At 57.6% G+C, this 94,657-nt stretch carries 94 protein-coding genes, 2 pseudogenes and 1 riboswitch (1 of these 97 cut by a window edge); of the genes and pseudogenes, 11 read left to right on the top strand and 85 right to left on the bottom strand.

Translation table 11 applies throughout. The features are described from left to right. Positions 1 to 20: 20 nt before the first annotated feature. From KDN35_RS06405 to KDN35_RS06325, 17 genes are all read right to left on the bottom strand, one after another. The gene (locus KDN35_RS06405; RefSeq protein WP_249178953.1) at positions 21 to 2,114 is read right to left on the bottom strand and encodes a methyl-accepting chemotaxis protein; all 2,094 of its coding nucleotides are present in this window, start codon (positions 2,112 to 2,114) and stop codon (positions 21 to 23) included. Positions 2,115 to 2,302: 188 nt separating this feature from the next. Then, the gene (locus KDN35_RS06400) at positions 2,303 to 3,262 is read right to left on the bottom strand and encodes an ABC transporter ATP-binding protein (protein ID WP_171565560.1); all 960 of its coding nucleotides are present in this window, start codon (positions 3,260 to 3,262) and stop codon (positions 2,303 to 2,305) included. Between the two features lie 15 nt (positions 3,263 to 3,277). Further along, the gene (locus tag KDN35_RS06395) at positions 3,278 to 4,273 is read right to left on the bottom strand and encodes an ABC transporter ATP-binding protein (RefSeq protein ID WP_171565561.1); all 996 of its coding nucleotides are present in this window, start codon (positions 4,271 to 4,273) and stop codon (positions 3,278 to 3,280) included. Positions 4,274 to 4,287: 14 nt separating this feature from the next. After that, complete coding sequence (locus tag KDN35_RS06390; RefSeq protein ID WP_171565562.1) at positions 4,288 to 5,202, bottom strand: ABC transporter permease; 915 nt, start codon at positions 5,200 to 5,202, stop codon at positions 4,288 to 4,290. Positions 5,203 to 5,208: 6 nt separating this feature from the next. After that, the gene (locus KDN35_RS06385; RefSeq protein WP_171565563.1) at positions 5,209 to 6,141 is read right to left on the bottom strand and encodes an ABC transporter permease; all 933 of its coding nucleotides are present in this window, start codon (positions 6,139 to 6,141) and stop codon (positions 5,209 to 5,211) included. Between the two features lie 267 nt (positions 6,142 to 6,408). Further along, complete coding sequence (locus tag KDN35_RS06380) at positions 6,409 to 8,049, bottom strand: peptide ABC transporter substrate-binding protein (RefSeq protein WP_171565564.1); 1,641 nt, start codon at positions 8,047 to 8,049, stop codon at positions 6,409 to 6,411. Between the two features lie 123 nt (positions 8,050 to 8,172). Beyond that, positions 8,173 to 8,643 (bottom strand): Lrp/AsnC family transcriptional regulator, encoded by a 471-nt coding sequence (locus KDN35_RS06375; RefSeq protein ID WP_212132394.1) that lies wholly within the window; start codon positions 8,641 to 8,643, stop codon positions 8,173 to 8,175. A 377-nt stretch (positions 8,644 to 9,020) separates the two neighbouring features. Further along, on the bottom strand, positions 9,021 to 10,325 hold the full coding sequence (locus tag KDN35_RS06370; protein WP_212132393.1) for a pyrimidine-nucleoside phosphorylase: 1,305 nt from the start codon (positions 10,323 to 10,325) through the stop codon (positions 9,021 to 9,023). 35 nt (positions 10,326 to 10,360) lie between these two features. After that, a complete protein-coding gene (locus tag KDN35_RS06365) occupies positions 10,361 to 11,170 on the bottom strand; it encodes a purine-nucleoside phosphorylase (RefSeq protein WP_212132392.1) in 810 nt (269 codons plus the stop codon). A gap of 33 nt (positions 11,171 to 11,203) precedes the next feature. Continuing rightward, a complete protein-coding gene (deoB, locus tag KDN35_RS06360; RefSeq protein WP_212132391.1) occupies positions 11,204 to 12,379 on the bottom strand; it encodes a phosphopentomutase in 1,176 nt (391 codons plus the stop codon). Between the two features lie 70 nt (positions 12,380 to 12,449). Beyond that, on the bottom strand, positions 12,450 to 13,337 hold the full coding sequence (gene xerD, locus KDN35_RS06355) for a site-specific tyrosine recombinase XerD (protein WP_171565569.1): 888 nt from the start codon (positions 13,335 to 13,337) through the stop codon (positions 12,450 to 12,452). An 88-nt stretch (positions 13,338 to 13,425) separates the two neighbouring features. After that, positions 13,426 to 13,665, bottom strand: a complete 240-nt coding sequence (locus KDN35_RS06350; protein WP_171565570.1) for a YqzK family protein — start codon at positions 13,663 to 13,665, stop codon at positions 13,426 to 13,428. A gap of 68 nt (positions 13,666 to 13,733) precedes the next feature. Continuing rightward, entirely contained in the window at positions 13,734 to 14,864 is a 1,131-nt protein-coding gene (gene ald, locus KDN35_RS06345; RefSeq protein ID WP_212132396.1) for an alanine dehydrogenase, read from the bottom strand. Between the two features lie 117 nt (positions 14,865 to 14,981). Next, positions 14,982 to 15,446, bottom strand: coding sequence for a ferric iron uptake transcriptional regulator (fur, locus tag KDN35_RS06340; protein ID WP_035289716.1), 465 nt, complete (start codon positions 15,444 to 15,446; stop codon positions 14,982 to 14,984). A gap of 94 nt (positions 15,447 to 15,540) precedes the next feature. After that, a complete protein-coding gene (spoIIM, locus tag KDN35_RS06335) occupies positions 15,541 to 16,167 on the bottom strand; it encodes a stage II sporulation protein M (RefSeq protein WP_171565571.1) in 627 nt (208 codons plus the stop codon). Positions 16,168 to 16,224: 57 nt separating this feature from the next. Then, positions 16,225 to 17,421, bottom strand: coding sequence for an endonuclease Q family protein (locus KDN35_RS06330; RefSeq protein ID WP_212132390.1), 1,197 nt, complete (start codon positions 17,419 to 17,421; stop codon positions 16,225 to 16,227). Then, complete coding sequence (locus tag KDN35_RS06325; RefSeq protein WP_212132389.1) at positions 17,408 to 17,971, bottom strand: NUDIX domain-containing protein; 564 nt, start codon at positions 17,969 to 17,971, stop codon at positions 17,408 to 17,410. The genes KDN35_RS06330 and KDN35_RS06325 overlap by 14 nt, the downstream gene beginning before the upstream one ends. Before the next feature lie 96 nt (positions 17,972 to 18,067). On the opposite strand from KDN35_RS06325, the pseudogene mciZ reads away from it, so the two are divergent. Then, positions 18,068 to 18,124: pseudogene (mciZ, locus tag KDN35_RS20185) on the top strand (Z-ring formation inhibitor MciZ); the annotation flags it as partial. A 4-nt stretch (positions 18,125 to 18,128) separates the two neighbouring features. Here mciZ and KDN35_RS06320 read toward each other — a convergent pair. The 12 genes from KDN35_RS06320 to KDN35_RS06265 form a co-directional block, all read right to left on the bottom strand. Further along, positions 18,129 to 19,316, bottom strand: a complete 1,188-nt coding sequence (locus KDN35_RS06320) for a DUF3866 family protein (protein ID WP_212132388.1) — start codon at positions 19,314 to 19,316, stop codon at positions 18,129 to 18,131. 198 nt (positions 19,317 to 19,514) lie between these two features. After that, positions 19,515 to 20,630, bottom strand: coding sequence for a M20/M25/M40 family metallo-hydrolase (locus KDN35_RS06315; RefSeq protein ID WP_171565575.1), 1,116 nt, complete (start codon positions 20,628 to 20,630; stop codon positions 19,515 to 19,517). A 294-nt stretch (positions 20,631 to 20,924) separates the two neighbouring features. After that, positions 20,925 to 22,481: an acyl-CoA carboxylase subunit beta gene (locus tag KDN35_RS06310; RefSeq protein ID WP_171565576.1), complete on the bottom strand. Its 1,557-nt coding sequence runs from the start codon at positions 22,479 to 22,481 to the stop codon at positions 20,925 to 20,927. Beyond that, a complete protein-coding gene (gene mce, locus KDN35_RS06305) occupies positions 22,474 to 23,325 on the bottom strand; it encodes a methylmalonyl-CoA epimerase (protein WP_171565577.1) in 852 nt (283 codons plus the stop codon). Before mce ends, KDN35_RS06310 begins: the two co-directional genes overlap by 8 nt. A 45-nt stretch (positions 23,326 to 23,370) precedes the next feature. Further along, complete coding sequence (locus KDN35_RS06300) at positions 23,371 to 25,023, bottom strand: acyl-CoA mutase large subunit family protein (RefSeq protein WP_212132387.1); 1,653 nt, start codon at positions 25,021 to 25,023, stop codon at positions 23,371 to 23,373. Positions 25,024 to 25,338: 315 nt separating this feature from the next. Next, complete coding sequence (locus tag KDN35_RS06295; RefSeq protein ID WP_171565579.1) at positions 25,339 to 27,459, bottom strand: copper amine oxidase N-terminal domain-containing protein; 2,121 nt, start codon at positions 27,457 to 27,459, stop codon at positions 25,339 to 25,341. Positions 27,460 to 27,691: 232 nt separating this feature from the next. Continuing rightward, positions 27,692 to 29,053: a dihydrolipoamide acetyltransferase family protein gene (locus KDN35_RS06290; RefSeq protein ID WP_212132386.1), complete on the bottom strand. Its 1,362-nt coding sequence runs from the start codon at positions 29,051 to 29,053 to the stop codon at positions 27,692 to 27,694. Positions 29,054 to 29,085: 32 nt separating this feature from the next. Continuing rightward, positions 29,086 to 30,069 carry an alpha-ketoacid dehydrogenase subunit beta gene (locus KDN35_RS06285; RefSeq protein ID WP_212132385.1) on the bottom strand — a complete coding sequence of 328 codons (984 nt, stop codon included), beginning with the start codon at positions 30,067 to 30,069 and terminating at the stop codon, positions 29,086 to 29,088. A gap of 12 nt (positions 30,070 to 30,081) precedes the next feature. Further along, on the bottom strand, positions 30,082 to 31,074 hold the full coding sequence (locus KDN35_RS06280) for a thiamine pyrophosphate-dependent dehydrogenase E1 component subunit alpha (RefSeq protein ID WP_171565582.1): 993 nt from the start codon (positions 31,072 to 31,074) through the stop codon (positions 30,082 to 30,084). 27 nt (positions 31,075 to 31,101) lie between these two features. Then, positions 31,102 to 32,523, bottom strand: coding sequence for a dihydrolipoyl dehydrogenase (gene lpdA / locus KDN35_RS06275; RefSeq protein WP_171565583.1), 1,422 nt, complete (start codon positions 32,521 to 32,523; stop codon positions 31,102 to 31,104). Between the two features lie 159 nt (positions 32,524 to 32,682). Further along, positions 32,683 to 33,774 (bottom strand): Glu/Leu/Phe/Val dehydrogenase dimerization domain-containing protein, encoded by a 1,092-nt coding sequence (locus KDN35_RS06270; RefSeq protein ID WP_212132384.1) that lies wholly within the window; start codon positions 33,772 to 33,774, stop codon positions 32,683 to 32,685. 226 nt (positions 33,775 to 34,000) lie between these two features. Further along, positions 34,001 to 36,067 carry a sigma 54-interacting transcriptional regulator gene (locus tag KDN35_RS06265; RefSeq protein ID WP_212132383.1) on the bottom strand — a complete coding sequence of 689 codons (2,067 nt, stop codon included), beginning with the start codon at positions 36,065 to 36,067 and terminating at the stop codon, positions 34,001 to 34,003. Positions 36,068 to 36,217: 150 nt separating this feature from the next. Here KDN35_RS06265 and KDN35_RS06260 point away from each other — a divergent pair, with 150 nt between their 5' ends. Continuing rightward, positions 36,218 to 36,481 (top strand): DUF2627 domain-containing protein, encoded by a 264-nt coding sequence (locus KDN35_RS06260; RefSeq protein ID WP_171565701.1) that lies wholly within the window; start codon positions 36,218 to 36,220, stop codon positions 36,479 to 36,481. A 23-nt stretch (positions 36,482 to 36,504) separates the two neighbouring features. Here KDN35_RS06260 and KDN35_RS06255 read toward each other — a convergent pair whose 3' ends face one another. The 7 genes from KDN35_RS06255 to KDN35_RS06225 all read right to left on the bottom strand — a co-directional run bounded on the left by KDN35_RS06255 (position 36,505) and on the right by KDN35_RS06225 (position 41,862). Further along, entirely contained in the window at positions 36,505 to 37,380 is an 876-nt protein-coding gene (locus KDN35_RS06255; RefSeq protein WP_230076860.1) for a UDP-N-acetylmuramyl pentapeptide phosphotransferase, read from the bottom strand. Continuing rightward, complete coding sequence (locus KDN35_RS06250) at positions 37,365 to 38,054, bottom strand: glycosyltransferase family 2 protein (protein ID WP_212132382.1); 690 nt, start codon at positions 38,052 to 38,054, stop codon at positions 37,365 to 37,367. The genes KDN35_RS06255 and KDN35_RS06250 overlap by 16 nt, the downstream gene beginning before the upstream one ends. Continuing rightward, entirely contained in the window at positions 38,041 to 38,598 is a 558-nt protein-coding gene (locus tag KDN35_RS06245) for a copper transporter (protein ID WP_171565587.1), read from the bottom strand. Before KDN35_RS06245 ends, KDN35_RS06250 begins: the two co-directional genes overlap by 14 nt. A gap of 12 nt (positions 38,599 to 38,610) precedes the next feature. Further along, positions 38,611 to 39,771: a putative cytokinetic ring protein SteA gene (gene steA / locus KDN35_RS06240; protein WP_171565588.1), complete on the bottom strand. Its 1,161-nt coding sequence runs from the start codon at positions 39,769 to 39,771 to the stop codon at positions 38,611 to 38,613. Positions 39,772 to 39,915: 144 nt separating this feature from the next. After that, positions 39,916 to 40,092: a DUF2759 family protein gene (locus tag KDN35_RS06235; RefSeq protein WP_171565589.1), complete on the bottom strand. Its 177-nt coding sequence runs from the start codon at positions 40,090 to 40,092 to the stop codon at positions 39,916 to 39,918. 156 nt (positions 40,093 to 40,248) lie between these two features. Continuing rightward, complete coding sequence (locus KDN35_RS06230; protein WP_171565590.1) at positions 40,249 to 41,025, bottom strand: class I SAM-dependent methyltransferase; 777 nt, start codon at positions 41,023 to 41,025, stop codon at positions 40,249 to 40,251. Between the two features lie 51 nt (positions 41,026 to 41,076). Continuing rightward, positions 41,077 to 41,862, bottom strand: a complete 786-nt coding sequence (locus KDN35_RS06225; RefSeq protein WP_212132381.1) for a class I SAM-dependent methyltransferase — start codon at positions 41,860 to 41,862, stop codon at positions 41,077 to 41,079. Positions 41,863 to 41,981: 119 nt separating this feature from the next. Here KDN35_RS06225 and KDN35_RS06220 point away from each other — a divergent pair, with 119 nt between their 5' ends. Continuing rightward, the gene (locus tag KDN35_RS06220; protein WP_212132380.1) at positions 41,982 to 42,848 is read left to right on the top strand and encodes a LysR family transcriptional regulator; all 867 of its coding nucleotides are present in this window, start codon (positions 41,982 to 41,984) and stop codon (positions 42,846 to 42,848) included. Here KDN35_RS06220 and KDN35_RS20180 read toward each other — a convergent pair. The 33 genes and pseudogenes from KDN35_RS20180 to KDN35_RS06060 form a co-directional block, all read right to left on the bottom strand. Then, on the bottom strand, positions 42,845 to 43,186 hold the full coding sequence (locus KDN35_RS20180) for a metallophosphoesterase (RefSeq protein ID WP_349290957.1): 342 nt from the start codon (positions 43,184 to 43,186) through the stop codon (positions 42,845 to 42,847). The genes KDN35_RS06220 and KDN35_RS20180 overlap by 4 nt on opposite strands. A 151-nt stretch (positions 43,187 to 43,337) precedes the next feature. Next, positions 43,338 to 43,643, bottom strand: a pseudogene (locus KDN35_RS20175) (metallophosphoesterase); the annotation flags it as partial. A gap of 46 nt (positions 43,644 to 43,689) precedes the next feature. Further along, a complete protein-coding gene (locus KDN35_RS06210) occupies positions 43,690 to 44,268 on the bottom strand; it encodes a beta-class carbonic anhydrase (protein ID WP_171565594.1) in 579 nt (192 codons plus the stop codon). A 174-nt stretch (positions 44,269 to 44,442) separates the two neighbouring features. Then, a complete protein-coding gene (locus KDN35_RS06205) occupies positions 44,443 to 45,921 on the bottom strand; it encodes an ATP-binding protein (RefSeq protein WP_212132379.1) in 1,479 nt (492 codons plus the stop codon). A 22-nt stretch (positions 45,922 to 45,943) separates the two neighbouring features. Further along, positions 45,944 to 46,348, bottom strand: coding sequence for an ATP-binding protein (locus KDN35_RS06200; protein ID WP_230076852.1), 405 nt, complete (start codon positions 46,346 to 46,348; stop codon positions 45,944 to 45,946). Positions 46,349 to 46,603: 255 nt separating this feature from the next. Further along, positions 46,604 to 47,392: a sporulation transcription factor Spo0A gene (gene spo0A / locus KDN35_RS06195; protein ID WP_171565596.1), complete on the bottom strand. Its 789-nt coding sequence runs from the start codon at positions 47,390 to 47,392 to the stop codon at positions 46,604 to 46,606. Positions 47,393 to 47,823: 431 nt separating this feature from the next. Further along, on the bottom strand, positions 47,824 to 49,155 hold the full coding sequence (gene spoIVB / locus KDN35_RS06190) for a SpoIVB peptidase (RefSeq protein WP_212132378.1): 1,332 nt from the start codon (positions 49,153 to 49,155) through the stop codon (positions 47,824 to 47,826). Between the two features lie 152 nt (positions 49,156 to 49,307). Further along, complete coding sequence (gene recN / locus KDN35_RS06185) at positions 49,308 to 51,038, bottom strand: DNA repair protein RecN (protein WP_212132377.1); 1,731 nt, start codon at positions 51,036 to 51,038, stop codon at positions 49,308 to 49,310. A gap of 15 nt (positions 51,039 to 51,053) precedes the next feature. Next, positions 51,054 to 51,503 (bottom strand): transcriptional regulator AhrC/ArgR, encoded by a 450-nt coding sequence (gene ahrC, locus KDN35_RS06180; RefSeq protein WP_171565599.1) that lies wholly within the window; start codon positions 51,501 to 51,503, stop codon positions 51,054 to 51,056. A gap of 5 nt (positions 51,504 to 51,508) precedes the next feature. Then, the gene (locus KDN35_RS06175) at positions 51,509 to 52,366 is read right to left on the bottom strand and encodes an NAD(+)/NADH kinase (protein ID WP_171565600.1); all 858 of its coding nucleotides are present in this window, start codon (positions 52,364 to 52,366) and stop codon (positions 51,509 to 51,511) included. Positions 52,367 to 52,475: 109 nt separating this feature from the next. Next, positions 52,476 to 53,288, bottom strand: coding sequence for a TlyA family RNA methyltransferase (locus tag KDN35_RS06170; RefSeq protein WP_212132376.1), 813 nt, complete (start codon positions 53,286 to 53,288; stop codon positions 52,476 to 52,478). Beyond that, positions 53,285 to 55,171, bottom strand: coding sequence for a 1-deoxy-D-xylulose-5-phosphate synthase (gene dxs, locus KDN35_RS06165; protein ID WP_171565602.1), 1,887 nt, complete (start codon positions 55,169 to 55,171; stop codon positions 53,285 to 53,287). Before dxs ends, KDN35_RS06170 begins: the two co-directional genes overlap by 4 nt. A gap of 270 nt (positions 55,172 to 55,441) precedes the next feature. After that, positions 55,442 to 56,338, bottom strand: coding sequence for a polyprenyl synthetase family protein (locus KDN35_RS06160; protein ID WP_171565603.1), 897 nt, complete (start codon positions 56,336 to 56,338; stop codon positions 55,442 to 55,444). Beyond that, positions 56,335 to 56,592: an exodeoxyribonuclease VII small subunit gene (xseB, locus tag KDN35_RS06155; RefSeq protein WP_171565604.1), complete on the bottom strand. Its 258-nt coding sequence runs from the start codon at positions 56,590 to 56,592 to the stop codon at positions 56,335 to 56,337. The genes KDN35_RS06160 and xseB overlap by 4 nt, the downstream gene beginning before the upstream one ends. Further along, a complete protein-coding gene (xseA, locus tag KDN35_RS06150; RefSeq protein WP_171565605.1) occupies positions 56,561 to 57,940 on the bottom strand; it encodes an exodeoxyribonuclease VII large subunit in 1,380 nt (459 codons plus the stop codon). Before xseA ends, xseB begins: the two co-directional genes overlap by 32 nt. 12 nt (positions 57,941 to 57,952) lie before the next feature. Beyond that, positions 57,953 to 58,807, bottom strand: a complete 855-nt coding sequence (gene folD / locus KDN35_RS06145) for a bifunctional methylenetetrahydrofolate dehydrogenase/methenyltetrahydrofolate cyclohydrolase FolD (protein WP_171565606.1) — start codon at positions 58,805 to 58,807, stop codon at positions 57,953 to 57,955. Positions 58,808 to 58,899: 92 nt separating this feature from the next. Then, on the bottom strand, positions 58,900 to 59,859 hold the full coding sequence (locus tag KDN35_RS06140; protein WP_212132375.1) for a tRNA (adenosine(37)-N6)-threonylcarbamoyltransferase complex transferase subunit TsaD: 960 nt from the start codon (positions 59,857 to 59,859) through the stop codon (positions 58,900 to 58,902). A gap of 19 nt (positions 59,860 to 59,878) precedes the next feature. Then, positions 59,879 to 60,283 (bottom strand): transcription antitermination factor NusB, encoded by a 405-nt coding sequence (gene nusB, locus KDN35_RS06135; RefSeq protein WP_212132374.1) that lies wholly within the window; start codon positions 60,281 to 60,283, stop codon positions 59,879 to 59,881. A gap of 48 nt (positions 60,284 to 60,331) precedes the next feature. Further along, the gene (locus tag KDN35_RS06130) at positions 60,332 to 60,544 is read right to left on the bottom strand and encodes a DUF2273 domain-containing protein (RefSeq protein WP_171565704.1); all 213 of its coding nucleotides are present in this window, start codon (positions 60,542 to 60,544) and stop codon (positions 60,332 to 60,334) included. A gap of 12 nt (positions 60,545 to 60,556) precedes the next feature. Beyond that, positions 60,557 to 61,114 carry an alkaline shock response membrane anchor protein AmaP gene (gene amaP / locus KDN35_RS06125; RefSeq protein WP_230076850.1) on the bottom strand — a complete coding sequence of 186 codons (558 nt, stop codon included), beginning with the start codon at positions 61,112 to 61,114 and terminating at the stop codon, positions 60,557 to 60,559. 97 nt (positions 61,115 to 61,211) lie between these two features. Continuing rightward, on the bottom strand, positions 61,212 to 61,622 hold the full coding sequence (locus KDN35_RS06120) for an Asp23/Gls24 family envelope stress response protein (protein ID WP_029099468.1): 411 nt from the start codon (positions 61,620 to 61,622) through the stop codon (positions 61,212 to 61,214). A 71-nt stretch (positions 61,623 to 61,693) separates the two neighbouring features. Then, on the bottom strand, positions 61,694 to 63,049 hold the full coding sequence (gene accC / locus KDN35_RS06115) for an acetyl-CoA carboxylase biotin carboxylase subunit (protein ID WP_212132372.1): 1,356 nt from the start codon (positions 63,047 to 63,049) through the stop codon (positions 61,694 to 61,696). A gap of 16 nt (positions 63,050 to 63,065) precedes the next feature. Then, the gene (gene accB / locus KDN35_RS06110) at positions 63,066 to 63,566 is read right to left on the bottom strand and encodes an acetyl-CoA carboxylase biotin carboxyl carrier protein (protein WP_171565611.1); all 501 of its coding nucleotides are present in this window, start codon (positions 63,564 to 63,566) and stop codon (positions 63,066 to 63,068) included. Positions 63,567 to 63,805: 239 nt separating this feature from the next. After that, complete coding sequence (locus tag KDN35_RS06105) at positions 63,806 to 64,471, bottom strand: SpoIIIAH-like family protein (protein ID WP_171565612.1); 666 nt, start codon at positions 64,469 to 64,471, stop codon at positions 63,806 to 63,808. 12 nt (positions 64,472 to 64,483) lie between these two features. Then, positions 64,484 to 65,137: a stage III sporulation protein AG gene (gene spoIIIAG, locus KDN35_RS06100; RefSeq protein ID WP_171565613.1), complete on the bottom strand. Its 654-nt coding sequence runs from the start codon at positions 65,135 to 65,137 to the stop codon at positions 64,484 to 64,486. A gap of 22 nt (positions 65,138 to 65,159) precedes the next feature. Further along, complete coding sequence (gene spoIIIAF / locus KDN35_RS06095; protein ID WP_171565705.1) at positions 65,160 to 65,807, bottom strand: stage III sporulation protein AF; 648 nt, start codon at positions 65,805 to 65,807, stop codon at positions 65,160 to 65,162. A gap of 9 nt (positions 65,808 to 65,816) precedes the next feature. After that, a complete protein-coding gene (gene spoIIIAE, locus KDN35_RS06090) occupies positions 65,817 to 67,007 on the bottom strand; it encodes a stage III sporulation protein AE (protein ID WP_171565614.1) in 1,191 nt (396 codons plus the stop codon). A gap of 18 nt (positions 67,008 to 67,025) precedes the next feature. Beyond that, entirely contained in the window at positions 67,026 to 67,415 is a 390-nt protein-coding gene (gene spoIIIAD / locus KDN35_RS06085) for a stage III sporulation protein AD (RefSeq protein ID WP_171565615.1), read from the bottom strand. A gap of 14 nt (positions 67,416 to 67,429) precedes the next feature. After that, a complete protein-coding gene (gene spoIIIAC / locus KDN35_RS06080) occupies positions 67,430 to 67,633 on the bottom strand; it encodes a stage III sporulation protein AC (RefSeq protein WP_171565616.1) in 204 nt (67 codons plus the stop codon). Positions 67,634 to 67,649: 16 nt separating this feature from the next. Beyond that, positions 67,650 to 68,168 (bottom strand): stage III sporulation protein SpoIIIAB, encoded by a 519-nt coding sequence (gene spoIIIAB, locus KDN35_RS06075; RefSeq protein ID WP_171565617.1) that lies wholly within the window; start codon positions 68,166 to 68,168, stop codon positions 67,650 to 67,652. Beyond that, positions 68,156 to 69,118: a stage III sporulation protein AA gene (gene spoIIIAA, locus KDN35_RS06070; RefSeq protein ID WP_212132371.1), complete on the bottom strand. Its 963-nt coding sequence runs from the start codon at positions 69,116 to 69,118 to the stop codon at positions 68,156 to 68,158. The genes spoIIIAB and spoIIIAA overlap by 13 nt, the downstream gene beginning before the upstream one ends. A 211-nt stretch (positions 69,119 to 69,329) precedes the next feature. After that, positions 69,330 to 69,824 (bottom strand): CD1247 N-terminal domain-containing protein, encoded by a 495-nt coding sequence (locus KDN35_RS06065; RefSeq protein ID WP_171565619.1) that lies wholly within the window; start codon positions 69,822 to 69,824, stop codon positions 69,330 to 69,332. Between the two features lie 87 nt (positions 69,825 to 69,911). Further along, positions 69,912 to 70,175: a YqhV family protein gene (locus KDN35_RS06060; protein ID WP_171565620.1), complete on the bottom strand. Its 264-nt coding sequence runs from the start codon at positions 70,173 to 70,175 to the stop codon at positions 69,912 to 69,914. A gap of 159 nt (positions 70,176 to 70,334) precedes the next feature. On the opposite strand from KDN35_RS06060, the gene comA reads away from it, so the two are divergent. From comA to KDN35_RS06045, 3 genes are read left to right on the top strand one after another with little or no spacing between them, the layout of a single operon-like run. After that, positions 70,335 to 71,150, top strand: coding sequence for a phosphosulfolactate synthase (gene comA, locus KDN35_RS06055; protein ID WP_212132370.1), 816 nt, complete (start codon positions 70,335 to 70,337; stop codon positions 71,148 to 71,150). Beyond that, complete coding sequence (locus KDN35_RS06050; RefSeq protein WP_212132369.1) at positions 71,147 to 71,863, top strand: 2-phosphosulfolactate phosphatase; 717 nt, start codon at positions 71,147 to 71,149, stop codon at positions 71,861 to 71,863. Before comA ends, KDN35_RS06050 begins: the two co-directional genes overlap by 4 nt. A gap of 36 nt (positions 71,864 to 71,899) precedes the next feature. Further along, complete coding sequence (locus KDN35_RS06045; protein ID WP_171565623.1) at positions 71,900 to 72,364, top strand: DUF441 domain-containing protein; 465 nt, start codon at positions 71,900 to 71,902, stop codon at positions 72,362 to 72,364. A gap of 84 nt (positions 72,365 to 72,448) precedes the next feature. Here the strand turns inward: KDN35_RS06045 and efp are convergent, their stop codons facing one another. The 4 genes from efp to KDN35_RS06025 form a co-directional block, all read right to left on the bottom strand. Then, entirely contained in the window at positions 72,449 to 73,006 is a 558-nt protein-coding gene (gene efp, locus KDN35_RS06040) for an elongation factor P (protein WP_029099452.1), read from the bottom strand. Between the two features lie 40 nt (positions 73,007 to 73,046). Continuing rightward, entirely contained in the window at positions 73,047 to 74,117 is a 1,071-nt protein-coding gene (locus tag KDN35_RS06035; protein WP_212132368.1) for a M24 family metallopeptidase, read from the bottom strand. Positions 74,118 to 74,154: 37 nt separating this feature from the next. Next, entirely contained in the window at positions 74,155 to 74,595 is a 441-nt protein-coding gene (gene aroQ, locus KDN35_RS06030) for a type II 3-dehydroquinate dehydratase (protein ID WP_171565625.1), read from the bottom strand. A 100-nt stretch (positions 74,596 to 74,695) separates the two neighbouring features. Beyond that, positions 74,696 to 75,184, bottom strand: a complete 489-nt coding sequence (locus tag KDN35_RS06025) for a YqhR family membrane protein (protein WP_171565626.1) — start codon at positions 75,182 to 75,184, stop codon at positions 74,696 to 74,698. Between the two features lie 136 nt (positions 75,185 to 75,320). On the opposite strand from KDN35_RS06025, the gene KDN35_RS06020 reads away from it, so the two are divergent. Then, on the top strand, positions 75,321 to 76,256 hold the full coding sequence (locus KDN35_RS06020) for a DUF1385 domain-containing protein (protein ID WP_212132367.1): 936 nt from the start codon (positions 75,321 to 75,323) through the stop codon (positions 76,254 to 76,256). 37 nt (positions 76,257 to 76,293) lie between these two features. Continuing rightward, complete coding sequence (locus KDN35_RS06015) at positions 76,294 to 76,632, top strand: hypothetical protein (RefSeq protein WP_171565628.1); 339 nt, start codon at positions 76,294 to 76,296, stop codon at positions 76,630 to 76,632. A 59-nt stretch (positions 76,633 to 76,691) separates the two neighbouring features. On the opposite strand, the gene KDN35_RS06010 is transcribed toward KDN35_RS06015, so the two are convergent. The 3 genes from KDN35_RS06010 to KDN35_RS06000 form a co-directional block, all read right to left on the bottom strand. Next, positions 76,692 to 77,639, bottom strand: a complete 948-nt coding sequence (locus tag KDN35_RS06010; RefSeq protein WP_171565629.1) for a patatin-like phospholipase family protein — start codon at positions 77,637 to 77,639, stop codon at positions 76,692 to 76,694. Between the two features lie 94 nt (positions 77,640 to 77,733). Then, positions 77,734 to 78,162 (bottom strand): transcriptional regulator MntR, encoded by a 429-nt coding sequence (gene mntR, locus KDN35_RS06005; RefSeq protein ID WP_171565630.1) that lies wholly within the window; start codon positions 78,160 to 78,162, stop codon positions 77,734 to 77,736. Positions 78,163 to 78,283: 121 nt separating this feature from the next. Next, complete coding sequence (locus KDN35_RS06000; protein ID WP_171565631.1) at positions 78,284 to 78,841, bottom strand: NADPH-dependent FMN reductase; 558 nt, start codon at positions 78,839 to 78,841, stop codon at positions 78,284 to 78,286. Between the two features lie 198 nt (positions 78,842 to 79,039). Between KDN35_RS06000 and KDN35_RS05995 the strand changes: the two genes are divergently transcribed. Beyond that, on the top strand, positions 79,040 to 80,071 hold the full coding sequence (locus tag KDN35_RS05995; protein WP_212132366.1) for a hypothetical protein: 1,032 nt from the start codon (positions 79,040 to 79,042) through the stop codon (positions 80,069 to 80,071). 18 nt (positions 80,072 to 80,089) lie between these two features. Here KDN35_RS05995 and KDN35_RS05990 read toward each other — a convergent pair whose 3' ends face one another. After that, positions 80,090 to 82,084 carry a PAS domain-containing sensor histidine kinase gene (locus KDN35_RS05990; RefSeq protein ID WP_171565633.1) on the bottom strand — a complete coding sequence of 665 codons (1,995 nt, stop codon included), beginning with the start codon at positions 82,082 to 82,084 and terminating at the stop codon, positions 80,090 to 80,092. A 381-nt stretch (positions 82,085 to 82,465) separates the two neighbouring features. Further along, the gene (locus tag KDN35_RS05985) at positions 82,466 to 83,737 is read right to left on the bottom strand and encodes a M28 family peptidase (protein ID WP_212132365.1); all 1,272 of its coding nucleotides are present in this window, start codon (positions 83,735 to 83,737) and stop codon (positions 82,466 to 82,468) included. A 338-nt stretch (positions 83,738 to 84,075) separates the two neighbouring features. Here KDN35_RS05985 and dat point away from each other — a divergent pair, with 338 nt between their 5' ends. Then, positions 84,076 to 84,927: a D-amino-acid transaminase gene (gene dat, locus KDN35_RS05980; RefSeq protein WP_171565635.1), complete on the top strand. Its 852-nt coding sequence runs from the start codon at positions 84,076 to 84,078 to the stop codon at positions 84,925 to 84,927. A gap of 79 nt (positions 84,928 to 85,006) precedes the next feature. Here dat and KDN35_RS05975 read toward each other — a convergent pair whose 3' ends face one another. The 7 genes from KDN35_RS05975 to gcvT all read right to left on the bottom strand — a co-directional run bounded on the left by KDN35_RS05975 (position 85,007) and on the right by gcvT (position 93,212). Further along, positions 85,007 to 86,206 carry an MFS transporter gene (locus tag KDN35_RS05975; protein WP_212132364.1) on the bottom strand — a complete coding sequence of 400 codons (1,200 nt, stop codon included), beginning with the start codon at positions 86,204 to 86,206 and terminating at the stop codon, positions 85,007 to 85,009. Beyond that, positions 86,193 to 86,705: a MarR family transcriptional regulator gene (locus tag KDN35_RS05970; protein ID WP_212132363.1), complete on the bottom strand. Its 513-nt coding sequence runs from the start codon at positions 86,703 to 86,705 to the stop codon at positions 86,193 to 86,195. The genes KDN35_RS05975 and KDN35_RS05970 overlap by 14 nt, the downstream gene beginning before the upstream one ends. Before the next feature lie 270 nt (positions 86,706 to 86,975). Then, complete coding sequence (locus KDN35_RS05965) at positions 86,976 to 87,806, bottom strand: lipoate--protein ligase family protein (RefSeq protein ID WP_212132362.1); 831 nt, start codon at positions 87,804 to 87,806, stop codon at positions 86,976 to 86,978. A gap of 290 nt (positions 87,807 to 88,096) precedes the next feature. Next, positions 88,097 to 88,999 carry a class I SAM-dependent methyltransferase gene (locus KDN35_RS05960; protein ID WP_212132361.1) on the bottom strand — a complete coding sequence of 301 codons (903 nt, stop codon included), beginning with the start codon at positions 88,997 to 88,999 and terminating at the stop codon, positions 88,097 to 88,099. Between the two features lie 253 nt (positions 89,000 to 89,252). Then, positions 89,253 to 90,725 carry an aminomethyl-transferring glycine dehydrogenase subunit GcvPB gene (gene gcvPB, locus KDN35_RS05955; protein WP_171565640.1) on the bottom strand — a complete coding sequence of 491 codons (1,473 nt, stop codon included), beginning with the start codon at positions 90,723 to 90,725 and terminating at the stop codon, positions 89,253 to 89,255. Then, entirely contained in the window at positions 90,718 to 92,070 is a 1,353-nt protein-coding gene (gene gcvPA / locus KDN35_RS05950; RefSeq protein ID WP_171565641.1) for an aminomethyl-transferring glycine dehydrogenase subunit GcvPA, read from the bottom strand. The genes gcvPB and gcvPA overlap by 8 nt, the downstream gene beginning before the upstream one ends. 38 nt (positions 92,071 to 92,108) lie before the next feature. Then, positions 92,109 to 93,212 (bottom strand): glycine cleavage system aminomethyltransferase GcvT, encoded by a 1,104-nt coding sequence (gene gcvT / locus KDN35_RS05945; RefSeq protein WP_212132360.1) that lies wholly within the window; start codon positions 93,210 to 93,212, stop codon positions 92,109 to 92,111. A gap of 333 nt (positions 93,213 to 93,545) precedes the next feature. After that, positions 93,546 to 93,638, bottom strand: a riboswitch (glycine riboswitch). A 219-nt stretch (positions 93,639 to 93,857) separates the two neighbouring features. Between gcvT and KDN35_RS05940 the strand changes: the two genes are divergently transcribed. Continuing rightward, positions 93,858 to 94,657: the 5' portion of a DEAD/DEAH box helicase gene (locus KDN35_RS05940; RefSeq protein ID WP_171565643.1), read on the top strand. The gene runs 904 nt beyond the window's last position; only the first 800 of its 1,704 coding nucleotides appear in the window; the start codon lies at positions 93,858 to 93,860; its stop codon lies off the right edge, out of view.

The raw sequence follows: 94,657 nt of genomic DNA, 5'->3' as shown, positions 1-94,657 counted from the left end.
CGGGCGAAAGGGGACCGCATTCAGATCACAAACTTGCGAACGTTGTCGGACAATTCATCCGCCAGTGATTTCAGTTGTTCCACATTTTGACTGATCCGCGCAATGGCGTTCAGCTGTTCGTCGACCGTTTCCACGACGCCGCCAAGCGACTGATTGATCTCATCTGACATGGCGGAGAGCCGGTGCATCGAGCTGGTAACCACCTGGTTGCCGGCGGCCATCTCTTCTGACGCGGCCGACATCGCTTCGCTCTGTTCCGCCGCCGATTGAATGTCGGCGACGATGTGCTGGAAGGCAACACCCACTGACTCTACGGACTGAAGTCCATTGTTGACCATCGCGACGATCTCGTCCATATGGTTGCTCATCCCCATCGCGTCGTTGTTGATTGAATGGGCAATGGAGGCGATGTGTTCAGAGAAGGCACTGCTCTCTTCCGCCAGCTTGCGGACTTCGCTGGCGACGACGGCAAAACCGCGTCCCGCTTCGCCGGCGCGGGCAGCCTCGATTGTCGCATTGAGCGCCAGCAGGTTGGTCTGCGCGGCGATGTTTCTGATCATCTCCACGATGCTGGTAATCTGGCGGGCCCGGTCTCGCAGGCCATGCATCTGACGGGCCGTCTGCTCCACTTCACCGGTCGCGTGCCGGACGGTGGAGATGACATTTTCCACCAGTTCCAATCCGTCCGAAGCCCGCTCGAAGGTGCGTGTCGTGGCCAGCGTCGTCGATTCCGCCGCTACTGCCACTTGTTCCACCCCTTGCGAAATCTCCGACACGGTACGGACGGCAGCCGCCACTTCACCCGTTTGCAGGGCGACCCGCTCGGAAATGGTGGAGACGTTGTCCGTGATCAGCTGAATCGCCCCTTTGTTTTGCTGGGCGAAGGCCGACAACTCGTCGGCGGCGTCGTTCAAGCGGGCGGCTTGTCCCTGCACGAGCGAGATCAGCGTGCGCAGTTCCGCCACCATTTCGTTCATTTTTCGGCCCACCATGGCCAGTTCGTCGCTGCCTTTGACCTCGATCTCCACGTCAAATCGGCCGGAACCGATGCGCTCCATGTCCTTGGCGATCGCGTACAGCGACCTGCGGATGCGCTTGGCGAACCACCAGATCAGCATGGACGACAGGGCAATGGCAGGCAGGCTGATGAGGGCGAAGTAAAGCCCCATACCGTTTACGTCTCCGTACACCTCGTCGATGCCCGTAGTCAGGACGACACTCCAGCCGATCGACGGGATAGGCGCCAGTGCCGCAAAGGAGTCCAGCCCGTCTGCTTCATACAACAAGCTGCTGCTTTGCTTCTGTCCTGCCAACTCGAGCATCTCCTCGTAGTCGCCGTTTTCGGCAAGGGAAAGCTTTCCGTTTTGCCCGGGGTCGCGGTGAGCAATGACCAGCCCGTCCGGCCGGACCACAAACGCATACCCGTTCTGCATGAACGGAATCGCCTCTACCTTGTCGATGATCGGCTCAATCGTAAAGCCGACTACCAGCACGCGAGAGGTATCCTTGTTTTTCTCGCCGACCGGTGTGGCGATGTAGAGATAGCTTCTGTCACCGCCCAGCACGATCTCTTCATCCGAGACGACTGGGGCCTCTGTCGACACGACCTGTTGAACGAACTTCTTCTGCCTGAAATCCGTCTCAACCCGCCCCGTGAGCGAGTACAGCGCTTTTCCGCTGGCCGTATCCACCAGGTAGATTTTCGCAATCTCCTTGTGGCTTTGCCGCAGCAGTTGGAACTGCTCCTTAATCAGCGGCTCCATCTCCGTCATCATCACGCGCTTCGACGCCGTCTCCCGTGCAGAGTCCATCATTTCCACGATCCAGTCCTCCATGCTGGCGGCATGCTGTTCCGCCAGCATTTTCGCCTGGGTGGACGTGATCCCGATCAGCGTCGACTTGGACAGGGACAGCGCTATAAATTGAAGAGAACCGATAATGACCAAAACAAGAACAATGCCAAACGCAATCATTTTGGTGGCAAGCGAACCCTGGAGCTGTCCCTTGAACGACTCCAGCACCCGGGGCGTATTCCGCAGCCAACTCGGCAATGTTTCCTTGCGCACTCCTCGCAGACGCATGTCCCGAAAATGCGGCAGTCGCAGTTTTTTCATGAGCCAACAGCCCCCTTTTTTCCAATCAGCAGCTCCATAATATGCCAGGCCGGCAGCAATGAAAAAAGCCTCTGCGAACAGATATCAGGTGAAGATACCCAGTCGTTTCGCAGAGGCCACATGTACCGTGTTGTCAAGAAAGGGAGGATTCCCAATCGGATTGATCGGGAATGCCTGTCCTTGCGTTTCTAGTTGTATAAATGGCAGGCCGCGAAATGGCCCGGTTCCACCTCTTTCCACACCGGCTCGGCAGCAGCGCATTCCGGCATCGCCTTCGGGCAGCGGGTGCGGAAATGGCAGCCGCTCGGCGGATTCATCGGGCTGGGCACGTCGCCCTGCAGGACGATGCGCTCCCGTTTCCGCTCCACTTCCGGGTCCGGAATCGGGATGGCCGAAAGCAGTGCCTGGGTGTAGGGATGGAGCGGTTTTTCATAGAGCTTCTCACTCTCGGCCAGCTCCACCATTTTGCCAAGGTACATGACGGCGACGCGATCGGAAATGTACTTCACCATCGACAGGTCGTGGGCGATGAACATGTAGGTCAGGCCCATCTTTTCCTGCAGCTGCTGCAGCAGGTTGACCACCTGCGCCTGTACCGACACGTCCAGCGCGGAGATCGGCTCGTCGCAAACAATAAACTTCGGCTCGACCGCCAATGCGCGGGCGATCCCGATCCGCTGGCGCTGACCGCCGGAGAATTCGTGTGGGAAGCGGTTCATGTGTTCCGGGTTCAGGCTGACCAGCGACAACAGCTCTTGAATTCGTTCCTTGCGCTTCTGGCCGGTCGCCAGGCCGTGAATGTCAAGCGCCTCGCCGATGATGTCGCCCACCGTCATCCGCGGGTTGAGCGACGCGTACGGGTCCTGGAAAATCATCTGCATCTTGCGGCGCATTGCTTTCATTTCCTGATGGTTCAGTTTCATCACATCTTGACCTTCAAACAGGACTTCGCCTGCAGTAGGCTCGTACAATCGAAGAATGGTACGGCCCGCCGTGGATTTGCCGCAGCCAGACTCCCCTACCACGCCAAGCGTTTCGCCGCGCTTGATCTCAAAGGTCAGATCGTTTACGGCTTTCAGGGTATTGTCACCGATCTTGAAAAATTTCTTCAGATTGCGTACTTCAATGAGTGTATCGCGTTTCTCCACTGGTTACCCCTCCTCTTACGATCCTGCGCGGTTCTGCGCCAGCGGGTGCTGCAGCCAGCAGGCGGCGCGTTGTGTCGAGCTGATATCTTTCAATTCAGGATCGTACTCCTGGCAGACGCGCATGGCTGATTCGCAGCGGGCAGTAAATCCGCAGCCGACAGGAGGACGAAGCAGGTCCGGCGGAGTGCCGAAAATCGGCGTAAGCGGCTCGTCGCGATTCAGGTCCAGGCGCGGAACGGAGCGCAGCAGCCCTTTGGTGTACGGATGCTGCGGATTGTAGAAGATGTCGTCGACCGTTCCCGTTTCGATCACCTTTCCAGCGTACATGACGATGACGCGGTCGCACATTTCCGCCACGACACCCAGGTCGTGCGTGATCAGGATGATCGACGTGCCTGTCTTTTTCTGCAGTTCTTTCATCAGGTCCAAAATCTGCGCCTGAATCGTCACGTCCAGCGCGGTGGTCGGCTCATCCGCAATCAACAGCTTGGGCGAGCAGGCGAGCGCAATGGCAATCATGGCACGCTGCCGCATCCCGCCGGAAAATTCGTGCGGATACTGGTCGACGCGTTTTTCCGGCTGCGGGATGCCGACCATGTTCAAGAGTTCGATGGCACGCGCACGGGCATCGGCACGCGTCATCTTTTGATGCTTGATCAACCCTTCCATGATCTGGTTGCCCACAGTCAGTGTCGGGTTCAGCGAGGTCATCGGGTCCTGGAAGATCATCCCGATATCCTTGCCGCGAATCGCTTCCATCTCTTTGTTTGACTTATTGACGATGTTCTCGCCGTTGAAGATGATTTCCCCTTTTTTGATTTCACCCGGCGGCATCGGAATCAGCTTCATCAGGGTTTGTGCCGTCACGGACTTGCCGCAGCCGGACTCCCCTACAATCGCGACTGCTTCTCCCTTGTTGACGTAAAAGTTCACGCCGCGTACCGCTTTTACTTCCCCCGCGTACGTGTGGAAGGAGACATGCAGGTCTTTTACTTCAAGAATGCGTTCCATTGTGATGATCCCTCCTATTTGCGCAAGCGTGGGTCTACGGCGTCGCGCAGACCGTCACCGAACAGGTTGAATGCCAGCATTGTTATGGAGATGAAGAGAGCCGGGAACATCAGCCGCCAGGGGTAGTATCTCATGGCCGACAAGCCTTCGGACGACATTGTGCCCCACGATGCGACCGGAGCAGAAACGCCCAATCCAATGAAGGAAAGGAACGACTCCGCAAAGATCGCGTTCGGTACGGTCAGACTCAACGTTACAATGATCGGCCCCAGCGCGTTGGGGATCAGGTGTTTGAAAATCAGACGGCTGTTATCCGCACCAAGGGAGCGAGCTGCCAGGACAAACTCTTGCGCCTTCAATTGGATAATTTGGCCGCGGACAATCCGCGCCATCCCGATCCAACCGGTAATGGTCAGAGCGATGATGATGGTGCCAACCCCCTGCTCCATCACCACCATGAGCAAAATCACCACGAGCAGGTATGGAATTGCGTACAAAATATCGGCAATACGCATCATGATTTCATCCACTTTGCCCCCGTAGAAACCGGCGATACCGCCCCAGATCATCCCGATAATCAAGTCGATGATGGCTGCAGCAAACCCTACTTCCAGCGAGATGCGTGCGCCGTACCAGACGCGGACGAACACGTCACGGCCCAAGTCATCCGTCCCAAACCAGTGCTCAGCCGACGGCGGCTGGTTCTTGCCTGTAAGTTCAGTCGTCCTGTAGTCATGGGAACTGAAAATCGGGATAAAAATGGCACAGGCGACCAGGATCAGGATAAAGATCAGGGAGGCCATGGCCACCTTGTTCATTTTCAGCCGGCGCCAGACGTCAGCCCAGAAAGAGAGGCTGGGACGCTTGATTTCCTCCGCCTGGCGAAAATCGACGGATATGGGCTCGAAATGCTCTTTCGTCAGTTGCATGAAACATTACTCCCTTCCTGTGTCACTCAGTTTGATCCTCGGGTCAATCAGAGTGTACGCGATGTCTACCAGCAAAACCGCCGTGACGAGGATAATCGAGTAGAACACTGTCGTTCCCATGATGACCGTGTAGTCGCGGTTCGTGATGGACATGACAAACTCGCGTCCCAGTCCGGGCACCCCGAAAATGCGCTCGATGACAAACGCACCCGTCAAAATGTTGGCAACAAGCGGACCCAGGTAAGTAATGACAGGCAGGAGAGCGTTGCGAATCGCGTGCTTGACGGTAATCGTAACCGTGTTGAGGCCTTTGGCTTTTGCCGTCTTGATGTAGTCCTGACTCATCACTTCCAGCATATTGGAGCGGGTGAGGCGTGCGATAAACGCCATCGGCATGGCAGCCAACGCAAGAGAAGGCAGAATCGTATACTCAAATCCTTCCCACTTCGCAATGGGAAACCAGCCCATTTTCATTGCAAAGAAGTATTGTAAAAATGACGCAAGAATAAAGCTGGGAACAGACAATCCGAGCACAGCGAGAACCATGGCAGTATAGTCCTGCCATTTGTTGTGCTTCAACGCCGCAATGACACCCAGCGTGATGCCTCCAAAGATGGCAATCAGCAGGGCTTGCGCACCCAGATGGGCAGATACGGGGAACCCGCGGTTAATGATTTCATTTACCGTGGAGGACTTTTCGGCAAATGACGGCCCCAAATCCCATTTGAGGATGCCTATCAGATAATCGAGATACTGCTCATGCAGCGGCAGATTCAGCTTGTATTTGGCCTCCAGCGCGGCGCGAATTTCGTCCGGAACGTTTTTTTCGGACGTAAACGGACCACCCGGAACCGCTTTCATGATGAAGAAGGTGGCCGTTATGATCAGGAATAGCGAGAGCAGCATAAAAAAGATACGCTTGCCAAGATAACGGATCAAAAAACTTACCCCCTTATGCATTGAATGATGGTGTTGTTGCTTTCACGACCCATCTTTGCACTGCGTTCCCACGGAAAGCAGTGCAAAAATCGGCTGTGCAAATAACCCTTGTGGCAGATCTCTTGCTCTTATTCTCTCTCTATCGGCGTACTGCCGTCTGTCTCTTGCAACCAGTCCGCAAAAGATAAGGTATATGGGGTTCCATATACCTTATCCCTGCAGAACCGGGGGCCGTTGGCGTGCGCTCAAACGGCGGGGAACTCACGATTACTCAATGTACGCCCATTTCCAGTCGACGCCGCCCAGACCGTCGATGACGACGCCATGGACATCGTCGTCCTTCACCCAGGAGAGGGTGTAGAAATAGATCGGCATGATGGGCATTTCGTCCATCAGGATCGCTTCCGCTTCGGCGAGGGTCTTCATGCGCTGTTCTCCCGATTCCTTCGCGGAGCGGTTCAGCAGCTCCTTGAACTTCGGATGTTCCCAACGGGTGTCGTTGTTGCCGCCATCCTTATCCTTGTACAGTTCCAGGAAGTTGATCGGGTCGTTGAAGTCACCCAGCCAACCCATGCGGCCGACCTGATAATTCCCCTCGTGGAGGTCTTCCAGGTACACCTTCCACTCTTTGTTTTCCAGTTTCACGTCTACGCCGAGATTCTTCTTCCACTGGTCCTGAATCGCCTGAGCGATCTTTTGATGGCCCTCATGCGTGTTGTAGGAGAGTGTGATCGTCGGCAGCTTGGAAATGCCCAGCTCCTTCATGCCCTCTTCCAGCAGTTTCTTGGCCGTTTCCACGTCGTTGTCCTTGAAGTAGCCGTCCTTGTTCAGTGCCATGGATGGCGGCACGGCGCCCATGGCCGGGAGCTGGCCGGTCTGCAGGATGTTGTCAATCAGGGACTGACGGTCGATCGCATAGGCAAATGCTTTCCGGATCTTCACGTTGTTGAACGGCGGTTTCTCAGTATTGAACTTGTACCAGTAGACACCAGCGATCGGCTGAGTCGTCATCTTTCCGGAGTCTTTCAGCGCCGGAATGGCATCCGTCGGCAGGGAGCTCATCGGTGCGCCGGCCCAGTCGAGATCGCCGTTTTCATACATGTTCAGCTCGGTCATCTCGTCCTCTACCATGGAGAACTCGATGCGTTCCAGCTTGACGTTTTCTGCGTCCCAGTATTTGTCGTTTTTCACGAGCACCATTTTGCTCTTGTGCTCCCACGATTCCATCTTGAATGGACCGTTGCCCACGTGGGTGCTCGCTTCGTTCGCCCACTTCGGATTCGATTCGACCAGTTTTTTATTGACCGGATAGTACGTTCTGAACGTGGTCAGTTCGAGGAAAAACGGCGTCGGGTTTTCCAGTGTCACCTGCAGCGTCTTTTCATCCAGCGCTTTTACGCCGACGTCTTCCGCTTTCGCTTGATTCCTGTTGAAGGCTTCGCCATTTTTAATGTAGTAGAGCTGATACGCGTAGTTGGATGCCGTTTTCGGATCGAGGGCACGCTTCCAGGCGTATTCAAAGTCATGGGCTGTTACCGGATCACCGTTGCTCCAGTAGCTTTCTCGCAGGTGGAACGTGTACGTCAGACCGTCGTCAGATACGTCAATTTTTTCCGCTACAGACGGTTCCGGTGTTTTGCCGTCCTTGCCAATCCGGGTCAGGCCGTCAAAGGTCGCCTGAATGATCGCACCGGACGTCGTGTCCTCGGCAATGCCCGGGTCAGCAGTCGGCGGCTCGGAATGCAGGTTCAGCCGCAGAACTTGCGGTTTTTTCTCTTTGTTTTCGGCTGGTTGTTGATCAGCAGGCTTGTTTTGATCGCCCGTAGATGCTTGCTGACCACCGCAACCGGCCAAGGCCGCACCGAGAACAGCTACAGAACTGACAAGTGCAAAAATGCTCTTTTTCAACGCAATAACCCCCAATTCTCTGATCTTTTTTCTCTTTCTTCCTTCTTTTGTCTTTTTTCCGAATATTCAAATACCAAAAAATGGACAAGTGCTCGCGATGACTTTGACTGGCATCAACTCCTTTCACTGGATCGGCACTTCGTCGTCACGAACGAACGAGAAGGAATCCTTGTACTGCTTCAGTTCCAGCGACACGTCGGCCGTGGCGATTCCCTCAATTTGCGAAAGCCGCTCGTTGACGAAGGTGATGAGTTCTTCGTTATTATGGAAACACGCTTGAATGATCAAGTCGTGCTTGCCGCTGAACGCACCCACGAACCGAACCTCGGGAAACTTGCTCAGCTCCTCGGCCACGCTGTTTTGCCATCCCAGCTTGGTGGTCAGACCGATAATGGCCTGAACGTGCAATCCCAGCTTTTCCGGATCGGGGTGAATCACGAACTGAAACACGCCATCTTGCAACAGGCGGGTGATACGCGAACGGATGGTGCCCTCGCTCAAGCCTAGTTGTTGAGCAATTTCGGTATAGGGCCGTCGTCCGTCTTCCTGGAGGATCTGCAGGATCTGTTTATCAACATGGTCCAGCTTTCTCATAAATACGATTTTTGTAGAACCTCCATCAGATTTTTACGAAATTCGAAAAAATCGTTAACATTTTGCCTGTCACCTTAAAAATATACGCAATTGTTATTGGTGTCAACGAATTTTGACAAGTAGAATTATAAAAAATTATAAACGGATTCTTAACAATAAATAATTTTTTATATTATATGGCAAGCCTCTTTTCTACCATTGAACCGCAATTCAGTTGATTAATCAATAATAATTTATCGGAGATTGCACATTTTTATCCGAATTGCCAGATAACAACGACCGCAGAGCGCTCTCCAGCGGTTCTCCCCTGCGCAACAGGGCGTGCGGCAGCACCGCACTCCCTGTGTTTGCTTCGGGGTGGCTCACACACGTCGCTATTATTCAACAATCTTGTAAATGAGCGGCTGCTCAGGCGGCTGCTCGCTGCTGTACGCAAACGCTTCAGCCACGTCCTTGAGGGCATCTTGCAGCAAGCGCTCGTCGTTGGCGTGCAGGGTGGCCAGCGGTTCGCCGGCGCGCACCCGATCCCCCCGCTTTTTGTGCAGCGCGATGCCAACCGCCAGGTCAATCGGCATCTCCTTGGTCAATCGGCCGGCCCCCAGCACGACAGAGGCATGCCCAACCGTCTCTGCGTCGATCCCGGCCAGGTAGCCGTCCTGCTGCGCCGTGACCTGTGCGGTCAATCCCGCTTGGGGAAGGCGGTCCGGTTCGTACACGTCACGTTTGTTGCCGCCCTGTGCCTCCACCATTTGCGCCAGTTTATCCACGGCTTTGCCGCTGGCGATGATCTCCTCCAGACGGCCTCGCCCTTCGTCCACAGACGACGCCAGCCCGCCCAGCACGAGCATGCGAGCGCCGATTGCCAGCGCCAATTCCGTCAAATCCTTGGGACCGTTTCCAGCGAGCGTTGCGATCGCCTCTTTTACTTCCAGCGCGTTGCCTACGGCAAAGCCAAGCGGCTGATTCATGTCGCTGATGACAGCCACCGTCTTGCGCCCCACCTGGCTGCCGATATCCACCATTGCGCGGGCGAGTGTCTCTGCTTCTTCCAGCGTCTTCATAAATGCGCCTTTGCCTACTTTTACATCAAGCAGGATGGCATCGGCCCCCGCCGCGATCTTTTTGGACATGATCGAGCTGGCGATCAGCGGCACTGCTTCCACCGTGGCAGTTACGTCACGCAGGGCGTACAGTTTTTTGTCTGCGGGCGTCAGGTTGCCGGACTGACCGATTACCGCCACACCGATGTCCCGCACCTGTTGGAAGAACTGCTCGCGGGTGCGTTCCACCTGAAACCCGGCGAACGACTCCAGTTTGTCGATCGTGCCGCCCGAGTGTCCCAGACCGCGTCCGGACATTTTGGCCACGGGAATGCCGGCCGCCGCCACCAGCGGCGCCACGACCAGCGTCGTCTTGTCGCCCACGCCGCCAGTGCTGTGTTTGTCCACTTTTACTCCCGGAATGGACGTTAAGTCCAACTGCTCCCCGGATCTTGCCATCGCCATGGTCAAATCGCCGGTTTCGCGCGGCGTCATGCCGCGGAACAGTACGGCCATGGCCCAGGCGGACATTTGGTAGTCGGGAATGCTTCCATTTGTATAGCCGTCGACGAGAAACTGAATCTCCTCCGTGCTCAGTTCCTTGCCGTCCCGTTTCTTCGCGATAATATCCACCATGCGCATGCTGTTTCACCCCACCCTCGTGTGCTGCCGCCAGCCTATAATTTCGCCACGATCCCGTTCACCAGTGACAGGAACTGGGCCTTCACGCGTTCGGTCGTCTCCATCACTTCATCGTGGGAAAGCGGCTGTTCCAAGATGCCGGCCGCCATGTTGCTGATGCAGGAGATGCCGAGCACGTTCATCCCCATGTGACGGGCCGCGATTACCTCCGGCACGGTCGACATGCCGACGGCGTCTCCTCCCAGAATCCGCAGCATGCGGATCTCGGCCGGCGTCTCGTAGCTCGGGCCGAGCAGACCGACGTAGACCCCTTCCTGCAAGGTGATGCCCAGCTCTGCCGCCACTTCTTTTGCCACAGCGCGAAGTGATTTGGAATAGGCTTCCGACATGTCGGGGAAACGGGGACCCAGCGTGTCGTCGTTGGGGCCGATCAGCGGGTTGCGGAACGTCATGTTGATGTGGTCGGCAATCAGCATCAGGTTGCCCGGCTTGTAGCTCTCATTGATCCCGCCGGCAGCGTTGGTGACGATGATCGTCTCCACGCCGAGCTGTTTCATGACGCGGATGGGGAACACCACGGCGTCCAGTTCGTGACCTTCATAATAATGGAAACGCCCCTGCATGGCCACGACCTGCTTGCCCTGCAGCTTGCCGATGACAAGCTGTCCCTTGTGTCCGACCACGGTGGAGACGGTAAAGCCGGGAATCTCGTAGTACGGGATGACGACCGGATTTTCGATCTCGTCTGCCAGTACCCCCAGACCGGAGCCGAGCACCAGGCCGATGGTCGGTTTTTCCGTCAGTTTCGGTTGAATGTAGGCAACTGCTTCTTGTATGCTGCTCATCGTGTTTTCCCCTCTCGATTTCATTTTTTCATCTTACAATCTGGCCAAAAAGCTTTCCCCGATCTCGGGCGCCTTGACGCCAAAGTTTTCGGCAATCGTCGCGCCGACGTCGGCAAACGTGCCGCGCACGCCCAAATCGCTTCCCTGCGCGATGCCCTTGTGGTAGACCAGAAGCGGCACGTATTCGCGGGTGTGGTCCGTGCCGTGGTGTACCGGGTCATTGCCGTGATCGGCGGTGATGATCAACAAGTCACCGCTGTCCAGCGCATTGAGAAGCTCCGGAATGCGGGCGTCAAACTCCATCAGCGCCCGGCCGTAGCCCTCGGGATCGCGGCGGTGGCCATACTTGGCGTCAAAATCGACCAGATTGACAAAGCTCAAGCCGGTAAAATCCTCGTTCATCGTCTTCAGCAACTGGTCAACGCCGTCCATGTTGTCCTGGGTCCGAATGGAGCGGGTAATGCCCTCGTCGGCGTAGATGTCGCTGATTTTGCCGATCGCAATCGACGTCAGCCCCGCATCCACAAGCCGGTTCATGACCGTCGGCGCAAACGGCTTGACGGAGTAATCATGCCGGTTGGGCGTACGCACAAACGCCCCCGGCTTGCCGACGAACGGACGGGCGATGACGCGGGTGACGGCAAATTCGTCCCGCAGTGTCAGCTCGCGGGCGATCTGGCAGATGCGGTACAGCTCTTCCAGCGGCACCACTTCTTCGTGCGCTGCCACCTGGAACACGCTGTCGGCCGAGGTGTAGACGATTACATCGCCGGTCCGCATGTGTTCCTCGCCCAGTTCCTCAATAATCGCGGTGCCGGACGCCACCTTGTTGCCCAGCACCTTGCGTCCGATCCGCTGCTCGAACTCGCGGATCAGCTCGGCCGGGAAGCCGTCGGGATAGGTGCGAAACGGCGTGGACACGTGCAGGCCCATGATCTCCCAGTGTCCGGTCGTCGTGTCCTTGCCGATAGAGATCTCTTTCATTTTCCCCCAGTGCGCCTTGGGAGCTTCAACAGCCGGTACGTTTCGCAGCGGGGCAATATTGCCCAGGCCGAGCGCCTGCAGATGAGGCAGGGAAAAGCCGTCGACTCGCTCGGCGATATGGCCCAGCGTATGAGCGCCTTCATCGTTGAAGCGGGCCGCATCCGGCAGCTCCCCGATTCCGACGCTGTCCATCACAATTAAGAAGACTCGAGAAAAACGTGGCATAAAAACCGCCTCCTGCAACAATCATCAAAGTGTTCAGTCGTCAGACGTCTGACGAGGAAAAAAAGAGAGACTACGCTCTCGGGTGGGTTTTCGCGTAAATGTCCTTGATGCGCGAACGGGTCACATGCGTGTAAATCTGCGTTGTGGAAATGTCCGCGTGACCCAGCATTTCCTGTACAGACCGGAGATCTGCTCCGTTTTCCAGCAGGTGCGTGGCGAACGAATGGCGCAGCGTGTGCGGCGTGATTTCGGTCCGAATGTTGGCCTTCTGCGCGTAGCGCTTGATGATTTTCCAAAATCCCTGCCGGGTGATCTGCTTGCCCAGATGGTTGAGAAACAGGGCTGTCTCGCCCGGCTGCTTCACCAGCTTCGGCCGTCCCGCCTGCAAATAGTGGCGCACCATTTGGATGGCGACGGAGCCGAGCGGGATGATCCGCTCCTTGGACCCCTTGCCCATGCACTTGACGAATCCCATCTCCAGGTTGACATCGCTTACATCCAGGTTGACCAGTTCGGAGACGCGGATACCGGTCGCGTACAGCAGTTCCAGCATCGCCTTGTCGCGCAGCCCTGCCGGAGAGTCGACCGGCGGGCTGTCGAGCAGCCGTTCCACTTCCTCGACCGAGAGCACCTTGGGCAGGCGCTTTTCAATTTTGGGGGTCTCCAGATGGATGGACGGGTCCTTGTCTATGTACTTGTCGCGGACGAGATATTGATAAAAGGCCCGGATTGACGCCAGATTGCGGGACAGGGTGGCAGTAGCCCGTCCCTTTTCCTGGAGGGTCATCAGATAGCCGATAATCTGGCTCCGCGTGGAGTCCTCGATCCGGGTCACCCCCTGCTCCTGCAGGTATGCCGTATAGGCAACCATATCCCGCTGGTACGATTCGAGCGTGTTGGGCGACAGCCCTTTTTCCACAGCCAGGAAATGGATGAATTGATCAATCAGCGTGTCCATGAAGCTGTTCCCCTTCAGGTAAGTGTCTTGATATGCTTTCCACGCGGGAACGGAAAAGTCCTCTTTTTTCCCGTGAAAAAGGTAACGGTTACTCTCCCGTCAGGTAGAACAACTGCAGCCGGGACAGGTATCCGTCCCAACTTCCGCCTCCCTGGGCATTGATCAGCTTCACCACTTTGACGGCATTGCCGTGCGGTTCGCGGTAGGGATCGCCTGGCAGGAACCTGTCTGACAAGAGGCTGATGATCCCGTAGGACAACAGCGCACAGGTAACGAACAGGAGGAAAAACCGGAGAATCTCCATCAGCCGCCGAAACGATACTCGCATCGATGCAATCCTCCCCGTTTCCGTGTTACCTCCAGTATATGCGCTGGTCTCCTGCTCCATTCGGTACGCTATACCTGCAGGTCATGCAGCGCGTCTTCCAGCGGGACATACGGCAGATTCAGCGAGGTGGCCACTGCTTCGTACACCACATGGCCGTTCAGCACGTTGACGCCGCGGGCAAGCGCGCGGTTTTGGGTGATGGCGGCGCGGACCCCTTTGTTCGCCAACTGCAGGCCGTAAGGTATTGTAACATTGCTCAGGGCGATTGTCGACGTGCGCGGCACCGCTCCCGGCATGTTGGCCACCGCGTAGTGGACGACGCCGTGCTTGACGTATGTCGGTTCGCTGTGTGTGGTAATACGGTCCACAGTCTCGATCGAGCCCCCCTGATCGATCGCCACGTCGACGATGACCGATCCGGGAGACATCGACTTGACCATATCCTCCGTCACCAGCTTGGGCGCCCGCGCCCCGGGGATCAGGACCGCCCCGATCAGGAGGTCGGCGTCCTTTACCGCCTGCGCGATGTTGTAGTGGTTGGACATCAGTGTCCGCAATCGTCCCTGGAACAGATCGTCCAGTTCGCGCAGCCGGTTGGCGTTGATGTCGAGAATCGTCACCTGCGCCCCCAGGCCGATCGCCATTTTGGCCGCATTGGTCCCGACGATGCCGCCGCCGACGATGACCACATGAGCCGGAGGGACACCGGGAACGCCTCCCAGGAGCACTCCCTTCCCCCCGTGCGGCTTTTCCAGAAACTGTGCGCCAATCTGCACCGACATGCGGCCGGCCACCTCGCTCATCGGCATCAATAACGGCAGCGAACCGTCGTCAGTCTGGATCGTCTCGTAGGCAATCGCGACCACTTTCTTGGCACGGAGCTGCTCGGTCAGTTCGCGTTCCGGCGCCAGATGCAGATAGGTAAACAGGATCAGGTTTTCGCGAAAGAATTTGTATTCGTTAGGCAGCGGTTCTTTTACCTTGCAGATCATCTCCGCCTGCTGCCATACCTCCTCTGCACTGTCGAGAATTTCCGCGCCGGCTGCCGAAAAATCCTCGTCGGAAAAACCGGAGCCGATCCCCGCCTGCGTCTCGACCAACACGCGATGGCCCGCCTGTATGTATGCGCTCACGCCGGCGGGGGTCAGCCCCACGCGGTTTTCGTTGTCTTTGATTTCCTTTGGCACCCCGATAATCATCACACATTCGCCTCCTGTGGCTCGCATTTGCGCTTTCCTTATCATGCCACCGGAGGTCCTGCTCCATAACCCGGGGCAGAAAAAAAAGAAAAACTTCTCCCGCACAGAGAAGTTTTTCTATTTGAAGTCCTCCACGTTCACCTTGTCGATGCAGCGATGGCAGATGCCGTAGAAGGTGAGCCGATGGTCGGTAATGTAAAAGTTGTAAACATTCTTGACCTTTTCTTCTGCGGAGACAAGCAGGTCTTCAAAGATTTCATCCACCGTGCCGCAGTTCAGGCAGATCAGATGGTGGTGGTGGTACTCGGCGTTGTCGTCGCGCAGATCGTAGCGAGCCACCCCGTCGCCGAAGTTCATCTTGTGAATGATCTTCAGCTCGCTCAACAGTTCCAGGGTTCGATACACCGTGGCGAGACCAATTTCCGGGGCTTTTTCCTTGACCAAAAGGTAGACGTCTTCCGCACTCAGGTGATCTTCCTCGTTTTCCAGTAAAACGCGAACAGTGGCTTCACGTTGTGGCGTCAGTTTATAGTTCTGGGAATGTAGTTGCTGCTTGATCTTCTCTAACTTTTCTTCCAACATAAATGCCCCTCCCCGCTCGCATGAAACCTGCTCCTATTATAGTAGAGGGGTGTTCCAGAAGTCAAATACATACGTTATTAAATGAGAATTATTCTTAATTAAGCACCATTTGCATCAGCCTGGGGGAGACGAACGTCTCGAACAGCGCCGCCACCATCAGGACGGCCAGCATGACAACGACCAACACGGTGTAGCCGACGAAGTGGGGCAGGATCACGTCCCGTCTGCTCAGGAGCCGCGTTTTGATCAGCCGCATGGAAAACGAGATGCCGCTCACCCCGACGATAAACAGGGCCGGCACCACCAGCAAATTTTGCGGCAATACGCCCGCCAACGCCAGCGTCACACCTTGCCACTGAAGCTGATTCACCAGAAAGCCGACTGTAAACCCGACGACCACTCCTTTGAGAAACAGCAGCAGCAGGATCATCGGCAGACCGATGATGGACAGCCCCAGCATCCACAAGATGCCCACCGTTTTTGCATAGTGGCCGAACGCCTGTTGGAAATGGGCCGTCGGCTCGGGAATGCCCTGGCTTCCGAGCGTGTTGAAAAAGTACTGCAGAAAGCCAAACAGCTCCTGTCGCTGGGAAAGCGGCAAGGAATTGACGATCACCGCTCCAAAAATAATGCCCATCGCAAACAGTACGATCGTAAACCAGTAAAGCGACTGATGCTCTCGCGCATATGCCTGGATTGTTTGTCCAACTCTTGCCCGCACGCCGTTTCCCCTCCCGCAACGCTGATTACTGTACAGCTTATGCGGAAGTCCGGGCGCCTATGCCTTGCCTGTCACGATCCTGCCGTACGTGCCGGCTCCTCCGGCCTTGACGTTCAGCCGCCCTTCCCTGGCCTGGACGATCAGATCCGCGATTCGCTCACCGACCACGCCGGCAAGTTCTTCCCTGCCCACCCGGTGAAGAATGTTCATCTCCGTCCCAAACGCACAGTACAGCTTGTCACGCAGCCTCGGGCCTACTCCGGGAATGAACTCCAGCGGCACCTGTTCCACGTACGGGGGACGAAACGGCGGATGGACGTCGGCCGGGCAATCAGCCAACTGTTCAATCCGGTCAAAGACGCCCCGGACCACCCGTTTGAAGCCGCACTGCGGACAGCGGCCATCAGCGTCTGCCGGAAGTGTCGATTGGCACGATTGGCAGGCAGTCTGATGGTACTTCCCCAACTGCGGATGAAGACCGTAGTTGACAGCTACGCCTCTCCCCGCTTCCCTGCGCAAAGCCCGCATCCACTCCCGAAACGAGCGTTCGGCCATGGCCATCGCCTGATACTCGCGGCCGATTTTCGCCAGCGAATGGGCGTCCGAATTGGTCAGGAATGTCTTGTCATGCAGCTCCGTCAATCGGTCGGCCATGTCCGTATTGGCGCTCAGCCCCAGCTCGACGGCCGGGATGGTAGAGGGCTCCGCCACCTCCGAAAGCGAGTCGGTGCAGCTGCCGTACAGGCCTTTGTGCGGCGTGAAAATATGGGCCGGAACCAGCACGCCGCCTCCTTCGGCCACCCTCTCCTGCAGTTCCCGCAGCGTGGCTCCGATCCGCTGGGAGCTGAGATTGACGTTTTTGCAGCGTCGGGACAGCCAGTCGGTAAAAAGGCGCATCTCCCCCACGTTCGGCAGGTAACAGAGGAAGTGGGCCTCTCCTCGTCCCGGTTCTTTGATCTCCACTTCGCATCCGAGAATCAGCAGGGTCTGCTTGTACTGAACGCCGCCATCCCTGTGCTCTTCGGCCGCTCCCGTTTCCAGCAGGCCAATCAGCTCTTCCTGCACCTCGGGAGCGTGAGCGTCGATGATCCCGATGACGTCCATGCCTTTTCGCTCGGACGCTTCTTCCAGAATCCGCGTCAGGGTCATCTGCCGGGATGCGGTGATTTTGACCGGTTTGCCGCTCTTCGTCCCGCCGATGTGGATGTGCATGTCACAGAAGTAGCGCGGCAGCCGTCTGTCAACCACGTTCATGCAGCACCCGATTCTCCCAGGCAAACAGGGCGGCGACGGTCTTGGCGTCGCAAATCTCTCCCGTGCGGTGCAGTTCCTTCGCCTCTTCCAGCGTCAGCTCCAGCACCTCGACAAACTCGTCTTCATCCGGACGACTTTCCCCTTTTGTCAGTCCCGTCGCCACGTAGACGTGCATAAGTTCGTCGGCAAACCCCGGTGACGTATAAAACGAGCTCAGGAGCTCATAACTGGCGGCCTGATACCCTGTCTCTTCTTCCAGTTCGCGCTTGGCACAGGTGAGCGGCTCTTCCCCCGGCTCCAGTTTGCCTGCCGGAATCTCCACGATGGTCCGCTCCAGCGGTTTGCGAAACTGGCGCACGGCGACCATCTTGCCGTCCGGCGTCAGCGGCAGAACGGCCACCGCTCCCTGGTGATTGACAATTTCCCGCTTTGCCGTTTTGCCGTTGGGCAGCAGCACCTCATCCACCTTTACCTTGATAATCCGTCCGTCGTAAATCGTCTGACTGCTGATGGTCTTTTCGTATAAACGGTCTTGATCGCTCACGCTCATCATCCTTTTACGAGATCTGGTTCTAAACGCGTCCGGCTGCCTCATATTGTGGAGCAAGACACTTGTCCACCCTTATTGTATCGGAGGCGTATTGGGATGAAAACCTATGTCAGCGAAAAGCATCTGCGCATGGTCGGCAAAGCGTGGGAAATCCGCGCTACACTCCGCTCCTGGTCAAAAAAAGAGCTAACGCTGCAAGAGTATCTGGCCCGGCGCAGCGGTGCGTCCCGCCGCTAGCACATTCGACCAAAAAGGGAGCGCTCTGCACCGCGAGATCTGCGGCCAGAACAGCCGCCTGAAACGGGGCCGGATCGTTCCGCCAGTGCCGGCCCATCGTGACAAACGACAGGCCAAATGTCTGCTCTAACCGCTCCAGCTGTTCATGATCCGGCGCCGGCCTGCTTACGGCCAGATGACTGCCGCTGCGGATCAGCTCAGCCGTTTGACTGCGGACAATGTCGTCGCGTCCGTCGCCAAATTCGGGCACTGCCAACAGCACCGGCCGCAGCGCAAAACGGCCGAGAACGGTCCGCGTGTGATGGCTGATGCCAAAGTGGCGTTTGCGGGGATCGGCAAAGCTGAGACGGGGGATGAAAAACGGGATGCCGCCCAGAAGGGAGACGGCGTGAATCACCTCCGCCAACTGCATGCCCGAGAAGCCCAGCGGCGTCCCTGTTCCGGTCACACCCGGGCCGAGAAAGCACAGGATCACGTCCGCCTGTTCCACATGCCGGGCCGCCAGGAGGCCGTTGTGGATCGTCACGGTTTCCCTGTCGCCGCCCCAGGCGTGTCCCGCGGTGACGGTCGCCGCCAGCACGCCTGCTGACTTTAGGCGCGCCACCTGCCGGCTCAGGGCGATCGGCAGGGAAGCGGCGTCCGGCATTACATACACCTGACGTTTTTCCGGTGCCGCCCATGCGACCGCCGCTGCGGCAGCCGGAAGCAGGCTGTGCAGTTCGCCGATCAGCACGGGCGTTCCCTCCAGTGATAGCGATTCATCACAAAACCGTTCATGGTACGGGCTGTCCTGCTCTTCCACTGTATCGACGGCCAGCTGCGAGGGCGCGTAGCGCATTTTCATCACGTGGCCCCACGCTCCCGGGGACAGATCGTCTTCGACGGTTCTCCTCGTTTTTCCGATGACGATGTGAAACCCGCCCGTTCCCAGCTGCAGCCGTACAGCGGTCGTATTCACCAGAACCTCGTCGCCCGCGGCGAGGTCTTCGTCGAAAAACGAGACGGCCGGTTCGACGAGGCCGCTGTCGTGCAGGCGCACGTCCAGGATTTGCACACCCGTCCGTTTTTCCCGTACCTCTGTCACCATCCCCGCAGCCACGCGAAGCATGTCACTTCCTCCCCTCTTCCGCCGTTTCAGGGTCTTCTCATGATCAGTCTATGTTTGGCATGGCTTGCCCAATCATTTGTGTGCTCCCGCGATCGGCTTCCTTTTGCCAAGCGGCTAAGGCCAGGCTTTTTCACTGCCCGCACGCGTACAAAAAGGCCGGGACCCCACTCAGGGTACCCGGCCCGCACACTGCATTGCTTACTCCAGCACTTCAGCGATAATCGCCAGCACCAGCTCTGCTGCCTTGTTCAGTTCCGCAATCGGCATGCGTTCGTTTTTCGTATGGATTTCTTCGTACCCGATGCCAAAGTTCACGCTCGGAATGCCGAACCCGTTGAAAATGTTACCGTCGCTGCCGCCGCCGCTGGCAATCAACTCCGGTTCGCGGCCCACGCGCTTCACGGCAGCGATTGCCTTTTGCACCACCGGCGTCTCTTCGTTGAATTTGTAGCCGTGATACATGAAGATCACGTCGTTTTCGCAGCGCGCCCCCATTTCTGCCGCCGCTTCTTCAAAGGCGGTGGTCATCTTTTTCACCTGCGCCTCCAGCTTGTCCATTACCAGGCTGCGCGCTTCGGACCAGACTTCCACGTAGTCCGTCACGATGTTGTATGCCTTGCCGCCTTCAAACCGGCCGACATTGGCGGTCGTGTCCGCGTCGATGCGGCCCAGCGGCATGCGGGAAATGGCCTTGCTGGCGACGGTGATGGCGCTGATGCCGTCCTCCGGATTGACGCCGGCATGAGCAGCCTTGCCGTAGATTTTTGTCACAATCCGATACTGCCCCGCTCCGGCAACCGTGATCTTGCCCACCGGTCCCTCAGAATCCAGGATAAAGCCCATCTCCGCCTTCAGCAAGCTGGAATCCATCGCACGGGAACCAACGAGGCCCGATTCTTCGCCCACCGTGAATACGATCTGGATCGTCGGATGCGGCAATTGTTTCTCTTTCAACGTGCGCAGCGCTTCAAAAATCGCCGCGATGCCGGCCTTGTCGTCAGCGCCGAGAATGGTCGTCCCGTCTGAGTAGACGTACCCGTCGCGCACCTGCGGCTTGACGCCGTTGCCCGGCACGACCGTGTCCATGTGGCTGCTGAACAGAATGACCGGCCCTGGGGCGGTGCCTTCCAGCGTTGCGATCAGGTTGTTGGCGCCATGGCCAGTTTTGGCAGCCGCGTCGTCTTCCTCCACCGTAAAGCCCAGGTCCGTCAATTTTTCCTTCAGCACCTTGGCAATGGCCGCCTCATGTTTGGTTTCGCTGTCGATTTGGACGAGCTCCAGAAACTCGTTTAGCAAACGTTCCTGGTTGATCACACCCGATTCCTCCCTGAAAGATGTCCTGCCGCGCAGGGATCAATAGCACCATAGCCGGCAGGGTCCAGATTTTTGCGGGAATCCCGGTCCGGCGCACCAGCGATGCGGACGTGTCCTGGCTTTTTACGCACATGCCGCACGCTTTTGCCGCCATGGCCCGGAACATTCACCTTCCTACCTTGCCTACATGTACCAGTATACCGCAAAAAATTTTTTTACACCATGTATTCCCGCAACCCCTGCCAACCTGCTGCCTGACAATCAAACGTCGGAAGGCTTCCATAAACAGCCGGATCACAACGGGATGTTGCCGTGCTTCTTGTCGGGCCGCTGCTCCCGTTTGTTTCTCAGCATTTCCAATGACAGCCTCAGGTACTTGCGCGTTTCACGCGGATCGATCACGTCGTCCACCATGCCGTGCTCTGCCGCGACGTACGGATTGGCGAATTTTTCGCGGTATTCGGCGATCTTCGCCTGCCGCGTGCCAGCCGGGTCGTCGCTTTGCTCGATATCCCGGGCGAAGATGACGTTCGCTGCCCCCTCCGGCCCCATCACGGCAATCTCCGCGTTCGGCCAGGCGTAGACCACGTCTGCCCCGATTGCCTTGGAGTTGAGCGCAACGTACGCCCCGCCGTACGCCTTGCGCGTGATTACGCTGATTTTCGGCACGGTTGCCTCTGAATAGGCGTACAAGATTTTTGCCCCGTGACGGATGATTCCGCCGTGCTCCTGATTGATGCCCGGGAAAAAGCCGGTGACGTCCACAAACGTGATCAGCGGCACGTTAAAGGCGTCACACGTGCGGATAAACCGGGCCAGTTTGTCCGAAGAATCGATATCCAGCCCGCCGGCCATCACTTTGGGTTGATTGGCGATCAGCCCCACGCTTTGACCGTTGATGCGGCCGAAACCGACCACGATGTTGCGGGCAAAATTGGGCTGCACTTCCATAAAGTCGCCGTGGTCCACCACTTTCTCCAGCACTTTTTTCACGTCGTACACTTTCGTTCCGGCCACGGGCACCAGCTCGATCAGCTCTTCCAGCCAATCGCCCGGGTCTCCGTCGTACGGTACGCACGGCGGTTCCTCCCGGTAGTTTTGCGGAAGGAAGGTGAGCAGACGGCGCACCTGCTGGAGCACGTCCTCTTCCGTCTCCGCCGTGAAATGAGCGTTGCCGCTGATGGCGGAATGAACCGATGCACCGCCCAGGTCTTCGCTGGAGATTTTTTCGCCGGTGACTGTCTCAATTACCTTGGGACCGGTGATAAACATCTGCGACGTCTTCTCCACCATAAAGACGTAATCGGTGATGGCCGGCGAATACACCGCCCCGCCCGCGCACGGACCGAGAATGACGGAGATTTGCGGGACAACCCCGGAGTAAATGGAATTGCGGTAAAAAATATGGCCGTACCCGTCCAGAGAGACGACCCCTTCCTGAATCCGCGCGCCGCCGGAGTCGTTCAGACCAATGATCGGAGCGCCGTTTTTCGCCGCCAAATCCATGATGTTCGCGATCTTTCTGGCGTGCATTTCCCCTAGAGCTCCGCCGAAAACGGTGAAGTCCTGGGCAAACACGTACACCAGGCGGCCGTTAATCTTGCCATAACCGGTGACCACGCCTTCGCCTGGGGCCTCCAGCTTGTCCATGCCGAAGTGGGTGGCCCGGTGCTTGACGAACGGCTGCAGTTCCACGAAACTGTCCGGATCGAGCAGGAGGTCCAGCCGTTCCCTGGCCGTCAGTTTGCCCCGGTTGTGCTGGGCGGCGATTTTTTCGTCGCCGCCGCCCATCTCTACCTTCCGCTTCCGTTCATACATGTCGTTGATTTTTTCGTACATCGCTTCACTCATGCGCCGTTTCCTCCTTGCTCGCAGATGCTTTCGGAGCCTGACACAATTCGTATAGGACGCCATGCGCCCCCTTGGGGTGCAGGAAAGCAATCTGCGCACCGTGGGCACCCGGTTTTGCCGTTTCATGGATGAGCGGAACGCCGTTTTCGCGCAAACGGAGCAAGCGCTCATTCACATCGTCCACGTCGAGGGCAATGTGATGAATGCCTTCACCCCGCTTTTCGATGAAACGGGCGATCGGGCTGTCCGGACCGAGCGGCTCCAGGAGCTCGATGCGGCTCTCGCCGATTCCCAAAAACGCCACCCGTACCTGTTCCGAAGCCACTTCTTCCGTCCCCAAAAGCGGCAGCCCCAACTGTTCGGTGTAGAACGGAAGGGCATCGTCCAGGCTTTTGACGGCGATGCCGATGTGGGCAATCTTGTTGGGAGCAGGCAGCAGGCTCATCCGCTTGCGCTTCACATGAGAGCGGATGAAATCGGCGGTCACCCGCGTCGGCGTCCCAGGAGTAAAGACCTCGGCAATCCCCTGCGATTTCAGATAGGGAATGTCCTCCTGCGGAATCACTCCGCCGCCGATGACGAGAATGTCGTCCGCCCCCTGCTCCCTAAGCAGGCGGACTACTTCCGGAAACAGTTCATTGTGGGCACCCGACAGACACGACAGGCCGATGACGTCCACGTCCTCCTGTATGGCGGCATTGACAATCTGTGCGGGCGTTTGCCTTAGCCCGGTATAGACTACTTCCATGCCCTCGTCCCGCAGCGCTTGCGCGACCACCAGAGCGCCGCGGTCATGGCCGTCCAGTCCCGGTTTGGCTACCAGTACGCGAATGGTTCGTTCCATGTTGATCCCCCTTGTTCACTTCTGAATCCTCGACAGCGGCTGTCCCTATACGGCGCGGTACTCGCCGAACACCTCGCGCAGCACGCCGCAGATTTCGCCGATGGTGGCGTAGCTGCGGACACACTCCAGGATCAGCGGCATGAGGTTTTCCGTCCCCTCCGCGCCCGCTTTCAACTGATTGAGCGTTTGCTCAACAGCGAGGTTGTCGCGACGCGTCCGAAGCGCATCCAGGCGCTCCTTTTGTTTGCGGCCCAAAGCCGGATCGACGCGAAGCAGTTCTGGCTGCGGCTCGTTTTCCAGTTGGAAGCAGTTCATGCCGACCACTTTTTCTTCGCCCGATTCGATCTTCCGCTGCGTTTCGTAGGCCTGTTTTTGAATTTCCCGCTGCATGTAGCCCGCTTCCACGGCAGCCACCGCTCCGCCCATCTGCTCGATTTTCTCCAAGTATTCCAGCGCTCTGGACTCAATCTGGTCCGTCAGATACTCGACGTAATACGAACCGGCCAGAGGATCGACAGTGTCGGTCACACCGCTTTCAAAAGCGATGATCTGCTGCGTTCTGAGCGCAATTCGCGCTGACTCCTCCGTCGGCAGGGCGAGCGCCTCGTCGCGCGAGTTGGTGTGCAGGCTTTGCGTGCCGCCCAACACTGCGGCCAAGGCCTGGATGGTTACGCGAACGATGTTGTTGTCCGGCTGCTGCGCAGTCAGCGTCGAACCGCCCGTCTGGGTGTGGACGCGGAACTGCCACGACTTCGGATTCTTGGCCCCGTAACGCTCCCGCATCAGACGCGCCCACATCCGGCGTGCTGCCCGGAATTTTGCGATCTCCTCAAAGAAGTGGTTGTGCCCGTTGAAGAAAAACGACAACTGCGGCGCAAATTGATCGATGTCCAGTCCGGCCTGCAGCGCCGCTTCCACATAGGCGATGCCGTCCGCAAGCGTAAAAGCGACTTCCTGCACGGCGGTGGACCCGGCCTCCCGAATGTGGTAGCCGCTGATGGAAATGGTATTCCACTTGGGCACGTGTTTGGCGCAGTAGCCAAAGATGTCCGTAATCAGCCGCATCGACGGTTTTGGCGGAAAGATGTACGTGCCGCGCGCGATGTACTCCTTGAGAATGTCGTTTTGAATCGTGCCCGACAATTTTTCCGACGGTACCCCCTGCTTTTCGGCCACGGCAATGTACATTGCCAGCAGCACGGATGCGGGTGCGTTGATCGTCATTGACGTGCTCACCTTGTCGAGCGGAATTCCCGCCAGCAGGGTCTCCATGTCCTCGAGCGAATCGATCGCCACCCCCACCTTGCCCACCTCGCCGGCGGCCATGGGATGGTCGGAGTCGTACCCGATCTGCGTTGGCAGGTCAAACGCTACACTGAGCCCGGTTTGTCCCTGTTCCAGCAGGTAGCGAAAGCGTTTGTTGGTCTCCTCCGCCGAACCGAATCCGGCGTATTGGCGCATCGTCCACAAGCGGCCGCGGTACATGTTGGGCTGAACGCCGCGAGTGTAGGGATATTGGCCTGGGAAACCAATCTTTTCCATGTAAGCGTCATCAATCTGATCCGGCACATACAGCGGATCTATTTCAATGTCCGACGAGGTGGCAAAGCGCTGTTTGCGCTCCGGCGTCTTTGCCAGACGCTCGGCCAGCTCTTGTTGCCACTTCCGGTACAGTTCGGTACAATCTTTTGTAGTCACCGGTCAACCCCCGTTTCAATGTGTAATCGGCAGGAGGAATCAAAGGCTCCCCCTTCCAATTCTAGCACAGCGAAGTATACAATAACGCGACAATTTCCACTTTTCGTGAAGCAATTTTTTGCAAGGCCCGGTTCAGGAGGTAGTAATGATGAGGAATCAGTCCCTGTTTGCCAAGGTATTGGTAATCGTATTGGTGATTGCACTGGTCGTCCCGATGTTTTTCTACTTTCAACCGTAGACGGGCGGACACGGTACCGTACCAAGTAAAACCCCCTTCCACAGTGGAAGGGGGTTTTTGTATGTGCTCGCCGGGGATTAGCGGTAAACGAACACGCTGGATGTTTTGGCATCCCATCCGACTTTGTAGCCGAGCGTATCACTCACGAAACGGATCGGGATCATCGGCATGTTGTTTTTCAGCACGACAGGCGTGGGCAGAGTTACCTCCTTGCTGCCAACACGGGCAGTATTGGCGCCAACGGTAAATTTGATCTGGGTCGTGCCGCTGACAATCGTTACGGTGTTGTTGTTCCAGATGGTAGTAAGCGCCAGCGCTTCTTTAAAGAACTGCGCCGGGACCATTGTCGTGCTGTTGTTGGCCAGGTATGGCGCTACCTGCAGCGGGTAGGTCTTGCCGTGCAGTGTGAACGATGCCGTATTCAGTTTAAACAGCGCGGCGTTCGACGGAACGGTAACCGCAGGCTGCTGCTGCGCCGGTGCCGGGGTCTGTGCCGGTGCCGGCACGCCTACACCAACGGAGCGAGCAAACAGCAGGCCTTTTTCCTCAGACGTAAACACGCTGATGCTGTACGTGTTTTTCGTCGCCGGGTTCACGATGTTGGCACCTGCGCCAATGACGACATTGGCCGCGCCGCCAGCCGGAATGTCTTGTGCCGGATAAACCAGCACGTTTTGGCCGCGAACAGCGACGAAATTGGCAGCCACGCCATTTACCGTGACGTTTGCCGGAGCGATGTAGGCAGGCACGCGGTAACCCGCCGGGAACACGATCTCGATGAAGTCGCGCTGCTTGTACAGCGGCATCGACACGCCCTTGATCGCGATGTTGATACCGGTCGCCGCGCCTACGGCCGTGTTGGTCAGCGAAATGGTAGACGTGCTGTTGTTTACCTGGGCAGGCGTGCCTGTTGCCGGCGTCGGGTTCGTGGTCGTCGAGCCAGTACCCGAGATGGTAAAGGGCTTGGACGTGATTGTCTTGCCGTTCACCGTCATCTTCAGCTGGTAGCTTCCCGCCGTTTTCGGGTTGGTCAGCCAGGCATCGTACGAGATGTCCACTTTAACTTTGCTGGTAGACGTGAAGTTGCTCGGCGTGGTCAGGTAGATTTTGTTGCCGGCAGGCGCTACTTTGCGCGGCGTTTTTCCGTTGATGGAAAAGTCGGACGGATTGAGAATGCCCGGGATCATGTCGGCGGACGGGAATTCGACGATGACGTCGCTGTCGGAATTCAGCTTCTTGCTGCCGAAGTCGGCTTCAAACGTATAGCTGGAACGCGCTCCCACACCGGAGTCGGACAGGGTAATACTGAAGTCCCCCGAACCGCTGGTCGAACTGGAGCTGGAACTTTTGATTTCAAATTCTTCCGATTTGTATGTAGTGCCATCCCATTTGACTTCGATCACGTAGTCGTCGTCTGCATCCGGATTCTCGATTCCCGCGGCTTCGTAGAACGTGATGGTCAATGATTTGCTGCCGGCGGCTTTGGACGGCACCTTGAGTTCCACTTTTTTGCCGGAAATTCTGACGTCGTCAGGTTCATACTCGTTGATGTCCACATCGTCCGTGCTGATTTTGTTCGGGAGCATGTCTTCATCCGGGAAGTAGACGGTGATCCAATCACCTTTGGTCAGTTTGTCCTTCAATTTGATCGGGCCCAGCTCGTATTTGGCCGTGTCGCCTTCAGTCGTACGGTTGATGGACACGTCAAATTCGCTGCTTTTCCCCGAGCTGCTTTTGCTGTCTTCGTAAATCTTGACCTTGTAGTCCTCCCAGGACGATTCCCTGTCCGTTTTTACAGAGACGGTGTAAGATCCGTCGTCATCCGGGTTGGTGATGCCGCTTTCGATGTCGATCGAGATATCATCTCCCTTATCCACGGCTTCGTCTACAGTGATCTCGATCGTTCTGCCGGAGACTCTGACCTTTTTGATATCCACATTGGCATCGATGTCGTCTTCATCAATTTTGGTACTGACATCAAAGTCCTTGGGAAATCTGATGTAGATGACATCGCCCTTTTTCAAATCTTTTTCCAGCGTAAAGTCGATCGTATACGTTGTTTCTTCGCCAGCCGTATCGTCCTCCGGCTCAACGGACAGGTCTTCGATTGCATATGCGGATGGCGGGTTCGCCACCAGCGGCGTGGATACAAGCGCAGTAGCCAACACGATTGGAAGTGTCTTTTTGCTCTTCTCCATGTTCGTCCTCCCATGCTTCTCGTAATCTAGTAAACTTTTCTAGTCGAACCGCTTTCAGTTTACCATATATACGAAACAGAGGGAATCTGTTCTGGCAAAATGGCAAACATAACCGGTTCATTAAGCTATGACGACGGATGTATGCAAAAAGTTACAAACCGGTAACAAAAATTTTTTACTGCCATGCAAAAAGGCCAGATTCCTACGTGAATCTGGCCTTTGGTCACGTTGGCTAGTACAGTTTGGTATCGGGGCCGATGGCCTCCAGTTTCTGCTTGACGCTTTGCAGGAAACGGCCGCAGATGAGGCCGTCGAGCACGCGGTGGTCCAGCGAGAGGCAGAGGTTTACCATCGAACGGATGGCGATCATGTCGTCGATTACCACCGGGCGTTTAACGATCGCTTCCACGCTGAGAATGGCCGCCTGAGGGGCGTTGATGATCGGCATGGACAATACGGAGCCGAACGAGCCGGTATTGTTCACAGTGAACGTGCCACCTGACATGTCATCCATCGTCAGTTTGCCGGCGCGCGTACGGGCCGCCAGATCCTCAATCGATTTGGCGATGCCGAGGATCGACTTTTGGTCCGCATCCTTGATCACGGGTACGAACAGCGCATCCTCCGTCGCTACGGCGATGGAGATGTTGATGTTTTTCCTGACGATGATCTTGTCGCCCGCCCAGGTGGAGTTGAGCATGGGGTATTCCTTGAGCGCTTCCACCACGGCCTTGATGAAAAACGGCAGGAAGGTGAGGTTTACCCCTTCTTTACGCTTGAACTCTTCTTTGACCTGATTTCGGAAGTTGACCAGGTTGGTCACGTCCACTTCCACCATCGTCCAGGCGTGAGGAGCTTCATGTTTGCTCTGCACCATCCGATTGGCAATCGTCCGGCGCACAGGCGTCACCGGGATGATCTGATCGCCAGGTGCCACCGGGATGTCAAAGGCGTTCGCACCTGTCGCTGCTGGTGCAGAGACAGCCGGAGCAGCGTGCTGAGCGGATGGGGCACTCACCGCCGCAACCTCAGCAGGCTGCTGGGCAGGTGCTGCCGCTGCCGGAGTCTCGGCCGCTGCCGGCGGCTGACCGCCCGCGTCGATAATCGCCTGCACGTCTTTTCGCGTCACACGTCCGCCCAGTCCGGTACCTTGTACGCGGGACAGGTCAATCCCGTGTTCCTGCGCCAAACGCAATACGGCCGGTGAATAGCGCTGCTTGCCGCCCTGCTGTTTGGCGGCTGCTGCCGGTCGGGACGGGTCATTCGGCGTCGCGCTGACAGGCTCGGCCGAAACTGTGGTATCAGCTGCCGCGCTCACATCCGCTGCCGCTGGAGTCTGCGGCTCAGCCGCGCCGCCCTCCTCTTCGATGTACAGAATCAGCGTCCCCACTGCCACCGTCTCACCCTCGGGCACGACGATCTCCGTAACCCGACCGGAGACGGTGGACGGCACTTCCGCATTTACCTTGTCCGTCGTCACTTCGGCCAACGGATCGTATTTCTTGACCACATCGCCCACCTTCACCAGCCATTTGGTGATGGTGCCTTCGGTCACGCTTTCGCCAAGCTGGGGCATAAGCACTTTTGTTGCCATGTCCACGGTCCTCCTATCGCCTTATTGAACCCCTAAAAATGCGCCAGTTCCCGCATCGCTTCCAGTACCTTGTCGGGGTTGAGCATGAAAAACTTCTCCATCGGCGGACTGTACGGCATGGCCGGTACGTCGGGGCCGCACAGACGCTTGATCGGCGCATCCAGGTCAAACAGACATTGTTCGGCAATCACGGCAGCCACTTCTGCGCCGACGCCGCCTTCCTTGTTGTCTTCGTGGACGATCAGCACCTTGCCCGTCTTGGCGGCCGCTTCCGCAATCGCCTCCTTGTCCAGCGGATACAGCGTGCGCAGATCGAGCACGTGAGCGCTGATCCCTTCTTCGGCCAGCTTTTCCGCCGCCTGCAGGCAGAAATGGAGCGTCAGGCCGTACGAAATCACCGTGATGTCCGTCCCTTCCCGCTTGACGTCCGCCTTGCCGATCGGCAGAACGTAATCGTCCTCGGGCACTTCCCCTTTGATCAGGCGGTAGCAGCGCTTGTGCTCGAAAAAGAGGACAGGGTCGTCGTCGCGAATCGCCGCTTTCAGAAGGCCTTTGGCATCATACGGCGTGGACGGCGCCACCACCTTCAGACCGGGCACGTTGGTAAACATCGCTTCTACGGATTGGGAGTGGTACAGCGCTCCGTGCACTCCGCCGCCAAACGGGGCGCGGATTGTAATCGGGCAGTGCCAGTCGCCGTTGGACCGATAGCGCATTTTCGCCGCTTCGCTGACGATCTGGTTGACAGCCGGCATGATGAAGTCGGCAAACTGGATCTCCGCGATCGGGCGCATGCCGTACGCCGCCGCCCCGATCCCCACGCCGACGATGGCCGATTCCGCCAGCGGCGTGTCGATGACGCGCTCTTCGCCAAACTCTTCGATCAGACCGACGGTGGCGCGAAACACGCCGCCGCGAACGCCGACGTCTTCGCCGAGAATGAACACGTTGGGATCACGCCTCATTTCCTCGCGCATCGCCATGGTAATCGCATCAATAAACGAAATGACTGCCATCTGGATACCCCCTTATTCCCCGTACACGTGCGTGAGTGTCGATTCTGGCGTCGGATACGGTGCGTTTTCCGCATACTCTGTCGCCTCGTCCACTTCCATCTGCACGCGGGTCAGCAAATCCTGCTCTTTTTCATCATCCATCAGGCCCACTTCTCGCAGGTATCGGCCAAACAGCAGGATCGGGTCTTTTTTCTTCGCTTCTTCCACTTCTTCACGCGTCCGGTAGGTGCGGTCGTCATCGTCGCTGGAGTGGGGGACAAGGCGGTACATGACCGCTTCGATCAGCGTCGGACCTTCGCCGGAGCGTGCGCGCTCCACCGCTTCCTTCATTACCCGGTACACTTCAATCGGATCGTTGCCATCCACGCTGACGCCGGGGAAGCCGTACCCGATCGCCCGGTCTGCCACGCTTTCGCAGGCCAGCTGTTTTTTCAACGGCACGGAGATGGCGTATTTGTTGTTCTCGCAGAAGAAGATGACGGGCAGCTTGTGAACGCCGGCAAAGTTGGCCCCTTCATGGAAGTCCCCCTGGTTGCTGGAGCCTTCGCCAAACGACGTGTAGACGACGAAGTCCTTCTTTTGCATTTTGCCGGCAAGCGCAATGCCCACTGCGTGCGGCACCTGCGTCGTCACCGGACTGGATCCGGTCAGGATGTTCCACTTCTTGCCGCCAAAGTGGCCGGGCATCTGCCGGCCGCCGCTGTTCGGGTCTTCCGCCTTGGCGAACGCCGACAGCATGCAGTCCCGGGCAGTCTGTCCGAAGACGAGCACCACGCCGAGGTCACGGTAATACGGGCAGAGGTAGTCCTTTCCCTTCTGCAGGGCAAAGGCTGCTCCCACCTGGGCCGCTTCCTGCCCCTGGCAGGAAATGACAAACGGCACCTTGCCCGCCCGGTTCAACAGCCATTGACGTTCGTCAATCTTGCGCGCCAGGAGCATGTAATAGTACATGTCCAATACCTGCGCGTCCGTCAAGCCCACTTGTTCATGACGCTTGGTTGTCATCGTCGGATACCCTCCTTGCTAATCGCACTAAATGTGAATCGCCTTGCCGTCCACTGCCAGCGCCGCTTCCATGAGCGCTTCGGACAGGGTCGGATGCGGGTGTATGGCATGGCCGATTTCCCACGGAGCAGCATCCAGGACGCGGGCCAGTCCCGCTTCGGAAATCATGTCCGTCACGTGGGGGCCGATCATGTGCACGCCCAAAAGATCGTTGGTCTTCGCATCGGCCACCACCTTGACAAAGCCGTCGTTTTCGCCGTGGACGAGTGCTTTCCCCAACGGTTTGAAACTGAATTTGCCGACCTTTACGTCGTACCCCTGCCGGCGCGCTTCCGCTTCCGTCAGGCCGACATTGGCCACCTCAGGCCGACTGTATGTGCACTTTGGCACTTTGCTGTAATCCAGCGGCTCCGGATTGAGACCAGCCATGTGCTCCACGGCCAGGATGCCTTCGTGCGAGGCCACATGAGCAAGCTGCAGCCCGCCGATGACGTCGCCGATGGCGTAGATATGCGGCTCTGCCGTCTGAAAGTGCTCGTTGACGACGATCACGCCGCGCTCCACTTTGATCTCCGTCGCCTCCAGACCGATGTTTTCCACGTTGGCCTGCCGCCCGACGGATACCAACAGCTTTTCGGCCGCAAACGTCTGCACGCCGCTGGCCGTCTCTGCCTGAATCGAGACGCGGCCGTCCGCTTTCTCCAATGTCTCCGGCAGTACCTTTGCCCCGGTGACGATGTTCACCTTGCGCTTTTTCAGCAGGCGGGTCATCTCCTTGCTGATCTCCTCGTCTTCCAGCGGCAGAATCCGGTCGGCGTACTCCACCACCGTCACCTCGACGCCGAAGTCGTTCAGCATGGAGGCCCACTCAATGCCGATCACGCCGCCGCCGACGATTGTGACAGACGACGGCAGTTCTTCCCATTGCAGCGCTTCGTCGCTGGTGACCACTGCTGTGCCGTCAATCGTCAAGCCCGGCAGCGTCCGGGGGCGGGAACCGGTGGCGATGAGCAAAAAGCGGGGGACGAGCATCTCTTGGTCCCCGTTTGGCTTTTCCACCCGCACAGCCCCTGCCTGCGGCGAAAAAATCGACGGGCCCATGACGCGGCCGATCCCTTCAAAGACCGCGATGTTCCCTTTTTTCATCAGGTACTGCACGCCCTTGTGCAGTTGGTCGACGATCCCCTGCTTGCGCGACTGCACTTTGCGGAAGTCGTAGCCTACACTGTCGGCCGAGATGCCGTACTTGTCGCTTTCCTTCAGCGTCGCGTACACCTCGGCACTGCGCAGCAGCGCCTTGGAGGGGATGCAGCCTCGGTGCAGGCAGGTGCCGCCCAGCTTTTCCTTTTCGACGATCGCCACTTTCATCCCCAGCTGGGAGGCGCGGATCGCCGCGACGTAACCGCCTGTCCCGCCTCCCAACACGACGAGATCAAATTCCTGTGACATGCGTTCCATCTCCTTTCGTCCGTGGGGGAGCAGCTTAGGACCACTCCACCGTCCGGTATCGCGTCCGGCGAATTTGAACATTCACTCGGCTGTATGTATCGGGGCGTCCGCAGCGCTGCCGCGGGCGCTCCCGGAAAAGCCGCCGGTCAAACGGCGGTATTAGCGGTGGTAAACAGTCTTGCCGTTTCGCAGGAATGTGTTGCGGGATTTGGCGACGCTGGCGATGCGCTCTTCCGCCATGCGGTCAGCTGCCTTGTAGGACGGTACACCGTCGCGTTCAGCAATCTCGAATACCTTCAGGATGTTGTCGTAGATCGTCTCCACCTTTTTCAGCGCCCGCTCACGGTTGTAGCCCTGCAGTTCGTCCGCCACGTTGATCACGCCGCCCGCGTTGATGACGTAGTCCGGCGCGTAGATGATGCCCATTTCATGAATCATATCGCCATGCCGTTCTTCTTTCAACTGGTTGTTGGCCGCGCCGGCGATCACTTTCGCCTTTAGCAGCGGAATCGTGTCGTCGTTGATGATCGCCCCGAGCGCGCACGGCGAAAAGATGTCGCACTCGACACTGAAAATCTCGTTGACGCCGACCGCTTTCGCGCCAAAGTCCTCGACGGCCCGGTTGACGTTCTCCTCGTTGATGTCGGTCACGATCAGATGGGCACCTTCTTCATGCAGATGGCGGCAGAGGTTGTACGCCACGTTGCCCACGCCCTGCACCGCCACCACACGGCCCGACAGGTCGTCGCTGCCAAACGCCAGCTTGGCGGCTGCCTTCATGCCGCGGTATACGCCGTAGGCGGTTACCGGCGAGGGGTTGCCGCTGGAGCCGAACGCCGGAGAGACGCCGGTGACAAAGTCCGTTTCCAGATGGATCATGTCCATGTCGGCCACGGTCGTTCCCACATCCTCGGCGGTGATGTAGCGGCCGTTCAAGCCCTGGATGTAGCGGCCAAAGGCCCGGAACAGTTCCTCGCTCTTGTCTTTGCGCGGATCGCCGATGATCACGGCTTTCCCGCCGCCGATATTGAGGCCGGCCGCCGCATTTTTGTAGGTCATCCCGCGGGCGAGCCTGAGCACGTCGATGATTGCTTCTTCCTCGGACTTGTACGGCCACATGCGCGTGCCGCCCAGGGCCGGCCCCAGTGTCGTATCGTGAATGCAGATGATCGCTTTCAAACCGGAACTCTCGTCTTGACAGAAGACAAGCTGCTCGTAGTCGTATTTATGCATGTATTCGAAGATGTTCATGAGGAAACCTCCCTAGTATGTTTCGTCTTTGCAATCCGGCAGTCAAGCGGAGAGAACTCTTCTGCCTGCTCCCGATTGGTTTATAATGCAACAGTCATGCCATCGAAAGAGAAAATGAAAGCGCTTCAATTTTGTGCAGGAGCCATTCGGGCTTGGCAATTTCCTGCGCAATATTTTGCACAAACGAGCAAAAGGTTGCATGCAAAAAAATGCACGCTCGTCTCGCTCAGCTCTGCTCCTCGGTAATCCCCAGCTTTTCCAGCTTGTAATACAGGCTGCGGATTGAAATCCCCAGGCGTTTGGCCGCCAGCGTGCGGTTGCCGCGAGCGGCTGTCAGCTCGTGGATGATGTGCTGCCGCTCCGCTTCTTCCACCGCCTCCTTCAGCGTTTTACCCGTGGTGGCGGCAGTCTCCTGTCGCTGTCCGCCGTGGTTTCCGCTTTTTCGCTCCAGCGGAGGCAGATGCTCCGGCAGGATGACCCGCTCGCTGATCCGCATGTGGATCATCGCCCGGGCCAGCACGTTTTCCAACTCCCGCACATTGCCCGGCCAGTGGTAGGAGAGCAGGATGCGCAGCGTCTCCGGGGCGATCTCCTCGACGTTGCGTCCGTATTCCTGATTGTACTTGCGCAGCAGGTGCATGGCGAGCGGTTGTATGTCCTCCAGACGCTGCCGCAGCGGCGGGATATAGATCGGAACCACGAGGAGCCGGTAGTACAAGTCTTCCCGAAAACGGCCCGCTTGGATCGCTGATTCCAGATTGACGTGAGTGGCCGCGATGACGCGGACGTCGACGTCGATCGCCTTGGTCCCGCCGACGCGCACCACTTCCCTTTCCTGCAGAACGCGGAGCAGTTTGACCTGCATGCTCATCGACAGTTCGCCAATTTCATCGAGAAAAATGGTGCCGCCGCTGGCTTCCTCGAACAAGCCCCGCTTGCCGCCGCGCCGCGCGCCTGTAAATGCTCCCTCCTCGTAACCGAACAGTTCGCTCTCCAGCAGATGCTCCGAGATCGCTGCGCAGTTGACGCGGATGAACTGCTTGTACTTCCGTTCGCTGGCGTTGTGGATGGCGTGGGCGAACAGCTCCTTGCCCGTCCCCGATTCGCCGCGCAAGAGCACGGTCGCCCGGGTCAAGGCTGCCTTTTGCGCCTGTTCGATTGCCGACATCATCGGCTCGCTGAAGCCGATGATGTCGGCAAAGGTGTACTTGGCTTCCAGGGTGCGGATGATCTGGTGTGCCCGTTCCAGCTCTTCCGTCAGCCGTTTGATTTCCGATACGTCGTGGATCACCCCGACACTGCCTTTCAGCTCACCGTCCACCATGACCGGGGCCACGTTGACGACGACGTCTTTTCGTTTCGGTCCCACTTTCATATGTACGCCGCGAACCGGCTTTTTGGTCTTCAGCACACGCATGTGCATGCTGTCCCCTTCGGAGATGTCCACCGTTGCCGGTTTGCCAATGATGTCTTCGGGCTGCAGACCGGTCAGCCGGGTATACGCGGGATTGATCAGCAGGCCATTTCCCTTGGCATCTACGACCGAGATGGCCTCGTCAGACGAATGAATAATCGCCTGCAGCATGCTTTTCAGCTCTTTCAGGTCGGTCACTTCTTCCGCCAGTGTCATGATTTCCGTAATGTCGCGGAAGATGGCGACGGCGCCCACCACCTCGCCTTGTTCGTTGCGAACAGGAACGCGGTTGGTGATGATGCGCGTCTTATTGGGCAGCACCTGCTCCTGGTTGAGCTCCGGCTGCCCCGTTTCCAATACGATATGTAAGCGCGTGTTGGGGATCTTTTCCGAGGCGACCGTCCCCAGCACATCTGCTGCCTCCAGTCCCATCAGCCGTTCCGCTGCCCTGTTGAACAGGGTGATGATCCCCTGCCGGTTGACGGCGATGATCGCATCATGGGTGGAGTTGAGCATGGTCTCCCGCTCCCGCTGGTTCTGCGTCAGCGCGGCGATCAGCGCTTCCTTCTCGCTGATCAGCTTCATGATGATGCTGGTAAACGTCCCTGGAATCAGCGCCGTCTTTTCCTGTTTGAGGCGCAGGATCTCTTCATAGGCCGCCTGGTTGCCGGTCGCCTCCAGAATCACGTCCACATCCCTGGACAGATACGGCCGAAAATCTGTGCCGACCTCGATGCCCAGTGATCGGGCCAGTTCCAGTCCCGGTGCGTCGCTGCGCTCATCCACCACGGCGATGATCGTCATCTCCTCCATGTTGCTCAACAACCGCAGAAGCGCCGTTCCGCCCCGGCCGGCCCCGACGATGAGCAGCTTGTGCATGCGCGATCCCTCTTTCCACCAATCAGAAATCAGACTGTTACCATTGTACCCCATGCGCGCCCGGTTGGACAGGCGCATGTTCCGTTGGACAAGGTGCGACCCATCCATTATGATGGGAAGGGAGCACGTTGGAAAGGGGTGAACACGCCCTTGATCGGCCAAAAACTAATCGCGCTTATGATCATGGTCATTCCCGCAGCGCTTGCCATGTACGGAATCAAACTGATCCGCGATGCGCTTTTTTACTCCGCAACACCCGATGCAGATTTCCTCTGGGGAAAGCTGCTGCTCGGACTCGTGCTGTTCGCAGGCCCCGTCAGCTTTATCGGCGGGTTTATATTGCACCACGACCGGAAGCGGAACCGCGTACAGCCCCGCTTCATGAAACGCGATCCGGAAGACGACGAAGACTAGAACCAGGCCGTGACGACCTGGTTCTATTTCGTTTCAGCCGGCCGGCCCCACTGATCCAGCCGGTTCAGCCAGCCGACAGATTGGATCACGCGGGAAAAGGAGACGAATTCCGCCAACAGGTGGAGGATTGCAAACACGAGCAGCATGGCAATTTGCACGGCAAACGACAGGTTGGTCGCAAGGCTGAATCCAGCCGCGAACCCCAGATAGTTGGCCCCCGTGTCTCCCAGCATCAGGCGGCCTGCGGCGTCATGCCGAAACACCAGCGCAGCAGCAGCCGCCACGGGAACCATCCACACCCAGCAGGGAGCTTTTCCTGAAGCAAACGCCCCGCCTGCCACAGCCACAGCTGCGAGCAGCGCAAACACCTTGAGCGCGCGCGCCGGCCGCAGGTCAAACATGTTGAGTACGTTTGGCGACAGCGCCAGCAGACCGGCTGCTGCAAGCGCCGACAGCGTCTCCCCGTAAAGGGCGAGGCTGACCAACAGGGCCGTACTCCCGCCTCCCCACGCTTTCCACATGCCGCTGGTCATGCGCCGTTCCTTCCAGAGCGCGCCGAAGTGGCCGCGGAAGCCTTTTACCGCTTTGTCGGGACTGCAGTCGTCCAGCCAGCCCCAAAACGCCATCGACGCCGAACCGGCCAGAAACAAGACGCCCACGCGCAGCATGGCTGACGCTTCGGCGGCAAACAGGCAGACGAGCAGCATCGCCGCCTGCGCAGCGGCTGCATAACAAAACACTGCCACGCCTCCCCCGGTGATCACGTCTTCGTCCCTGAAATTTTTGCGGATCATGCCCTTCCTGCTAAGCATCCGCAAACATGCGGCAAACAGCAGGCGATGCCCGACCGCGGGGACGACGACGCCGAGAAAAAGCAGCGCCATCAGTTTCGCGTCCACACGCTTCCCTCCCACCATTTGCGGCCAAGTGCCCGGCCGATCGCCCAAAATTCTTTTCCCCGGTGGCAGTAACCAGCCCAATCATTTCCGGTCTCCCGATGGGCAAATGCAACCGGCACCTCCAGCACCCGGTACCCGGCCCGAAGCGCATCAATGGTCAACCCGACTTCGATGCCAAAGCCCTTGTCCAGACGCCCCATGCGTTCCAACACCTGGCGGCGAATGGCCCGCTGCCCCGACAGCGGCGCCTGTGCCCGATACCCGGTCAGCAGCCGGATGCCGTGACGCGCCAATCCTTTTGCCAATCCCACGCCCGCTTTTCGCGCCGGCGCGGGCAGTACGGCCACTGCCATGTCGCAGACGTCGCTGAGGACAGGAGCGATCAGGCGGTTCGCTTCTCCCGCGCTTTCCCGCAAATCGCCGTCCAACAGCAGCACGATGTCGCCAGCGGCACGCCGCCAGCCCGTCTGCAGCGCTGCCCCTTTGCCCTGGTTGCGCGGCAATCGGATTACCAGATCGGCCCAACTGTCCGCCAGTGCTCCCGTGCCGTCCGTACTGCCGTCATCGACGACGATCAGTTCGTCACAGATGACGTGCTCGCGGACAGCCTGCAGCGTGGACACGATGGAGTCGGCCTCGTTATAGGCGGGAATTACTACGCTAACTGTTTTCACGCGCCTCCCTCATTTCCGTCAGCAGCTTTTGCACGTTCTCCAGCAATCCCCACTGTTTGCTCGGCGAATCGGGCACCTCTTCGGCGTACAGCCAGCGGCAGTCGTTTGGCAGCGTCGACAGCCAGTCCGGCTGGACAGGGCCAAAGACCAACAGCGGCCCGTCCGACGGTATGCTTCCCTCCCGGTAGGCCAGCACGTTTACCCCGACGGAGCGGAATATCTGCTTGAGCCGCAGCAATTGCTGCTGATCGGCATGCCAGACGTACACGCTGCTCCCCTTCAGTTCATTGGCATAGCGGCTGGCCAGCAGCTGTTCCATTTCTTCGTGGTTCCGCTCCATTTCCGCCAAGATACGGTTTAGCTGCTGCTTCAGCTCGCTGTTGCTGCGCAGCGCCTGGTCGTACTTGGCTTCCATGTTTTTCAACACTTCCTGTTCCTTCAGTGCAAACCACGATTGCCCGGCCGTGCCTCCCAGCAGGATGCCGATCCCCAATGCGAGAAACACTGCAGCCAGCGACAACAGGTGATGACGAAAGTGAATCAATTCCGCCGCCTCCTAAAACGCCCAACTGCGCCACTGCATCCACCACATTTGCACGGCGTGGCGGGCGACCGGGTTGATTGCCAGAGCGGCCGCGACCGGAACGAGGGTGGCGGCGATCATCAGCGCCCACCAGTTCCACGACCAGCGCGGCTGGTAGAGCTGGCTGACGCCCTTGGCATCGATCAGCTTGGGCCCGATTTTGGTGCGTACCAGCAGGGTGCTGGCCATGCCTTTGCGTCCTTTCTCCAAAAAGTCAATCATATTGGAATGCGAGCCAATCGTGACGATCAGCTGCGCCTGTTCCTCATAGGCGAGCAGCATTGCGACATCTTCGCTGGTCCCCGGCGCGGGCAGGAGGTGATAGTGAAGCCCCAGCGCCTCGACCCTCTCCCGTCCGGGCGCGCTGCCATCGGGAAAAGCGTGGACCACTACCTCCGCCCCGCAGCACAGGGCGCGGTCGGAGATGCTGTCCATGTCCCCGACGATCAGATCGGGCGTATAGCCGCATTCCATCAACGCGTCCGCCCCGCCGTCCACAGCAATCAGCACCGGCCGGCACTCGCGGATGTAGGAGGAAAGCATCCGCAAATCCTCCCGATAATGCCGGCCGCGCACGACCACCACCACATGCCGGTTTGCCATCCGCGTGACCAAGGGCAACTTGCGCAGCGGATGGAGAAACAGTTCCTTTTCCCGTTCGGCGAACTGCAGGGTGTTGTCGATAAACGCGGCCAGCACGTCGTCCAGGCGGTCATCCGCTTCCTTTCGCCTCGCCGCGATCTCATCAGCGGTGACGGCCCGCACTGAGGCAACCGGACGCCACTGTCCGTCAGTGTGCACCAGCAGCGCATCGCCCGACACCGCCGCCCGTTTTCCGTCCAATTCCTCCACCAGACTGCTGTGTCCACCGACGACTTCGTACATGGGAATCCCTGCTTCCAGCAGTCTGCTCGCCCCTTCGGCGGGGTAGGTGCCGGTCATGAATGGGGAGAGGTTGATCACGGCCTGCACGTTGGCTTCCAGCAGCGAACGGGCCGCCATCTCATCGACATCGGCATGGTCCACCAGGGCGATTTGCCGGGGCTGAAGCCGTTTGCACAGTTGTTTGGTTTTACGGTCGGCCGCGATCGTCGCCGTGCATGCAAACATGCCGGTATCACTGCGCTTGCCCACCTTTCCCACCTCCATCCCTAGTATGCTAATCATTTCCGCCAGGCATGCAATTGGCGAAAAAGAAAGGAGGCCGCGCAATTTGCGCAGCCTCCACAGCAACCGCTTTCGTCCCCGCGAAAACGAACCTGTAAACGGGAACGACCCCTATACTCCTCTTGTCGCGTAGTAGATAATCAGACCGTCTGCGAACAGGAATACAGCCAGGGACAAAAGTCCGAATCCTACCGCAAACTTGTTTTTGGCTCTCGCGGAACGGATCACGCCCCAGAGGATGAAGAACGTGAACACGAACATGAGGATATCGAACAATGTAATTTTCATCCGTCAGACAACTCCTTTACAAAACTGACGCGCAGGAATAGAATGCCACTTTCATTATATAGAATCGCCCACGGGTATACAAGCAGTAGTGGAATTGTGACAAACGATTTCACAATTGTGGATTCACTGGGGAAGGGTGGTTACGGATAGTGTGTCTCATTGTTTCGTTCCTATCCAGATCGTCCAGCGATCCCGCTCCACGATGATCCCGTCTGAAGCAATCTCCTGCTTCATGGCATCGACCAGCGCGCGCAGCTCTTCGTCGGAAAGGGCGTGCAGGATCGAGCGGCCGTTTCGTTTGAGCAGATCCTGCTCCAGTTCCTCCCATCCCGAATAGACGCGGCGTGTCTCCCACAGCACATCCCTGTGTATCGCTTGAAAACCGGCTGTTCGCATCGCGTCCTGCACGTCGGAATCGGCTGGGCGGCGCTCTTTTTCCAGCTCCAGCAGACGCGGAAAGCGGGAAAAAAAGTATCCGCGCAGATGGGTGGGCGAACCCGGCAGGGACACATCCTCCATCGTCCGATCCTGCACGATCGCCAGACCGCCGGGAACAAGCAGGCGGGCGGCCTCGGCAAAGAACCCGTCCAGCTCGTCCAAATGATGAATCAACGCTCTGGCAAACACCACGTCGGTGCTTTCCCCCGGCATCCCTGTCCGCAGGGCGTCTCCGCGGACCAATGTTACGTTTGGACAGTCACGACAGGTCTCCTTTGCTGCCTCCAGCATAACTTGGGAAAAATCAACGCCGACCACCGCTGACGCTCCCATCTCCGCCCATGCTTTGGTGTATATCCCGCCGCCGCATCCGATGTCTGCCACGCGCCTGCCAACCGGGTCGAGCCATCCGCGAATGGCCTCCATCCAGCTTGCGTCCGCGCGCCTGCCAGCGTACGCATAACGATTCTGTTCCGCATGAAAATCTATTCGCATGGCCTGATCCGCTCCATGAATTCCAGCCGGTGCCAAATGGGATGGTTCATCTCACTTTCCCCCTTTTTGGCACAAGACCATCCACTCGTCGATCTGGTGCGACTGGACGCGTCCGTTCCGCACGTCCAGATTCCAGTATGCTTTCATCGCCTGCGGCGCATCCAGCAGGCAGCACTCCACTGCTTCCTCCTGCTCCTTGGATGAGGAGGTCCGGGCGACCCACTCTGAAAACAGGAAGCGCTTTTGGCGCAGGCGGTCCTTGCGTTCCATTAGGCCGTATTTCTGCAACAGTTGCCGCCACTCCGCTACCGACAGACAGCGCACGTGGCTGATGTCGCGCAATTTCTCCACCCGGTTGACAATCTCGGCCAACTCCGGTTCATCGGGCACCACGTTGTCGATCAGCAAAAACATGCCGCCAGGACGAAGCACACGGCTCGCCTCACGGACAAACGCGTCCGGGTCGGGAAAGTGATGGGCGGCAATGCGGCAGCATACGGCGTCAAACGATTCGGACAAAAACGGCAGGTGTTCCGCGTCCGCCTGCACGTACACAAGATTCGTCAATCCGGCCTCCCGGTGAGCATTAGCTGCAGCCTCCAGCATCGGTGCAGTCAGGTCGGTGGCCACAACGAAGCGGCAGTGCGGAGCCAGCGTTTTGGCCACATGGCCGCCGCCGGTCGCCACATCCAGCACCACCCAATCGCCGCGTGGCTTCAGCCATTCGACCAGGAGCGGCAAGTCCTCCCCCTTGGCGTGCGTCGCGCTGGTCACATATGACTCGGCGTGGAGGCCGAATTGTTGTTGAACCGTTGTTTTCACGTCATCCTGTCTCATGGAGACCACCTCCTGATCCCATCCTATTCCATACACAAACCGCTTTGTTATAGAATATGAATAACAAGCTATCCATCTATTCGATAACTTCAACAACCAGATCGTTTCAGGAGGTTCCCATGGATTTGCAAAGCCTGGAGGTGTTTTTGGCGATTGCCCGGTACGGTTCGCTGAACCGGGCGGCCCAAGCCATGTTTCTCGCCCAATCCACCGTGACGCACCGGCTCAAGCAGTTGGAACGGCAAGTGGGCACACCGCTATTCGTCCGCACCGCTACAGGCGTCAGCCTGACCGGGGAAGGGAGGCGCCTTCTGCCGGTTGCGGCCTCCGTAGTCGAACAGCTCCGTGCATTTACCCAGCACAGGGAAAAGCCTCAGGCGCTGACAATCGTCGCTGGCAAAGCGTTCGCGTCGTACGAGCTGCCCCGCCTGATCGGCGAGTACCGGCGCGCTCACCCGCACTTTACCTGTTTCGTCCGCTCCACGCTTTACGAGGAATCAATCGCCGCCCTCCTCACCGGTGCCGCCGACATCGCCTTTCTTGGCCACGAGGTGTACCATCCGCACATTCATCAGGAGTTCCTGCCCTGCGACCGGATTCTCCTGGTGACCGATCCCGAACATCCGTGGGCAAGCGGATTCCCCGGTTTTTCCCACTGGGGAGCAGAGCCCGTCATCGCGTTCGGCGACCATACCGCGCCGTTCCGGCAGCGGGTTGACCGGTTCCTGGCGCAGCACGGCGTATTTCCCAACGTCGTCATGGAACTGGACAGTTTCAGTGCAGTCAAAAAAATGGTCCTCCAGCAGCTCGGTGTCACCATGCTGCCGGAACGAACCATTCGGGAAGAGGTGGACGCGGGACGACTGATTGCCATGGACATCGCCAACGGCCAACTGACCCGCCCCACCTTGATTGCCTACCTGCATGCCAAAAAGGAGGACGACGCATTTCAGCAGTTTGTCCAGTGGATCAAAAGCGCCTACTAAACCAGCGTGAGGACGGTCACTTCCGGCCGGCAGAGAAACCGGACCGGCAAAATGGTCGTGCCCAATCCCCTGCTGGTATAGACCGGCATCTTGCGCTCGCCTGCCTGCATCAGGCCGGACACGTATTTTTGGCCAAGCGGTGGTGTCAATACGTGGCCGATGAGCGGGAGGCGCACCTGTCCGCCGTGACTGTGGCCGGACAACTGCAGATGGACATGATGACGGGCAGCCACATCGGCAAAGTCCGGTTCGTGCACAAGCAGGGCCTGGGGCAATGCCCGCCAATGCCGCCTGCACGTCAGGCGTGCCGTGCAGCACGTCGTCCACGCCGGCCACATAGAGACCGGCCCCTTTGTACTCTGTCCGCACATGTCGGTTGTCCAGGACCTGAAAGTCCGCATCCACGAGCGCCTGGTGGATAACATCCTGCTGCCCGTAGCGCCAGTCGTGGTTGCCCAGTACGGCAAACTTGCCGAGCGGCGCCTGCAGTCCCCGCAGCACGGGAACCGCCGCCGACAGCAGCCGCGTGCTCTCGTCCACCAGGTCGCCGGTAAAGCAGATCAGATCTGGCTTCTCCCGATTGATCACATCCACCACGCGCTGCAGTTGTTCCAACCCCCAGTACGGTCCCAGGTGCGTGTCGCTAAAATGGACCAGACGGACACCTTTCAGCGCCTGCGGCCAATCGGGAAGTGTGATCGACAGCGAGACCACTTCCAGTTGATGCCGTTCCCACCCGTATCCGTAGGCTCCGCACAGTGCCCCCACCCCGAGCAGCCCCAGGAGCCAGTGCATGCCTTTTGTCATAAAACGCCTCCGGGTAATGACATCCAACCGCCGCTTACTCGTCGCAAGCGATTCTCTCATAGCCGTTGACGACCAGGTCCAGCTGCCCGGTCTCCGGATTGATTAACAGGCCGTGCACCGGCACCCCGCACGGCAGCAGTGGGTGGTTTGAAATAACCTCGACGCTTCGTTTCACGCTTTCCTCCACGCTGTCAAAGCCGCGCAGCCAGGTCTTCAGATTGATCCCGGCATTTAGCAGCAAGGAAATCGTCTCGTCGGTAATCCCCTGCTGTTTCATTCTGTTCAGCATGTCTTCGGCGGAGATCATGCTCATCCCGCAGTCGTAATGTCCCACGACCATCACTTCTTCCGCGTTCAAGGCATACAGCGCGACGAGGATGCTGCGCATGACACTGCCAAATGGATGGGACACGATCGCCCCCGCACTCTTCACGTGCTTGAAATCCCCGTTGCGCAAATTCATCGCCTTGGGCAGCAGTTCTTCCAGCCGGGTATCCATACAGGACAGGATCACCAGACGCTTGTCCGGGAATTTGGTTGTCTTGAATGCCTCGTATTCCCCACGAGCGACAAACCCGCGGTTGTACGCGAGAATCTCTTCCAGTTTGGTCATGCGTGATCACCACTCTTTGCAAGGGTTATTTCCTCATTGTACTAGAAAGAAGCAGGGAATCAACACATTGCGAGAAGTCCGCCAACGCAATGTGCCTGCTCGCAGCATGGAGGCTAGGCAAAAAGAACCCCCTCTTGGATAAGGGGGCAGGTTTCCAGAAAATGCTTTCCATATTTATTGAAGCTCCTCCAAGGCTTGCTGCAGCGTGGCCTTGGTCACCACCTTTTCAGTAAACGCAATGCCCAATTCGATCATGGTGTTGGCGATTTCCGGGCGAATCCCGGTGATGATCGCCTTGCATCCGAGCAGTCCGATTCCTTCTACGATGCGAAACAAATGGCCCACCACGGCTGTGTCCATAAACGCCACACCGGACAAATCAATAATAATTTTTTGAATCTTCAGGTTGGCAATTTGATTGAGCGTCCGCTCCTGCACTTTTTTCGCCCGATAGGTATCCAGGGTGCCGACAATGGGCAGCACCGCCATGGAAGCGGATAACGGAATGATGGGAACCGACAGGTCATCTATCGTTTCACGGTGGGAACGCAGCAGTTCATCCTTGTACTCGATGTAACTGGAGAAATAGTGGAAAATGTAATGATCCAAGAGAAAATTCGTTTTGATGCCAAGCTGGAAGACACCTTCCATGTCCAGTCCGACATTCTGATAATAGTTATGTAATAAATTCCAATACACCTTGCGAAACGCCTGGATCAATTCCAGTTTGATGACGAGCGGGACATCATTTCTCGCACCCGTCTTGCCCAGTTCCTTCGCGAGCATCGTCAGCTCATGCTGCCGCTCTTCGACCAGGAGTTTGGCCATTCTGACAAAAATGTCCCCTACATTAATATTGTACATGGAGTCGGCGATGAGCTGGTTGGTCCCTTTCGTTTCGTGGGCAAACAGCTCGTGAAAGCGATCTTCATTCATGGCGAAATACTCTTGAAAACTCTGGCCTTCCACGTATTGCATGTTCATATCCATCACTCCAATTTGTTCGATCATTTCAATCGGAAACTGAATGGTGAATGTTGTGCCGATGCCTTCTGTACTCTTTACCTCAATGGTTCCTCCATGTTGATAAATGGTTGAAAACACCTGTGTCAGGCCCATGCCCGTCCCCTCATCTTTTGTTGTGAAGAAGGGAGTACCCAACAGTTGAAGCTTTTCCCTCGGCACACCGACTCCTGTGTCCGAAATGCTGACGTACACAAAGTCACCCATACGGTAATGGTCGATGGTGATGATGCCTTCATGGGGAATGGCTTCAAACGCATTTTTCAAGAGATTGAAAAAGGCTTTCTTCAACTGGTTGCGTTTTCCCCAGATAACTTCATCACAATTGCGAAAGTTCCGGACAATTTGCACCCGATAGATTTGATCCTGAAATAAGTAGAGCAGAGACTCCAATTCGGAACAGAGATTGATCGAAAGATACGACTCTTCTTCCAAATCAGGTTTGGATACCTGCAGCAAATCCTGCAGCGTCGCAATCGCCTGGTCCAGTTCGGAACAGGCAATATCCAAATACCCATGGGAAATCTCTTCCTTGAGCAGCTGCAAAAATCCCTTCACTGCGGTTAACGGATTTCTCACTTCATGTGCGATCCCCGCTGCAATTTGGCCGATCGAAGCAAGGCGGCTCAAGGTATCTTCTGTCTTTTGTGTGTTATGGCTGCTTGGTTGCCCATTTGATTGCAACGATCCTCGTTCCTCTCCTTGAAGTTTCGATGTGGAATTCATCCATCAGTCGCTTTACGCCGGATAAGCCGAGTCCCAATCCTCGTGACGACGATCGCCGTTTGCCGTTGATCACGTCCTCAACATCGAGAATTCCCGGCCCTTCATCGGTAACGACCAAGCGTATTCCCTGTTCGAGCAATTCACAACAAATGATCCCCTTGCTGAAGGCGTGATCCAGTATGTTTCGGGTTAACTCTGACACGCTCACGAAAATCTTCTGCTGATCCGCCTCGGAAAAAGGGAGCTGCTTCATAAAATGACGAACCGTACTTAACGCAAAATAAATATCGTCTTCGGAAGAGATATTCACTTTTTGATAGGTGATCGGCACAGGAATCCTCCAAGGAACCAAACAAATTTCATTTTAATTTGGTTATAATGATGTTTATGAATATATCAATAAAGAATTATGTACTGCTCATCACTTCTGGCAGCAAGATATCCCGGGCATGTCTCATCCGGCCTTACCCCCTTCTGGATTGTAAAAAAATACCACTTCTTCATTGGTCATACGGAACCAATAAACAAGCGGTACTCGTAATGCTTCCAATTGTCAGTATCTTTGATACATCTATTTTCTTTTTTCTCAGCTTATTTTCGCTTCAATCCGCAGCTTATCAGCCACCATGGCAATAAACTCGGAGTTGGTCGGCTTTGCCTTTGTGTTGGAGACGGTGTAGCCGAACAAGCTGGAGATGGAATCCAGATTCCCCCGCGACCAGGCGACTTCGATGGCGTGGCGGATGGCACGCTCCACCCGGCTGGCTGTCGTGTTGAACTTTTTGGCGATGTCGGGGTACAGCACTTTGGTGATCGAACCGAGCAATTCCACATCGTTGTACACCATCGTGATCGCTTCGCGCAGGTACAAATACCCCTTGATGTGGGCAGGCACACCGATCTCGTGAATGATGCTGGTAATGCTGGCATCCAGATTGCGCCCTCTCACCGCCAGCGACGACTGCGGCTTGACGGCGCTGATAAACGAACCGGTCGGCTTGCTGCTGGTCATCTGGCGGATGCGTTGAGCCAGCACTTCCATGTCAAACGGTTTCAAAATGTAGTAGGCAGCTCCCAGTTCCACCGCTTTTTTCGTGATTTCTTCCTGACCAAACGCGGTCAGCATGATGATTTTGGGCTGCGGAGACAGACGCATGGCCTGAATCTGCTCCAGCACCGCCAGGCCATCGAGGTGCGGCATGATAATATCGAGAATCAGTACATCCGGCACGCTCTCCTGAAGCAGACGAATGACATCGTTGCCGTTGTACGCCACCCCGACGACGTTCATGTCATGCTGGCTGCTGATGTACTCTTCCAGCAGGTTCACAAATTCCCGATTATCATCTGCCAACAACACGTCAATCTTGTTCAAGGTCGTTCCTCCTTACAATCAACATCTATTTTGGAAAGAAGGTGGAATTGGTGATCTCAGAAGTATGTAAACGATCGGAATCTGTCCAAACCATCTTTTCACATGAAAAATTATTCGACAAACCCCAGGTCATTCCTGCCAATGACGAAAGATTGAATGATTTTTCCGATATTTCGACAATTCACAACTACTTTTCGTCAGTATGCGTTCCCCCGTCGGCCGTCACTTGCGAAAAATGCGGCTGGATGCGGCAGCCCCCTTCCTTTTGCGCCCTGCACGTCTGGGCGATATCCGGTAAGGGACGCCCGCATAGAGAAGAGCCGCCGCGCCCAACGGGAGAGCGCTGACGGCTATTGAAGCGTGCTTCGGTTAGGGGCGTTTTTGCACGTCCCGCAAAGCCATGCGTTCGTGCCTGTAAGCTGGTCCTTACGCTATGCTGCACTCCCGATCGGCGCTTTGCCTTGCTGCGAGCGGACGGGTATGCCTGCCTCTTGCAGCATCCATTCAATGTAGCAGCCGTATCCCGAGGTGGGATCGTTGACAAACACGTGTGTGACCGCCCCGACAATCTTACCGTCTTGGATAATCGGACTGCCGCTCATCCCCTGAACGATGCCGCCGGTTTTCTCCAGCAGACGCTTGTCCGTTACTTTGATAATCATGCCCTTCGTGGCGGGGAAATGCTGCTTGACGACATTGACGATCTCTATGGAGAACTCCTCCACTTTTTGGCCGTCCACCACCGTGAGAATTTTGGCCGGCCCCTCCTTCACCTGCTCGGCAAGGGCGATCGGCATCGGCTCATTGTACAAACCGCGCTTTGGCTGCTCTTTCATCTTGCCAAAGATGCCGAACGGCGTGTTTTTGGTGATCGTCCCCAGGACTTCGCTTTCGTTGTAAAAGCGGGCAAATTTCTCCCCCGGGTTGCCGCTCTGTCCTTTTTCAATGGAGGTTACGCTGGCTGCGACGATCTGGCCGTCGCCCACGGCAATTGCCTGGCCGGTGTCCACGTCAGAGATCACGTGGCCCAACGCACCGTACGCCTTGGTATTGGGGTCAATAAACGTCAGTGTACCGACACCGGCTGCAGAATCGCGGATGTATAGCCCCATGCGGTACTCGTTGTCTTTTTTGTCTTTTGCCGGGTGCAGGGTCATGTTGAGCTTTTCCTTGCCGCGTACGACCAGCAGCTGTACGGGGGTGTTGCGCTCCCCTGCTTCGTTGACCAGTTTCTTGACATCATTCATGTCGTTGATGTACAGATCGTTTATCTTGACGATCATGTCCCCGACATGAATACCCGCTCGCTCCCCGGGCGAAACCTTTTCCTTGCCTGTGTCCACGAGATGGTGTCCGACGACGAGCACGCCCGCCGTCTGCAACTTGACGCCGATCGATTGTCCCCCGGGGATGACCCGCAAATCGGGCAGCACGTTTACGTTGACAGCGGTCAGCGGAACGTTGTGCCACTTGACCTGCAGCTGTGCCTGACCTGCGCGGCGCGGCTCGACAGACAGCGGTTTGCTCAAGTCGACGGTGACTTCCCGCGTCTTTGCTCCGTTTACGTGCAAAATGTCGGGGTTGCTGTTGATCAACGTCCCCATGACGGGCACGGAGACGCGAAGCTGTTGCAGTGAACCTTCCATCAAGCGCAATTCATGGGGGAAAGAAGTCAGGTCGCGGAACGGGGTGGAACTCACGACGAGCGCCGTGATGAGGAGAAGGAGACTTCCCATCCATTTTCTTCTGTTGTGACGGATCACCAGCAATCACTCCTACCGTTCCCTACCTACACCTACCTGATACACCTCCACCTTGTGTAGTTATAATGTTGCCTGCGCCCCAACGGATTATGTCAGGAAAATCACCCACGCACACACGCGGGAATGCGCCATCCGCCCCGTAAAAAAAGCTGTCAAACGCCGTTGACAGCTTTTCGTCGTTGCCCCAGCAAAATCATTTCGCGGGCATGTTCTTCGGTTTTGGACGTGACTTCGGCACCGCCCAGCATCCGGGCCAACTCCTTGACGCGCTCTTCGTCGGAGAGCCGCTCTACCACCGTCATCGTCTCGTGCTCACTCATTTCCTTGCGAATCAGGAAATGCGCGTCAGCCAACGATGCCACCTGCGGCAGATGGGTGATGCAAAGAACCTGCCGTTTCTGTGCCACGCGGGCCAGTTTCTCCGCAATCGCCTGGGCCGCCCTGCCGCTCACGCCGGTATCCACTTCGTCGAAAATCAGCGTCTGGACCTGATCGGTGCCGGCCAGGATCGTCTTGATCGCCAGCATGACCCGGGACAGTTCTCCGCCAGACGCGATCTTGGCCAGCGGACGAAGCGGCTCGCCCGGGTTGGGGGAGATGAGAAACTCCACCTGATCAATGCCGTTTGCATCGACGCGCCATTTGGCACCTTCCAGCTCAATCCCGTCCTCATCCGGCACCCGGCGGACGTCGATTGCGAAACGGGCCCGTTCCATGTGCAGATCTTTTAACTGCTGCTCAATCTCCCGCGCCAGCCGTTCGGCGCATTCGCGGCGGATCACGGACAGTTCCTGCGCTTCCACGGCCAGATCGGCCGCCAGTTCGCTCAGCCGGTGCTCCAACTGCTGCAGGCGATCCTCATAGTGCTGCATCTCGTCCAGCTCGTCCTGGATCGCAGCGGCGTACTCCAGAATGTCGTCCACGTTTTTGCCGTACTTGCGTTTCAGGTTCTGGATCTGGTCAAGCCGCTGCTCCACTTCCGCCAACTGCTCCGGTTCGAAGTCAAGCTGGTCGCTGAGCTGGCGAAGCTGCTGCACCACGTCTTCCATCTGATAGTATGCGCTCTGAACCGATTCCACAATCGGCGCGAGCTGCTCTTCGTACGACGCGATCCGCTCCAGCTCGCTCATCGCGTGGCCGAGCCAATCAAGTCCCCGCTGATCGCCGTAGAGGGCGCGGTAGGCGTCCTGTATGCCGGCGTACACCTTTTCAATGTTCATCCATTTTTTTCGCTGTTTGAGCAGTTTCTCGTCTTCCCCCGGGGTCAGGGCGGCCGCCTCGATCTCGTTCAACTGGTATTGAAGCAGGTCAATCCGCTGCACCAGTTCCCGCTCGTTGCGAGCCATCCGCTCCAGGTCCTGTCTGGTCTTTTTGTAGGCGGCGTAAAGCTGAGCGTACTCCTTTTTGGCTGGGCCCAACTCCGCCTCGCCGTACGCGTCCAGCCAGTTGATGTGCTTGTCCGCCTGCATCAGCATGTGGGTGTCGTGCTGGCCGTGCACGGTCACCAGCCACGGCCCCAGCTCCCGCAGCATTGCCAGGGTGACCAACTGGCCGTTGATGCGGATGATGCTTTTGCCCTGGCTGGAGATGTCGCGGCGCACGACCAGCGTGCCGTCCTGCTCCACAGCGACGCCGAAGCTCTCGCACAGGGCCAGCGCCGGGTGGCCGGCGGGCAGTTCAAACAACCCTTCCACTTCAGCCCGCGTCTCTCCGTAACGGACAAAGTCTGCGGAAGCTCGCCCGCCAAGAAGCAGGCCGAGCGCGTCGATGATGATTGACTTCCCTGCGCCGGTCTCCCCCGTGAGGATGTTTAGTCCGCGTTGAAAGGAAATCGTGACCGATTTGATGATGGCAAAATTGCGAATGGACAGTTCCAACAGCATCGTGTGCAACCACCTTTACAACATGTCCAGGAAGCGCTGGGTGACTTCCCGGGAGTTCTCCTTTGAGCGGCAGATGATGAGAATGGTGTTGTCGCCGCTGATGGTGCCCATGATCTCCTCCCAGGACAGGTTGTCAATCAGTTCGGCTACAGCATTGGCGTGGCCTGACAATGTTTTCAGCACAATGAAGTGGTCGGCGTAGTCGATGCTCACGTAGGAGTCCACCAGCATCCGCTTCAGTTTTTGGATCGGGTTGAACTTCTGCTCGACAGGCATCGAATACTTGTAGCGTCCGTCCGGAAGCGGCACTTTCACCAGGTGCAGCTCTTTGATATCCCTTGATACGGTGGCCTGGGTCACGTTGAACCCTGCTTCCCGCAGACGGTCCACCAGTTCGTCCTGGGTCTCCACTTCGTAATTGCTGATGATTTCCCTGATGCGAATCTGTCGTTGTCCTTTGTTCATTGCCATTACTCCCACTCACCTTGTAGTTTCGTGCGTATCGTTTCAAAAAAGCCGCCTGTTTTCCACTTGATCAGCGGCGTGACATGCGGGGACTTCTTGACAAAAATCTGGTCGCCGCCTTCCAGCCGATAGCCAAACTGGCCGTCGATGGACAGTCCCATCTCCTGGTGGATGGCATCCACCTCGATGCGAATGATCTGATTGGCCGACAGCACCATCGGACGGGCGGTCAGCGAATGTGGGGCCACCGGTGTCAATAGCAGCATATCCACGTTGGGTGCCACGATTGGCCCTCCCGCCGACAAGGAATAGGCGGTCGAGCCGGTCGGACTGGAGACGATCACACCGTCGCCGCTGAACGTCGCCACATAGTCGTCATCCACGTACACGGCGCATTGGATAATCCGGCAAAACGAGCCTTTGGCGATGCCGATATCGTTCATCGCGGTGTAGCTGGCCAGCGCCGTCCCGTTTCGCACCAGCGTCGCCTCCAGCATGGTCCGCTCCTCGATGTCGTACTTGCCGGAGAGCAGATTGTCCACGGCTACAGGCAGATCGTCCGGATCTGCTTCCGACAAAAAGCCGAGCGTCCCCAGATTGATGCCAAGTATCGGCAAGGAGCGGCCGGCCAACTGGCGGGCTATCCCAAGCAGCGTCCCATCGCCGCCCAAGACACACAGCAGTTGTGCTTCCCGGCCGATTTTTTCCAGCGAGGCTGCCAGCTCGGACCGCCCGACATCCGAGGCAATATGTTCATCAAGCAGGACGCGGGCCCCTCTCGCTTCCAGCAGGTACATCAACTCTCTGGCCACGATTCGGGCTTCCGGCTTCCCTTTGTTTGCTACGATACCAATCGATTTCATACGGCCCTCCCAAACGTCGTTGGTTGGAAATCCTTATACAAGTATACAACTTATCATGCATATAAAAAAAGCCTCGATTCTGCGTGATCGAGGCTTTTTGTCCCACATTTCACTTCAATTCGCGATGGGCCGCGGAGACCACTTCCGCCGTGTGCTTCAGCCAGGCGTCCGGAGTCAGGCCGCCCTCGCTTTTTCGCGCGTGCAGGAGAAACTCGATGTTCCCCTCGCCTCCAGTGATGGGAGAGTAATCCAATCCATGCAGAGAGAACCCGGTGTTGACAGCGAACTGGCCGATATCAACCAGCACCGCTTCATGAATATCCGGATCGCGGACGATGCCGTTTTTGCCGACGTTTTCCTTGCCCGCTTCAAACTGCGGCTTCACGAGGGCAACCACATCCCCGCCCGGTTCCAGAAAGCGGTACAAAACGGGCAGGATCAGCTTCAGCGAGATGAAGGAAACGTCGATCGAGGCGGCGTCCGGCCTCTCATCGTCAAATGCATCCGGGTCCATGTGGCGAAAATTGGTTCGCTCCATCACTACGACACGCTCGTCCTGCCGCAGGCTCCAGGCAAGCTGTCCGTACCCGACGTCAATCGCGTACACACGGCGCGCGCCGTGCTGCAGCGCACAGTCGGTAAAGCCGCCCGTCGACGCGCCAATGTCCATCATCACTCTGCCGTTCAGATCAATCCCGAACACGCGCAGCGCTTTTTCCAGCTTCAACCCGCCGCGGCTGACGTAGGGATGCACCTCTCCCTTTACGGTGATCGGCGTGTCTTCAGGAATTTTGGTCCCCGGCTTGTCGCAGCGCTCGCCGCCCACCAGGACCAATCCGGCCATCACGGCGGCCTTGGCCTTTTCCCTTGTTTCAAAAAACCCTCGTTCGACGAGGAGCACGTCTACCCGTTCTTTTTTCATGCTTCCACAACGCCCCTTGTCATGGGCAGCAGGGCGCGCACGCGGGCAGCGATGGCGTCTGCCGTCAGCCCCACTTCCTCGCGCTGTTCCTTCACGCTGCCGTGTTCCACAAAGTAGTCGGGCACCGCCACCACTTCCACGCGCACCTGATGAAACCCGGCCGCCGCCAGACATTCGAGAACGGCGCTGCCAAAACCGCCCATCGCCGCTCCCTCTTCGACGGTGACGATGTCGTAGCCTTCCCGCGCCAGGCGGAACAGCAGCTCCTCATCCAGCGGCTTGCAGAAGCGGGCGTTGACCAGCATCGGTTGGATGCCTTCGCTGTCAAGCTGCTCCACCGCTGCCTCCGCCAGTTCGAAGACGTGGCCAAACGACAGGATGGCGACGTTTTTCCCCTCACGCACCACTTCCGCTTTGCCGATCGGCAGGACCTGCAGCTCCTCGTCCATTTTTACGCCGCGAATGGCCAGACGCGGGTAGCGGAACGAGATGGGGCCGTCTTCGTAGGCCACCGCCGTTTTCATCATGTGGCGCAGTTCGTTCTCGTCCTTTGGCGCCATGATCACCATGTTGGGGATCGTCCGCATGAACGCGATGTCGTACATGCCCTGGTGTGTCTCCCCGTCTGCTCCGACCAGGCCGGCCCGGTCGACGGCGAAGATGACGTTCAGCTTTTGGCGCGCCACATCGTGAATCAACTGGTCGTACGCACGCTGCAAAAAGGTGGAGTAGACCGCATACACCGGTTTCAGCCCCTGCGTCGCCAGGCCGGCGGCAAAGGTACAGGCGTGCTGTTCGGCGATGCCTACGTCAAACAGGCGATCCGGAAATCGCTCACCAAACTTGAGCAGCCCGGAACCAGCCGGCATGGCCGGAGTCACGGCGACAATCCGTTCATCCGCTTCGGCGAGCTGGATCATCGTGTCCGCAAAGACGGACGTGTACGTCGGAGCAGACTTCGGCGTATGACCTGACTCGATCTTGTACGTTCCGATGCCGTGCCATTTGACCGAATCGGCTTCGGCGGGGGCGTAGCCCTTTCCTTTTTTGGTAATGGCGTGAATCAGTACCGGCCCTCTGGTCTGCTTGGCTGTCTTCAGCGAGTCGAGCAGCAGTTCCAGGTTGTGGCCGTCGATGGGGCCGATGTAGGTGAAGCCCAGCTCTTCGAATAGCACGCCGGAGACCAGCAAATACTTCAAGCTGTCCTTGAACCGCTCCGCCAGATGGGCCAGTCTGCCGCCCACGGCGGGTATCGATTTCAGCAGGTGCTCCAGCTCTTTTTTGGCGTTCCGGTAGTTTTCGGCAGAACGCAGCTTGCCCAGGTAATTGTGCAGCGCGCCGACGTTGGGGGCGATCGACATCTCGTTGTCGTTCAGGACCACGATCACGTTTTTCTTCTCGTGACCGATGTGATTCAGCGCTTCAAACGCCATTCCCCCGGTCAGGGCGCCGTCCCCGATGATCGCCACGACATGGTGCTTTTCCTTTTTCAGATCCCGCGCGGTAGCCATGCCCATCGCCGCGGACAGGGACGTACTGCTGTGTCCCGTTTCCCAGACGTCATGCGGGCTTTCGCTCATCTTGGGAAAGCCGCACAACCCCTTGTACTGGCGCAGTGTCGGAAACAGTTCGCGGCGGCCGGTGAGGATTTTATGTACATAGGCTTGGTGACCTACGTCCCAGATCAATTTGTCTTCCGGACTGTTGAACACGTAGTGCAATGCGAGCGTCAGTTCCACCACACCCAGGTTGGGAGCGAGGTGTCCGCCCGTTTTGGACAAGGTTTCCACTAGAAACTGGCGAATTTCACTGGCCAGCATGTACAGCTGGGGCAGCGAACACGTTTTCAAATCCTGAGGATTGTTGACTGTCGTCAGCAGCATTTTGATTCCTCACTTTCCAGTCGTTCTCCGTCAATTGGCATGCTGCAATCCATAAATGATAACGCAAACATCCGCTGCGTTCAGCTTGCTTCATTATAACGGTTTCTTGGCGAAAAGACCACTTTCATCTGCCAGAGGCCCGCCATGCTGCCGTAATCACCCGGACTGTCCGCTCCGGGGAGAAAAATAAAAAGCCGGCTTTCCCTGCGGATAGCCAGCATTTGTCGATAAATGTGGTTCAAAAGAACCGGGCGTGAATACCTGACCCGTTTACTTTGTCCGGTTCATCACGTAATCGGCCAGCGGGGCCAAGGCCGAATGTTCCAACCCCGCTTCGGCAAGCGCGGCTTTTGCCTCCGCGATCAGCTGGACGAGCCGCTCTTTGGACGCCTCCAGTCCGAGCAGCGCAGGATAGGTGGCCTTCTGCCGGTCGGCGTCGCTGCCCACCGCCTTGCCCAGTTGGGCTTCATCCCCTTCCACGTTGAGGATGTCATCCTGGATTTGAAACGCCAGTCCGATACAGAGCCCATAGCGGGTCAGCGCGTCCATCTGCGCCGGCGTCGCCTCGGCCAACCACCCGCCGCCGCGCAGCGCGGCAATCAGCAGGTCGCCGGTTTTGTGCCGGTGGATGTACTCCAATTCTTCCAGGTTGAGGCGTTTGCCTTCCCCTTCGATGTCTGCCATCTGCCCGCCGACCATCCCGGCGGAACCGGCCCGCTTTCCCAGTTCGGCAATCAGCCGGACGGTCGTCTCCGGCTTTACCTCCGGATCGTCCATGTACGCCTCGGCGATGTAGCCAAACGCACGCGTCAGCAGCGCATCCCCGGCCAGAATCGCGGTCGCTTCCCCGAACACCTTGTGATTGGTCGGTTTGCCGCGGCGAAGGTCATCGTCGTCCATCGCCGGCAGGTCGTCGTGAATCAGCGAATAGGTATGAATCATTTCCAGCGCGACGGCGAAGGGAATCCCCCGCTTCAGCGGCTTGTCCAGCGCTTCCAGTACCGCCAGCACCAGCATCGGACGCAGCCGTTTGCCGCCCGCCATCAAGGAATATTTCATCGATTCGTACAGTGTATGCGGCACGCCGTCCCGTTCCAGACCGGGAAGCAGGTGTTCTTCGATCAATGCCGTCTTTTCAGTCAGGTAGGAAGCGAAAGCGTCGGTCATTGCGCTTCGCCCTCCACGTGGAACGGCTTTTGCTTCCATTGGCCGTCTTCCTCCACCAACTGGGTGATTTTCGCTTCGATTGCATCCAGCTTTTGACTGCAGATGCGGGACAGCTTCACGCCTTCCTGATAGAGGCTGATCGCCTCCTCCAGCGCGATATCCCCCTCTTCCAGACGGTGGACGACTTCCTCCAGCCGCTTCATCGCCTCTTCAAACTGCATGTCAGTCTCTTGATCCGTCTTCTTCCGCGCCATTACGCTTCTCCTCCCGGTAAATCTGTTCCACGCGTGCCTGAGCACTGCCATCACTTAATCGTACCATGAGAGTGTCTCCGGGGGCAAACTGGTCGACTGACTTGATCAACCGCCCGTTGGCATATACCAGGGAAAAGCCGCGCTGCATCACTTTCAACGGGCTTAGCGCATCCAGTTGACCGATCCGAGCGGCAAATGCCATTCGCACCTCATTCACCCGCTGCCGGACCAGCTCATCCAGGCGAGACCGATGCGCGCTGACGGCCCGCCTGCGCTCCGCGACCGCTTCCGTCGGCCGGAACCGTTTCAACTGGGCAGCCACCAGTTCATACCGCTCCGTGCGACGGCTCACCAACTGCTTCATCGCCTGACGCATGCGGCTCTGCACGTCATCCAGGCGCTGCTGCGCTTCTTCCACCCGCCGCTTGGGCCGGCGCATGGCGTAGGATTGCATCAGGGTTTCCAGTCGTTTCCGTTCAGAAGCCATCTGTCCGCGCAGCGCCCTGTGCATTCGCGCGTCCAGCTGCTTGACTCGTTCCACCCACTCCAGGTAATGCGGCACGGCCAGTTCGGCAGCCGCTGTCGGAGTGGCCGCCCTCACGTCTGCGACAAAATCGGCGATGGTCACGTCAGTCTCGTGTCCCACGGCGGAGATGACCGGAATCCGGGATGCGGCGATCGCCCGCGCCACCTGCTCGTCGTTGAAGGCCCACAGCTCTTCGATCGAGCCGCCGCCCCTGCCGACGATCAGCACGTCGATGTCAGGCTGCTGATTGATGATGTGGATCGCCGCCACGATCGACGCCGGAGCTTCCGCCCCCTGGACGATCGCCGGGGACAGGACGATCTCCGCCTGCGGGTAGCGCCGTCTAATGGTGGTGCAGATGTCGCGGATGGCCGCACCTGTCGGCGATGTAACCACGCCAACGCGCTTGGGAAAGCGCGGAAGCGGCCGCTTCCGTTCCTGGGCAAACAAGCCTTCCGCAGCCAGCTTCGCCTTCAACTGTTCAAACGCCAAATAGAGAGAGCCCAGCCCGTCCGGCTGCATCTCCCTGGCGTACAGTTGATAGACGCCGTCCCGCTCATAGGCAGAGATGGAACCACGGACAATCACCTTGGTTCCATCTTTGGGCAAAAAGCGCAAAAAGCGGTTGTAGCTGGCGAACATGACCACTTTCATGCGGGACTGGCTGTCTTTCAATGTCAAGTACATGTGGCCGCTGGTGTGGTGGGTAAAATTGGACACTTCCCCCCGCACCCAGACGTCCTGCAGGTGCTGTTCCCGTTCCAGCACCTGCTTGATGCAGCGATTCAAGTCGCTGACCGTATATACATGTCGCGTGTCCATGCGCTCCCTCCCTTATCGGGCGGTTTGTTTTCTGGCAGCGGCGACGGTGTTTTTCAGCAGCATGGTAATCGTCATCGGGCCGACACCACCGGGGACGGGCGTGAGATAGCCGGCTACCTCCCGCACCTCCTCAAACTTGACATCCCCGACCAGCTTGCCGGTCTCAATCCGGTTGACGCCGACGTCAATCACCACAGCGCCCGGTTTGACGTGTTCCCGCCCGATCAAATGAGGCTTGCCTGCCGCCACGACGAGAATATCTGCCTGCCGAGTATACGCGGCCAGGTCCACCGTGCGGGAGTGGCACATGGTCACCGTGGCGTTTTCCTGCTGCAGCAGGAAGGAGACCGGCTTGCCCACGATGTTGCTGCGGCCGATCACGACCGCGTGCTTGCCTGCAATGGGCGTTCCCGTCCGCTTGATCAATTCCACGATGCCGTGCGGCGTGCAGGGAAGCAGTGTGTCATATCCGATCATCATGTTGCCGACGTTGAGGGGATGGAAGCCGTCCACATCCTTTTTCGGCGCGATGGCTTCGATCACCGCTTTCTCGGAGATGTGCGGCGGCAGCGGCAACTGCACCAATATGCCGTGAACGTTCGGATTTTCATTCAATTGATGAATCAAGTCCAACAGTTCCGCTTCGCTGATGGAAGCGTCTTTGTAAATGACCTCCGAGCGGATGCCCACCTCTTGACACCCCCGCTCCTTGCCGCGAACGTAGGAGTGGGAGGCAGGGTCATCCCCCACCAAAATCACCGTCAATCCTGGTTCCACGCCCTGTTTTTTCAATTCTTCCACATCATTCGCCAATTCTGCGCGAATGTCCTGTGCAATGTCCTTCCCGTACAAAATGGTCGCTGCCATGGAGAAGAAACCTCCTTCATCAAGTTCGCTACCCTTAGTGTAGCGACTCAAGGAGTTTATGTAAAGGCGAATTTTAAAAAGTTCATATCCTCTTAACGTTCGCCTTTCAACTTCATCCATCCCAGCATTGCCACGCCGTATGCATTGTCCCCGGAGTACTCCGGGTCGCAAAAATAGAGACTGGCCTTGACGGCCGGGTGCTCCAGCCGTCTGATCAGACGCTCGCGGATGTACCGGTTGGCGGCGACTCCCCCGACGATGAGAATCTCCCGCGGCAGCCCCGCTTCGACAGCATGGCGCAGTGCCTTTTCCAGCGTATTGGCGATACACTGTTCTGTCGCCCTCGCAATGTCCGCCGGATCTATGGTCCCGCTTTCCACTGCCCGCAGCAGCGACGCCTCCGGTCCGGAAAAACTGAACGTCATGCCGTCTACTGCGGACGCCACGCGAAACTCCCCTTTGGCTTCACATGCCATTTTTTCCAGGAAGGGACCCGCCGGAAACGGCAGTCCCAGCGCCACCCCGATCCGGTCCACCAACTGCCCGGCGTGGAGGTCGATCGTTCCGCCTATCTTCTCAATGCGGTATCCAGCCGCCTCCCGTTCGCACTTCAACAGCTCGCTCGTCCCGCCGGACAGGTGAACGGCGAGAAAGCTGTCGCCCTGAGGCCGTTTTTCCGCGGTGAACTCTCCTGCCGCGATATGCCCTTCCTGGTGGGTCGTCAACAGGCAGGGTACCCGCAGGTAGGCGGCCAGAGACTTCGCCAGCCCTTCCCCCACCTTGAACACAGGCATGTACGATCCCTCCACGGGACGCGGCTTTTCGCTGGCACATACCGCAACGATTTCGTAGTCGTTCCACTTCAATTGCTCGCTCAACTCCGGCAGGTTCATCACATGCTGAAAGACGGCTTCTGATTGCTGCAGGCCGCGCTTTCCTTCCTTCACCTTGAGAAGGCGCTTTGCTTCTGCCACAATCCGGCCGTCTTCCTCTGCCAAGCACAGCGATGTCCGGTAGTTGCTCGTATCAATTCCCAACAATACCTTCGTCATGCTGTCTCACCTGCTTGTTTTACGCCTGGGCGGTCTGGCGCGACTGCAAAAAGCTGGACAACACGCCGTTGATGTAACGGTGCGACTGCTCGTCACTATACAATTTGGCGATCTCGATCGCTTCGTTCATCACGACTCTGTCCGGCACGTCCGGTTCGTACATGATTTCAAAAAATGCCAGGCGGAGAATGGCCCGATCCACGTTGGCAATGCGCTCCAACTGCCAGCCGCGCAGGAATTTGCGAATTTCCGCGTCTACCTCTTGCTGGTGCTTTAACGTGCCTTCCACCAGATAACGCAGGTACGACGGATCTTCCTCGCTGTCTTCCATGACGAGGTTCAGTGCGTCTTCCACCTGCACGTCAGCCATGTCGATCTGGAACAGGCATTGGACTGCTTTTTCTCGTGCTGTTCTACGTTTCATTGCGTTCACCTTCTACTCAAAAATCCGTTGCAAACGATGGTCCGACCATCACCGAAACTTGCCGGGCAGGATGCGGTCCAGGATTTCCCGCAAATCTTCCTTGTGGTCCAGCTTGCGGCCGATGTAATACCCTGTGCCGACAAACACGACAATCACCAGTGTATCCCAAAAACCGACGAAAAGGTAGATGATGCCGAAAAAAAGACCGGCCGCCACACCCAGTAGTTTCCCCTTGTGCTCCCACAACAACTCCCATAACATGCCGTTCACCCTCTATTCCACCCGCCTGCGGGCCGCGTAAATCTCAGACTGTGCCACTTCGGTGACGACGACAGCCACTTCGGAAATCATGACGCCGGCGATGCCTTCCACCTGCTCCTTGACAACGGTCTGCAGCTGCTGGGTCAAATCCGGCAGCGGGGTTTCCCCGTCCACAGAGACGCGCAGCAGGATCATGTTGCCGCTCTCGTGCGCCCTGACTACCGTTTTCAGATCGCGAACGCCTTTCACGCGCCGCGCCGCCCGCTCGGCGATCGTCTGGATCGTCTGCAGGGTAATGTTCACTTCCCCCAACTCACTGCGCTGCCGGATGCCCCGTTCCCTTTTCGGTTGGCGGGAGCGAAACGAACTGAAAAAGAAACGCAGGCTGACAATCAGAAAGATTATGGCGACGATCAGATACGCAGAATGGCTGCCGGTCAGCATTTGCTCCACATAGGGGCGCAGATAGGCAGCGGGGATCAGGCCGCTGGTCGCCCCGATGGCAACGCAGGACAGCACAATCAGGGCAAAGCTGTACAGCGTCAAGATAAAGCGGTCAAACAAATTCACACACATCTTCCTTTCGCCTTGTTTGAACAGGAGGCCATCCCGGCAATGATGAGGAAAATGCCCCCTGGCTAGCAGGGGGCATTGGTTCCGCTGCCGTCTAGCGAACCCGCTGGTACTCTTCTACGGCGGCCGGGGCTTTTTCTTCGCTCTTCAGCTCTACATCGACGATATGTACGTTTACTTCCACAACCGACAGCCCTGTCATGCTCTCGATCGCGTTGCGCACATTATCTTGAATATTCCGAGCGACATCCGGGATGCGGTGTCCGTATTTCACAATGATCGATACATCAACTGCCGCTTCGCGCGATCCCACTTCGACGCGAACGCCGCGAGCAATATTTTTACGGCCGAGCCGTTCGGCAATCTCGCCTACGAAACCGCCGCTCATATGGGCCACGCCTTCCACTTCCGAGGCGGCCATGCCGGCGATGACTTCCAAGACTTCGGGAGCGATCTGGACTTTGCCAAGCTCTGTTCTCTCTAAATCCGGAGTAAACTCTTCCATGCTTCGCACCTCCCTGCGGTTTTATACTCCATTATAGCAAGCACCCACTCTTTTTACAAATCAAGGCAAGATCAGGCTTCGTCCAGCTGAAGGTCATAGGTGTCCAGGAATTTGGTGTCAAACTCTCCGCTGATGAACACCTCGTGATCCATCACCTTCAAGTGGAACGGGATGGTGGTGGTGATCCCGTCGACGACGAATTCTCCGAGCGCCCGCTTCATCCGCTCGATCGCCTCCTGTCTGTCCTTGCCCCAAACAATCAGCTTGGCGATCATCGAATCGTAATACGGCGGGATGGTGTAACCGGCGTAGGCGGCGCTGTCCACCCGCACGCCAAAACCGCCGGGCGCCAGGTAGTTGTTGATGCGTCCCGGCGACGGCATGAAGTTTTTGGCTGGATTCTCCGCATTGATACGGCACTCGATCGCCCATCCGTTCAGCTTGACGTCGTCCTGGGAGAACGACAGCGGTTGGCCGGCTGCAACCAGAATCTGCTCCTTGATCAGGTCGATGCCGGTGACCAGCTCCGTGACCGGATGCTCCACCTGGATGCGCGTGTTCATCTCCATGAAGTAAAATTGTCCGTATTTGTCCACCAAAAACTCGACTGTGCCGGCACCGTGATAGTTGACCGCCTTGGCGGCTGCGACGGCGGCTTCCCCCATCTGCTTGCGCAGTTCCTCGCTGAGAGCGGGGGACGGCGCTTCTTCGATCAGCTTCTGATGACGCCGCTGGATGGAACAGTCGCGCTCGCCCAGGTAGACGACGTTGCCGTACTTGTCGGCCATGATCTGAATTTCCACGTGGCGCGGGCCTTCCACGAACTTCTCCAGGTAGACGCCCGGATTGCCAAACGCCGTTTTCGCTTCGCTTTGCGCCTGGCGGATTGCTTTTTCCAAATCCTCGTCGTTGACGGCGACGCGCATGCCACGGCCGCCACCGCCCGCTGTCGCCTTGACCATGACCGGATAGCCGATCTCATTTGCAGTACGGATGGCGTCGTCAATATCTTCGATCAGACCGTCCGTACCGGGCACTGTGGGCACGCCCGCCGCTTTCATCGTCTCCTTGGCGGTGGACTTGTCCCCCATCTTTACGATCGCTTCCGGGTCCGGCCCGATAAACGTGATGTTGCAGGCGGCACAGATTTCGGCAAAGTCGGCGTTTTCGGCCAAAAAGCCATACCCCGGATGAATCGCGTCGGCCCCCACCTTGGTCGCCACGCTCATGATGTTGGCAATGTTGAGGTAACTGTCTTTGGACGCCGTCGGCCCGATGCAGTACGCTTCATCCGCCATCTTGACGTGAAGCGCGTCACGGTCTGCTTCGGAGTAGACCGCGACCGTCCGAATGCCCAACTCGCGGCAGGCGCGGATGACCCGTACGGCAATCTCGCCGCGGTTGGCAATCAACACTTTCTGGAACATTCCGCTCTCCTCCACTTTATTCAGGCTTTACCAGGAACAGCGGTTGACCGAATTCCACCAGCTGGCCGTCTTCGACCAGCACCTTCACGATTTCCCCGGTCACTTCCGCCGTGATTTCGTTGAACAATTTCATCGCCTCTACGATGCAGACCACCTTGTCCGGCGTGACCTTGTCACCCGGCTGCACGTACGGCGGTTTGCCCGGCTCGGGAGCGCGGTAGAAGGTGCCGACCATTGGCGACACGATCTTGTGCAGGTTGGCTTCTTCCTGTGCCGGTGCCGCCGGTTTTGCTGCTTCCGCAGGCGCGGGGGCTGCCGGCGCTTCCACTGCCGTCACCTGAGCCGCCGGAACAGCAGCGGGTGCCGCCTGCACGACCGGCTGCGGAATTACGACCGTCTCGGCTTCTACCGATTTTTTCAGAGTCACTTTCGTCCCGTTCATTTCCAGTTCAAATTCATTAATGGAAGATTGATCGATCAACTTAATGATTTCGCGGATTTCATGAATTTTTAACACGCGTACGCACTCCTTTGTTTCAATGGATGTCCAGGGAGTTTACAAGAGTATGTAGGATCAGGTCATAAAACCATGGTAGCCTGTCTCCATCCCCAACGTCAAGAAAGGATTTCCCCTCTGCTCTCGCTGGAGAAGAGGGAAAATCCTTACAAGCATACCCGATTCAGCCGCACTTTAGTATGGCCAAAAACGCGAGTATGGTCTAAAACGCGAATGGGAGGATGAATCACCCCGCACGCCTACGAAGCCTGGAACCTGACGGTCACGTTGCTGGCGGAGACGTTCAGGTGCTGTTTCACTTGGGCGATGATGTCCACGACTTCATCGGCATTCAGTTTGTCTTTTTGGACGATTACCGTCACCTTGCCGTCCTGCACGAACACGACCGCGTCTTTGTAGCCGCTCGCCTTCAGCATCTCTTCCAGCCCCATCGTGGCTGATTCGAGCTTGGACAGCTCGTCGTACTTCGCTTTTGCTTCGGCGACCGCCTGCGGCGTGGCATCGGCGCTGCTCATGATTGCCAGCTGCTCGTCTTTTTGCTGCTGGGTCTGCGCTTCCCGTTTCATCTTGTAGCCTTGGAAGATCTCGGCCGCCGACTCACCCACCGTCATCAGCGCGCTGTCTTCCTCCTGCTTGTCGGCAGCCTGCTTCGCGTCATCCGGCGCAGCGGCTGGCGTTTGGGACGAATCTGCGTTTGCCTCGGCTTTCCCTTCCACAGGTTTGGCGTCCGGCGCCGGTTTGTCCGTTTGCTTGGTTTCCACGATCACACCATCCAGTTGGTCCTGCTGCTCCTGGCCTAACGCCGGCATCTGCTCCTGCGGCCCCTTCACCAGGTAGTAGCCGGACAGGACAACCATCACCGCCAGCATCGTCAACAACCATACTGTCTGTTTTCTGAGCATCATCTGCCATTCCTCCTAACCCTTTTTGGGCAAAATGGATATCTTGTAAGCGGGGACGTCCAGCACTTTTTGGACGGCCTCGGTGATCCACGCCTTGACCTGAATATTGTCGGCTCCCTTGGCGACGACCAGCACGCCCCTCACCCGGGGTTTCAACGTCTTAATCACTACCGGCTGATCCTGCTTCCCGCTGATTACGACCACCTGCTCGTCGCGCGACTGTTCGCTCTGATTGCGGGTAGCCCGATCCTTGTCCGTCTCCTGATTGGTGGAAGAACGCGTGTTGCGGTTTTTCTCCACGACCAGCTCCGGGGTGGAATCCAGGTTTACCATGACTTCGACGCTGCCGACTCCGATTACATTGCCGAGGATTTCCCGCAGCTGCGTCTCGTACATGTTCTCGTATTCAGCGATGATGTCGGGAGCGGACGATCCTCCAATGGCCGGCACGCTCGCTTCACCGTCCGGCGGGCCGGTCGGATTGCTGCCCTCGACTCCGAAGCTGAGCGGCTGATCCCGCTCCACTTTCAGGAAGTCGGTCAAAATCATCACCGCCATGCCGATGCCCATGATGACGATGAAGTAATGGATCGGCCTCAGCTTTTTGTCGCCGCCATCCCCCTCCCACAGTTTTTTCAGCTTGGCAAACACGTCCTTCACCTCGCTCATATGATTCCTTCTTCAGCGCTGTTCACCCGGCCGGCCGCGACAGGACGACCACCTGCTCCTCCGTCAATCCCCACTGCTGGGCGACGTCGCGGGCAATCCGCCTGTACAGGGGATTGTCTTGCTGCTCCGCCTTCGGCACTTCCGCCGGGTCAACAGAGGACGGCGGCCTGCTCAGATCGATGTGCACCGGCTGAATCGGCTCAATCGGCTTGATCTCCCCGGAAGACCGCTCCCTCTCCTCTCCCACGATCAGTTCGATGCGGCGCAGCTCCGGCTGTTGGGCGCTTTGCTCCAGGGTTACGTTCACGCCGCTCAGCTCCAGTCCGTACGCCTCTTTTACGCGGGCGCGGACCGCTTCCTCCACCTGCTTCTGCACGTACGCCCGCACCTGCTTGTCACGCGCGCCCGCCAGCTTTTCTGCGATGCGCTTCCACTCGGCATCGGCGGGGCGGTCCAGCTCTGCCTGATAGCGGTCAATCTGGAGCGCCAGTTCTTCCTGCGAGAGATTGAACAGGGAAAAAACAGGCGAAATGATCGTCAGCAAGAGAATCAAACCCATGACCATTTTGACGTACCGCTGCAGACTGGTATTGGGCAGGATCAGATCGAGAAAGGCGGCGAGCAGCACCAGCAGGATGATTTTTTTCAGCCACAAGGTCAGCCATGTCATTCGCTTCACCTACCGAACCATCATGGAGATGTTGCCGGCCGCGATGATGATGGTAATGGCGAGAAAAAACATCAGACCCACCGTTGCCAGCGCGGCAAAGACGAACACGAGGCTTTTGCCGATCGTCCCGAGCGCACTGATGATCGGGCTGTTGCCAAGCGGCTGCAGCACCGCCGACGAGAGATTGTAGATCAGGGCCAGCACCAGGATTTTGATGGCCGGAAACGCGCACAGGATGACGAGGATCAGCACGCCCGCCAGACCGACTGCGTTTTTTACCAGGAGCGACGCATTCAGCACGGTGTCGGCGGCGTCGGAAAACATCCGTCCCACGATGGGGATGAAGTTGCCGGTGAGGTATTTGGCCGTCCGCAGCGTCACCCCATCCGCCACCGCCGAGGTCGCCCCCTGGATGGAGATGACGGCGAGGAACATCGTCAAAAACGAGCCCAGCGCTCCCATCGCAATATTTCGCAGCAGCGTCGCCAACTGTGTCACCTGGTACCGCTCCGAAAACAGGCTGGCGATGGACAGCATGGCGGACAGAAACAGCAGCGGGAAAATGATCGCGGAAATGAACAGCCCGCTGGTGTTGATCATGAAGATAATCAGCGGATGAAACATCGTCGCCGACGCCAGGTTGCCCACGGAGGCGAGCAGGGCTATCACCAGGGGAATCATCGCCAGCATGAAGTCGGACATGTTGTTGATCGCGTCCTTGGCGTAGGTGATGGCCACGTGAAAGCTGTTGATTGCCAGCACCATCAGCACCAGATAGGCAATGGAGTAGGCGACGATGGTGACCGTGTTCCGTTCAAACGCGTTTTGCATCGTTTCCAGGATCATCGCAAACACGGTGATGATGATGATCGAGCTGAGCAGTTTGCCGTTCATCAAAATCTCGTGAAGGAAGAATTTGGCCATGCCCTTGAGAAACCCCGTGATGCTGAGCTCCCCTTGCTGCATCAGCAATTGGATGAAGCCAGGTGCTTTCACGTCGGGCAGGTAGCCCTTGTACTCGCGCTGGAGCTGCCGCCAAAACTGCTCCACACGATCCAACTCGAGGCCGTCCGCTTGATCCTTGACCAATTCGTCGATGGTCTGGGCGGCGGGAGCGGGTGAAGCCGATACGGTGACGGCCGGCAGCACCACCAGCAGAATCAGCAGGATGACCGACAAGCCTGCACGCGCCACACGCATCTGCATCCCTCCTCTCCCTTACGCCGGCAATAGGTTAATCACGGTTTCGATGATGATTTGAATGATCGGAACGGCCATGACCAGAATCAGCACCTTGCCCGCCAGCTCAATTTTGGAAGCGATTGCTCCCTGGCCTGCATCCCGCGTCATTTGAGCGCCAAATTCGGCAATGTAGGCAATTCCGATGATTTTGAGGATCGTTTCCAGAAAGACGAGATTCAGATCAGCCTGCACGGCCAATTTCTCGAGAATGCGGATCACTTCGGCGATCTTGCCGATGAGAAAGTAGAAGATGAACACTCCGCTGGCAAGCGCCAGTAGAAAGGCGAACATCGGCTTCTGCTCCTTGATGACCAGCGCGAGAATCGTAGCCACCAGTCCCAGCCCGACGATCTGCACGATTTCCATTCTGCCTTCCCTCCTCAGTTGAACAGGAAGACGCGTTTTACCTCGGAAAACAGGTCGCCAATAAAGTGAGCCACCATGTACAGCACGATGATGAACCCCACCAGCGTCGCCCAGTGCGCGATGTCTTCCTTGCCCGCCTGCTTCAGCACCGTGTGCAGAATGGCCGTGATAAACCCAACCGCCCCGATCTGAAAAACAGGTGTCAAATCAAAATCCACTGTGAACACCTCGCCTTTAGAACATCAGGATGACGACCAGCAGGCCGCACAGGAAGCCAAGGCTTTTGTACATCTTTTCGTACCGCCCTTGCTCTGCGCGCGCCTCTTCTTCCAGTCCGCGCAAATGGGTGACGGCAAGGCGCAAATGTTTCTGCTGGTCTTCCCGGTCGGACGAGCCGAGAACCTGCCCCAGGCTGCTCAACACATCGCGTTCCTGCCTGCGCAGTGCTGTCTGCGGCCAATGTGCGTCGATCGCCTGCCGGAGGGCGTCTTCCGCCGTCTGGGCCCGCTCGGTGATCAACAGCTCGGCCGCAGTCAAAAACAGACGGCCCACCTCGTCCGGTACGCGATGTCCAATTTTGACGAAGGCACGGTGCAGGGGGGTCAGACCGTACACGATTTCCGTCTCCAGCATCTGCAAGGCGACCAGCAGGGCGCGCAGCTGCACGGGACGAAACGCGTAATTGCGGCCGATCTGCCAGCCGATCATGGACGCGGAGAACAAAATCAACACGGCGCCAATCAGCTTAACCATGCGATTTTCTCCCTATCCACCCGAGTCAGGCTGCCATCGTAAACCGCTTCGACCGTCCCTACGCCATTTGTCCTGCTGAGCAGGATGTAGCGGGAAAACGCGCCGTACTGGATCAACCTGCCCAGTGTCGGTCGCTGAGCCACTTCGCTGACATCGGCGCCGTGCGCGGTGCAGATGACCGCTACCCCGGCGTGAATTGCCTCCCACACCGCCTCTCCGTCTTCGGTCCGGCCGATTTCGTCGACGATCAGCACATCTGGCGACATCGAGCGAATCAGCATCATCATCCCGACTGCTTTGGGACAAGCATCCAGCACATCGGTGCGCGGTCCGACGTCCCGCTGCGGCACGCCGTTGAAGCAGCCGGCCAATTCGGAACGCTCGTCCACAATGCCGACTTTCCGGCTGGACGCCCATTCGTTGCCGTAGCTTAAAGAACGGGCGATATCGCGCAGCAGCGTCGTTTTTCCGCACTGCGGGGGAGAAATGATCAGGGTGTTGTGCACGCGTCCATTCTCGAACAGAAACGGAAGCACGCGGTGTGCCGCCCCTTTTTTCTCGCGGGCGATGCGGATGTTGAAGCTGGTGACGTCGCGGATGCCTTTTACTTCTCCCTTCTCCATCACCACTTTGCCGGCGATGCCGATGCGATGGCCGCCGACGACGGTGATGTATCCCCGCTTCAGCTCTTCTTCCAGCGCGTATAGCGAGTGTTGGCTCACCTGGTTGAGCAGCTTGACCGCCTGCTCCTCTGAAAAGATCCACCCCTGTCTGGCAATCGCGGTCAGCTGGCCGGAAGGCGTCACATAGCTGGACTGCTGTCCGTAACGTATTTCCATCGGCTGATTTTGCCTAAGGCGTATCTCCTCCAGATGCTCTCTGACGGCGGAGGGCAGCGCGGTCAGAATGCTGCGGACGGACGCCGGCAAAATCGCCATGATCTCCTTCACCATCGTCCCCTCCTTTTGCGGCTGGCGGGTGGTGCCAGCCTTTGTCCACTTTGACTTACCTCCATCCTATGCGCCCATGGACGAGTTTTATGCCAAGAAAAAACGCCTGCCGCAGGGCAAGCGCCAAACGGCAGACGCGCATGCGAAGAGACAAGCCAGATTGACCGGCAAATCCGGCCGCGATCTCGTATGTCTGCCGGAATCGATGTACTCATGTCGGGTTGATCGGCTCGTACTCGGCTTCGTCGCGATACGGCTCGACGATGTAGTGGTGGTAGCCTTCACCGTCCACACCTTCGTGAAAAAAGAGAACCTCCCGGCAGGATGGACACTCAAGGGCGTGCGACGACAAGACGTGATCACGCTCTCCTGTCTCGTACAAATGCGCATCCTCATCGTCATCGTGATCGGCGAATGACTCGTACGCTGCCTGCCCATCCACGGAACAGTCCTCTACGGTCTCGTACAGGGCCTCATCGTCGTTGAACAGGTACAGCTCCACGTCTTCCAGGTCTTCGTCGATGGCCTCCGCGTAACGCTCCGTTTCTTCCACGCGGGCGTGCAGCTCGCGGAACGCACCGTAGATGTCGTCGACCAGTTCAATCATCTCCGCGAGAATCTTTCCCTCGCGGCTGTTCTCCTGTATGTCCAGTCCTTCCGCCAATCCGCGCAGATAGGCAATGCGGTTTTCCAACGTTTCCAACATGATGGGCTTCCCTCCTCTAACCGGTGCTTGCCCTATTGTTCCCGAAAGACGTTCTGGTTACCAATCCAATCTGCCGAACATGTCCGCTTACTTGCGCACGCCGATAAAGATGCAGACGATGCCGAGAAAGATCCAGGCAATTTTGGTGAAACTGATCCGGTCCGACATGCCGATCAACCCGACGGTCGTGGTCGTCAGCAGCACCAGCGGCCCCACGATTGCCAGACTGGAGTTGATCAGCAGGGCCTTTTCCACTTGGTTCACCTTCAAGATCAGCAGGGCGACCAACAGTTCAAGCGTTCCGGACATCATCCTGAGCGCAGCCATCCCGAGTATCGCTTTTTCCCACATCCAGCCTCGTCCTCCCTCCTCTTCCTCACTCTATGCCCGTCCTCGCCGGTTTCATCACACCTTTTGGCTGGGCAATAGCCTATGGGCGATTGGCTCACTCCTTTTCGGCCGCCTACATACACTGAAGCAAACGCCTAAAAAGAAATGAGGAAACCGCCAATGCTAGACAGCGACATCCCATTCTGGCCCGTGAGCTGGTCTGATCCGTTTGGCGAGCGGCAATCCAAACCGCGCTCCCGCGGATTGACCATGGTCATCGACAAAGGGCTTGGGCTGAACACCTTTCAAGATCTGATGGAACTGGCCGCGCCGTATATCGACATTTACAAACTGGGGTTTGGCACTTCGACGCTCTATCCCGCCGGTGTTCTGTACCAAAAAGTGGCGCTCGCCAAGGCACTTGACCTGCACATCATGCCGGGCGGCACCCTGTTTGAGATTGCCATCCGCCATTCGTCACCGGAAGCGTACATGGCCAGGCTGCTTGACCTTGGTTTCAACGCGGTGGAGATTTCCGACGGAACCTTTCCGCTCTCTGACAACATGCGCCGTCGGGCAATCGCTGCTGCGGCAGACGCGGGGTTGACGGTATACACGGAATTTGGCAAAAAAGCAGCCCATTTCCGGGCGGAACGCGACGATCTGCTGCGCACGCTGGAACAGGATGTGCGCGCGGGCGCCAGCTACGTGATCGTGGAAGCGCGGGAGAGCGGAACAGTCGGCGTGTTTGACTGCGAAGGCATGGTGGATCACGCGTTTGTGCAGGAGATCGCCCAGGCGGCCGGGGACCTTGCCTGTCGGCTGATCTGGGAGGCGCCGCACAAGGAACAGCAGGTGGCCTTGATCCGCACCCTGGGGTGTGACGTCAATTTGGGAAACGTCGCCTATACAGACATCCTCGCCGTGGAGACCCTGCGCCGGGGCTTGCGGGCGGATACGGCGGCTTTGCTGGAGGGAAGGAGGATCGCTCCATGAGAATAGCGGTGGTGCCGACCGTGGAGGAGATACGTTTTGATCAAATCAGCAACCGCGTCGTCGTGGTGATCGACGTGCTGCGTGCCTCCAGCACGATCGTCACCGCTTTAGGCAGCGGATTTCAAGAGGTCCTCCCGGTGGAGACGATCGGCCAGGCCCACGCGCTGCGCTCGGCCGAAAGCGTTCTTGCCGGTGAACGGCACTGCCGCAAGATCGCCGATTTCGACTGCAACAATTCGCCGACCGAGCTGGCCCGACAGACCAGTGTCGGACGGCAGTTGGTTCTCACCACGACCAACGGCACTCGCGCGATTCAAAAAGCCGAGCGGGCCCAGGTTCTTGTCATCGGCTGTTTTTTGAATGCCACCTCCTGTATCCGGTACGCCCTGTCGCACAAACTGGACATCACGCTGTACTGTGCCGGCACTCGCTCCGAGTTCGCCCTGGAGGACGGACTGGCGGCCGGCCTGATGATCCACACAGCACAACAAATGCGCCCCCACATCCAGGTGTGTGACCTGGGGGAGGCGCTGAAAGCGAGCTATCTGTACGTATGCGACCGGCTGGAAGAGGTGATGGCTCGCACCACCACGGGCAAACGGCTGACCCAGCACCACTGCGAGGAAGACATCCGCTTCTGCTCCCAGATCGACCGCTACCAGTTGGTTCCGGTGGTGAAGGATCGACGCATACTCCCAACCCTTGTCTCATAAAGTGTAAGCAGAACAGGGACAGGGGTTTTGATGCCGATGATGCCAGGAGAAGTGATGCTTGTCATCCTGATCGTGATCGGGCTGCTCGGACGATCGCCGATCATCGCCACAGCCGCCAGCATCCTGCTGGTGTTAAAACTGACCGCACTGGAGCGATTTTTTCCCGCCGTCGAACGGCGCGGGCTGGAACTGGGCCTGTTGTTTTTGACCATCTCCGTGCTGGTGCCGTTCGCCAACGAAAAGATTTCCTGGCGGGATGTAACGCCGTTGTTTACGACAGTGATGGGCCTGCTCGCCATGGCAGGCGGCGCCATCGCCACGTGGATGAACGGAAAGGGGCTTGACCTGCTGCGCGCCGAGCCGCACATCATCGTCGGTCTGGTGATCGGCTCCATTTTTGGCATCGTCTTTTTGCGCGGCATCCCTGTCGGGCCCTTGATGGCGGCGGGCATCACCGCATTTGTTCTCAAGCTGTGTGAGTGGTTTGGCGGACGGACGTAACCGTCCGCTCAGTGTGTTGACAATCCGGCAAAGAAAAAAGGCTGTACCCTGTTTGGGTACAGCCTTACGTGCAAACATCCGCGTTTATGCGCGGGAAACGTATTGTTCCGTGCGCGTGTCGATGATCAGCTTGTCGCCTTCTTCTACGAACAGCGGCACGTTGACCACAAAGCCGGTTTCCAGCGTTGCCTTTTTCGTCACGTTGGACGCAGTGTCGCCTTTTACGCCCGGCTCGCACTCGGTCACTACCAATTCAACCGTGTTCGGCAGTTGAATACCGATGGTCTCACCGTTGTACTGCATGATCTGTACGTTCATGTTTTCCTTGAGGAATTTCAGTTCGCGCTCAATTTGCTGACGCGTGAACGTGATCTGCTCGTACGTCTCGGTATTCATGAAGGTGTACTCGTCACCGCTGTTGTACAGGTACTGCATTGTCGATGTTTCAATGCGGGCCGGGTTCACCTTTTCACCGCCACGGAACGTCATTTCCGTGATGTTGCCGTTGCGCAGGTTGCGCAGCTTGGAACGAACGAAAGCTGCACCTTTCCCGGGCTTTACGTGTTGGAATTCGATTACCTGATAAATGTTGCCATCTACTTCGATGGTCAAACCAGTACGAAAGTCGTTCACAGAAATCATGGTAGTCCTCCCAATCAACGAATAACACAACTAGTATAAATTAGACCGGCAAAATGAGCAACTCTTTCGTCGAGGTTGTCAGTACCTCGTGGCCGTCCGCGGTGATCAGCACGTCGTCCTCGATGCGCACCCCGCCAAGGCCGCTGATGTAGATGCCCGGCTCCATCGTGACCAGCATGCCCGGTTCCAGCACGAAGGGACTCACCGTCGACAGATTGGGCAGCTCATGCACTTCCACGCCCAGGCCGTGACCCGCGCTGTGTCCGTACGCGTCTCCGTAGCCCGCGGCAGTGATGATCTCGCGCGTGACAGCATCCGCTTCCTTGCCGGTCACACCCGGTTTCAAGGCCGCTACGCCGGCGATCTGGGCGCGCAGGACGATGTTGTAAATCTCCTTCAGCTTGGGGTCCGGTTCCCCGACGGACAAGGTGCGGGTGATGTCGGAGTTGTATCCTTTGTAGGCCGCACCGAAGTCCAGCGTGACCATTTCGCCCGCCTGGATGACCTTCTCGCTGGCTCGCCCGTGCGGCAGTGCCCCACGCACACCGGACGCCACGATGATGTCAAACGCAGCAGCTTCCGCACCGCGTTTGCGCATGAAAAACTCCAGCTCCAACGCCACGTCCACCTCGCGGACGCCTGGTTTGATGTAGCCCTGAATATGCTGGTACGCCTCGTCGGCGATGCGCACTGCTTCGCGGATGATCGCCAGCTCGGAGGGGTCCTTGTACATGCGCAGTTTTTCCATCAGACCGCTCGTCGGCACAAGCTCGACACCGTCAAACGCCTTGCTCCATTCCTGATAGGTGCCATACGACACGCTGCTCTCAAAGGCAAGCCGCTTTACGCCCGCTTCCTTCAGCACGCGGGCGATCGCTTCCACCGGTTTGCGTTCGTTGTTGACCACACGAAAATGGGGCGCCTGCTCCTGCGCCTGCTCGATGTAGCGGAAGTCAGTGACGAGAAATGCCTCTTTTTCCGTCACGATCACCCAGCCGGTGGAGCCGGTAAAGCCGCTCAAGTAAAACCGGTTTTCCTTCTTTTCCGTAATCAGCGCATCTGCGCCGAGCTGCGACAAGGCGTCGCGAAGTCTCACAAGCCGTTGTTCCATGACCCTCTCCCCTTTGATTTTTTGTTCTTCCGTGCCTTTATCCCTGCGTCAGTTTGCGGACCAGTGCGCGCAGCGCCCATTCGTATCCGTCCGTTCCCAGTCCGACCACCTGTCCCAGCACGACCGGCGCGATGACAGACTGATGGCGGAACGGCTCGCGAGCGTGAACGTTGGAAATATGTACCTCGATCGTCGGCAGCGCCACCCCTGCCAGCGCGTCCCGCAGTGCGTAGCTGTAATGGGTGAAGGCGCCGGGATTGATCACGATGCCGTCGTGCACCCCTTTGGCCCGGTGAATGGCGTCGATCAAGACGCCTTCATGGTTGGACTGACAGTGTTCCAGCCTGCCGCCCAGTTCCTCCATCACTTTTTCCAGCCGAGCAAGCACGTCGTCCAGCGTCTCGCTTCCGTACACGTCAGGTTCCCGCTTCCCCAGGAGGTTGAGGTTCGGGCCGTTCAGCAGCAGGACGGATACCATCGTCCATTCCTCCCCGTGTGAGATTCAGTTGAACATCTTTTTGTAAAAAGATTTTTACTAGAGAAATATTTTACCACACAGAGGAAGGGCTTGAACAGCATCAGGCTTTGTCTGATTGCTCCAGCGAGATCGACATCCCGGCAAACAGGCCGAATGACAGATACCAGGCCAGTTCGGTGCTGAGCGTCGCTTGATTCCAATTGCCGATGCGAAAGAAGTACCCTGCCACGGCAAAAAGGATCAGGCCGTACAGCAACCCGAACCACCACAAGCGGATTTTGCCGAACACTAGCGAATACAAGAAGACGGCCACGATCGTCTCCACGAGCAGCATCAGCGCCCCCAGTCCGACGCCCGCCCAGGAGTTTGCCCTCACCATGCCGAGAATCGGCCGGGCGAACGCTTCCACGCCGTATGGTGTGAAGTTCAGATAATGGGCGGCAGCGCGGATCAGCCCCCACACAACCGTCCCCCAGAAAGCCACTTCTCCCACCTTGGCGAGCGCCAGCGCTTTTGCACTGCCCTGCTGCCCGGCCGACAAGCCTGCCGTGCCCTGCTGTTCCGCCTTTTGTGTCCTGGTTGCGTCCATGTGCATCACCTCAGGTGTAGTATGCGCCGCAGTTCCGGTTTTCACTAATTGTTGACAATTGAATGGCAGCGTGTGAACTGCTTATAGCCTGCGCGTGCCGTTTCCGGTACAATATGTGGTAAGGAAGGTGATAGGATTGGCGCAGCAAAACGTACCCAGTTACGGCGGGCAGGCCGTCATCGAAGGCGTCATGTTTGGCGGCAAACGAGTGACCGTCACTGCCATCCGCAGGAAAAATCAGGAAATCGAGTATTACGAAGCTCCGCGTTCGGAATATAAATGGGCAAACAGCTTGAAAAAAATCCCCTTTGTCCGCGGTATCGTCGGCTTGATCGAAGCCAGCGCAAACGGAGCCAAACATCTGAATTTCGCTACCGAACGGTACAGCATGGAATCGGACGACGACGTGGACTCAGGACCGTCCAAGCTGCAAATGGTGCTCGGCGTAGCCGTGGTCGGGGTGCTATCGTTCTTGTTCGGCAAGTTTGCCTTCACGCTGGTGCCGGTCTTTCTCGCCCAGTTTTTGCTCGGACAGTGGGTGCCGGCGGGGATTCCCCAAAACCTGGCGGAAGGTGTGATCAAACTCCTGCTTTTGCTCGGCTACATTACAGCGATCGCGCAGGCACCGATCATCAAACGTCTGTTTCAATACCACGGAGCCGAACACAAGGTGATTAACGCGTTTGAATCCGGGGTAGAATTGACAGTAGAGAATGTGCAAAAATTTTCCACCCTGCACTACCGCTGCGGCAGCAGCTTTCTGATCTTTACGGTGATCGTCGGGGTCATCATCTACTCGCTGTTCACCTACGAAACACTGTGGGATCGCGTGGTGCAGCGCATCGTACTCCTGCCTCTGGTAATCGGGGTATCGTACGAAGTTCTGCAGTGGACCAACAAATGGCGCGATACACCGATCCTCCGCTATTTGGGTTACCCAGGACTGTGGCTGCAAAAAATCACGACCCGCGAACCGGACGACAGCCAGGTGGAAGTGGCGATCGCCGCGTTTCTCAAAATGCGGGAACGGGATCAGGTCGCAGGCAAAGAGCGACTCATCTCCGCCGGATAACGTTGAGGCATATAGAATACCATTGAGGTGAAGCCCTATGTTACGCCACATCCCCCCTATCATCGTCGCGTTGCTGCTGTTGGCCGCCTACGGCTTTCTGAGGCAGGTCATCGACAATCCTGTCGGCACCTTGATCGTGATCGGCTTGTCCGTGCTGCTGTTTGTGGCAGTGCGAAACTACCTGCGAAGCGGCTCGGTTTTCTCCTCTGCCTACCGGCACAAACAGCCGAAGCCTAAAACCGCACCGCGCCCGACGATGAAAAAGTCGTCGCCGGCAAGCCGCAAAAACCACCCGTTCCGTGTGATCGAAGGAGCCAAAAGCAGGGCAAAGAACAAGCAGAACGAGAGCGACCCAAAGAACCACATCTCGCAGTAACATCAGGCAAAACACTTCTACCCGATTCGTATTCCGTCCGTTTATGCAAAACAGGCTGCCTATACGAGGCAGCCTGTTTTTTTGTTTGGTCCTGGCGGTATGCTGCGGAATACTTCGACGTACTGCTCGAAGTTCCATTTGGCCAGAAACTGGCGGGCCGCCTCTTCCCCCGAACGTATCAGGGCTGCGCGCAGCTCGGGAGGAAGGCCGAAATGCGTGGTCCGCACCCCCAGCGTCGGAATGAAGATCGTCCGTACTGCCTGCGCCCGCTCCACATACAGCCGGTCGTGGGCGTCCAGCATCGTGGTGATCAGGCTGCGGGTAAACGAAAAAAGGCCCCGAATCCGGTACGCTTCCCGCTCCACCCGTTTACTGTGCAGGCGAAACCCGATTGTCGGCCAGCGCGGCTTTCCGGGAACGTCAAACAGCCAGACCGGATAATTGCTCAGCAGCCCGCCGTCCACGATATAGTGCGGTTCCCCGTTTTGCTGCAACCGGACCGGCTGAAAGAAATACGGCAGCGAACACGACATGCGGACGGCCCGGGCGATCGGGAATTCCTCCGGGACGATGTCAAACTGGACGAGATCGTCCGGCAAAACCAGCATTTTTCCCGCCGTGATGTCGGACGCGATGATCCTGAGCTTGCCCGGAGGCAGATCCCCAAAGGTGCGTATGCCTTTTTTCCGCAGCAATTCGTCCATAAACCTTTCAATCCGGTTGGTCCGGTACATCCCCTGCCGCACGAACAATTCGTACAATGGACCGATGACCGGCAGCCGACCGAGGCCGCGCCGCTCGAGAAAATGCAGATAGTCCAGCCGCTCAAACACAGGCCTGAGCTCTCCGCTCTTGTAACCCGCCCCGAGCAGAGCGGCGACAAACGAGCCCGCCGACGTGCCGGCCAGGTTCTTCCACGTATAGCCGTGCTCCTCCATCACCTGCAGCGCTCCGATAAAGGCAATCCCTTTCACTCCGCCGCCCTCAAACACCGCGTCCGCCTGCATGCTCTCACCTTCCCTTCCCTCCTTATCAAATATAGGGAGGTGGCTTGTCGATTACGACAAAAAACGCAAGCCGGTCAGGCTTGCGTCAGTGCAGTTATTCTTCCTTTTGCTCGTCTTCCTGTCGGATACGGCGCAGCTCCTCAATACGCGACGGGTCGGCGTGAAAATACTGGACGAGATACTCCAGGCAGGTGATCGACTCCCAGCTGAGATGGTGCTCGATCCCTTCCACGTCCCGATAGATGTGCTCCTCGTCCACGCCGATGACGCGCATGAACTCTTCCAGCAGACTGTGACGATCCACCAGGCGCTTGCCGATTTTCTTGCCTTTTGGCGTCAGCACCAGGCCGCGGTATTTTTCATAGACCAGGTAGTTGTCTTTGTCCAGCTTCTGGACCATCTTGGTAACGGATGAGGGATGCACTTCCAACGCTTCCGCGATATCGGAGACACGGGCGTAACCTTTTTCTTCGATTAAAGTGTAAATGCGTTCCAAATAGTCTTCCATACTGGGAGTTGGCATGTGAATCCCTCGTTTCCACACGGTATTTCAGGCGGGATGAAAAACCTTGTGGCCAAGGCTTTTCAAACGCACGTAAAAACATAATACCGTGGAAAGCGCGACGGTTGCAAGAAAAACCTGCCTACTGCGGCTGTTTTTCCGCGTTCATCGCCCGCACGTACCGTACCAGTTCCCGGCCGAGCGTCTCCATGCGTTCCTGCAAACGCGGATCTTTCAGCGTCCCGTCCGGCGCAAAGGCGTCGTAGGCGCTGGGAATGCTCGGGCTGGACGGCAGAGGCCAGGCGTGCAGATTGCGCATGATCACCTGCAGGGTGTTTACCGTATTGGTCGCGCCCATGCTGCCTCCTGCCACGCCAAGAATGGCTACCTGCTTGTCGCGCAAATGGCGCCCTTCCAAAAAGTCGAGCGCGTTTTTCAAGGCGCCAGTGATGCTGCCGTGGTACTCCGGCGAACCAATCACCAGCCCGTCCGCTTCCGATACCTTTTGCACAAAACGATGCACCGTCTCCGGATACGTGGAGGCGTCATCGCGATTGTCGTAGACCGGCATCGGCCATTCGGCCAGGTGAATCAATTCCGTTTCCGCTCCCGCTTCCCGGGCGGCCTTCAACACGATCTCTACCGCCAGTTTGGTTGTTGACTGCGCGTTCATGCTGCCAGCAATGCCGACAATTTTCATCTTATTCACCTCAAATGGGGGAGTTGTCTAAAGTACCTTCATACAGTATATCCATATATTAATAGTTTGTAAACACATATGTATCATTAATCACACTGTTCTGAACAAGCCTCTGTGCCTCATACATTGGTACCAGTGCGACAGATTTCATGACGCATGAACGAATTTGGGTTCCACGCTGGGAAAAGGATGATGTGAATGGACAGAAGCGCATGGCGAATCGCCGTCCTGTTCGCTGGGGCTGCGCTCGGCGGTTCGTATTTCAGCGGTAATGAATGGCTGCGCTTTTTTGCCTATTTCGGCTCGTGGGGGACGATTGGCCTTGCTGCTGCCAGCATCGGACTGGGGTGGATCGGCTGCCGTGTGCTGGTCTCCTGTCATCGCCAGGGGGTGCGTACGCTCCACGATCTGCTTTTGCACTGGTTTGGCCCTACATTCGCTCCCACCTTCTCCGTGTTGATTCACCTCTCCCTCTTGGCTTACGCGGGAGCGACAGCAGGCATGCAGGCAATGCAGCACATGGCTGGTGCGTGGAGCTGGCTGTTTGTGCTCGCCCCCCTGCTCCTCGCCGTGGTGGTTGTCTCTCAGGGGTGGACGACGATCCTTAGGGGGACAGCCGCCTCACTTGCCGCCGGACTGCTAATGCTTGGGTTTGTGTTTGCCGAACAGCGCCACGTGCCGATTCCTTCGCTCGGATACCAATTCAACGCTCTGTGGCTGATCCAGGCCGTGCTGTACCTCTCCCTGCATTTACTGGTCTGTCTGGTCGTCGTCCTGCCGCTTGCCACCCGCGCGCCCCGCCAGAGCACGATACGTGCGGGCGTGTTGGCGGGCACACTGTTCTTTTTCTTCGCCTCCCTGCTGGGACAGGCGATCCTTTTGGCTCACTGGCACGACGTCCACTCCGCCGCCTTGCCGCTTGCGCACATTCTGGCTTCTCTCATGCCGTTTGCCGACCTGCTGCATCTGTTGTTGTCACTCGGACACGCCGGCCTCATCCTGGGCGCACTCGTTTACGCGATGGCCGTGCCCGTGGCGGTGCGCCACGATCTGCACATGGGGCCGCTGCTGCTGGCGATGCTGGCCGGGGCCGGTCTGTTTGCACTGCTGCCACTGGTAAGCGTCACGGCAGCCAATCTGGCCGCAAGCAGCGCCACGTACTGCGGACTGTTGCTGCTGGGGCGCCTGTTGTGGAAAGGCAGGAAACCACGTCCCAAACCGCCCGCGTGAGCACAACCCGCTGCATCATCAGGCCATGACGGGGAGGATGACATCGACCGTCGTTCCTTTGCCCGGTTCGCTGGAAATCACGATTTGGCCGCCGTGCTCCTGGATGATCCTGCGGCTGACCATCAGGCCAAGTCCGGTCCCCTTTTCCTTGGTGGTGTAAAAGGGCTCGCCCAGGCGCGGAATCTGTTCCGGGTCGATCCCGCCCCCCGTATCAATGATCCTGATTCGCACCTCGCCTTTGTCCAGCTCTTCCGCCTCCACCCGGAGGTGTCCCCCGTTTGGCATTGCTTCGATGGCATTTTTGCACAAATTGATGAAGACTTGCTTCAACTGGTTTTCTTCACAGGTGATGAGCGGCAAATTCTCCGAGATTCGGGTGTGAATCTGGATGTTGTTTAAGATGGCCTGGCTGTCCAGGAGTGAGAGAACGTTTTTCAGGATGCCGCCCACTTCCCGCTGCTGATACTTGACCGCCTGCGGCTTGGCCAACAGCAAGAGTTCGCTGACGATCAAGTTGATCCGATCCAGTTCGGAGAGCATGATCCCGCAGTACCGATTGGCTTCAGCGGACGACTGCATTAATTGGATAAAGCCGCGCAGCGCAGTCAATGGGTTGCGGATCTCGTGGGCGATTCCCGCCGCCAGCTGCCCGACGGCAGAAAGCATGTCCGACTGGCGGAGCAGTTCTTCCGCCCGCTTTTTCTCCGTAATGTCGCGGGTGACGATCATAAAACTGATCACCCGTCCTGTCTCATCCACAATTGGTTTGCAGCGGGATTCCAGGTTGACCCAGTGGCCGCCGTTGTGCAGGAAGCGGAATTCGACCGAAGCCATTTCACCGGTTTGACCGATGCGCGCAATCGCCTGCCGGACAGATTTCTGGTCATCCGGATGCACCCGATCCATGAAGTCGTACACCTGATTGAACTGATCGAGCGGATACCCCAGAATCGACTCATGCGAAGGAGACATGTAGGTCACCGCACCGCTCCCCTCGTACACGCAGATCATGTCGGTCATGTTTTCGGCGATCAGCCGGTACTTTGCTTCGCTCACCCGCAGGCGATGCTCCACGCGCTTCTGTTCGGTAATGTCCCGCGCGCTGCCGACAATGCCGATCACTTTCCCCTCGCCGTCGTAGATCGGCGCCAATGAGAGGGACACGTGCAGGGGTTGGCCGTTTTTGTGAATGCGGACCGTTTCCAGCCCAATGATGCGCTTGCCATTCAGCACTTGTTGATGGTAGTAGTCGGCTTCTTCCTGCAAATGCGTGGGGATGAACGGCAGCGGCCGGTCGATCAATTCTTCTTCGCTGTAGCCAAAGATGATTTCTGACGCCTGGTTGATGCGCTTGATGCGGCCGTTGACGTCAATCACCGAGATGGCGTCGGGGGTTTGCTGCAGAATGGACTCCAGCAGTTCTTTCGTGGCCAGTCCGTCCATTTCCACCCGCTTCTGGTCGGTGATGTCCCGCCCCAGCATCAGGAGGGAGACTTTATGGGTCAGTGGATCCATGACCGGTACCTTTACCAGGTCGATAAAGCGTGTCGATCCGTCCGGCTGCTCAAACACTTCGACGCGACGGAACGGTTCTCCCGATCGAAAGACGAGTTCGTCGGTTTCCCGGCAGCTGAACAGACTTTGCCGGTAACGGTCCGTCACGCCCACCAGCTCCGGACTGGCTGAGCAATCGCCGACAAAGAATTTCCCGGCCGCTTGATTGACGTATAAAAGATCGCCCGTTTTGCTCTTGATGAACAGGAGGTCCGGGACGGCGTCGAAATAGCTGCGGAATCTGTGCTCCCGATAGCGGACTTCCTGTTCCAGTTGACGGACGCGCCGCAGCAGGTACAAGATCAAGAGGAAGGCCGCCACCTCCAACAACTCCAGGACACCGAACAGCAGTCTCCCATTGGCTTGGGAAGACCATACGGGCCAGTGTGCCACGGCGGTGACAACCGCCAGGGCGATTACCGCCAAGAACGAAGGATACAGCGCTTGGGATTGCTTCATATCAACCTCCGTAACAGATGTAACTGATGGACATCCCCGTATTGCGGTTGGGGATGTTATTTTATTCGGAAATTTCCGATAAATGACGCGAAACATTACGGTGACGCTGCTGTTCCGGATTGCCCACGACACGATCGCGGTAAACGCATTGCCGCACCAGCCACATCTCCCTTTGCCGGGAATCACTGATTCACACTCTGCACAAAGTGAGTGAATTTTTTTACATTCGCGAAAATTATACCTCTTTTATCAAAAATCGACCATTCCTTACCATTCGACAGATTTTGACAATTACTTCCGGAAGGCAACAAAACGCCCGCGTCTAGAAAACCTGCGCGGGCACGGCAAACGTCTGTATTTCCCTTTTCCTATCAATCCTCATCACTTGGGAGCGGGTCGGCCCGCCGGATACGCCGGGGTGTGTTCATCGGCAATCTCGCGCACGGCGGCCAGGACGATTTGCGCCGTACGGCTGAGCTGCTCCCGACTGATTCTGTCCACGGTGTCCTGCGAGAGCTCCCTCTTTCTGTCAGCGGGTACTGGAGCGACTAGCACGGCGGCGGGAATCCCGGCGCGGGCAAACACGGTCGCTTCTCCCCCTATGCCAGCCTCGCCAGGTCGAGCGGCGGAAAAAACGGCCCCCGCCTGCTCTGCCAGATCGGCGGGCAGATTTCGCAGTCCGTCCGCTGTAACCGCCGTCAATTCCCCCGCGTCCGCACTGCCGACGCCATTGAGGCAGAACGCAGCGACGATCTGCTGCTTCTCGGCTTCGGACAAGGAGCGCACGTAGGCATCAGCCCCCCGCGCCCCGTCGTAAGCCGCTCCCAGACTGACGAAACGCACTTCCGTGTCAACCTGCTGACTGGCCAGAAGGCGGGCTGTCTCCAGCAGCACGGCCGCGCCGGACGCTCCCTCGTTGGCCCCCGGCGACGCGGGCGGAGAATCGTGGCGTGCGGTCACCAGTACCGTTTGACCTGTGTTTGCCCCCTTTGGCTTTCGCGCCGCGATCAGATTGTACGACGTGCGTCGGGTGGAGACACCGCCGATTACGTTCAGCTCAGCGGACACCTTTCCCTTTTCCAGCAGACGCTGACGCAGGAGTTCCCCTTCCGTTCGCGGGAGCAGCACGGCAGGTACGGCCATGTCGAGCGGTTCTTCCAGCGGTTCGTCCCATGCTCCGTCGTCGTCGTTGACGAGAATGACTCCCGCCGCCTGGACGGCCGCCGCGTTGCGCACCTTTTCCCCCAAGGGAATCTCTCCCCGCTGGATCAGGACGATCTTCCCTTCCGCCTGTATGCGGCTCATCTCCGCCGCCGTGCCTCTCCCGGCGTCAATGATCTCGGCTGCCGCCCTGCCGTTTGGTCCATGTGTCAAGGCGGTCACGTTCCACATGCGGTCGGGCCAGCCATCCGTGCGCAAGGAGAGCTGGGTCGGCTGGCTGTACACGTAATAGAAAAACGGCTGCAGCTTGGTCTCGTACCCGTACATGCGAAGCTGCTCTTCCACATAGACGAGGGCGGCAAACTCCGATTCCGTCGCCGCCGCCCGCGGCTGACGGGACAGGCGCTCTACGTGATCGTACAGACTGTCGGCGTCGATCTGTTCCTGCACTCCGGCCGCCGCCCCTGCCGGCAGCGGCAAATGTAAACTCATGACCAGCATGGCGCACAACGTCCATCTGCAATACGCCCTCATGGCATGCTCCTTTCGCAAGGCGTTTGTTTTTATTATGGGCAGGGGCTGTCGCCAGCGTCTAGTCAGAATAGTTTGTCAAATACGGGCACACAGCGTCATAGAGCGACAGCATTTGTGGCCCATCCGTAAAATCAAATTGACCCTTGTCCCCCGGTTTGGTAAGGTGGAAGGAGAATCCATCTACTGCTCGACGCGGATTTTTGCCTGTCCGCCGCCGGGGCTGCATATTTGTCGGATGGTTTTTTGCAAACAAAAAATGTCATAATTTTTGCGTAATCATGAAGGAGGATTTCGCCATGCTGTATGTGGATGGCAAGTGGGTCGAGGCTGACGAACTGGCCGTACACCCGGAAGACCGCGGCTACAACTTTGGTGACGGGATCTATGAGGTGGTCCGGATTTACAAAGGGAAAATGTATCAGTGGGACGCCCATCTGACCCGTCTGTTCCGCAGCGCGCGGGAAATCAAGCTGGACCTGCCCTGGACGGCGGCAGAACTGAAAGATATTGCTCAGCAGCTGATCGTCAAAAACAACCTGACGACGGACGATGACGCCATCCTCTACCTGCAGGTGACGCGCGGCGTCGCTCCTCGCCTGCACGATATCCCGAGCGGCATCCGACCGGTCATCATGGGATTTGTCCGGCGCAAGGAACGCCCGCTGGCCGATCAGAAAAAGGGACTGACCGCCCAGCTGGTGGAAGACATCCGCTGGCTCCGCTGCGACATCAAGACGCTGAACCTGCTGGGAGCCGTGCTGGTCAAGCAGTACGCCAAGGAGGCCGGCGCCCAGGAGTCGATCTTGCACCGCAACGGCATCATTACCGAGTGCAGCGCCTCCAACCTGTTTGCAGTCAAGGACAACGCCCTGTACACCCACCCCGCCGACAATCTGGTTCTGCACGGCATCACCCGGCAAACCGTCATCGACCTGGCAAAGGCAAACGGCATTCCGGTGCATGAGGAGGCGTTTGACATCCAGTTCCTCAAGCAGGCGGATGAGCTGTTCCTCTCCAGCACGACGGCGGAAGTGATGCCCATTGTCGCCGTGGACGGCCAACCGGTTGGCAGCGGCCAGGTAGGCCCGATGGTGCAAAAACTGCAGCAGCTGTTCGAGCAGCACATCTATTCCGAGGTGCTCGTGTAATACACTGAAACACATCCTGCTTTCCAATCTACGCAAGTGAAGCGGCTATCCGTATCGGGTAGCCGCTGCTTTTTACTGCTCATTTGACAGCCTCGTTCACGTTTTGGGGGCGCATCCGCAGCCGCAATCCCCAACTCAACAACGCAAACAGCACTCCCAGCAGTCCAAAAACGACGACAGCTTCCATTTTCGCCAGCAGCCATCCCGATACGACAGGTCCGGCGGCCATTCCCATGTACCGGATGAAGTTAAACAGTCCCATCGCACTGCCCCTGTTGTGCTCAAATTCATTTGCCATCATTGTCGAGTACAAAGGAGTTATGACCCCTACACAGATCCCGTACATTACCAGAGCCGTAAACATCCCGATTAACGAAAATGAATGGGTAACAGCAAAAAGCAGAATGCTGCCTGCCGCTACGACGTGTCCGCCTGCACTCAGCGTCTTGAGCGGAATTCGGGCTTGCAGGTAGGTAAAGATCGCGCTTCCCACCATCGTGCTTAGCGCCAGCGGCAGATAAAGCAGCCCTACCAATTTCAGGCTTGCATGATAGTGATCCGTCAGCAAGACAGGCAGGTATACGATCACGGCGAAATACACGAAGAAAAACAGGAAACTCAAGATCAGTATCGAGCTCCCCGTCCTGTTTGTGAAAATGCCGCCATAGTGATTCAAAAGCCCGCCTTTCCTGACAGATTGTTTCCCTTCCGGAGTATCTTTCGGGAAAAACAGCTGATGGGCCACCAGGAGAATGGCGGAAGCGATTGCGAGAAACCAGAAAATTCCGGGATAGCCATGCCAGTCTCCCATCCATCCTCCCAGTACCGGGGCTACTGCAGGCGCAACAGACAGCAGCATTTGATACGTCCCCATCGCTTTTCCGCGTTGGCTTCCCTGAAACAACCTGCCAATGGTCGCTGCGGCAACAAGCGGGAGAGCAGCAGTTCCTGCCGCTTGCAGAACCCTGAACAGCAAAAACACTGAAAACTGATTGGTGACAGCGCACCCGATGCTGGAAACGACAGTCAACAGGATGGCCGGGATCAGCACAAATCGGGCCCCTTTCCGATCTACGAGCGGTCCGAGAACCATTTGCATGATCGCGGTAACGAAAATAAACAGCGATACCGACAAATTCACCAGGTTCATGGAGACGTGAAACGAGTCCCTGATCAGGGGAATGATCGGCGAGTAAATATTTTGGTTTAACGATGCAAAGAAGGCGCTGATACAAACCAGATACAAAATGAACGCGGCATTACCGTTAGCGCTCTTCACGGAGGGTCCCCTGCCTTTCCGCCAGTTCCTCCTTGATTTGCATGGTCAGTTCTCGGAGGAATTTGAGAATGGCATGCCGCTCCATCTCAGTAAAGCGGTCAAGAAACTGGTAGAACTGCTGTTCTTTCCGCTTGTGTATCGCTTCGTGCATCTCAAACACTTGCCGTCCTTTTGGCGTCAACCGAAAATACACTTCCTTCTTGTTGTCCGTGAGTTGGAAGCGTTTAATCAGGTCTGCTTCCAGCAATTTTGCCGTGATTTTGGTAATGTTTGCTTTGGACAAGTTCATTTTCTTGGCAATGGCACTGTTGTTGATCGGTTCATGCTGCCCGATACAGTCAATGACGTGAATGCTCGTCATATTTCGGGGCAAGAGTTTTCCCTGTTCACCCGTCGCCTGGTTCAAAAACTCCTGAATGTCGGTATCCGCCTTTTGTTCGTTCAGGTGCAGCAGCTTCATATACTGGTCATAAATCAGCTCGTGTGTCAGATCAGACATTGTTCCTGCACTCCCTTCGGATTTATCGTGCACATTTCTCACACAAAATTGTTAACCAGTAAACGATTTTATTTTATCCTCGGCCGTAAAATAATGTCAATGATCATTGTTGATAAGTTTTCGCAAATAATTTACATGTTAATAAAAGATTTCTGTCCTCACGAGCATGAAAAAAAGCTCTCAGGAGCCGGTGGTTTGGCCCCTGAGAGCTTGTCTAATCCGTATTCGTCCATTTGTCTGCCTGATTTCCTCCGACGAAAAACCTGTCCGTCAGCGGCGGAAGTTCCACTCGTCCGAAGCGTAGCGGGTACGAACCAATTCATCGGCCAAAGCCAATTCTTCAGCCGTCAGTTCTCCCGGTACCAACTCCACCTCCAGACCGGAAGCGAAGCCGTCGCGGAAGGCATGCACAGCCTCTTGCAGGCTGATCGGCCGGGGGCTTACCTCGTTGATCGTCACTGCCTTTTGCCGGAAGCTCTCCATCATGCGCTGTTTCACGCGCTCGGACGGGAAGTTGAGCAGCGAAAAGAGCAGCTCGACGTCCATCTCCAGGAGAATCGAACCGTGCTGCAGGATCACGCCTTTTTGCCGCGTCTGGGCGCTGCCCGCCACCTTTTTGCCCTCCACCACCAGTTCGTACCAGGAGGGGGAATCAAAGCAGGCTGACGAGCCGGGCGAGCTGTACTTTTCCTTTTCCTCCTCGGTGGCCAGCGAGACCATTTCCGCGTGCAGGCCGAGCCGCTGAAATCCGTGCAGCAGCCCCATGCTGATCACCTTGTACGCCTCCGTCACGCCGGACGGCATTTTCGGATGGCTTTCCGAAACGACGACGCTGTAGGTCAACTCCTGATCGTGCAAGACGGCCCGTCCCCCGGTGGGACGGCGGACAAAGCCCAGCCCTCGCTCACGCAGCGCCTCCAGGTTGATTTCCTTGGCCGCCTTTTGAAAGTAGCCGATCGACAGGGTCGCCGGATTCCATGTGTAAAATCGGACGGTCGGCGGTACCTTTCCTTCGCTGTGCAGATGCAAAATCGCCTCGTCGACAGCCATGTTCATGGCCGGTGACATGGCTTCCGTGACGAGAAAACGCCATTGTTCCATAGTTCGACCTCCTCTTGCCCCATCCATTGTACGCCGCCGGCAGCCGGGACGGCAAGAGACGGACGATTCCATTGCACACGTGGACGCGCCTGTCCCTTATCGTTTCTTCCCCCACGTCACCGTAAGTTCTCCTCCCATCTTACCACATCATCCAGTCCGCCTGGCGTCGTCACCACCTGTAAAAGTGTCGAAAAGAGGCACTAAGCCGCCGCTCGGAGAATCGCGTAAACAAACAAAAAAGCCGGGCAACCCACCCGGCGCACATGATCCACGTATCGAGGCAGCCATTTTTACGTGACGACAGCCCATGCAAAGCGCACGTGACAGCTCGCCTGATAACCGTCCGTTCGGTTCTGGAAGTATCGTTCCTGGATATCGGCCGAGCTTGCGTTTTCATGCAGACGCAGCCCCACACGTTCCAACTCGACAGCCAGCGTCGACGGGTCGAGGGCCGTTTTCATCGGCTCACCGATCTTGCTTAGCTCCTCCCGCATCTCTTTATCGTGCGGCGCGCCTTCTTCCGGCACAAAGTAATCGAAAATCACTGCACTGCCCGCAGGGGCTATCTCGGCAATGGAACGAAGCGTTGCGAACACTTCGTCGCGCGTCAGGTACATGGTGACTCCCAGCCAGCTAAAAAAGCTCTTCGTCTGCACATCGTACGCCGTACGCTTCAGTGCATCAGCCAGGCGTTCCTTTGTGAAATCCACAGGCACAAAGTGGAGATGTGACGGGGTCTCCCATTTCAATTCAGCCAGCCGATCGCGTTTGAAGGCTTGCGTGGCCGGGTGGTCTGCTTCAAATACCTGCAGTTGACGCAGAAGATCGGGACGGCGGAACGCAAACGTATCCAACCCGGCCCCGAGTATGACATACTGCCCGATCCCTTGTTGTACCGCGAGCTCAAGGTTGTCTTCCGCATATCGCGAGCGGCTGAGAACATGAGACAGTCCCATCGCCTGCAGGAACGGCCGCAGAGCGTCAGCCGCCTGACCGGAGCGTGCCAGGCCGGCTTCCGGGACGGGAATCTGAAGGGCACTGGCCAATCCTTGTTCAATCAGCACACGTCTTTCCTCTGGTATCAGCTCGAAGGCGAGAAAATCATCAAAAATTTTCGGGGTGTCATTCATGGCATGGTAGGCGCGCATGTAGGCGGTCATGATCGCGGTCAGACTGACGTGGTTTTCTTGCAAGGTTATCTCCTCCTTTGTACTGCCGATCTTACAAGGAATGGAAAGACGGCGTGTACAAAGAAGTATACACAGACCAGCAAATTGTTTCAATCGTTAATTTTTAATCATATCATAAAAATTAATTTTTGTCAAGGGGTTAGGTCTCCAGCTGTGATGTTCGCAGATGTTCGCAATCTGTCGGGAGTCTTCCTGCTCGCAATCCGTATGTGGACAACGCAAAAACCGCCCGAAAAAAACGGGCGGTTTCAATCGGTTATGCTTGTTCCGGCTGGTAACGGAGGATCGGCTTGCGTGCTGCCGTCGCTTCGTCGAGGCGCTTGACCACCGTGGTGTGCGGCGCTTCCTGAACGATTTCCGGGTTTTCTTCGCACTCGCGGGCGATTCTCAGCATGACCTCGATAAACTCATCGAGCGTTTCTTTTGTCTCCGTCTCCGTCGGCTCGATCATCAGACATTCGTCGACGATCAGCGGGAAGTAGATCGTCGGCGGGTGGTAGCCAAAGTCAAGCAGACGCTTGGCGATGTCCAACGTACGGACGCCCAGTTTTTTCTGGCGGACGCCGGAGAGGACAAATTCGTGCTTGCAGACGCGGTCGTACGGCAGCTCGTAGGCCGACGCCAGCTTTCTCATCATGTAGTTGGCGTTCAGCACGGCGTTTTGCGAGACTTGCAGCAGCCCTTCCGGCCCCATCGTGCGGATGTAGGCGTAGGCGCGGACCAGGATGCCAAAGTTGCCGTGGTAGCCTTTTACGCGGCCGATGGACTGGGGACGGTCGTTGTCCCAGTAGTACGTGCCGTCTGCTTTTTTGCCCACGATCGGGGCTGGCAAAAACGGCTCCAGAATTTTTTTCACCCCGACTGGACCGGCACCAGGACCGCCGCCGCCGTGCGGACCGGTAAAGGTTTTGTGCAGGTTGAGGTGGACGACGTCAAAGCCCATGTCGCCCGGCCGGGCAATGCCCAGGATCGCGTTGGCATTGGCCCCGTCGTAGTACAACAGACCGCCCGCTTCGTGGACAATCCGCGCCATTTCCACGATATCTTCCTCAAACAGGCCGAGCGTGTTGGGGTTGGTCAGCATCAGCGCCGCCGTGTCCGGACCGACTGCCTGGCGCAGCGCTTCAATATCCACCAGGCCGCGCTCGTCGGACGGAATCGTCACGGTTTGCAGGCCAGCGACCGCTGCGGAAGCCGGGTTGGTGCCGTGGGCGGAGTTGGGCACGATCACTTTCGTGCGCTGATGGTCACCGCGGCTCTCGTGGTACGCGCGAATCATCATCAGCCCGGTCCACTCGCCGGCCGCTCCCGCTGCGGGCTGCAGCGTCACCGCATCCATCCCGGTGATTTCCGCCAGGTCGTTCTGCAGGTTGTACATCAGCTCCAGAGCACCCTGGACGCTTTCTTCCGGCTGATAGGGATGGGTTTGAGCGAAGCCCGGATAGCGGGCCACATCTTCGTTGATTTTCGGATTGTATTTCATCGTGCACGATCCGAGCGGGTAGAAGCCGTTGTCCACCCCGTGATTGCGGCGGGACAGTTCGGTGTAGTGACGCACGAGCTGCAGTTCGGACACCTCCGGCAGTTCGGTTGGCGTCTCGCGGATCAGATGCTTGGGCAGCAGCGCGGCCACGTCGACTTCCGGCACGTCCAGCGCCGGCAGGTTGTAGCTCACGCGGCCTGGTTTGCTCAATTCAAAAATGAGTGCTTTGTCCTTGTCGTTATGCACGTGTGATCGCCTCCAGTTCCTGCACCAGCGTGTCGATTTCGTCTTTCGTCCTCAGCTCCGTGACAGCGAGCAGCATGTGGCCGGACAGTTCCGAATAGGCAAGTCCAAGATCGTACCCGCCGATGATGCCCTTCGCGAGCAGCGCCTTGTTCACCTCTGCGACCGGCTTGGACAGCTCCACCGCAAATTCGTTGAACACCGGTGCTCCGAAGGTAATCCGGAATCCCTTTGCCTGCAGCGCCTGTTTAGCGTAGTGAGCTTTTTGCAGGTTCATCATCGCCATCTCCTGCACGCCCTGCTTGCCCAGTGCCGACAGCGTGATCGACGCAGCCAGCGCCATGAGCGCCTGGTTGGAGCAGATGTTGGAGGTTGCCTTTTCGCGGCGGATGTGCTGTTCCCGCGCCTGCAGGGTCAGGACAAACCCGCGTTTGCCGTTTTCATCCTTCGTCTGGCCGACGATGCGTCCCGGCATTTTACGCATCAGCTTGGACGTGGTGGCAAAGTAGCCGCAGTGCGGTCCGCCGAACGAAGCCGGGATGCCAAACGGCTGCATGTCGCCGATGACGATGTCGGCTCCCAGCTTGCCTGGAGCTTCCAGTACACCGAGGGAGAGCGGGTTGGCAGAAACGACCAGCAGCGCCCCTTTTTCGTGCGCAATCGGTTCGACCGCCGCCAGGTCTTCCACGGCGCCAAAGAAATTGGGGTACTGCACGATGACTGCGGCAGTCTGGTCGTCAACCAGCGCTTTCAGTTCGGCAAGATCGGTCACGCCGTCGCCGGTGAAGCCCGCTTCGACCAGCTCCACGCCTTGTCCGTAGGCGTACGTTTTCAGCACGCTGCGCGCCTCCGGGTGTACGGCACGGGAGACGACCACCTTTTTTCTGCCGGTGTGGCCAGCCGCCATCATCGCTGCTTCGGCGAGCGCGGTGACACCGTCGTACATGGAAGAGTTGGCCACCTCCATCCCGGTCAGCTCGCACACCATCGTCTGATATTCAAAGATGGCCTGCAGCTCCCCCTGGCTGATCTCCGGCTGGTATGGCGTGTAGGCGGTGAAAAACTCGCCGCGCAGCAGCATGTGGTTGACGACGCTGGGGATGTAATGCTCGTACACGCCGGCACCCAGGAAGTTGACGTGGGTGCTGAAGTTGACGTTCTTGCTGGACAGCCCTTGGAAGTAGCGGACCAGTTCCGGTTCAGAGAGCGCTTCCGGGATGTTCAGATTCCCTTTGAAACGCACCTCTTCCGGGATGTCGGCAAACAGTTCATCCACGCTGGAAATGCCCAGCGCTTCCATCATTTCGCGCTTGTCCTGATCAGTCTGCGGCAGGTAACGGTATTTCACGTGCGAGGTCCTCCTTTTCCACGCTTGCGATTCTTACGTCAGTTTTTCGGCCGTTTGTAGAAGGGCGTGGCCACGACTTCCGCCTTGAGGCGTTTGCCGCGTATCTCCACATCCAGCTTCGTGCCGATGGCAGCGAATTCCGCTTTGACCAAAGCCAACCCAACGTTCTTTTTCAGCGTCGGGGACTGGGTCCCGGTCGTCACTTCCCCCACCTGTTGGTCGTCGACAAACACCGGATAATGCGTGCGGGGGATGCCGCGGTCGATCATTTCGATCCCGACCAGTTTGCGGGGCGCTCCCTGTTCTTTCTGCGCCTTTAAAACTTCCTGGCCGATAAACGGCACGTCTTTGTCCACCTTGACGGCAAATCCGACACCAGCCTCGATCGGCGTAATATCCTTGCTCAGTTCCTGACCGTAGAGCGGCAGCCTTGCCTCGAAGCGGAGCGTGTCGCGCGCCCCCAGTCCGCACGGCACCAGGCCGTCCGCTGCGCCTGTCTCGAGTAGTTTCTCCCATACCTGGATGGCGTGAGCAGCGTCCAGGTAAATCTCGAAGCCGTCTTCACCCGTGTACCCGCTGCGGGAGACGAGCGCGGGCACACCGTCAATCAGCACATCCCGTTCAAAGCGGAAGAAGCCGATCTGCGACAGGTCGACGGGCGTCAGCCGCTGCAGGATGGACTCCGCCAGCGGCCCCTGCAGGGCAATCTGGGCTGTTTGCGGAGAAATGTTTTCGATCGTGACGCCGTCGATCAGATGCTGGGAAAGCCAGTCATAGTCCTTGTCGATGTTGGCCGCGTTGATCACCAGCAGGTAGTGATCGTCGGCAAATTTGTACACCAGCAGATCATCCACCGTTCCGCCGTCCGGATAGCACATCAAGCTGTACTGCGCCTGGCCCGGCACCAGTTTGGAGACGTCGTTGGTGGTCACGCGCTGCAGGAATTCCAGCGCCCGCTCCCCTTTTACCTCCACTTCCCCCATGTGGGATACGTCGAACAATCCTGCCTTCGTCCGCACCGCTTCGTGCTCCTGAGTGATGCTGGAAAACTGAACCGGCAGCTCCCAGCCGCCGAAGTCGATGGTTTTCGCCCCGTACTTCTCGTAAATCGGGAAGAGCGGCGTGCGTTTCAAAGTGGACATGAGGCACCTCCTGAACCGAATGAACTGTTTGTTGTAAAGCTGAACACAGCCGGCAAAGCCTCCGACGATCGCCCGGGCTCTTTGCCGCAAACCGATTGGCCCCAAGCAACCCGGAGTCGCCTTGCGTCCGGAACGTGAGCGATCGTTCATAAGGACGCGTTCACGAACGCAAAAAAGGACAGAGCGGAAGAATCGGAAAACGCCAAAGAAGACGGCGCCCCCATGTCTCCCCTCTGTCCTTGGTACCTGAGAGTTACCTTGCCGAAGCGGGCCAACCGGCACAGCTGGCAAGTTTCCCCGTTGGTGGCTCTTGTCGAGCTCTCTCCAGAGATGCGTCAAGTAGAGGTACTTTTGCCTGAGAGATTCACCGTCGCCGGCTTGCTCCTTCGGCGCTGTCTAAAGACAGTCTCTCCCTTCTACTATCATTCGCGTTGGATGTTGGGCCATACATAACTTTTTCAATTGATTCCATACTAAACAACAAACCTACACGTTTATCCTACCACGAGCGTGCTTTTTTGAAAATATGCAAATTGACATTCAACTCACGATTTCGTTAACAATTTTTTCTCGAGGACAAATATTGTTAACAATTAGCGCATGACTTATATGATAAATGGCATCCTTTAGTAATGAGGTGCAAAAATGACGAATATTCCTGTCTCGTTTGACATGAAATGGATTGATTTGCTTACGGAGCGCATGCGGCAGGACGGCCCTTGGGACAAATGGGAACTGTTCCAGTTGGCCCTGGAGGCGGAAGAAGCCATGCTTGTGCGCGAGTTCGACCAGCTCCAATGCCTCAAGTATCTGCCTTCCCTCAAACCCTATCCGCACCAGCTCAAAACAGCAGAACGCGTGTTGAACGAGCTGCGCGGCCGGGCCATCCTGGCCGACGAAGTGGGGCTGGGCAAAACGATCGAGGCCGGACTGATCATGAAGGAGTACATGGTCCGCGGCCTGGCCAAGAAGATTCTCGTGCTGGTCCCCGCCTCCCTGGTCATTCAGTGGACCAAGGAGCTGAACCAGAAGTTCGGCATCCCCGCTATCGCGCAGAAAAAAGAGTACATGTGGCGGCAGTACGACGTGGTGGTGGCCTCGATCGACACGGCCAAGCGCGACCCGCACCGCCGCCACGTGCTGAACATCGACTACGACATGCTGATTATTGACGAGGCGCACAAGTTGAAGAACAAGCGGACGCGGAACTACCAGTTCGTCAAGGAAATCCGCAAAAAATACTGCCTGCTCCTCACTGCCACGCCGATCCAGAACGAGATGGACGAGCTGTACAACCTGATCAACCTGCTGAAGCCGGGCCATCTTGGCCACACCAGCACGTTTGCCACCAACTACGTGGAAGGAAAGCGGCAGGCGAAAAACAACGAGCAACTCAAACACGAGCTGGACAAGGTGATGATCCGCAACAAGCGAAGCGACGGCGG

Origin of the sequence: Brevibacillus sp. NL20B1 (assembly GCF_018195675.1) — a bacterium.
In the GTDB taxonomy this organism is placed as follows: domain Bacteria; phylum Bacillota; class Bacilli; order Brevibacillales; family Brevibacillaceae; genus Brevibacillus; species Brevibacillus aydinogluensis.
The sequence above is the reverse complement of the archived record's forward strand: the minus strand, read 5'-3'. Positions and strand labels throughout refer to the sequence as shown.

Coding starts and splice junctions, on each gene's coding strand:
- comA (WP_212132370.1), top strand. CDS start 70,335: ATGCTAGACAGCGACATCCCATTCTGGCCCGTGAGCTGGTCTGATCCG.
- KDN35_RS06225 (WP_212132381.1), bottom strand. CDS start 41,862: ATGAGACAGGATGACGTGAAAACAACGGTTCAACAACAATTCGGCCTC.
- ald (WP_212132396.1), bottom strand. CDS start 14,864: ATGATTATCGGGGTGCCAAAGGAAATCAAAGACAACGAAAACCGCGTG.
- KDN35_RS06220 (WP_212132380.1), top strand. CDS start 41,982: ATGGATTTGCAAAGCCTGGAGGTGTTTTTGGCGATTGCCCGGTACGGT.
- KDN35_RS05970 (WP_212132363.1), bottom strand. CDS start 86,705: ATGTCTGATCTGACACACGAGCTGATTTATGACCAGTATATGAAGCTG.
- KDN35_RS06320 (WP_212132388.1), bottom strand. CDS start 19,316: ATGCTTCGCGTGGCTGCGGGGATGGTGACAGAGGTACGGGAAAAACGG.
- aroQ (WP_171565625.1), bottom strand. CDS start 74,595: ATGGTATCCGTCCTGCTGCTGAACGGCCCGAACCTCAACCTCCTGGGG.
- KDN35_RS06000 (WP_171565631.1), bottom strand. CDS start 78,841: ATGAAAATTGTCGGCATTGCTGGCAGCATGAACGCGCAGTCAACAACC.
- efp (WP_029099452.1), bottom strand. CDS start 73,006: ATGATTTCTGTGAACGACTTTCGTACTGGTTTGACCATCGAAGTAGAT.
- KDN35_RS06140 (WP_212132375.1), bottom strand. CDS start 59,859: ATGACGAAGGTATTGTTGGGAATTGATACGAGCAACTACCGGACATCG.
- spoIIIAB (WP_171565617.1), bottom strand. CDS start 68,168: ATGGTTAAGCTGATTGGCGCCGTGTTGATTTTGTTCTCCGCGTCCATG.
- KDN35_RS06015 (WP_171565628.1), top strand. CDS start 76,294: ATGTTACGCCACATCCCCCCTATCATCGTCGCGTTGCTGCTGTTGGCC.
- KDN35_RS06405 (WP_249178953.1), bottom strand. CDS start 2,114: ATGAAAAAACTGCGACTGCCGCATTTTCGGGACATGCGTCTGCGAGGA.
- xerD (WP_171565569.1), bottom strand. CDS start 13,337: ATGGACACGCTGATTGATCAATTCATCCATTTCCTGGCTGTGGAAAAA.
- KDN35_RS06230 (WP_171565590.1), bottom strand. CDS start 41,025: ATGCGAATAGATTTTCATGCGGAACAGAATCGTTATGCGTACGCTGGC.
- recN (WP_212132377.1), bottom strand. CDS start 51,038: ATGCTGTTGGAACTGTCCATTCGCAATTTTGCCATCATCAAATCGGTC.
- KDN35_RS06265 (WP_212132383.1), bottom strand. CDS start 36,067: ATGCACAAGCTGCTCATCGTCGGGGCCGGCCGGGGCGGAACGGCGCTT.
- KDN35_RS06160 (WP_171565603.1), bottom strand. CDS start 56,338: ATGACCGACGCTTTCGCTTCCTACCTGACTGAAAAGACGGCATTGATC.
- KDN35_RS06290 (WP_212132386.1), bottom strand. CDS start 29,053: ATGGCAACAAAAGTGCTTATGCCCCAGCTTGGCGAAAGCGTGACCGAA.
- KDN35_RS06285 (WP_212132385.1), bottom strand. CDS start 30,069: ATGGCAGTCATTTCGTTTATTGATGCGATTACCATGGCGATGCGCGAG.
- KDN35_RS06050 (WP_212132369.1), top strand. CDS start 71,147: ATGAGAATAGCGGTGGTGCCGACCGTGGAGGAGATACGTTTTGATCAA.
- KDN35_RS05985 (WP_212132365.1), bottom strand. CDS start 83,737: ATGAGTTTACATTTGCCGCTGCCGGCAGGGGCGGCGGCCGGAGTGCAG.
- xseA (WP_171565605.1), bottom strand. CDS start 57,940: ATGGACACGCGACATGTATATACGGTCAGCGACTTGAATCGCTGCATC.
- deoB (WP_212132391.1), bottom strand. CDS start 12,379: ATGCCACGTTTTTCTCGAGTCTTCTTAATTGTGATGGACAGCGTCGGA.
- KDN35_RS06390 (WP_171565562.1), bottom strand. CDS start 5,202: ATGCAACTGACGAAAGAGCATTTCGAGCCCATATCCGTCGATTTTCGC.
- KDN35_RS06010 (WP_171565629.1), bottom strand. CDS start 77,639: ATGCAGGCGGACGCGGTGTTTGAGGGCGGCGGAGTGAAAGGGATTGCC.
- KDN35_RS05990 (WP_171565633.1), bottom strand. CDS start 82,084: ATGAAGCAATCCCAAGCGCTGTATCCTTCGTTCTTGGCGGTAATCGCC.
- KDN35_RS06105 (WP_171565612.1), bottom strand. CDS start 64,471: ATGATGCTCAGAAAACAGACAGTATGGTTGTTGACGATGCTGGCGGTG.
- KDN35_RS06325 (WP_212132389.1), bottom strand. CDS start 17,971: ATGAGCGTGAGCGATCAAGACCGTTTATACGAAAAGACCATCAGCAGT.
- KDN35_RS06365 (WP_212132392.1), bottom strand. CDS start 11,170: ATGAGCAGCATACAAGAAGCAGTTGCCTACATTCAACCGAAACTGACG.
- KDN35_RS06060 (WP_171565620.1), bottom strand. CDS start 70,175: ATGTGGGAAAAAGCGATACTCGGGATGGCTGCGCTCAGGATGATGTCC.
- KDN35_RS06310 (WP_171565576.1), bottom strand. CDS start 22,481: ATGAGTGAAGCGATGTACGAAAAAATCAACGACATGTATGAACGGAAG.
- KDN35_RS20180 (WP_349290957.1), bottom strand. CDS start 43,186: ATGTGGCCGGCGTGGACGACGTGCTGCACGGCACGCCTGACGTGCAGG.
- dxs (WP_171565602.1), bottom strand. CDS start 55,171: ATGCTGCTGACGACAGTCAACAATCCTCAGGATTTGAAAACGTGTTCG.
- KDN35_RS06120 (WP_029099468.1), bottom strand. CDS start 61,622: ATGGAAGAGTTTACTCCGGATTTAGAGAGAACAGAGCTTGGCAAAGTC.
- lpdA (WP_171565583.1), bottom strand. CDS start 32,523: ATGTCACAGGAATTTGATCTCGTCGTGTTGGGAGGCGGGACAGGCGGT.
- nusB (WP_212132374.1), bottom strand. CDS start 60,283: ATGAAACGTAGAACAGCACGAGAAAAAGCAGTCCAATGCCTGTTCCAG.
- KDN35_RS06280 (WP_171565582.1), bottom strand. CDS start 31,074: ATGACAACCAAGCGTCATGAACAAGTGGGCTTGACGGACGCGCAGGTA.
- KDN35_RS06035 (WP_212132368.1), bottom strand. CDS start 74,117: ATGGAACAACGGCTTGTGAGACTTCGCGACGCCTTGTCGCAGCTCGGC.
- KDN35_RS06130 (WP_171565704.1), bottom strand. CDS start 60,544: ATGTTATGGGAGTTGTTGTGGGAGCACAAGGGGAAACTACTGGGTGTG.
- spoIIIAF (WP_171565705.1), bottom strand. CDS start 65,807: ATGACATGGCTGACCTTGTGGCTGAAAAAAATCATCCTGCTGGTGCTG.
- KDN35_RS06170 (WP_212132376.1), bottom strand. CDS start 53,288: ATGAAAAAAGAACGGGTAGACGTGCTCCTCGTCGAACGAGGGTTTTTT.
- fur (WP_035289716.1), bottom strand. CDS start 15,446: ATGTTGGAAGAAAAGTTAGAGAAGATCAAGCAGCAACTACATTCCCAG.
- spoIIIAE (WP_171565614.1), bottom strand. CDS start 67,007: ATGCGTGTGGCGCGTGCAGGCTTGTCGGTCATCCTGCTGATTCTGCTG.
- ahrC (WP_171565599.1), bottom strand. CDS start 51,503: ATGAACAAAGGACAACGACAGATTCGCATCAGGGAAATCATCAGCAAT.
- KDN35_RS06370 (WP_212132393.1), bottom strand. CDS start 10,325: ATGCGCATGGTGGATATTATCGCGAAGAAACGGGACGGCAAGGAACTG.
- accC (WP_212132372.1), bottom strand. CDS start 63,049: ATGTTCCAGAAAGTGTTGATTGCCAACCGCGGCGAGATTGCCGTACGG.
- KDN35_RS06045 (WP_171565623.1), top strand. CDS start 71,900: ATGATGCCAGGAGAAGTGATGCTTGTCATCCTGATCGTGATCGGGCTG.
- KDN35_RS06065 (WP_171565619.1), bottom strand. CDS start 69,824: ATGTTGGAAACGTTGGAAAACCGCATTGCCTATCTGCGCGGATTGGCG.
- KDN35_RS06025 (WP_171565626.1), bottom strand. CDS start 75,184: ATGGACGCAACCAGGACACAAAAGGCGGAACAGCAGGGCACGGCAGGC.
- KDN35_RS06350 (WP_171565570.1), bottom strand. CDS start 13,665: ATGCGAGTATCGTTTCGGCGGCTGATGGAGATTCTCCGGTTTTTCCTC.
- KDN35_RS06175 (WP_171565600.1), bottom strand. CDS start 52,366: ATGAAATCGATTGGTATCGTAGCAAACAAAGGGAAGCCGGAAGCCCGA.
- folD (WP_171565606.1), bottom strand. CDS start 58,807: ATGGCAGCGACCATTTTGTACGGGAAGGACATTGCACAGGACATTCGC.
- KDN35_RS06270 (WP_212132384.1), bottom strand. CDS start 33,774: ATGAACATCTTCGAATACATGCATAAATACGACTACGAGCAGCTTGTC.
- KDN35_RS06210 (WP_171565594.1), bottom strand. CDS start 44,268: ATGACCAAACTGGAAGAGATTCTCGCGTACAACCGCGGGTTTGTCGCT.
- KDN35_RS06295 (WP_171565579.1), bottom strand. CDS start 27,459: ATGGAGAAGAGCAAAAAGACACTTCCAATCGTGTTGGCTACTGCGCTT.
- spoIIIAG (WP_171565613.1), bottom strand. CDS start 65,137: ATGAGCGAGGTGAAGGACGTGTTTGCCAAGCTGAAAAAACTGTGGGAG.
- dat (WP_171565635.1), top strand. CDS start 84,076: ATGCTGTATGTGGATGGCAAGTGGGTCGAGGCTGACGAACTGGCCGTA.
- mntR (WP_171565630.1), bottom strand. CDS start 78,162: ATGCCAACTCCCAGTATGGAAGACTATTTGGAACGCATTTACACTTTA.
- mce (WP_171565577.1), bottom strand. CDS start 23,325: ATGGAACGAACCATTCGCGTACTGGTAGCCAAACCGGGACTGGACGGC.
- gcvT (WP_212132360.1), bottom strand. CDS start 93,212: ATGTCCACTTTGAAACGCACGCCGCTCTTCCCGATTTACGAGAAGTAC.
- KDN35_RS06330 (WP_212132390.1), bottom strand. CDS start 17,421: ATGAACGTGGTTGACAGACGGCTGCCGCGCTACTTCTGTGACATGCAC.
- KDN35_RS06235 (WP_171565589.1), bottom strand. CDS start 40,092: ATGAAAATTACATTGTTCGATATCCTCATGTTCGTGTTCACGTTCTTC.
- KDN35_RS05995 (WP_212132366.1), top strand. CDS start 79,040: ATGGACAGAAGCGCATGGCGAATCGCCGTCCTGTTCGCTGGGGCTGCG.
- xseB (WP_171565604.1), bottom strand. CDS start 56,592: ATGGCGCGGAAGAAGACGGATCAAGAGACTGACATGCAGTTTGAAGAG.
- spoIIIAD (WP_171565615.1), bottom strand. CDS start 67,415: ATGGAAATCGTGCAGATCGTCGGGCTGGGACTGGTGGCTACGATTCTC.
- KDN35_RS06395 (WP_171565561.1), bottom strand. CDS start 4,273: ATGGAACGCATTCTTGAAGTAAAAGACCTGCATGTCTCCTTCCACACG.
- KDN35_RS05965 (WP_212132362.1), bottom strand. CDS start 87,806: ATGGAACAATGGCGTTTTCTCGTCACGGAAGCCATGTCACCGGCCATG.
- KDN35_RS06375 (WP_212132394.1), bottom strand. CDS start 8,643: ATGAGAAAGCTGGACCATGTTGATAAACAGATCCTGCAGATCCTCCAG.